Genomic DNA, 115,343 nt, shown 5'->3' on the forward strand with positions numbered 1-115,343 from the left:
CCTTCGGCCACCAGGCTGAAGCCGATCATCAACAGGAAGCCAAGGCACAGGATCACCACCGTCGGATGACGGTTGACGAAACTGGTCAGCGGTTTGCTGGCCAGCATCATCACGGCCATCGCGATGGTCACCGCGGCGAACATCACGCCGAGGTTGTCGACCATGCCGACCGCGGTGATCACCGAGTCCAGCGAGAACACCGCATCGAGGATGACGATCTGCGTCACCACCAGGCCGAAGCTGGCGTACACCTTGTTGTCGCCGGCTTCATGCGATCGCCCTTCAAGCCGCTCGTGCAGTTCCATCGTCGCCTTGAACAACAGGAACAGGCCGCCGACCAGCAGGATCAGGTCGCGGCCGGAGAACGCGTGGTCGAATACGGAGAACAGCGGCGTGGTGAGCCGCATGATCCAGGACAGCGTGGCCAGCAGGCCCAGTCGCATCAACAGCGCCAGGCTCAAGCCGATGAGGCGGGCCTTGTCACGCTGGTGGGGAGGAAGCTTGTCCGCAAGGATCGCGATGAAGACGAGGTTGTCGATGCCGAGGATGATTTCGAGAACGACAAGTGTAGAAAGACCCATCCAGATTGTTGGGTCGGATAACCATTCCATGCAGTGTTGGGGTAGCGGAGGAACCCCGATCATCGCACGCGCGAACAGCTTGCTTCCTTTTTTGGGCGAAGCCGCTGTTTTTGTTCACTTTCCTGTTCATGGAGTCGTTGTTGCATCCCGCCGATGTGGCCGCGCGCGCGGAGTTGGTGAAGCGTGGCGACTGCGGACTGAGCGGTATGGCACCGCAGGCTCGGCCGGGAAACCTCCCCTCTGGCATGCAATCACAGGCTTTCTGCCACCGGGAATCCATGCATCGCGGCTTGAACGCTGCCATTGCCATTGCCAGGCGATGAAATGCTGCTGTCATCTCCGCGCGCCACCATCTGCCGCTTTATCGGCGGCGGGACCTTGGGTTGTCGTGAAAAGCGCCAGGATCTGGGAGCAGGGCTATGAGCTGCGCCGACGCTTGCTGCGGGGATTCTTCCTGCGCCGTGGCTCCCACGCCGATGATGCCGAGGATCTGGCGCAGGAGGTCTACCTGCGGCTGCTGCGTCGCAGTGACGACGATGCCGAGGCCATCGCCAATCCGGAGGGCTATCTCTTTGCGGTCGCCGCCAACCTTGCCCGCGAGCACGCGCGCACGCAATCCGCGCGTCCACCGCTGGACGATGTCGATCTGCTTGCCGAGGTGCTGAAGAGCGAGGAAGACATCGAGGGCGAGTTCGAGCAGGTGCAGCGTTGGAGTGATATCCGCGGCGCTATCGCGCGCTTGCCTGCCACCACCCGCCGGGTGATGGAGCTGCATTATCGCGAAGGCGTGGAATGCCTGCAGATCAGCGCGCAGCTTGATGTGTCCGTGCACATGGTGCGCAAGCATATAGGCAAGGGGCTGGAAGCCTGCCGGCAGGCGCTTGGCACCAGGGAGGGTGCATGAACTCGAATACCACCGATTGCATGGATGGAAGTGTTGCCGAGCAGGGCGTGCAGTGGTTCCTGATCAACCGCGACGGGGCGCTGAGCGACGTACAGCGGCGCGCATTCCTGGCCTGGCTGCGGCGTTCACCGGAGCATGTGCGTGCCTATCTGCGTGCGCTCGATCTGCACCGGCAGGTAGGCGAGGCGATGCCGGCAGCATCGTCCGACCTGCTCGAAGGCATGCTGATGGAGGCGGGCGCACGTCGACCGACGGCCAAGGTGGTGCCCTTGTTTGCCAGAAACGCCGCCAGCAACGCGGTTCCAGCGCGGCGCGGACGGCGCCGCTGGGCTGCCTTGGCCGCGGCTGCCTGCCTGGTGCTGGTGCTGGGGGCGTCGTTGTCACGGCTATGGCCGCAGGAGCAGGTGTTGGCGGCAGGCCACGGTGAACTGCGCGAACTGGTGCTGGCAGATCGCACCCAGGTGCGGTTGAACGCGGACAGCGCCATCCGTGTGCGCATGGGCTGGCTGGATAGACGGGTGGAACTGCTGCGCGGTGAAGCCAGTTTCGATGTGGCACCGGACCGACGCGCATTCGAGGTGCAGGTGGGCGAGCTGCGGGTGCGCGATATCGGCACCGTGTTCGATGTGTCGCGACGGCTGCAGAACACCCGCATCGGCGTGGTTTCCGGCGAAGTCGAGGTCTGGCGGGGTGACTCGGATCAGCAGCGTCTTGCCCGGCTGGTCGCGGGCCGCGTGGTGCTGGTGGACAACGATACCGGTGCGGTGCAGCCCTTGGACATGCCTGCATCGATGCTGCTGGATTGGCAGCATCGCAAGGTCTCCTTCCTGGACGAACGTCTGGATGAGGTTGCGGCAGCATTCAATCGCCATAACCGGGTGCAGGTCGTGATCGAGGACGACACAGCAGCGGCCATGCGCCTGTCCGGCAGCCTGGATGCGGACCGTATCGTGGCGCTGCAGGCATTCCTTGCCCGCGACCCGCGCTTCAAGGTGCAGCGCCGTGGTGACACCGTGCATGTCCATAGCCGCTGAAGGCAGCGCGTTGGGCCTGTAAGAAAAAATTCATCGAATCAGCGTTCTCCACTTCGCCGCAGCACCGCTCTTACTAGGGGAAGCCGACGTCACCTGCCGACGCGGCACATGCAATCTCCCTCCCTAGGAACCGTGATGCGGAAGAAGCTCTACCTGTCGGTCGTACTTGCACTATCCCCCTGCATTGCCGTGCCGGCACTCGCTGCCACGGATGGACTGGACGCGAAAGTGACGACCGCGATCCCGGCGCAATCGCTGGGTCATGCGTTGGAGCAGTTGTCACGCAGTGCCGGCGTGCAGTTCCTCTACTCGCCCACCGGCGCGCCGCGCATGGCAGCGGCGGTGCCGAGCGGCGCCACCGTCAAACAGGCGCTGGAGGTGCTGCTGGCTGGCAGCGGGTTGAGCTACAGCGTGGTGGACGGCAACGTCATCGCCATCGATCCAGCGCCCGCCAAGCCAGCCGCTGCGCAACCCGCGCCAGCGGTGCCACGTGCCGCAGAGGCGGCCGCCGCGCCTACCCTGGGGACGGTGACGGTGATTGCCGCACATGAGGTCATCGACCAGAAGAAGCAGTCGCCGGTGATCAAGGATTCGGTGATCTATGACGAGATGGACAGTTATGGCGACGAGACCCTGGCCGAGAGCCTGATGGCCGCGCCGGGCCTGAGCGCGGTGGAGGACGCCGGTGAGCCGCGTTACGTCACTGTGCGTGGCGTGCAGGCCAACCTCAACTACACCACCATCGATGGCATCGCCATTGCCAGCGTAGGCGGCAGCGGCTCCGGCGAGCGGATGAACAACCTGCAGCTGATTCCCAGCGACATCGGTACCCGCACCGATATCTACAAGAGCTTCAGTGCCGAGCAGGCACCGGATGCCATTGGTGGCGTGATCGACATCATCAGCCGCAGCGCGTTTGATCGCTCCGGGCAGTATGTATTCGCCGACGTGGCGGGTATCTACTCAACCGCCGAGACCGATGTCGGCCGCAGTGCCGGCGGTGACCACAAGACACTTGGGCACTTTGGCAAGAGCGCCAAGATGGTGTTCTCCAACCAGTTCGGCGCTGACCAGCAGTTCGGCATCGTCGCGGTGGCCCGCTATGAGCAGCGTTCGCGCAACAGCATCAAGCGCTGGGTCGAGTCCAACTACTACTTCAACGACGCGGGCAAGTACCTGACCGATGGCACCACCGCGCCCACCGAGGCGGCAGGTTGGAACGGCCTGCGTGCACCGGGCAACTTCAGTACCGGCACCTATACCAACTTCATCACCAACTTCGGTGGCTCGGCCAAGCTGGAATGGAAGCCAAGCGACGATCCCTTCTACGCGTCGTTGTTGCTGTACTCGTACCGTTTCTACGAGAACTCGACGATGAACAAGACCGATCTGTATTCCAACGCGAAGTTCGCGATACGTGATCAGACCGCCGATGGCGGCACCACCCAGATCAACAGCATCTACATCAAGAATCGCCACGATCGCTGGGACCGCAACAACCGCGGCGCGATCGCCAACTTCAACTGGGACATCGGTGCGCTGACCAGGCTGACCCTGCGCGGCGGCCACACCGAGGAGACCTTTGACAATACCCAGGTCTATTGGGGCGTGCGCGCCTACCCGAGCAATCTGTTCGTGGACTACGCCAATGACAAGCACGGCTTTCCGAACGCCGTGGGTGTGTCCGACCCGAGCCTGCTGACCAGTTCCAGCTTCAAGCTCAATCCAGCCCAGGCCTATATCTCGCCACGCGACGCGAAGGAGACCATCGACAACCTGCGCCTGGATTTCAGCCACAACATCGATGCCGATGCGCGCGGCTTCGGGCTTGCCGCAGGTGCCGAGTACCGCCACCTCAACATCTGGCAGGACATCGATTTCAACTACTACAAGACCAGCGCGACCTTGAATGACTACCTGTATCCGGGTTCGACGCTGCTCGGCTCGGTGCCGGGCTTTCCGCTGATCGACAACAGCAAGGTCACCGAAGAGCTGCTGCCGACGCTGGGCAACAACAACGCGGCCTATCCGAACGCGAACTTCACCAGCGACTACAAGTACGTCGAGGACATCGCCAATGCCTATGTGTCCACCCACTATGCATGGGATCGGCTGCTGCTGATCGGCGGCCTGCGCTACGACCACACCCGCTTCGATGCGTTCAGCCCGTATAGCAACAACGGCGGCAGCACCTATACCGCCGATTTCCTGAAGACCAGCGGCGGCTACAGCGACCTGCTGCCTTCGCTGAACGCCAGTTTCAAGCTCAGCGAGAACCAGCGCCTGCGTTTCTCGGCGAGCCGCACACTGGGCCGCCCGACCCCAAGCAACATCGCCCAGGCCACCAACAGCAGCTGTGCGGACGATGACGATGGCCGGGGCTATTGCACGATCAAGCAGGGCAATGCCGGGCTCGATCCGCGCCGCTCGACGAATCTGGACCTGGCCTGGGAGAAGTACTTCAACGGCAACAACGGCATCGTTTCGGTTGCCCTGTTCGACAAGGTGATCAAGGACGACATCTATACCTTGACCACCTTCGAGAACGTTGGCGACACCACCTACAGGGTTACCCAGCCGATGAACACCGACGAGTCGCGGCTGCGTGGCGTCGAGTTCGCCATCGCCAACCGCAACCTGCGTTGGGGGCGTCACCGCTTCGACATGTTCTTCAATGCCACCGGCCTGGACGGTCAGACCAACTACAGGATCAGTGACGGTACATCGCGGCGCCTTGATCGCCTGTTGTACCAACCGGACTGGTCGCTCAATGGCTCGGCGATCTGGCGCATGCCGTGGAACAGCGCCCAGCTGCGGGTTTCCGGCAACTACCGCAGCCGCATGCTGGTCGACTTCGGTGATACCGAATGGCTCGATTCCTACTACGACCCGTACATGACCTTCAACCTGGCTTTCAGCCACAAGATCAGCAAGCACGTCACGCTGAAGTACGAGGCCAAGAACCTGTTCAACATGCAGCCGACCTACAGCACCGGTCCGAACGGGCGCTTCCGTACCGAGATCGATGACTACGGCCGCTTCTATTACTTCCACATCATCTACAACTGAGGACGCGGCCCGTGGACAACTTCAATCGCAGGCGTTTCCTCGCGCTGTCAGGCCTGTCGGCGTTTGGTGCGTGGATGGGCACCGCATCGCTGGCCGCACGGGCCGACGCCAGCGCGCTGAATCCGCGCAACCTGCTGGCATCGCCGCGCTTTGCCAGCACGCCGTTCACGCTCGGGGTGGCGTCCGGCGACCCCAGCCCGGATGGCATGGTGTTGTGGACGCGGCTGGCGACCGAACCCTTGGTATTCGGCGGTGGCATCACGCCGCGGCCGATCCCCGTGCAATGGCAGCTCGCTGCCGATAATGGCTTCCGTCGCGTGTTGCGGCAGGGCTCGGCACTTGCGCATCCCGAGCTCGGTCATGCCTTGCATGTGGAGCTGCAAGGGTTGGAGCCTGGTCGACCGTATTGGTACCGCTTCACTGTTGGCGGCCATGAAAGCGCGGTAGGCCGCACCTGCACCCTGCCTGCGGCAGCGGCGCAGGTGGACAGGGTCCGCTTCGCGGTAGCCGGTTGCCAGCACTTCGAGGAAGGGCATTTCACCGGCTGGCGCTGCATCGCCGAGGAGCCGCTGGATTTCGTCTTCCACTATGGCGACTACATCTACGAGGGTGAGAGCCAGCCTGGCGTGCGGCGGATGAATGGTCAGCCTTTCACCAACCTGCGCAACCACGTTGGGCCGCAGATCTACACGCTGGATGACTATCGGCGGCGCTATGCGCAGTACAAGAGTGATGCCGACCTGCAGGCCGCGCACGCCGCCGCACCGTGGTTCGTGACCTTCGACGACCACGAGGTGGACAACAACTGGGCGGGCGCGGAGGACCAGGATGGAACCCCGAGCGAAGTGTTCCTGCTGCGGCGCGCACAGGCGTTCCAGGCGTACTACGAGAACATGCCGCTGCGCCGTTCTACATTTCCGGTCAACGGGCATATGCAGCTGTATCGGCGTGCGCGCTACGGCAACCTGATGGACCTGCACCTGCTTGATACCCGCCAATACCGCAGCAAGCAGGTGGACATGGCTGCGCGCGAGCAGGTCGAGTCGCCGGCACGCAGCATCGTCGGTGCGCAGCAGGAGCGCTGGTTGTTCGATGGGCTGGCGGATGCGGCGCCACGTTGGCATACCATCGCCCACCAGGTTTCGCTGGGCAATTACGCGCGCGAGAAGGATGGACAGGTGGTGTCATCGGATGACCAATGGTCCGGCTACCTGGACAGCCGCCGGCGGCTGCTCGGCCATATCCAGACGCTGGGCTTCAACAATGTGGTTACCGCATGTGGGGACGCGCACCGGCACTACGCCAGTGACCTGGTGCAGGACAACGCCGATTCCGGGGTGATCTCCAGCGAATTCCTGGCCACGTCGATCAGCTCCGGCGCCGATGGCCAGGGCGTCGATGCGATGGCGCGCAGTACGCTGCAGCACAGCCCGCACCTGAAGGCCACCACCGACAAACGCGGCTATGTGCTGTGCGACGTGACCCGCGACGCCTGGGTGGGCGACATGAAGACGCTCGACCAGGTCATGCAGCCCGGCGGCAAGCTGGAGAGCTGGAAGCGCTATGCGGTGGCGCATGGTCGGCCGGGCTTGCAGGAGGCCTGAGAGCACCGTCATCCGCTGAAACTCACGGATCATCTCGCTGCCAGCAATGCGGGCGTGATGTGGGAAGCCGTGGTTCCAGCGGGTGGTCCGTTCCTGTGCGCCAGGACTCCCTATCGTCACCGTGTCGCTGATAGGCTACGGCGGCGACCACAGGAGCAGGCCATGAGAATTTCACGCACGGCGATTTTCAGCGGATTACTGGCTGCAGGTTCTTTCGCAGCGCAGGCGCAGGCGGCACAGCTCGATGCGCAGTTGCGGGCAGCGGCGACGGCCCAGCAGCCAGCAGTGATCGAGACACTGCGCGAACTGGTGCTGATGGAATCCGGTTCTACGGATCATGAGGGGGTCGGCAAGGTGATGGCCTATCTCGACAAGCGGCTGCAGTCGCTGGATGCGAAGGTGGAGCGGGTTCCGTCGGCAACCGGCGGCCCGGATCTGGTACGCGGCACCTTCAACGGCACTGGCAAGTTGAAGGTGATGTTGATCGCCCACGCCGATACCGTCTACGACCGCGGCATCCTCGAGAAGGAACCGTTCCACCAGAAAGGCAACCTGTTGTACGGCCCGGGTATTGCCGATGACAAGGGTGGCATCGCGGTGATCCTGCATTCGCTGGCCTTGCTCAAGGCGCGCGGGTGGAACGATTACGCGACGGTCACCGTGTTGTTCAATCCGGACGAAGAGATCGGCTCGCCGGGCTCAGGTGAAAGCATTGCCAAGCTGGCCGACGAGCACGACGTGGTGCTGTCCTTCGAGCCATCGGCGGCCAAGGCAGTGATCGAAAGCGAAGGCGTGCTGCTCAGTGCTGCCGGCACTTCGCAGGTGCGGATGACGGTGCAGGGCCTGTCCGCACACGCAGGTGCGGCGCCGGAACAGGGCCGCAACGCACTCGTCGAACTGGCCCACCAGATCATCCAGACCAAGGATGTGGCCGTCGGGGTGCCGGGTGCGCAGCTCAACTGGACGACGGCCAATGCCGGCACGGCGCGCAACCAGATTCCGGAACGCGCCGAAGTCGGCGGCGATGCGCGGGTGATGCAGGCCGACAGCAATGCCAATCTGCTGGCGGCGCTGCAGGCCAAGGTCAAGGAGAGCCACGTGGTGCCGGATACCACCACCACGGTGACGCTGGAGCCGCTGCGCCCGATCTACGTTGCCGGTGAGCGTGGTCGAGCGTTGGCGGACCTGGCGCAGGAGATCTATGCCGAACTGGACGGGCGCAAGCTGCTGATGCATCCCACCACCAACGGCGGCACCGACGCAGGGTTTGCCGGCCGCTCCGGTCATGCCGCGGTGCTGGAAGGCCTTGGACTCGCAGGCTGGGGGTATCACGCACGCAATGAATTCATCGAGATCGACTCGATCCCGCCACGCCTGTACCTGGCATCGCGGATGTTGATCGAGCTTGCCAAGCGCGCGCCGAACTGAGTTCTCGGCGCGTCAGTTGGCCTTATGCAGAGCAAACCGGCAAACCGGGGTCAGAGTGGGGTTTCGACACGAAACCCCACTCTGACCCCGGTTTGCTCTCACAGGCTCAGCTCGAACACAGGGGGTTCAGTGCGCGGCAGTGTAGATGTCCTGCAGCACGGCTTTCTCAAGCTCCAGCTCACTGAGCAGGTTCTTGACGATATCGCCAAGGCTGAGGATGCCGACCAGCTTCGAACCTTCGGTCACCATCAGGTGGCGGTGGCGCGAGTAGGTCATCAATGCCATGGCCTGCTTGAGGCTTGCCTCGGGTGCGATACCTTCCAATCCGGTGGAGGGAAGGGTGGAGATCACACGGCGTCCTGCCTGTGGGCCATCATCGGCCAGGGTGCGCACGATGTCTTTCTCGGAAATGATGTTTACCGGTGCGTCGTCTTTCATCACCACCAGCGCGGCGATCTTGTTTGCGCTCATCTTGTGCGCGGCGGCGCCGATGGTGTCTTCCACATCGATGGTGACTACGGTCTGTTTCTTGGACTGCAGGAGTTCGCGGACGTTCATTGATGTTTCCTGTTGCAGGTTACTCAAACGGGATAGTTCGCCTCGCTACCTGTGTGGTGGTAGCGGTACTGCCGCGATGTCCTCGGCACTTCGATTCTACGAGTGGAAAAGCCGCGATGTATTTGCGTATTTGAGACGGTTTGTCGCGGATTTACGGCTGATTCATTCCGTGTTCGTTTAGGCAGAAAGGTTACGTATGACACTGTGCGGGCGTTGTTCTCTTGTGCGTCTCGCGATGCGCTCCCATGCCTTGAATCGCGGTTTGCGCGTACGTGTCCAGCTGTCGCCGGGACTTATGTCATGGCGCAGCTTGGATACTGTCGCGAATGAAGTGTCGCCCTCGCAGAATGCGCTTTCGTTTTTCCATCGTCATCCGTAAAAAGCCGGGAGGCGGGGCTCTACCGCCTCCCGGCGCGGACGTCATCGCGACATTCGCGCAGTCCAAGGGACTGCAGGACTCCACGGTCGGGGGAGAGACCGGGAGGCATCCCCGCTGAAGGAGAGTCAGCAGGAGATTGGTTTGGCCTGACGCACCGGCTTGATCGTGTGCGCCCAGCGGTTGTTCTACGCAGTGACGTGATCGTTGCAGCTACTGTGAAACGAACAGCGGGACTGGAACCTCCGCAAGCAGGGTCCGGGTCACACCGCCGAACAGCGCTTCACTGAGTTTTGGGCGGCTATACGCACCAAACACCACCATATCGCACTGCGCGTCCTGTGCATGCGCAATGATCACCTCGGCGATGGGAACACCTGCGGAGGTGACGCGCTGCAGATCAACTCTCACGTGATGGCGGGCGAGATAGGCGGCCATGTCGGCGCCTGGTTCGTCGCCGTGCAACTCGGCGTTGCGTTCGGCATCGATGATCAGCAAGGTGACTTCTTCGGCCTTGATGAGCATCGGCATAGCATCGGCAATGGCGCGGCGTGATTGCCGGCTACCGTTCCATGCGACCAGTACCTTCCTCCCGATGGGTTTATCCGCCCAGTCACGCGGCACGATCAGGATGGGTATGCCGGATTGCTGCAGGATCTGCGGCGCGGACCAGGTCAGTGGTGAGGCCGGGATGTTCGGGTGGCTGACCACCAGCAGGTCGCAGTACAGGGCGTGGAGAGAGGACTCGCTGCTGGATTCGGCATGCGAGATCACCCGCAGCTCGCCACTCACGGCGTGGCGACTCAAGGCGTCGTTCAAGTTCTGTCCGAGTTGAAGTGCTCGTGCGGCCATCACCGACTGGTGGCGGACGATCACTTCATGCAGTGCCTCACCCTTGGCAAAACCTGCCTGCAGGGTCGCTGGTTGCTGGGCCAGTGCAGTGATTCCGATCAGATGCGAGGCATGGCCGCCGGCAAGCCGGCTTGCCGTATCCAGGATCTGTTGACCGGATTCGCTGGCGTCGAACAGCACTGCAATGTCTTTCAGCAGGGTGGTCATGGTGTGCTCCGTTGTGCTCGGCTCGGCGGCTGGGGGCCGTCCGCGCTTCCGATCAAAACTAGAATGATCGTTCTAGTTAGAATGATCGTACTACAGTGCATGCCCGCGGTCATGCATCAATCCGATCCAGACACTTCCAGGTTCACTTCATGAATGCGAGTAGCGGTGTTCCGACGGGACAGGAAAAGGGCGAGGCGCGCCGCCAGCAGGTGCTGGACGCGGCCAGCGCCTGTTTCCGGCGCAATGGCTTCCACGGCACCAGCATTGCCAAGATCTCGAAGGCGGCCGGGATGAGCCCGGGGCACATCTACCACTACTTCGAGAACAAGGAAGCCATCGTCGAGGCCATCGCCAAGCGCGAGGAGCAGAACCTCTCCGAGCTGGCCCGCAAGCTGCAGGAAGACGAAAGCGGTGGCAGCCTGGCAACCCGCGTCGCGCGGCAGGCGAGTGACTCGGTGGACCGCTGCCTGGACCCGGCCTACCTTGAACTGCAACTGGAGCTGGCGGCTGAGGCGGCACGCAATCCGGCCATCCGCCGCATCCTGCGCCAATCGGACAAGGTGGTGACCGGCGAGTTCATGGCGCTGTCCAATCGGGTCGGCCTGCCAGCGGGGATGGACGCGGCAGAGGTGGAGCTGCGGATGAACATGATTTCGGCGATCTTCAACGGCGTGATGGTGCGCGGTGCGGTGGGGGCGGAGGTTGATCGAAAACAGGTAAGCCGTCTGGTCGAGAAGCTGGTGCGCTGCCTGCTCGAAGATGCTGGCTGACCCGCAAATTCGCTACGGCAACGTGATGCGTTGTTCGCCGGGATACAAGCGGTCGCCATCGTCCTGTCACGCGCTGCGGTAATAGTGGCTGCCGTCCGGGGGACCGGGGGTTGCTGCGTACATTGTGCTACGCGGTTGGTTGTCTTCTCCTTTGGTGCAGGTAGCGTGGTGGCGATGGCAGAACATGCTGGAGGGTGGTCGCAGCGCGTCCGCCAATGGTGGCGGCAGGCGCGCCGCTGGGGAGTGTTGGGTGGACTGGCCGTGGCAGGCTCCGCGGCCGCTGCTGATGCTGCACCCGCGCACTGGATGGCATATGCCAACCAGACCAGCGAGCGGTTGGCGCAACAATTGGCACGCGCGGACGACCCGCGCGTGGAGCGCTTGCAGGCCTGGCTTGCAGGGCGCGGCGAAGCAGCGACGGCAACACTGACGGTGTCATTGTGGATAGATGAAAGCGGTCGGATCACCGACAGCCGCTTTGTATCGCTGGGCGACGCTGCGGTGGATGCCGATCTGCGCGGGCTCCTGAACACTGCAGCGTTGCCGTCAGCGCCGCCTGCCGACATGCGTCAGCCCTTGAACCTTGGGCTATCACTGCAACCGGCAGTGGATGCCCCGACCCATCACTGAGCTGGCGACAGCACTGGATCAATTGCCCGGACGGGGCGGTGGTGGACCCGGTGGCGGCCGCTGCGGTTGGGTGGAAACACCGAATGCGCTGCCCATGCGCTGTTGGGTAGCCGCGCGATTGGCCAGCCCCAGCGCCGAAGGCGGCTGGCGGATGCGCTGTTCGGAGGAAAGCTGCGGGGCAGTTGCTGCAGGACTGGCGGGCTCTGGCTTCAGCAGCCTGTTGAAGCACTCGTAATCGCGGATGTGCTCGCCGTTCACCTCTATCTCCACGCAGCTTGGCGCCGCTCCGGTTTGCGCTGATGCAGCCCAGGGAGCTGCCGATGACACGCACAGCATGGCCAGGGCAGTGCATGCGATTGAGTGTTTTGTGAGCCGCATGATTGTCACCGATCTGCAATGAAGCAGGCCTACCGTGACCTGCTTCGCGTTGTGATGCTGGCGCGTCTTGCATGCAGTTTTATGACACCCGGACACACGACCGATACGAACGGCTGAGCAGGATTGCTTGGGGCAGGCATCATCGCCGCCGTTTGGGCTGGGCGCTGCTGCTGTGGTTGTGGCTGCCGCTTGTTGTGTTGGCGGCGGACGGAATGGATGCCGACCGTGGCAACGAGCAGCAACGTTACACCTTCGACATCCCGGGCCAGTCATTGCCGGATGCCTTGCGGCTGTATGGGGAGATCACTGGAGTGGCGGTATTGATAGATGCCCGCTTGCTGGGCGAGCTGCGCTCGGCCCCGCTATCGGGGCGTTACGGTTGGCGGGAAGCATTGCAGCGGATAGTGGACGGGACCGGACTGGCACCGCACTTCGTTGGGAACGGTGCGTTCACCCTGGTGCCGTCTTCATCTGTGGGCAATGGCAGGTTGCAGGAAGCTGCAGACCTGCCTGCGCAGGCGCTGCTGTCCGAGCCGGATCGTCGCCGCGGTGCGCGGGTGATCCAGCGCTCGTTGGAACAGGCCTTGTGTGGCCACCCGCTCACCCGCCCCGGCGGTTACCGTGCCAGCCTGCGCTTTTGGCTGGGCGAAAAGGAACAGCGTATCCGCGCACCCGAACTGCTGGAATCCACCGGCGATCCGGAGCGTGACAGCACCCTCCTGCAGCGCCTGCGCGATCTGCCGTTGCCTGGCCTGCCTGCCGATATCCCGCAACCGATCACCTTGCTGCTGCTCCCGGAATCACCCGGCGCGACACCGCCGTGCCGGGGCCGTTGATGAGCGGTCTGCGCAGTCTCTTCCTGGATCACTACGAAGGCTTCCGCAAGCGTCTGCGACGGCGCCTTGGATCGGATGACCTTGCGCTGGATGCACTGCAGGAAACCTGGCTTCGGGTCGAGCGCATGGGCAGCAGCGAACCGCAGCGCAACCCGGTGGCGTATCTGTTCCGGATGGCAATCAACGCTGCCACCGATCAGCGCATCGCCCACAGCCGTGTGCTCACGGGTGCCGAGGTGGAGGCGCTGATGGACGAAGCCGCCGACCATCTTGACCCGGCGACAGTGACTTTCAGCCAGTCGGAGATGGAGGCGTTGGCCGCCGCCCTGCGCGAGCTTCCCGAACGCCAGCGGGCAATCCTGATCGCCGCACGCATTGAACAACAACCCATTGACAGCATTGCCGACCAGCACGGGGTTTCCTCGCGCATGGTCGGCAAGGATCTCAAGAAAGCGCTGCAACATTGCGCGGGACGACTTGACCGCCCGCTGGTACAGCGTTTCGGTCCCGGGGCGGGAAAACCGTCATGAAAGATATGAACACGACATCCAGCGTTCCGAACATACCCACCGAGCTGCAGGCGCAGGCGCAGGATTGGCTGCTGCGGCTGCAGACCGGGCCGGTGACGGCCGCCGACGCCGAGGCGTTCCGACGCTGGCGCGCGCGTGACCCACTGCACGCAGCGGCGTTCGCACAGGTACGACGCCTGTGGGTGGCGCTGGCACCGGCAATGCAGACGGCCGTGGTGCCGGTCACCGCGCCGTCGCCAACGACGGTCGGCGCAGCCGTCACCGTCGCGCTACCAGCCAGCGGCAGGCGCCGTCCCCGGCATGCGGTCAACCTGCGCCGCCGTGCATTCCTGGGCGGCGCCGCCGCTGCGGCAGCTGGCTGGATGGTGGTGCGCTCACCCTTGGGCATGTGGCCGGAGCTCTCGGCGTTGGCCGCCGACTACCGCACCGCCACTGGTGAACTGCGCACGCTGAAGATCGCCGACGTCGATGTGACGATGGCTGCACGCACCACCATGAACCGGCCTGCCGACGGCTCGCCAGGCATCGAGGTCAGCGAGGGCGAAGCGCAGTTCGCGCTGCAGGCAGATGCGGTGCAGGGCTTCACCATCGCGGTCGCTGGCGCGCGCCTGCTGCCAGCGCCCGGAGCACGGGTGAACGTGCGCTGCGTCGGCACGGATGTCCGCATCACCTGCCTGGCGGGCCGTGCGCAGCTGCTGCGCGGGGCACGCACGGTGGTGCTGGAAGCAGCCTGGCAGGCGCGCTTGCTGGAAGATCGTATTGCTTCGGTCGCGCCTGTTGCTACCGACGCCATCGATGCCTGGCGCAATGGTTGGCTGCTGTTCGATGATCAGCCGCTGCAGGACGTGGTGGATGAGGTAAACCGCTATCGCACCGGACGCATCGTGCTTGCCGGTGGCGCATTGCCGCAGCGCAGGGTGCAGGCGCGCATTCCGCTCGAGCGCATCGATACCTTCATCGATCTGGTTCGGGATGCCTATGGCGCCAAGGTGGTCAACATGCCTGGTGGTGTGGTTCTGCTCAGCTGAGCGGCAGCATGCAGGCAGCGACGCAGTGAAGCCTGCAACAACGCGTCACGCTCGATTCGAGCACCCCTGCATGACATTGGCATGACGAAGTCCGGCTGAATTTCTGCTGCGTCGTCTTTGCATGAATTTTCTATGACAGCGGTTCAGTCGCTGCCAACCAGTGCGGTCTTATCCAGCGTAACAAGCGCAACGCATTGCAGTGTCAATCTCGCTTCCGGTCGGAACAGGTTCGTATTGCAGCGCGGGGATGTGCGCTTGCCCTTATCAGCGAACGATATTGCGACGGGTGACGGCGATGGTGAAGCAGCACAATGGTTCGGTTGTTCCCGGCACCACGCGGGCGCCGCAGGTACGGGTATTGTCACAGGCAATCGCAGTGCTGCTGATGGCCGGCAGCGTCAGCGGCGGCGTCAGTGCACAGCAGGCCTTCAGTCCCGCCTGGTTTGCCGGCAAGGGCGCGCAGCAGCAGACCGCAGTGCAGACCGGCAGGCTTCCCAATGGCATGCCATCGAACCTGCAACGCAGCGACCAGCAGGCGCAGCAGGCACGCGATACGCTGAAGACATCGCTGGAGAACCTCAATACCGCCGCGCAGGCAATCGCCATGCAGCAGCGCCTGCAGCAGACCGCGCGCGATGCCGCACGCGCACGGCCAAGCCAGGTGCCGGACGGCCTCGGCGAAGGCGGACTGAAGATCGATGACGATGCACTGACCCGTGGTTGGCACAACGCCAACGCGGCAACCCAGAGTAGCAAGGATGGCGTCACCACGGTCAGCATCCAGCAGACCGCCGACAAGGCCATCCTCAATTGGGAAACCTTCAACGTTGGTCGCAACACCGTGGTGGACTTCGACCAGCAGGCGAGTTGGTCGCTGCTGAACCGCATCAACGACCCCAGCGGTCGTCCCTCGCAGATCCTGGGGCGTATCCAGGGCGAAGGCACGGTGATGCTGATCAACCGCAATGGCGTGGTGTTCGATGGCAGCAGCCAGGTCAATGTAAAGAACCTGGCCGCATCCGCAGTCAACATCAGCGATGCGCAGTTCGGCAAGGGCATCTACGGTGACGCGCAGGGCAACGGCTTCATTCCCACCTTCGCCAATGACCTGACCACTACCGCAAGCACCTTCAACCATACGGCTGCAACCGGCGATGTGATCGTTGAGCGCGGTGCGCAGCTCACTACCCACGTGCCTTCTTCGGTGACAGAAGGAGGGGGCTATGTCTTGCTGCTCGGTCGGCAAGTACACAACGACGGCCAGATCAGCACGGCCAACGGACAGACGATGTTGGCGGCGGGTGACGCCTTCGTGATCCGCAAGGGCATGGGCACCGAGCAGAACCAGACCTCGACGACGCGCGGCAACGTGGTCACCACGCTGCGCAAGCCAGTTACCGCGGGGATTGATGCGGCGGCTGCCGCCGGTGTCGTCAGCAACACGGGCCTGATCCAGGCAACCACCGGCGACATCACCCTGGCCGGCCATGATGTGCGCCAGGACGGCGCGCTGGTCGCGACCACGTCGGTGCACACCCGTGGCACCGTGCATCTGCAGACCGCCCGCGGTGACGCCGATGGCGACGTAACCCTGGGCCAGGGCAGCACCACCGCAGTGGTGCTGGACGATAGCGCCACCACCGCATTGGATGTGCAGCGCGAGACCCTGGTGCAGGAATCGGACAGGGCCGGGGACGGCATCCTGCACCGGCGCGACCAGTCGCTGGTGCAGATCGTCAGTGGCGGTGACGTGCGCTTCGAGGATGGCAGCCTCACCCTGGCGACCGGTGGCCAGGTCTTTGTCGATGCCGCTTCCACCGAAGTTGAACGCGGCGCACGCATCGATGTATCCGGCCACGTTGGCGTCAAGATCGCGATGGAAGCGAACAACGTCCAGATCAACGTGCAGGGCAACGAGCAGCGCGACGCATCGCTCAACCGCGATGACAAATCGCTCAACAGCAAGAACATCTGGTTGGATCGACGTGATCTGGTACTGGTGCCCGCCGGCACCAATGGTTATGAAACCGACCGTTGGTATACCGCAGGCGGCCTGCTGGAAGTGGGCGGCTACCTGGGCGTCACCGGCCACGGCATCGGCGAGTGGTCGGCGCAAGGCGGCACGGTGCAGTTCAATGGTGGCAGCGTGGTCACCCAGGCGGGTTCGCATATCAACCTGTCCGGCGGCACGCTCGACGTGCAGACCGGCTATATCCAGCAGACCCACCTCAAGGGTGCCGATGGCAAGTTGTACAGCGCCTCAAGCGCGCCCGGCGATCTGCTGTACACCGGGCTTTACCGTGGTTTCGAGGATGTGCATGCGCGTTGGGGCAACACCGAGTACTACTACAACCCGGTGATCGGCCCGGACAAGCGGCTGGAGAATGGTTATGTGGTCGGCCGCGATGCCGGCCGCGTGGTGGTGGCCACCCAGTCGGCGCAGCTTGAGGGCGGGATCGAAACCACCACCTTCCAGGGCGACCGGCAGACGCGCGAACGCGATGCGGTGCTGGATGGCTATCAGCAAGCACAGACCGCCGTTGCACGTGGTGGCCAACTGGTCATCGGCACCTACGACCCGTTCTACGACAAGGACACCGGCCAGCTACGCTTTGGTCCGGGCGCGGTTGTCGATGAAGTCTCGATTGGTTCGGGTGGTACTGCAGGAGAGGCCGGGCACATCACGCTGGATGCGGCCTGGCTCAATGCCCAGAAGTTCGCCGCGCTGGACATTCACGCGCTGGGCAGGGTGAGCGTGGATGAGGCGCTCACTGTCGCCGCTGGCGGCGGTATCGCGCTGCACGCAAGCGATGTCACGGTAAACGCTGATCTTACCGCCCGTAGCGGCAGCATCCGCCTGGGCAACATGCTGGTGCAGCACACGGCCAGTGGTGATCCCTGGCAGGATCGGCCGATCGGTGCGCTTGCCGCCGCCAGCTATGAGCGCAAGGTCGACATCGCCGATGGCGTGACGCTGGACGCGCGCGGGCTCTGGAACAACCAGTGGCAGGACCCGCAGTCCATCGCAGGGCTGCCTTTCATCAACGGTGGCGAGGTGATGCTGCGCAGCAGTGGCAGCGTCACCCTGGGCGAAGGCAGTCTGATCGACGTGTCCTCCGGTGCCGCGGTTGCGGTGGATGGCAGCGTCTCCGGTGGCAAGGGCGGCAGTGTCACGCTGGCGGCTGGCCAGTACCAGGGAAATGGTGTGCTTGCGCTCGATGGCGCCATCCGCGGCTACGGTGTCAAGGGCGGCGGTGCGCTCAACATCGAGCACGGCACGCTGGTAAGTATTGGCGGTGAATTGGCCAGTGCGATCGAGCAGCTGCCTGCGGGCGAGAAAAGCGATCTGCCGCTGCGCCTTGCCGCCGATGTGGTGCTGCAACCTGGCGAGGTCATTCCGGTCAGTTTCAGTGTCGTGCAGACGCGTGTGCTGGGTGGCCAGGCGATGCCGGCGACGCTGCGGCCCTCGGTGGACAGCATCAACACGGTGACCACGCAGGCGCCGTGGCTGCTGCCGGTGACGGTACAGCTGGCCAACGGCGGACCGGTGATGTACGCCGGGCAGACCGTGCCCGCAGGCACCACCTTGGCGACCATCACCGATCTGCCCGCAGGCTATGTCATCCCCGGCAACGTGTTTCCCACCGGCTTGCCGATCCCGCAGCAGACCTACAACTATGTCGCCGGTACCGTCACCGATCGCGTGCTGGTGATGCCCGACGGCACCCGCATTCCGCCGGGTACCTCGTGGCACCGTGACCTGCCGGTGCAGTCGTTCCTGGCCTTGGACAGCAAGTTGTTCCAGTCCGGCTTCAAGAGTTACAGCGTCAGCGGTCGCGATGGTGTGGTGGTGGTCGATGGTGCGCGTGTCGATGTGGCGATGCCGCTGTTGCAGGTCGACCGGGTGGCTGCCCGGGATCTGGCCAGCGGTGGCGATCCGGATGAGGCCTTGTCGCTGTGGCTGCCGCCGCTGCAGCAGGATCAGCCAGGCAAGGGCCTGGTCAGCCTGCGGCAGGGTGCGAGCCTCGCATTGACGGCAGGCACGGTACTGACCGCCGCCGACCTGTTGCTTGGCAAGGGTAGCCACATCGGTGTCGATCCGGGCCAGTCCATCACCCTGACCGCCAACGCCCAGATCACGCTGGAAGGCAGCCTTCAGGCCAATGGCGGTCGCATCTCGGTGTTGGGTGGTGACTTTGGCACCGGCAATGACGCCAACCTGCCGGCCGGCCTGCCTTCCGCGCGGTCGGTGTGGATCGGTGACAACGCCGTGCTGGATGTTTCCGGCAAGGCATTCACCGCGAACGATGACGCGGTTGGCCGCTATGGCCGTCTGCTTGACGGCGGCACCATCGAAATCGGTGCCAAGCACAATCTGGCATCGCAGAACATCGGCGCGATAAACGCCTTCGTCGTGGTCCGCGAAGGCGCACGACTGGACGCATCGGGTACGAAGGCTGTACTCGACCTGCCTGGCATGGGTGAGACAACGCTGGCCAGCCATGGTGGCGTGATTGCCTTGAGCTCGGACAATGGCCTGTTCATCGATGGCAGCTTGAACGCGGCCGCAGGTGGCGCCGGTGCCATGGGCGGCACGCTGGCGTTGAATCTGGAGACGCCCGTCTACGGGCCGGTGGATCGCTGGAGCTCCAAGGGCGAGCTGGTCGACGACGCCGTGCGTGTGCCGCGCGAGCTGGTGCTCGAACAGAACTACAGCGGCAGCGGGCTGGCCGCGGATGTCGGCGTGGGTGAGCTGGATGCCAGCCTGGCCTATGGTCATGCCCGCTATGGCGTGGATGCGATACGCGCGGGTGGTTTCGATACCGCTTCGCTATACGTCAATGGCCTGCTCAGCATGGATGGCGACATCGACCTGAGCATGCGTCAGGCCTTGTACCTGACGGCCAGCGCGATCGGCCTGTCCAGCAACGCGGCGCGCGACAGCCAGGTGCACCTGGCTGCGCCGTACCTGCGCATCGCAGGCGCGGCCCGTCGCCAGCGCGACAACACCTTGATGCCGAATCCGATCATCGGCTCCAGCAATGTTTCACCCGCCGCCGGGACCCTGGGCGTGCCGCTGGTGGCGGACGACGCCAGCTTGACCCTGGCCGGCAGCATGGTCGATATCGTCGGCATGCTGGGCTTCGGCAGCCGCGGCGAGATCAAACTCAACGCGGACACGCCGTTGGCCGTTGAACGCGATGCATTCGGCCAGGTGCGGATCCAGAGCGAGGGCGATCTGCGCTTGCAGCAGGCCAGCCTGTTCTCACCGGGCGACACCACTTTGGCGGCCGCGCAGATCTACGGCAGCGGCAATGTCAGCGTCGGCATGCACACCACATTGAATCAATGGGGGGTGCGTCAGATCGAGCTGGACCCGACCCGCGCGCTCACCATCGAGCGCATGGGCAGCGCACTGCCAGCGATGCCGTACAGCGTGTTCGGCACGATGGAGTTCAGTGCCGCGACCATCAACCAGGGAGGCGTACTGCGTGCCCCGCTGGGCAGCATCACGCTCGGCAGCAACAGCAATGGCTATACGAGCGTGGTCAACCTGCTGCCAGGCAGCATCACCTCGGTCAGCGCCAACGGTCTGTTGATGCCCTATGGCGGCACCGTCGACGGCCTGACCTACAACTACAACGGCATAGACGCCGATTACCGTGGCATCGGCTGGGAACCGAAGGTGGAGTTCAAGGCGCATGCGGTGAATGCGCAGGCGGGCGCGGTGCTGGACCTGTCCGGCGGTGGCGAACTTACCGGTGCGGCCTTCCTGTCCGGCCGCGGCGGTTCCACCGATGCGCGCTTCAATCCGCTGGTGCAGATGGGCGTTGATGGCTTCACCTTGCCGGGCCTGAAGACCAATCCGGTATACGCGATCGTGCCCGGCGTGCAGGCCGGATATGCACCGGTTGGCGCGGAGAAGGGCGCCGGCGATCCGGCCATCGGCCGGCAGATCACCATTGGCGCGGGTGTGCCCGGGCTGCCGGCTGGTACCTATACGCTGCTGCCGTCAACCTATGCCTTGCTGCCTGGCGCGTTCCGCGTCGAGCTCAACGGCCTGGCCAGCAGCGCGGCGGCCTTCGGGACGACGCAGGGCATGCGCAATGGCTCGTGGAGTACGTCGGCGCAGCTGGGTATCGCCAATACAGGCGTCGTGGATGCCCTGCCTACCCAGGCCATCCTGACTTCCGCCGATACGCTGCGCAGCTATTCGCAATACAACGAAACCAGCTATGCCAGCTTCGCCTTGCAGCAGGCCGCGCGCGAAGGCGCACCGCGGCCGCTGCTGGAACGCGACGCCAAGGCGGTGAACTTCGCCTTGATCAGCCCCAGCCAACCGGGTGCGGTGGATCAGCCTGCGCTGCAGTTCGATGCCACGGTGCTGGGTACGCCGGGCAAGGATGGCAATGGCACGGTTGCGCGCCTGTGGAGTGCGTCGAACTACGAAATCCTTGCCGACGGTGCGGCTGCCGCCGACGGCTACGACGGCGTTTCGGTGCATGCCAGTGAACTCAATGCGATTGCTGCCTCACGCCTGGAGATTGGCGGTCAGTTGAGGAGCACTTACCTGGACCCTGCCACCGGCTCACTGCAGTCGGCCAATGTCATCTCGATGTCGGCCAGTGGCAGCAACAGCATCGTGCTGCGTGAGGGCGCGCAACTGCAGGCCGCCGATGTGTTCCTGATGACCGGCCGCACCGCCGGTGGCATCACCCTGGAGCAGGGCTCGGGCATCAATACGCTTGGGCGCGGCGCATCGGGCTACGGCGCCGAGCAGGGCTATGTCTACCAGCCGGGCAGGAACTCGGTGCTGGCGGTATCCAACGCGCAGCTGGATCTGCTTGCACCGCAAGCGCCTGATTCCGACGGCAATGGTGCCGGCGCCATCGAGATCGGTGTCTGCGCTGTCAATGCGAGCTGCATCGGCGATACCCGACTCTATTCGGAAGGCACCATCGCCACCGCCACCGACAATCGCTTCGTGCTCGGCGACACGGTCCGTTACGGTACCCGCAACCTGACGTTGGCGGTGGGTGGCATCAATGTTGGCAGCGCCGAGGCCATTGCCGCAGCCAACGCGAATGGCACCCTGCCCGCGGGCATGACCCTCAACCAGGACGTGCTGGGTCGCCTGTTGCTGGGTGATGCCAGCACCGGCGCGCCGGCATTGGAAGCGCTGTCCTTGAAGGCGCGTGAGTCGGTCAATTTCTTTGGCGATGTCAGCCTGTCCACGTACGATGCAGTCACCGGCAAATCCGCCCTGCAGCGGCTGGTATTGGGCACGCCGGCCATCTATGGCTACGGCAATGCCGGTGATGTTGCGCGCATCCACACCGACACCTTGATCTGGAGCGGGGCACTGACTCCGGCAGGCAGCGTGGTTGCGGGTGGGCCGGGTACCGGCACGGGTCAGCTGGTGGTCGATGCACGCGACATCGTGCTTGGCTTCGGCCCCAAGTCTCAGCCCGATACCGTGCGTGCGCAGGATCGGCTGGCACTGGGTTTTGCCTCGGTGCACCTGAACGCAAGCGAGCGTGTGACCGCCAACAACAAGGGCACGTTGGCGGTATTCGAATCGCAGGGCGACTGGAACGCGACGACCAAGGCCTACGACCGCCAGGGCGGTGACCTGTTCATCAGCACGCCGCTGTTGACCGGCAGCGCGGGTTCGGTCAACAAGATCACAGCGGGCGGTGATATCCATGTAAGTGGCAATGGAAAACCGGTCACGCCGGACAACGCAACGCTGGCATCGGCGCTGGGCGCGGAGATTGCGCTGGACAGCCGCGACGGTGGCTTGGTGGTGGATACCGCAGTGCTGCTGCCCAGCGGCAAGCTGTCGCTGTCGGCGCAGCGGGATGTGACCTTGGCCGATGGCGCGCAGCTGGATCTGGCTGGTCGTCGCATCGACTTCTTCGATACCAGCAAGTACAGCTGGGGCGGCGATGTGGTGTTGGACAGCCGCGCGGGTGGTGTCACCCAGTCGGCAGGCGCGAAGGTCGACCTGTCGGCGTTGTTCAACCGCGGCGGCAAGCTGTCCGCATTCGCCGAACACGGCACCATCGGCCTATTCGGGCAGCTGCTGGGCAGCAGCAGCGGGCACTACGATGCGGGCGGCACCGAGGTTCCGTTCTCGGCCGGCCGTATCGACCTGCAGGGGCGCTTCATCGCGGACTTTGCCGGGCTCAATACCCGCCTCAATGCCAGTGGCGTCAGTGGCGGCCGCAGCTTCCGCATCGGCGAGGGTGACCTGAGCATCGGCGATGAGCTCAAGGCGCACGACATATCGGTGGCGCTTGACCACGGTCAGCTGATCGTCAACGGCACCATCGATGCCAGTGGCGAGCAGGCCGGCAGCATCCGTCTGGCTGCTTCCAACGGGGTCACGGTGGGTGGCACCGCCGTGCTGGATGCCAGTGCCGACGTGCTGCGCAAGGACAGCTATGGCAAAGCGATCGACGCCCCCAACCGGGCGGTGATCGAGATCGATTCGGGCAAGGGTGTGTTGGCACTGCACAGCGGTGCGCGCATGGACCTGCGCGTGGCCGGGAGCAACAGCAACTTCGGTAGCGTGGCGCTGAATGCGCCACGGCTTGGAGGCAACGATGTAGCCATCGATGCTGCCGGGACCATTGCCATCGACGGTGCCAAGTCCATCCACCTCAACGCTTTCATCACCGATGCGAGTGCCGCGCTGGGTAGCGAGGCCACCACCGACGGCAAGAGTTACCAGGTCATCGACCAGGCCTATCTGGATCGTCTGGATGGCCAGAGCCGGACCTTCATCAATGCCGCGTTGAACAATGCCGACCTGATGGATCGCAAGTTGGCCGGCCTGCGCACGCTCGGGCAGCAGTTCCATCTGCGGCCGGGTGTGGAAGTGGTGGCGGACACCTCGATCAACGCCGATGGCAATCTGCACGTCGATGGCGATATCGACCTGTCGGGTCATCGCTACGCCAGCGTCAATCCGAACAACCAGCAGAGCCTGACCCGTGGTTCCGGCGAAGCCGGCTCGCTGCTGATCCGTGCGCAGGGTGATCTGGACGTATTTGGCAGCATCAGTGATGGCTTCGACGGCAGCGTGCTGGGCAGCACCCTGGATGACAGTGGTTGGTACCTGACTGCTGGCCGCCAGCTGTTTGGTTCGGATGTGGTGGTACCGCATGGCGGGTTGGTAACCCTGGCCACCGGCACCGGATTCAACTCCGGCAAGGTGCTCAACTACGACCTGCCGATTGCCGCCATGCAGATGGCTGCCGGTACGCAGTTGCCTGCGGCGGCCACGCTGGCGTTGCCATTGGCATTGGCCAAGGGCACGGTGCTGAGTGCAGCGGTGCACGACGCCTCCGGCGCACTGCTGTTCGCCGCTGGCGCGGTGCTGGCCGATGCGATCACCCTGCCACAGGGCACGCGCCTGTCCGCTGGCCTGCGCCTGCCCTTGGCCGCTCGCATCGATGCGATGACCTGGCCGGCCGGGGTGGCGTTGCCGGCACCGCCGGTTGGCGACCTCGTCACCCTCGCTGCCGACCTTGCGTTGGCCAAGGGCGCCTTCATTCCCAGCGATACCGATGTGAAGTTGCCCGGTGGCGCCAAGACCGTCGACCTGCGCCCGGCCGATGCCGATGGCAACCATGGGCGGATCTGGGCAGTGGCGCCGATGCTGCAGTCCGGCTCGCAGTCCTGGGATATCAGCCTGGTTGCAGGCGCCGATACAACCGCCGTCGATCGTCTCACCGTGATGCGTTCGAGCAAGGGTGATCTGCGCTTCTCCGACGTGCATTACGGGCAGGGTGGGGTGGTGGTCGAGGTGCCCGGCACCGGCTCGCCTGCCACCTACCTGTGGGACGACGTTGCCGGGTTCGAACGTCTGGTGATGGATTTCTTCGGCGAGTACCTGCTCAGTTTCATGCCCGTGTCGGGCACGTCGATCACCGCTGACCAAGCGGCCGAGCTGCAGGCATATGGTTTCTTCAGCGCTGATGTCAGTGAGCTCGACAGTTACGGTTACGGCCAGCTGACCGCGATCGATACGCCGGCCACGCCGCCGGACACGATGTTCAGCATTGAGCCTGGCCGCCAACAGATCGCCAGCGTGGTGCGTACCGGCACCGGCGACCTGCGCCTGGTGTCTGCCAGCGACATCGCTACCACCTCGCTGTTTGGCATCTACACCGCCGGCACGCAATCGGCCTCGTTGGCGGCGGGTGCCGCCAGCGATCCCTACAACCTGCCGCGTGACAGGCCAACGAGCGATGCAGGCGTTGCTGGCACGGTGCTGGGTGCACAGGGCAGCGCGTTTGAACACCTGGTCGACGGCGGCAGCCAGAGCCTGTACCAGGCCTGGTATCCCGAAGCGGGCGGCAACCTGTTGCTGCGTGCCGGCGGTGACATCAGTGGCGACAGCCTCGGCCGCCCTTCCTCAACCCTGCGTTACGAAACCCTGGGTGTGGCCACCCCGGGCTTGCTGCCGACGGCGTCGCTCGGCAACTGGCTGTGGCGCCAGGGCAGCGGCAGCGTGCAGCGGGGTGCCGACGGCGTGCCCACCGCGTGGTGGATCAACTTCGGCACCTATGTGCGGCCCACCGACGGGCCCAACTACTACAACAACTACGTAGGCATGCCACGCCAGGTCGGCTTCACCGGCTTCGGCACGCTGGGTGGTGGCAACCTGGTGCTGGAAGCCGCTGGCGACGCCGGCATGCTGCAAGGGCGCGGCGATGTTGGTTCGTACTTCCTGATGCGCAGCAGCGGCGTGAATCTGGCGGTGGCCAGCACCGGCCGTGTTACTGCCAATGGGGAGCTGGTGCAGACCGGTGGCGGTGATCTGGATATCCGCATCGGCGGTGGCCTCAATGCGGATCCGGCGCTACGTGTGTTCAGTGGCGGCAACACCGTGCCGGTCGCCAACGTGCTCAGCAGCGGCAACGCGCACCGGCTGGAACTCAATGGCAGCTTCACCAACCTGCGCGGTGCGTTGCGGCTGGAGTCGGGCGCGGTAGGCGGTGTCGAGCTGCGTTACGGCGGCAAGGATGCCAAGGAATCGCGTGTCTACGACGTCTTCCAATCCACGGTGGGCATCGGTAGCGGCGGTCCGGTGCTGGTGCTGGGCGATGCGGGCGCGCGTCTGGATGCACGCGGCGACCTGGTGCTGGGCAGCGTGGTCGACCCCGGGCGGGTGCCGCAGGTCAATGGGGGGACGCCGTTCAAGGCGAATGGCCAGGCCTACAGTGATGGTGGCTGGAGCTGGTTCTCGCTGTGGACGCCATCAACAGCGGTGGACCTGCTCGCCGCAGGTGGCAATCTCACCCCGACGCTGGCGATGAATGATCCGGCCGTGCGTACCGATGCGCAGGCCACTGATGGTGATCACGTGTATCCCTCGGTGCTGCGTGCGGCAGCGGCCAGCGGCAGCATCTTCTATGGCAAGGCGCGGACGTCGCCCATCGTGGGCACCAACAACGAGCGTTTCGTGGCAGGTGTGGTGTTGGCACCTTCACCGGTGGCCGATCAGTTCGTGGTGCAGGGCACGGGCCAACTGGAGCTGCTGGCGGCAGATTCGATCTATTCAAACGGCACCGCGTTCTCGACCTCCGGTGCTGATCCGACCGCACTGTCCAATCCGTGGAATCCGGGCTTCATTGGACAGGGGCCGAAGCTATGGTACGGGCGCCAGTTCCTGCATAACGTCAGCGCCAACGCGTTGGCTCCAAGCGTGCTGCTGGACGCGACCGATCCGCACGCCAGCGCCCAGGTGTATCCGTTGTTCACCTTCACCGCGCCTACCGCCTCCGGTCACGTCTATGTGGGTCAGACACCTTCGCGCTACTACGCGGTAAGCGGTGACCTGGTTGGCTTGCGCATGGGCAGCATCGTGACGGGGGTCAACTGGTACGACGGCGGCGGCGCGGTAGCACTGCGCGCCGGGCGTGACATCGTGAACTCCGGCACGCCATTGGGCGCTTACGACAACCAGAGCCCGTTTTTCGGCAATACAACGGGAGCGCTGGGTTGGTTGGGCCAGACCAATGGCAATGATCCATCTGCGCCGCAGCGGCCCATAGCTGCCACCAACGCGACCGCACGCGGTAACCTCATCGTGCATACCAGTGCCGATGACGTCTCGGTGGTGCAGGCCGGGCGGGATATCCGTTTCAGCACGTTCTACATCGCCGGCCCCGGTCTGCTAGACATCAGCGCCGGTCGTGATGTGTACATGGCGGACAAGGGCGAGCTGCGCAGTCTCGGGCCGGTGGTCAACGTGGTTCCGGGCGACCGCAGCAGCGGTGCCGGTATTTCGGTGGCCGCTGGCATGGGCAAGCACGGCGCCGACTGGTCGGCCTTCGCGGCACGTTATCTGGATGCGGCCAATCTTGCCGATCCGGGCGCGCCGCTGGCAGATCAGCAGGGCAAGGTGGTACGTGTCTATGGCGGAGCGGTCAGCCTGGCGCAATGGCTGCGGGCCGAGTTTGGCTATTCGGGTGATGAAGCCGGTGCCGAACGCTTCCTGGCAGACAAGCAACTGGAGCTGGACCAGACCCGCACCACCGCGCTGGCCAATGGTGGTACTGCAGCCAATCGCAGCCTGGCCCGCGAATACAAGCTGGAAAGCCAACTGCACCTGGTCAATTGGCTGAGTGCGCGCTTTGGCGGTGCCAATGGACGCGGTCTGCACTTCGATGCGGCCACGATGGATGCGCGTACTTTCTTCGCAGCCTTGCCGGTGGAGCAGCAGAGCGCTTTCCTGCGCAATGTCTACTACGCCGAACTCAAGGCCGCCGGTCGCGAGTACAACGATGCGGACGGCGCTCGCCAGGGCAGCTATCTGCGCGGCCGCGAGGCTATTGCCACGCTGCTGCCGTCCAAGGACGCACAAGGCAGGGACATCGCCTACGAAGGTGACCTCACCATGTACAGCAGCGCGCTGTACTTCGACCAGAACGTTGACAGCGTGGCACGCCGTCGGCCGCTGCTTGGCAAAACCTACCTGACCGAGGCCGAGTGGATCGCCGCAGGAAAGCCCAGCTACGACGTGCCGTACTACACCGTGAACGACGCAGGTATCCACACCGACTTTGGCGGTGACATCAGCTTGATGGTGCCGGGTGGGCGCGCCCTGGTCGGTGTCGATGGTGGCTTCAGCCCAGGCGCGGGCTCCGGCGTGCTGACCCAGGGCGAGGGCGATATCAACATCTACTCGCGTGACAGCCTGCTGTTGGGCCAGAGCCGCATCTTCACCACCTTCGGCGGCAACATCCTTGCGTGGTCGGCAGAGGGTGACATCAATGCCGGTCGTGGCAGCAAGACCACGGTTGTCTATACACCACAGCGCCGTGTCTATGACGCGATGGGCAATGTCGCGCTGTCGCCGAACACGCCAAACACCGGTGCCGGCATCGCCACGCTCAATCCGATCTCCGAGGTTCCGCCGGGCGACATCGACCTGATCGCGCCGCTGGGCACCATCGACGCCGGTGAAGCGGGCATCCGCGTGTCGGGCAACGTAAACCTGGCCGCGCTGCAGGTGCTGAATGCCGACAACATCCAGGTGCAGGGCGAAGCGGTAGGCATCCCGGTGATCGCCGCGGTCAACGTCAGCGCATTGACCTCGGCCAGCGCCGCGGCCAACAGCGCGGTGCAGGCAGCGCAGGACATGGTCAAGCGGCAGACGCAGCAGACCCGGCCGTCGACGATCAGCGTGCAGGTGCTTGGCTTCGGCAACGAAACCAGCAGCGTGGCACCGCCGAAGCGCGAAGACGGTTACGACCCCAACAGCGTGGTGCAGGTGGTCGGCATGGGCAGCTTGAGCAGCGAGCAGCGCGCCCGTCTCGAACCGTCGACGACGAAGCGGCAGTGATGTGCATGCCCGCGCTCCGCGCGGCCAACGTGCGTGGTCGTGACCACGCACGTCTGGCCACATGCAATTGCCTTGCAGGTGCAATACGGCTGTTACCGCTGATGCACACACTTTCCGCATACGCAGCGCCCGCACGTGGCGTCGGCCGATGTACGCACCGGGGATCCGCTGCATCGGCATCACTTTCCGCATCGAGAAGCCACTGATGTCTTCAAATTTTCCGGCGCTGGCTTGGGCGCCGCTACCGTTCTTCCTGTTGTGTGTGATTCCACAGGCCAGCGCGCAGAGTGCAGCCGCGACCACGGTGGACCCCGCGCCTGCTGCACCGGGTGTGGAACAGGCCGCAGCCGCCCGCGTCACCATCAACGAATACCTGGTGCGCGGCAATACCGTGCTGCAGGCGCGTGATATCGAAAAGGCGGTGACTGCCTATCTCGGCCCCGGCCGCACCATGAAGGATGTGGAAGCGGCGCGCGATGCCTTGCAGCAGGCCTACCAGGGCAAAGGCTACCAATCGGTCTATGTGGATCTGCCCGAGCAGCAGGTTACCGGCGGCGTGGTGATACTGCAGGTCACCGAGACCCGCATTGGCCAGGTCAAGGTAGTCGGTGCCGAGCACAATGACCCGCAGCGCCTGGCCGCCCGCGTGCCGGCCCTGCAGGCCGGTGCTGTTCCGGATTTCGAGCGTGCGCAGTCGCAGCTGACCGAGCTCAACCGCAGCGGCAAGCGCCAGGTGGTGCCGCTGGTCAAGCAGGGTGCCGCCGACGGCACCATGGACGTGGAGCTCAAGGTCGACGACAAATCGCCGTGGCGCTACAGCGCGACGGTGAACAACGATCACAGCGTCGATACCGAGCCGCTGCGCAGCATCCTGACCGTCGGCCACGACAACCTGTGGCAGCGTGAGCACACTGCATCGCTGACGTTCTTTGCTGCGCCGCAGGATCTGGATCAGGCAAATGTATGGTCCGCTGCCTACGGCATGCCGCTCGGCAGCCCGGACTGGATGCTGGAGTTCAACGGCTACCGCTCGGACAGCAACGTGGTCTCCACTGGGCAGACGAATGTCACCGGCAAGGGCCATGCGCTTGGCGTCAAGCTCAGCCATACCTTGCCGATGACCGGGGCATGGTGGCACCAGCTCTCGGCCGGAATCGACTTCAAGGACCTGGACGAGTCCGTGGCGATGGTTGGCCAGGCATCGAACTTCGCGCCGCTGAAGTACGCACCGTTGACGCTGGCCTATAGCGGCTTCCGCCAGGGTGACAAGCATCAGCTCAACGTCGGCCTGCAGGCGGTGTTCGGTGCACGCAGCATGTTCGGCTATGGCAGCAGCGATGACGAGTTCGACTGGAAGCGGGCCTATGCAGATCCCAGCTTCTTTGCCCTCAAGCTCGAGCTGAGTGACACCTATACGCTGGAGAGCGGCGCGCAGTGGTATGCGCGGTTGTCGGCACAGATGACCGACCAGCCGCTGGTGTCCGGCGAGCAGTTCGCCGCTGGCGGCATGTTCACTACCCGCGGTTACCGCTCGGCCGAAGGTATCGGCGACTACGGCGCGCTGGCGACGCTGGAATGGCGTACGCGGCCATTGGGCCTGTGGGGCCTGCAGGACTGGCGTTTCTATGGCTTCGTTGATGGCGCCTGGCTGGGCTTGCGCCAACCCTTGCCCGAACAGGCCGACAGCGCCTCGATGAGTGCCGTCGGCGTAGGCAGCAGCCTGCGCATCGGCCAGCACTACAACCTCCGCTTCGATTACGGCCGCACGCTCAGCGACGGCCCCACCACGACCAAGGACGCCAACCGGCTGCATCTCAGCGTCGGCGCCAGTTACTGATCCCGACATTCCACGACTTTCCGGAGATACCTTCAATGCAACGCTTCATTGCCCTGTTGTTGTTCTGCCTGAGCATGTCCATGCTCAACGTCGCGCATGCCGAAACCACCTGGTGGCAGGCCGACTGGAAGTACCGCAAGCCGATCACCGTGGATGCGAGCCCGAACGGTGCTGCGCTGGGCGGAAATCTTGGCCGCACGCCCGTGCTGATTCGCCTGCATACCGGCAACTTCGCCTTCGACGGTGTTGCTCCCGAGGGCAAGGACCTGCGCTTCATTGGCGCCGATGGCCACACCGTGCTCAATCACCAGGTCGAGCAGTACGACGCGGACCTTGGAATGGCGTTGATCTGGGTCGACGTGCCGACGATCAGCGGTACCGCCGCGCAGACGCTGTGGATGTACTACGGCAACCCGGGCGCACCGGCTGCAGGCAATGGCCAGCGCGTGTTCGATCCGGACTACAGCGCGGTCTATCACTTTGCTGACAGCGCTGCCGAGGCGCGTGATACCACCGCATACGTGAACACCTTGAGTGGCGAGTTCAAGCCGGCCGATGGCGCCATCATCGGTCGTGGCGCGCAACTTGGTGGAGCGCCGCTGCACCTGCCGGGTGCGCCGTCGCTGGCCATTGCCACCGGCGGCGCAATGACCTTCTCGGCCTGGGTCAAGCCGGACCAGCTCGGCCCGGACCAGGCCATCTATGCGCGCCGCGAAGGCGGCAATGTAGTGCTGGTGGGCGTGGACAACGGCGTGCCGTATGTGCGGGTGAACCAGCAGCGCAGCCAGCCGGTGCCGGCACTGGTGAATGGTCAATGGGCGCATATCGCGGTGACCGCCGCCGATGGCGTGGTGACCCTGTACGTCGGCGGTCGCGAGGCGGTGCGGATGGAAGCAACCTTGCCAGCTTTTGCCGGTGAAGCGCTGCTCGGTGGCGACGCCGCTGTTGCTGACGCGCTCGGCGACGCCGCTGCCATCCCCGCCGCGCAGCCGTTCACTGGCGTGGTCGATGAAGTGCGCGTGTCCAAGCTCGCACGCCCGGCAACGATGTTGCTGGCTGATGCCACTGCGCAGGGCGCCGAGTCGCGTTTGATCGCCTTTGGTGAGGACGAGCAGTCGGCTGGCGTCAGTCACTTCGGCTTCATCCTCAAGGCGATGCCTGTCGATGCCTGGGTGGTGGTGATCGTGCTCGGCCTGATGCTGCTGCTGTCGTGGGCGATCATGATCGCCAAGAGCCGCTACTTCGGCACCGTGGCCAAGGCCAACGAGAGCTTTACTTCGCAGTACAAGAAGGTGACGGGTGCGCCGGTCGCCTCGCTGCAGGAACTGGAACGCACCGGCACGCTTGCGCCGGAGATCCGCGAAAGCTCCACGCTGTGGCGCCTGTACCGCATCGCCATGGACGAAATGGACGGTCGCGGCTCACATCATCACGGTTTGACCGCTGCTGCGATCACCTCCATCCGCGCATCGATGGATGCCGAAGTGACGCGTGAGACCGAGCGCATGTCCAAGCGCATGAACTGGCTGTCGACCACGATCGAAGGTGCGCCTTACATCGGCCTGTTCGGCACCGTCATCGGCATCATGCTGGTGTTCGCGGTGGCTGCCATGGCGGGTGCGGTTGACATCAACTCGGTGGCACCGGGCATGGCCGCGGCGCTGCTGTGTACCGCAGCCGGCCTCGGTGTCGCCATCCCCGCCCTGTTTGGCTACAACTGGCTTGCCTCACGCGCTGAAGCCATTGCCGCCGACATGTCGGTATTCGTTGACGAGTTCACCGCACGCCTGGCCGAAGAGTTCGACCGCAGCACGCCGGCGACCGCGGCACGTCCGGTCCAGGCCTGAGGAGATCATCATGGCCAGGGCTAAGCGGTTCGGCATCAAGAAACGCGAGAAAGGCATCAACGTCACCCCGTTCGTCGACGTGCTGCTGGTGGTGCTGGTGATCTTCATCCTCACCAGCAACGCCACCATTCCAGGCATCGAGGTCAACCTGCCGAAGGCCAGCTCCAGCATGGCGCTGGAGAAACCCAAGACCAAGGCGATCACGGTCGACAATGCCGGGCAGATCTTCCTGGACGCCTATCCGGTGAGCCTGGCCGAGCTGGAAGACCGCCTGCGCACCGAGAAGGCATTGAGCCCTGATTTCCCGGTGATCGTGCGTGGTGATGCGCAGGTGCAGTACGCACGCGTGGTCGAGGTGCTGGACCTGCTGCGCAAGATCGAGCTGACCCAGGTCGGCCTGGTCACCGGCAAAGTGCAGGGGTGAGGGCGTGACTTCCCTCCACTCCCACAGTGATGGCGCGGCACCGGCGTGGCGACGCTGGTGGCCGCTGCTGGCGGTGATCGGCGGCATTGGCGTGCTGGCGCTGCTGGTCTGGTTGTTGCTGTTCAAGAACACCGCCAGCACCCGTCGCCCGGTAGCCGATGTGCCAATGGTGATGCTGCCGCCCCCTCCGCCCCCTCCGCCGGAGCCCGAGCCGGAACCGCAGGACACGCCGGAAGAAGTGATGCCCGAACCGGAACCGCTGGATGAGGTGCCCAAGCCCACCGAGGAAGCGCCAACGCCTGATACCGCCGACCCGGTGACGATGGACGCCGACGCGCAGGCCGGCAGTGACAGCTTCGGCATCCAGTCCGGCAGCGGCGGTGGCCGCAGCGGTACCGGTGCCGGTGGCGCCGGCAATGCCAGCTACGGCCGCTATCTCGGCTATGTGCTGCAACAGGCCGTCGCCAGTGACGACAAGGTGCGGCGCCTGGCGTTCCAGCTGATGGTCAACGTGTGGCTGGACGAAAGCGGGCAGGTGACGCGCGTCGAGCTGGCCCGTGGCAGCGGCAACGGTGAGGCCGATGAGGCGGTGCTGCAGGCGATCCGCGCGATCGGCCGCATCGACGAGCGGCCGCCAGCATCGCTGAGCTTCCCTGCGCGGGTACTGGTGCAGGGGCGCCGACCGGCCGGATGAGCATCCCGATCTCTTTCTTTCCCGATTCTTCCTTTCTGCGAGCAAGCCGATGACCTGTTCTACCTTCCGTTCCGCGCTGCGCGGATTGCGCACGACCACCCTCGCCACCGGCGTCGCGCTGGTGCTTGCCAGCGGCGCTGCGCACGCCCAGGCCGGTAGCGGCGACAGCACCATGATCAAGTTGATCCGTGGCTTGATGGACAGCGGTGCGCTCAAGCCCGAGGTTGGCGCAGCCCTGTTGCTGGAAGCGCAGCGTGAAGCCGCACCGGCAGCTGCCACTGCCACGGCGGTGGCGGCGCAACCCGGGGATGTACGCGTTCCCTACATTCCGCAGAGCGTGCGCGATGAAATCCGCGAGGAGGTCAAGGCCAGCGTGATGGCCGAAGCCAGGGACGAGCGTTGGGCCGCACCTGACCAGGTGCCGGAGTGGACCCAGCGGCTGAAGGTGCAGGGCGATGTGCGCGTGCGCAACGAAAGCCGCCTGTATTCCCAGCGCAACAGCGACATCGAGGTGGACTGGGCGCGCATCAATGCCGGCAATGGCTATGACGTCAACGGCAATACCAACCTGGACCTGCCGCCGCTGCGCAACAGCCGCCAGGACCGCAACAACTCCTGGCGCATCCGTGCGCGTCTTGGCGTGGTAGCCGAACTGGGCGAGCACACCCGTGCCGGCGTGCGTCTGGCGACCGGCAACGACAACGGTCCGGTGTCCACCACCCAGACACTCGGTGGCGGCCTGGGCAAGAAGGATGTGTGGCTGGACCAGGCGTGGTTGTCATGGTCGCCGCTGGCAGGCCTGGACATCCAGGGCGGCCGCTTCGGCAATCCGTACTGGTCCACCGATACCCTGTTTTCCAACGACCTCAACTTCGACGGTATGGCGATCAAGTACGCACATCCCATCGGTGGTGACGGGCTTTCGCTGTTCGCAACGCTGGGTCTGACACCGTTGGAGTACTCCTCCGACAGCTTCCCCAGCACCAGCCAGAACAAGATGAAGAGCGAGAACAAGTGGCTCAATGGCCTGCAGGTTGGCGCGGACTGGCAGTTCGGGGATGCGCAGAAACTGCGTGCCGCAGTGGGCTACTACGACTTCCGCAATATCGCCGGTGAGTACTCCCAGCCCTGTGCGCTGTATGCAGGTGCCGACTACTGCAGCAGCGACTGGACGCGTCCGGCATTCATGCAGAAGGGCAATACGCTGATGCTGCTGCGTAACATCGCGGTCAATCCGCTGGACCCGGCCAATACGCCGATGCCGCAGTACGTGGGGCTGGCTTCGGAGTTCGAACTGCTCGACCTCAACCTGGCGTGGGAAACCCCGTTGTTCGACGGCATGGGGCTGCGCGTCGAGGGCCACGCCATCAAGAACCTTGCCTATGATCCCAAGGACATGTGGAAGCGCGCACAGGGTGGCATCGTCACCAACCTTGCTGCGCCGGTGAATGGCGTCGCGGGCCCGCAGGACATCCGCAGCGGTGACATGGCCTATATGGCGCAGGCAACGTTTGGCCAGCTGGCACTCAAGCAGGCCGGTGATTGGAACCTGGCCCTGGGCTACAAGCGGCTGGAGGCGGATTCACTGCCCGATGCCTACAACGACTCCAACTTCCATCTCGGCGGCACCAACGCCAAGGGCTACTACCTGGGCGGCTCCTACATGTTCGACAAGAACGTGTGGTTGACCGGGCGCTGGATGGCGGCCAAGGAAGTGACCGGCGCACCGCTGTCGATCGATGTCTTCCAGCTGGAAGTGAATGCCGGTTTCTGACCGGCACGCACGTGCCCCCAATGGGGAAGCAGCGCCTGCTTCCCCGACCCTACAACCGGATGACGCTGCAAAATGACGACCGATACCGTACTCAAGCAAGACACCTCCCCAGCTTCAGATGCTCCCTCAGTGCATGCCGAAAGTGATGCCGACAACACGCCTCCCGCCTGGCCGATGCTTTACCGCAACCCGGTGGTGCTGTCCTCGCAGGCACATGCTCACTGGCGATTGCGCGCTGGCGATGCCGCATTTGCCGCCGACAGCCATTCCGTGCCGCTGATGATCGGTGAGTTTGCCGCAGCCTCGCGCGCCTACCCGATGGTTTTCGCCGGTGCGGACCACCTGCCGGTGGCCGTGCTTGGCCTGGAAGCGGAGCAGAACCGCTTCGTCATTGCCGACCAGTGGCGGCCGGAAACCTATGTGCCGGCGTACCTGCGGCGCTATCCGTTCGTGTTTGCACGCACCAGCAATCCGGATGGCTATGTGCTTGCCATCGATGCAGATGCGGACATGCTGGTGCAGGAAGGCGAGGAAGGCCAGCCGCTGTTCGAAGGCGACCAGCCCGCGGCGATCACCCGCCAGGCCATGCAGTTCTGCGAAGCCTTCACCCGCGAAGATGCCGCCACCCGCGCGTTCAGTGCAGCGCTGGCGGATGCGGGCGTGCTGGTGCCGCGGCAGGCCGATGTGGCCCACGCCGATGGCCGCCGGCACAGCTTGCAGGGCTTCCATGTGGTCGATCCAGAGCGGTTTGCAGCCCTGCCGGACGCCACCGTGCTGCAGTGGCATCGCCAGGGCTGGCTGGCACCGGTGCACTTCCACCTGGCCTCGCTGGCGCGCTTCGCCGATCTGACCCAGGACTGATCCTGTTCACGCGTGGCGCCGGGCAGGTGCCGTCGCAGTTCTTGCCGATTGCAGGCGGCGGGGTTGACGGTGGTTGCCCGGTGACCACGCCCTAGGCGTGGACGCGCGATCTTAAGGGATGCCTGCGAGCGTCCTTGCATGCTTGCTGGCGGTGGGCCTGCCGTCGCGCCCGAGCATGATCTGCGCGTATCAGTTTGCTGCACCGGCGCAGGGTGTCGTCGCCTAGCCAAGGGGCACCTGCGGTAATACATGCAAACCTCAGCCTCGCGGGCGGGGTCATCCTCGGTTGCCAGCGGATTTGACCCGGCCGCTTGGCGGGTGCAAGCTCGGATACAGTGCTGCGCAACTCAGGAGTCCCGATCATGACTGCTGTCGGTTCGATGAGTACCCCGGGCGACAAGTCGCCGCCCTCGCATTTGTGGCGTGTGTTCTGGCTGCAGGGGGTGATCCCCAGCAACCTGTTATGGGCCGCCGCGCTATGGGCGCTGATGCAAGGCAAGACCAGCCTGCTGCTCGGCCTGTTCGCCGTATTGCTGCTCTACACCGGTTGGATCATCCCCACGGTGTGGCGGGCCGCGCCCAGCGCGCACAACCCCAACTATGGCTTGGCCGCACGCGGCCTCACCGTGGCGTGGGGGCTGAACACCGTGCTGGTGATCTTCTTCCTGTTGCTGCAGCTTGCGACCTGAGCGGGCTGCAGGCTGGCGACGCTGCGCGCTAGTAGAACTGCACCGGCGCGCCGTCGCGGTCAAACGCGGCGAAGCGGCTGATCTGGCCGTCGTTGACGGCATTGACCATCAAACGCAGTGGCTGCGCGGCTTCATCACTGGAGGGAGCAATGCCGGCGCGGCCATCCAGCGAGGCAACGAACACGAGGTCCCAAGGCAGGCCGGTCTTTGCGGACTCGGCGGCAAGTGCGGCAAACGAGGCGATTTCCTGCGGCGCCTTGTCCACGCACAGCACCGGGCTCAGGGTGCCGCCTTCGCCGTTGTCATGGCGCGCATGTTGATCGGCGGTTGGAGATTCAGGCAGGTCGGCTTTGACGAATACGAACAACAGGCGTTGTGGCTCGGTCTGCTCCAGCGAGGCACGCAGTAAATCGTCGAAATCACTCAGCATCATGATCGTTTTCACAAGGAGGAAGCCATTGAGTGGCCATGCTGCCACAGCCGGGCAAGGTCTGGCGGAGGTACGGATTGATTTAAGTCATGCCATCGTCGCAATGCCCCGCGTAGGCTGACAGCCTGTCAACGAAGGCGAGGGTATCCCGGCATGCCGGGCGAGCGTGCAAACGTGGAGTCAGAAGGTGAAACAGCCATGAGCCAACTCACCGACGGCTTCGGTCGCAGTTTTCCATACCTGCGTCTGTCGCTGACCGAGGCCTGCAACTTCCGTTGCAGCTATTGCCTGCCTGACGGTTACCAAGCCGATGGTCGCCCGCAGTTCATGGCGGTTGACGAGATCGAACGTCTGGTGCGCGCGTTTGCCGTGCTGGGCATGCACAAGATCCGCCTGACTGGCGGTGAGCCCAGCCTGCGCAAGGACCTGACCCAGATCATCGCCACGGTGGCAAAGGTGCCGGGCATCCGCAAGGTAGCCATCACCACCAATGGCTGCCTGTTGCCGCGGCATCTGCCGGGTTGGCACCGCGCCGGGCTTACCGCGCTCAATGTCAGCATGGACAGCCTGCAGCGCGAGCGCTTCCACGCGATCACCGGCCACGATCGCCTGCCCGAGATCATGGAAGGTCTGGCCATGGCGCAGGAACTGGGCCTGCAGTCGATCAAGCTCAATGCGGTGCTGCTGCGCGGCCTCAACGATGACGAGCTGCCGGCGTGGATGGAATTCCTGCGCGAGCGCCCCATCAGCGTGCGTTTCATCGAGCTGATGCGCACCGGCGACAACCGCGAGTACTACGAGCGCCATCACCTGCGTGCCGATGTGGTCATCGAACAGCTGCTGGCTGCCGGTTGGAGTGAGCGCAAGCGCGCTGCCGATGCCGGCCCGGCACGTGAGTTCAGCCATCCCGAGCATCGCGGCAGCGTTGGCATCATCGCCCCGTATTCAAAGGACTTCTGCAAAGGCTGCAACCGCCTGCGGGTCACCGCGCGCGGCGATCTGCGCCTGTGCCTGTTCGGTGACTTCGGCGTGGCGCTGCGCCCGCTGCTGCAGTCCGACGACGACCAGGACGCGCTGCTGGCGCGCATCACCACCCAGCTTGGGCTCAAGGCAGCCGGGCATGGATTGCATTTCGGCCAGACCGGGCTTACCCCGCACCTGGCCTCGATTGGAGGATGAAACACGCAATGAGTGGGCAGATAAGTGCGGCATTCCACATGGCCGATGTACGCGACAAACGCATCACCCGCCGCCGGGCGGTGGCGGTCGGTGAGCTGATCGCCGGGCCGATTGCCTACCCGTTGATCGTCGAGCGGCGCCTGCCCAAGGGCGACGCGCTGGTAATGGCCGAGATTGCCGGCCTGCAAGGGGCCAAAATGGCCTCGGCATTGATGCCGATGTGCCATCCGTTGCCGTTGGAGCTGGTGCGCGTCTATTGCGCGCCGGTGCCGGAACGGCTGGCGATCCGGGTCTGGTGCGAGTGCGCCAGCGAAGCGCGTACCGGCGTGGAGATGGAGGCCCTGGCCGGCGTCAATGCCGCGCTGCTGACCTTGTACGACCTGAGCAAGCCGGTCGAGCCGGCACTGGAAATCAGTGGTATCCGCCTGCTGTTCAAGGAAGGCGGCAAGAGTGGCGTGTGGACGCACCCGCAAGGCATGGATGCTGGCGAGCTTGAACGCTTCCGGCCGCGTCCGCCCAAGACTTTGGGCGCGGCGCGCTGTGCGGTGATCACCCTAAGTGACCGCGCCAGCCGTGGCGACTACATTGACGAATCCGGACCAGTGCTGGTCAAGGGCTTGCAGGCCTTGGGCGGTGAGGTGGCCAGCAATGAAATATTGGCCGACGGCATCGAACCGCTGGTCGCGCACCTGCGCGCGCTGGCTGCCGATGGTGTGCGCCTCTGCCTGTGCACTGGCGGCACTGGCCTGAGCCCGCGTGATCTGACGCCCGAGGCCTTGCAGGCATTGGGTGGGCGCCCGGTACCCGGACTGGCACAGATGCTACGCGGGCTCAGTGCCCAGCACACACCGATGGCCTGGTTGAGCCGCGCTGAAGTGGTGCAACTGGACGATCTGCTGGTCATCGCCCTGCCAGGCAGCCCACGTGCCGCCGCGCAATGCATGAACATCCTCACCCCCGTCCTTGGCCATGCCTTGGCGATGATGGATGGGGGCTCGCACGCATGATCAGTTATGCGCAGGCGCTGCAGCAGTTGCTGGCGGCCGCACCGGCAGCGAGCAGCGAGCAGGTGACCATCGATACTGCCGCCGACCGGATACTGGCTGCACCGGTAAACAGCGCGCAGGACCTGCCGCCGTTCGACAACGCTGCGATGGATGGCTTTGCGCTGTGCGCGAACGGGCAACCGGTGCAAGCGGGCACCGTGCTGCAGGTGCAGGGTTGGCAGGCCGCAGGCGATACCGCTGCTGCAGACGGCGATTCCACGCAGGCCTGGGAAATCATGACCGGCGCACGCATGCCGTCCGGTCTGGACAGCGTGGTGCCGATTGAACAGGTCGAGGTGCTGGATGCCGTGGATGGGCGTCCCACCCGCGTGCGCCTGCAGGCAACGGTAAAGCCCGGTCAGCACGTTCGCCTGCGCGGTCAGGACGTGGAACTGGGCGAAACCGTGCTGGCTGCGGGAGCGCTGCTGGACGTCAATGCGATGACCTTGCTGCATGCACTCGGCGTTGCCAACGTGCAGGTACAGCACCAGCCGCAGGTTGCGGTGATCAGTACCGGCAAGGAGCTGATCAGCGATGCGACCGCGGAACTACAGTCTGGACAGATACGCGACAGCAATCGCCCGTTCCTGGTCAGCCGGCTGCGTGCTGCGGGTGCTGATGTGGTCTGGAACGGCGTGGTCAGTGATGACGTTGCCGCCTTTGATGCCGCGCTGGATGCGGCCTTGGCCGCGGGTGCACGTGTGGTATTGAGCACCGGCGCGGTGTCGCAGGGGCGCTACGATTTCATTCCCGATGCGCTGCGCGCGCGTGGCGCCGAGATCATCTTCCACAAAGTCGCGATTCGCCCGGGCAAGCCGCTGCTGTTCGCGCGCCTTGCCGACGGCGCCTTGTACTTCGGCCTGCCGGGAAACCCGATTTCCGCTGCGGTAGGTCTGCGCTTCTTCGTCGAGCCGGTGCTACGAAAGATGCTGGGTCTGGCCGAAGAGACCGTTCTGCAGCTGCCATTGCAGGCCGACGTGCGCAAGCCGCCGGGCCTGCGCTTCCATGCGCGCGCACGCGTGCATGCCGATGCCAGCGGGCAGCTGCGTGTGAGTGTGCTGGCCGGGCAGGAATCGTTCCGCCTCAAGACCATGCTGCGCGCCAATGCGTGGGTGGTGCTGGAGGGTGACGACGATCTGGCCACGGCCGGCAGTCTGGTACGTGTACAGGGCTGGGGCCACCGTGAGCCGGTGCAGCTCAGCCCGCAGGAGATGTCATGAAAGAGATAGTGGTGCAGCTGTTTGGTGCATTTTCGGAGCTGGACCCGCAGCGCGAGATCCGCGTGCCGGTCGAAGGCGGGCAGGTCATCGACCTGCGCAGGGCGTTGCGCGTGCTGCTGCAACAGCGTTTTCCGCAGTTCCGGGCTGGTCTGGTCGATTACTCGGCATTTGCCGATGAACAACGCGTATTGCGCGACAACGATGTGCTGCCCGGCGATGGCCGCGTTGCCATCCTGCCACCGGTAAGTGGAGGCTGAGATGAGCTTCGAGAGCGTATGGAAAGTGGTGGACCGTGCCGATGCGGCGATTGATCCAGCGGAAGGTATCGCCGCCGTGTCCGATCCGGGCTTCGGTGGCATCGATGTCTTCATCGGCAAGGTGCGTGATCTGAACCAGGGCAGGCCGGTGTTGGGTATCACCTATGACTTGTTCGAGCCGCTGGTCTTGAACGAGTTCCAGCGGCAGATTGACGAAATCAGCGCCGACTTCGGCCCCCGCATCAAGCTCTATGTGGCGCATGCCAAGGGTCGGCTGGCGGTGGGCGACGTCGCCGTGGTCGTCGCTGCGGGCAGTCCGCACCGTGACGAAGCCTTCCGCGCCTGCCGGCAGTTGATCGAAGGGGTGAAGCACCGCTCGCCGATCTGGAAGCAGGAGCATTACCAGAATGGCGACAGCGAGTGGAGTGAGGGCTGCAGCCTGTGCCAACCCGACACCGAGCACGCGCATATCGATGGGCATGTCCACGACCACTCGCATTGAACCAGCGCCGGTCGCCGGCATCGTGCTGGCCGGCGGGCTGTCCAGCCGCATGGGCCAGGACAAGGCACTGTTGCTGTGGCGCGGACGGACCTTGCTTGAACACAGCTGCGCCCTGCTCAGTGCAGTCGGTGCCCAGCCTGTGAAGGTGAGTGGCGACTATCCGGGCTTCGATTCGGTGCCCGATGCGGTGCCACGTTGTGGCCCGCTGGGTGGCCTCCACAGCGTGGTGGAAACCCTGGCCGATGGACCGGCTTGGGTGGTACCGGTGGATATGCCGCTGCTGGATGTGACATTGCTGCGACAGCTGCGCGAGGCAGGCACGGCGTCTTGTGTGACGTATTCAGAAGAACCGATACCGATGTACTTGAACATCGACGGCACATGCCGCAGTCTGCTGTTTGAAATGGTCACGGGTACAGACGGGCCACGCTCGCTACGGATGTTCCAACGCCGCCTCGGTGGTCTGGAACTGCCATTGCCAGCCGGTGCCGCCGCCCGCCTTGTGAACTGCAATACCCCCCGCCAATGGGAGGAAGTTGCGTCATGAAAGTCCAGATCCAGTCGCAGTCGCTACGGCTGCGGATTGATGAAAGCGAGCTGGCACGCCTGCTCGCTGGCGAGGTGCTGGAGAACCAGACCTGGCTTGGCACGCCCGGAGCCCTGTCGCAGCGCTTGCAGCTGCACGACACGGTGGAGGTGCTGCTGGATGGCGATAGCAACGCATTGACGATCAGGCTGCCGCGTGAAGACGTGCTGGCGCTGCAGGCACGTTTACCGTGCCGTGACGGTTTGAGCTTCGTGCTGCCAACGCAGGCACGGCCGCTACAGCTCCAGTTCGATGTGGATGTGCGTGACAGCGTGCGCCAACGCGGCGTGCAACGCCGCAATTCGTCCGATGCCGTAAGCATCAGTTGATATTTGTCAGGTAGGTGGCGCGAGAGCGCCGTTGTATTGATCAAGATCAAGACTGCCCCAGGGGGCGCCGGGCCTAATGACGCCGTGGCGACTGGGCAAGCAACCGCACAGCAAGCCAGCGCCGTACCACACAGCCTTGGAGCGATGCATGAGTGCCAGTCGCGATGTCGTAAAGCAGAGCAATGCCGGACCCGGTCGCGTCATCAGCGATTGGAGGCCCGAGGATTCCGATTACTGGGAACGCACCGGCAAGAAGGTCGCCACCCGCAACCTGGTGATATCGATTCCGGCGCTGTTGCTGGCGTTCTCGGTGTGGGTGCTGTTCTCGGCAGTGACCATCAGCCTGCCCAAGATCGGTTTCGCCTTCACCACTGACCAGCTGTTCTGGCTGGTGGCCCTGCCCAGCCTGTCCGGCGCAACGTTGCGCATCTTCTACTCCTTCGTCATCCCGATCTTCGGCGGCCGCCGCTGGACCGCGCTGTCGACTGCATCCTTGTTGCTGCCGACCTTGTGGCTGGGCTTCGCGGTGCAGAACCCGGCCACGCCGTACTGGGTATTCGTGATGATCGCCATCCTGTGTGGTTTCGGCGGCGCGAACTTCTCCTCGTCGATGTCCAACATCTCCTTCTTCTATCCCAAGCAGCGCCAGGGCATGGCGCTGGGTTTGAATGCAGGGCTGGGCAATGTCGGCGTATCGGTATCGCAGGCGGTGGTGCCTCTGGTGATCAGCGTTGGCGTGTTTGGCGCCATGGGCGGCGCACCGCAGGCAGTGGCCGACGGCGGCGCCCCCTTGTTCGTGCAGAACGCCGGTTTCATCTGGGTACCGTTCATCGCCTTCTTCGCGATCGCTGCCTGGTTCGGCATGAATGACCTGACCAGCGCCCGCTCCTCGTTTTCCGAGCAGGCGGTGATCTTCCGCCGCAAGCACAACTGGCTGATGTGCTGGTTGTACATCGGCACCTTCGGTTCCTACATCGGCTTCTCCGCCGGCTTCCCGATGCTGGTCAAGAGCCAGTTCCCGGATGTGAATCCACTCGCCTATGCCTTCATCGGCCCGCTGCTGGGCGCACTGATGCGCTCGGTGGGCGGTAGCATGGCCGACCGCTGGGGTGGCGCACGCCTGACCTTCTGGGTGTTCGCGCTGATGATAGCCGCAGTGTTCGGCGTGCTGCACTTCCTGCCCAGCAATGGCCAGGGCGGCAACTTCTACGGTTTCCTGCTCTCGTTCATGGCCTTGTTCGTGCTCAGCGGCATCGGCAACGGCACCACCTTCCGGATGATCCCGGTGATCTTCCGCACGCTGCACGAGCGCCTGTCAGCCAATGAAGGCGCCGAAGGCAAGAAGGCCGCTGCCCATCAGGCCAGCATCGAGTCCGCCGCCGTTGTCGGCTTCTCCGGCGCAATCGGTGCCTATGGCGGCTTCTTCATCCCCAAGAGCTACGGCTCCTCCATCACCTTGACCGGCAGCCCGGATATGGCGCTGTACGGCTTCATTGCGTTCTACATCACCTGCCTGGCGGTTACCTGGTGGTGGTACTACCGGCGCGGGGCTGAAACCCCCTGCTGAGAAAGCAATGCACCGCAGCCAGATGCAACACACAGCCACGATGCAGCAGTTTGCGAACGGAGATTCACCATGAGCTATTTCCTTGATCGCTTGCAGTTCTTCAAGCGTGATCCACAACCCTTCGCCGACGGCCATGGGTTCAGCAAGAGCGAAGGGCGGGACTGGGAAAACAGTTATCGCGCCCGCTGGCAGTACGACAAGATCGTACGTTCCACCCACGGCGTGAACTGCACGGGCTCCTGCAGCTGGAAGATCTACGTCAAGAACGGCCTGGTCACCTGGGAAACCCAGCAGACCGACTACCCGCGCACCCGCCCGGATCTGCCCAATCACGAGCCACGCGGCTGCCCGCGTGGTGCCAGTTATTCCTGGTACCTGTACAGCGCCAACCGGCTCAAGTACCCGCTGATCCGCGGGACCTTGCTGCGCATGTGGCGGCAGGCGCGCAAGACCATGTCGCCGGTCGAGGCCTGGGCCAGCATCGTGCAGGACCCGGCCAAGTCGCGGGAGTACAAGCGTCGCCGCGGCATGGGCGGTTTCGTGCGGCTGAACTGGGATGAGGCCAACGAGATCATCGCTGCCTCCAACCTCTACACCACCAAGGAATACGGCCCGGATCGCATCGTTGGCTTCTCGCCGATTCCGGCGATGTCGATGGTTTCCTACGCTGCCGGCGCGCGCTATCTGTCGCTGCTCGGTGGTGCCTGTCTGTCCTTCTACGACTGGTACTGCGATCTGCCGCCAGCCTCGCCGCAGGTGTGGGGCGAGCAGACCGACGTGCCGGAATCGGCCGACTGGTACAACAGCCGCTACATCATCGCCTGGGGCTCGAACGTGCCGCAGACGCGTACACCGGATGCGCACTTCTTCACCGAGGCGCGTTACAACGGCACCAAGACGGTATCGATCTGCCCCGACTACTCGGAGCTGGCCAAGCTCACCGACCATTGGCTGCATCCCAAGCAGGGTACCGATGCCGCGCTGGCATTCGCCTTCGGTCACGTGATCCTGCGCGAGTTCCACGTCGACACGCCCTCGGAATACTTCCAGGACTACTGCCGCCAGTATTCGGATATGCCGATGCTGGTGCGCATCGAGCGCCGTGCTGATGGTCGGCTGGTGCCGGGCCACTTCCTGCGTGCCAGTGAGCTGGGTGGGCTGGGCGAGAGCAACAACCCGGAATGGAAGACGCTGGCGTTCGACGAGAACAGCGGCGGCATCACCGTGCCGAATGGCTCGGTCGGTTTCCGCTGGGGCGAAAAGGGCAAGTGGAACATCGAAGAAAAAGCCAGCGACGGCCATGACACCCGCCTCCGCCTGAGCCTGGCCGATATCCACGACGGCATCGAGGCGGTGAGCTTCCCATACTTCGGCGGCATCGAGAGCGACGGCTGGACCGCCGCACCGGCCGAGGAAGTGCTGGAGCGCAATATCCCGCTGCGCCGCCTGCAACTGGCTGATGGTGGCGAAGCGCTGGTGGCCACGGTCTACGACCTGCTGCTTGCACAGTACGGTGTTGATCGCGGCTTCGGCGGCGGCAATGTTGCCAAGAGCTTCGATGACAATGTGCCGGGCACGCCGGCGTGGCAGGAACGCATCACCGGCGTGTCACGCGCCGAGGTGATCGAGATCGCCCGTGAGTTCGCCCGCACCGCCGACAAGACCCATGGTCGCAGCATGATCATCGTCGGCGCCGGCATGAACCACTGGTTCCACAACGACATGAACTACCGCGGCCTGATCAACATGCTGGTCATGTGTGGCTGCGTGGGCCAGACCGGTGGTGGCTGGGCGCATTACGTGGGCCAGGAAAAGCTGCGCCCGCAGACCGGCTGGCAGCCGCTGGCCTTCGGCCTGGACTGGAGCCGCCCGCCGCGGCAGATGAACGGCACTTCGTTCTTCTACTTCAATACAGGGCAGTGGCGTTACGAAAAGCTGCAGGTGGACGAACTGCTGTCGCCGCTGGCCGATGCCTCCAAGTACAGCGGCAGCCTGGCCGACCTCAACCTGCGCGCGGTGCGCATGGGCTGGTTGCCGAGTGCACCGCAGCTGGACCGCAATCCGCTGCAGCTGGTGCGCGAGGCCGAGCAGGCTGGCGTCGCACCGGCCGATTACGCGCTGTCCAAGTTCAAGGACGGCTCGCTGGACTTCGCCTTCGCCGATCCGGATGCCGCGCAGAACCACCCGCGCATGATGTTCATCTGGCGCTCCAACCTGCTTGGTTCCTCCGGCAAGGGCCACGAGTACATGCTGCGGCATCTGCTCGGCACGCGCCACGGCCTGCAGGGCAAGGACCTGGGCGAGATGGGCGCGGTCAAGCCCGAGGACGTGAAGTGGCATGACGAAGCCCCGGAAGGCAAGCTCGACCTGCTGGTGACGCTGGACTTCCGCATGTGCACCACCGCGCTGTACTCGGACATCGTGCTGCCGACCGCCACCTGGTACGAGAAGGACGACCTCAACACCTCGGACATGCACCCCTTCATCCATCCGCTGTCCAAGGCGGTGGACCCGGCCTGGGAATCGCGCAGCGACTGGGAAATCTTCAAGGGCGTCGCACGCACGCTTAGCGACATGGCGCCGGGCGTGCTCGGCGTCGAGAAGGATCTGGTGCTGGTGCCAACCCTGCACGACACGCCCAACGAACTGGGCATGCCGTTCGGCGTCGCCGATTGGAAGAAGGGCCAATGCGAGGCCATTCCCGGCAAGACCATGCCGAGCATGGCGGTGGTCGAGCGCGACTATCCCAACCTCTACCGCAAGTTCACCTCACTGGGCCCGTTGCTGGACAAGCTTGGCAACGGCGGCAAGGGCATGAGCTGGGATACCAAGCACGAGGTGGAATTCCTCGGCAAGCTCAACCACACCGTGCTGGACGAAGGCATCAGCCAGGGCCGGCCGGCGATCGATACCGCCATCGACGCCTGCGAAGTGATCCTGCACCTGGCGCCGGAAACCAATGGCCATGTCGCGGTCAAGGCCTGGGAATCGCTGGGCACCTTCACCGGCCGCGAGCATACGCATCTGGCGGTGGGCAAGGAGCATGAGGCGATCCGCTTCCGTGACATCCAGGCGCAGCCGCGCAAGATCATTTCTTCGCCGATCTGGTCCGGCCTGGAAGACGACAACGTCAGCTACAACGCTGGCTACACCAATGTGCACGAGCTGATCCCGTGGCGCACGGTGACTGGCCGCCAGCAGTTCTACCAGGACCACGAGTGGATGATCGACTTCGGTGAGGCCTTCATGAGCTACCGGCCGCCGGTCAACACACGCACGGTGGAGCCGCTGCTCAACAAGCGCCAGAACGGCAACAAGGAGATCGTGCTGAACTGGATCACCCCGCACCAGAAGTGGGGCATCCACAGCACCTACAGCGACAACCTGATCATGCAGACCCTGTCGCGTGGCGGTCCCATCGTCTGGTTGAGCGAGGACGATGCACGCAATGCCGGCATCGAGGACAACGACTGGATCGAGCTGTTCAACGTCAACGGTGCGATCGCCGCGCGTGCGGTGGTCAGCCAGCGGGTGATGCCGGGCATGGCGATGATGTACCACGCCCAGGAACGCATCATCAACGTGCCGGGTTCGGAGATCTCCGGTACCCGTGGCGGCATCCACAACTCGGTGACCCGCATCGTGCTCAAGCCCACCCACATGATCGGCGGTTACGCGCAGCTGGCCTGGGGCTTCAACTACTACGGTACCTGCGGTACCAACCGCGATGAGTTCGTGATCGTGCGCAAGATGGACAAGATCGATTGGCTGGATGACGAGCAATCAAACTCGAATGTCTCGGGCGCCGCACGGGAGGTGGTGTGATGAAAGTACGTGCCCAGATTGCGATGGTGTTGAACCTGGACAAGTGCATCGGCTGCCATACCTGCTCGATCACCTGCAAGAACGTATGGACCTCGCGCGAAGGCGTGGAGTACGCCTGGTTCAACAATGTCGAGACCAAGCCCGGCATCGGCTACCCCAAGGAATGGGAAAACCAGGAAAAGTGGAACGGCGGTTGGGTGCGCAACGGCAGCGGTAAGCTGGTGCCGCGCGCCGGTGGCCGCTGGCGGATGCTGGCCAAGATCTTCTCCAACCCCGACCTGCCGCAGATCGACGACTACTACGAGCCGTTCGACTTCGATTACCAGCACCTGCACGACGCACCGGAGCTGAAGCACCAGCCGACCGCGCGTCCGCGCTCGCTGCTGACCGGCCAGCGCATGGAGAAGATCGAGTGGGGCCCGAACTGGGAGGAAATCCTCGGTAGCGAGTTCTCCAAGCGATCACGCGATTACAACTTCGACAAGGTGCAGAAGGAGATCTACGGCGCCTTCGAGAAGACCTTCATGATGTACCTGCCGCGGTTGTGCGAGCACTGCCTCAACCCGGCTTGCGTCTCGGCCTGCCCTTCCGGCGCGATCTACAAGCGCGAGGAAGACGGCATCGTGCTGATTGACCAGGACAAGTGCCGTGGTTGGCGCATGTGCGTGTCGGCCTGCCCGTACAAGAAGATCTATTACAACTGGAAGAGCGGCAAGTCCGAGAAGTGCATCTTCTGCTACCCGCGTATCGAGATGGGCGAGCCCACCGTGTGTTCGGAAACCTGCGTGGGTCGCATCCGCTACCTGGGGGTGATGCTGTACGACGCCGACCGCATTGCCGAGGCCGCATCGGTGGCGGCGGAGAAGGACCTGTACCAGTCGCACCTGGACATCTTCCTGGACCCGTTCGACCCGGCGGTGATCGAGGCCGCGCGTGCCGAAGGCATCCCCGACAGCTGGCTGGAATCGGCCAAGCAGTCGCCGGTCTACAAACTGGCCATCGACTGGAAGCTGGCGCTGCCGCTGCACCCGGAATACCGCACCTTGCCGATGGTCTGGTACGTGCCACCGTTGTCGCCGATCCAGTCGGCGGCCGAACGTGGCCATGTCGGCATGAGCGGCGAACTGCCGGATATCGCCTCGCTGCGCATCCCGGTGCGTTACCTGGCCAACCTGCTGACCGCCGGTGACGAAGCGCCAGTCATCCGCGCACTGGAGCGTTTGATGGCGATGCGTGCCTGGCGCCGCGCCAAGAACGTGGACGGCGTGGAAGACATGCGTGTGCTCGAACAGGTCGGTTTGACCCCGAGGCAGGTGGAGGAGATGTACCGCTACCTGGCCATCGCCAACTACGAGGATCGCTTCGTGATCCCGACCGCGCACCGCGAGTACGCCAACGACGCCTTCGGCGAACGTGGCGGCTGCGGCTTCACCTTCGGCAATGGCTGCAATGGCGACAGCCCGGCCGACCTGTTCACCCAGCGCAAGAGCACCACATTCGCGGTGCATCCCAACCGCCAGCACCGGCATGAGGTGGTGAAATGAGTGTGCTCAAGCTGATTGGCGTATTGCTGGACTATCCGCGTGACGAGCTTTGGCAGCATGGCGAGGAGCTGCTCGAGGCCTGCGACGATCCGGCGCTGTCGCCGGCCCGTCGCAGGCAGTTGCAGACCTTCGTCCGTGACCTGCTCGCTACCGACCCGCTGGACGCGCAGGACCGCTGGCTGGCCACCTTCGACCGTGGCCGCTCGATGAGCCTGCTGGTGTTCGAACACATCCACGGCGAGTCGCGTGATCGTGGCCAGGCCATGGTCGACCTGATCGATGCCTATCGCAAGAACGGTTTCGAGCTGGATGCGCGCGAGCTGCCGGACTACCTGCCGCTGCTGCTGGAATACCTCTCGCATCGGCCACAGGCCGAGGCCAAGGACTGGCTGCACCACATCGGCCACATCGCCGGCATGCTCGCTGCGCGCGCGGCCGAGCGACAGCTGCCGCATGCGGTGCTGCTGGAGATCCTGGTCGAGGCGGGCGAGGGCAAGGTCAACCTGGCCGTGCTGCGCCAGCGGGCCAGCGAAGAAGTGCGCGACGACACCGTCGAAGCCATGGACCGCCTGTGGGAAGAGGAAGCGGTGCGCTTTGGCGCCGATGCACCTTCGCAGGATTGCGATCCACCCCATCGTTCACCGGCACGCGCGCAGCCGCGGGAGATCCAGCCATGAATTACCTCAATCAGTTCGCCTTCCAGTTCTATCCCTACATCGCGGTGGCGGTGCTGTTGATCGGTAGCTGGGCGCGCTATGACAAGGCGATGTACAGCTGGCGGACCGGCTCCACCCAGTTGCTGTCCGATCGTGGCATGCGCTTTGGCAGCAACTGCTTCCACATCGGCATCATCGCCATCCTCGGCGGTCACTTTGTCGGCCTGCTGACCCCGCACGCGCTGTACGAGCCCTTCATCACTTCCTCGCAGAAGCAGTTGCTGGCGATGGTGGTCGGTGGCTTCTTTGGTGCGCTGTGCTTCGTCGGCATCACCATCCTGCTGGTGCGTCGCCTGACCAATGCGCGGGTACGTGCGATCGGCAGCTTCGGTGACACGCTGGTGCTGGTGCTGTTGTTCGCCCAGCTCTGCCTTGGCCTGTACAGCATCAAGGTCTCGGCCGGGCATCTGGACGGCGGGGTGATGGTGATGCTGGCCGAGTGGGCGCAGCACATCGTCACCTTCCGTGCCGGTGCCGCCGATTACGTCGAAGGCGTGCATTGGGTCTACAAGGCGCACATCTTCCTCGGCCTGACCCTGGTGTTGATCGCCCCGTTCACCCGCCTGGTGCATGTGTGGAGCGTGCCGATCAGCTACCTGTGGCGTCCGTACCAGGTGGTGCGCCGCCGCCAGGCCACGCTGCGCTACGGTCCGCGGGAGTAAGCCATGGGCAGCCTGCCACGCATTCTCCCCATCACCGTCATCGACTCGCAGACACCGGTGCCGGCCGAGGCCGGCCACCATCACGACGCCGATGATGGCCCGCGCAGCCTCGGCCAACCGGCGCCGTGCAGCCTGTACGTGCAGGACACACCGATCAGCGAGGCCGATATCGCCCGCGAGATGCAATACCACCGGGCGATGCGCCCGGAGCAGTCGCGTGCCGATGCGGCACGTGCGCTGGTGGTACGCGAGCTGCTGCGGCTGGAGGCCGAGCGGCTTGGCCTGGCCGGCGCCACCGGCGTCGGCCAGGAGACCAGCGAGGAAGCACGTATCCAGCAGCTGATCGAACAGACGCTGGAAGACCGCGTGCCAACCGAAGACGACTGCCAACGCTACTTCGCGCAGAACCCCGAGCGCTTCCGCTCGCCCGACCGTATCCGCGTTCGCCACATCCTGCTGGCGGCACCGGCCGACGATATCGCCGGTCGGCTGAAGGCACGCACCCAGGCCGAGCAGCTGATCGCCGAACTGCTGGAACAGCCGCATCTGTTCGCCGATCTGGCCGCGCGCCACTCGCAGTGCCCGTCCAACAGTGAAGGCGGCGATCTGGGCTGGCTGCAACGCGGCCAGACCACTCCCGAGTTTGATCGCCAGGTGTTCCGCCTGCGGCAGGGCTTGGCGGGTTTCCCGGTGGAGTCGCGCTGGGGCTACCACGTGGTCAGTATCGATGCGCTGGAAGCCGGCGCGGCGCTCACCTTCGAGCAGGTGCAGCCACAGATCAGTGACTACCTCGAGCTGCAGGTGCGCCAGCGCGACGTGCAGCAGTTCCTGCTGGAGCTGCGCGAGCGTTACCCGGTACGCGGGCTGGAAGATATCGAAGCACAGGCTGAGTAAGACGTAATCCCCCAGGAGCGGCCATGAGCCAGAATTTGCAGAACATCAGCAGCGGCGAACAACAACGTGCGCTATGGCTGAGTACCTTCGCCTTCACCGTGTGTTTCGCGGTGTGGATGATCTTCGCCATCATCGGCATCCAGATCAGCGAGCAACTGGGCTTGAACGACACCCAGTTCGGCCTGCTGATCGCCACGCCGGTACTGACCGGTTCGGTGATCCGCGTCTTCCTCGGCATCTGGTCCGACCAGTTCGGTGGGCGCAAGGTGATGACCCTGGTGATGCTGTGCGGTGCAGTCGCGACCTGGCTGCTGACTTACGCGCAGACCTACCCGCAGTTCCTGTTGGCGGCGTTGTTCGTCGGCATCGCCGGCGGCAACTTCTCGGTCGGCGTCACCTATGTGTCCAAGTGGTTCCCGCCGGAGAAGCAGGGCACCGCCTTGGGCATCTTCGGTGCCGGCAACATCGGCTCGGCGGTCACCAAGCTGCTGGCGCCGCTGGTGATGGTGGCCTCGGGCTGGATGATGGTCGCCAAGCTGTGGGCGGTCGGCCTGGCGGTCACCGCCATCCTGTTCTACCTGTTCAGCAAGGAAGATCCTTCGCTGGAAGACCGCCGCCGCAGCGGCGTCAAGCCGATGTCCTTCGCCGAGCAGATGGCGCCGTTGAAGAACCTGCAGGTGTGGCGCTTCTCGCTGTACTACTTCTTCGTGTTCGGCGGCTTCGTCGCGCTGGCACTGTGGCTGCCTCATTATCTGGTCGGCGCCTACGGCATGGATGTGGGCACGGCCGGCGTGCTGGCGGCGTGTTACTCGATCCCGGCCAGCCTGTTCCGGGTGGTGGGTGGCTGGATGTCAGACCGTATCGGTGCACGGCGGGTGATGTACTGGACGCTGGGGGTGTCAGTGATCTGTACCTTCATCCTGGCCTATCCGGATACCCGCTACATCGTGCAGGGCATACACGGCGAGATCAGCTTCCACCTGGCGATCAGCGTGACCCTGTTCACCGTGCTGGTGTTCGTGCTCGGCTTCTTCATGTCGCTGGGCAAGGCCGCGGTCTACAAGCACATCCCGGTCTACTACCCCCAGCACGTGGGTTCGGTGGGCGGCGTGGTCGGCATGATCGGCGGCCTCGGCGGCTTCATCCTGCCCATCGTGTTTGGTGCCTTGAATGATGCGCTCGGCATCTGGAGCAGCTGCTTCATGCTGCTGTTCGTGCTGGTCAGCATCGCGCTGGCGTGGATGCACTTCGCCATCCGCCGGATGGAGCGTCGCAACTTCCCGCAGCTGGATCGTGAGACCGACCTGCCCGAAGCCATCGATGCCGCTGCCGCGGAGAAACAGCGGCGGGCTTGATCCAGATCAGTGAAACCCGGCGGTCGCTGCGCGAGGATGCTTGCATGTCAGTAGAGACCGCCGGGATGGATGACGCCACATTGCATGTTGCATTGCTGCAGCAACCCGCGCACGTGTTGTTCCCGGCGCCGGCGGAGCTGAGCCCCGGCTTCGCGGAGGCGGGTTGGCGTGCAGCCATGCAGGCCAGCAACGAGCATCTGATTCCACGTGGCTTGACGCTGGGTTTCTGCGCACCCCCGCATGAGCTGGAGCGCGCCGAGAACGTGCTGGACGCGCTGCTGGTATGCCTGCGCCTGCATGCCAGGATGCTGGCCAGCGACCGCGAAGTGGCGGCGATGGTGCTGCAGCCGGGCATCGTCGAGCATCTGCCGCCCGCCCTGCTGGGCCGCCTGTTGGACGCGGTGCCGGAGCAGCTGTGTACCATCGCCCGGCCGCAGGTCGAGGTGCGGCTGGATGCGGCCAGCGATGTCGCACCGGCTGCATTGCGCGAGGTCGGCTGTACCCGGATGACGGTGATCGACCATGCCGGCGTCGATGGCCCGGCGATGCTGGCCCAAGCCCAGCAGGCCGGGTTCACCGCGTGTTACTACCAGCTGCGCGTGCCCTGCTACGGCGATGTGTCGTTCCTGCAGCGGCTGCAGCGTGTGCTGGAGCTGGCGCCCGAACGCATCATCCTGCCGTCGCCTGCCTTGCTGCCCGAGTACCCGTTGCCAACGGACTGGCTGCAGGCCTGGCGGTTGCTGCGTGCAGGCGGCTACCTGCCGCTGGGCGGCGACCACTACCAGCGGCCGGACCTGCCGATGCCGCTGCGCAACGGCGATGGCCAGCGTCATTGCGACCTGCTCGGGGTGCCGCGGCGCGAGCGCCATGACCTGCTCGGCATTGGTGTGGGCGCCTGCAGCCAGATAGGCGATGTCATCTGCCGCATCGAGCCAGAGCCGCGCAACTGGCGCGCCTGCCTGGTGGTTGGGCAGCCGGGGATATCCTCCGGGCTTATTCTTTCCGAGCATGAACGCATGACCGATGAGGTGGTGCAGAGCCTGGCCTGTGACCACGCGCTGGACATGCGTGCGTTTGAATGGCGCAACGCGCAGCCGTTCGACGCCTGTTTCGAGCACTCATGGGAGCGCGTCGCCATGTTCATCGAACGCGGTTGGCTGCGCCGGGATGGCGACATGCTGTTGATCCAGAACGAAGGTGAGCTGCTGTGGCGTATGATCGCAGCGTGCTTCCGCCCCTTGGCCGCTGTTGCTTGAAAACGGAATGACGTCACCTACACCCCCACCGCGCGGCCCCTTGGGAACCGCGACGCCGAATCCAGCCGCTGCCGGCGACGGTGACGCGCTGCATTTCTGCACGACTTGTGCGTTCTCCGATGCCTGCAGTTCGCAGGGGTACGACAAGACCGCGCTGAACGAGCTGCATGTGATGGTCGACCACGTTGGGCCGTATCACGCCGGTGACTACATCTTCCGCGCGGGTGAACCCTTCGATGCAATCGCTGCGGTGCGGGCCGGCATGGTCAAGACCTTTGTCGATGACAGCCTCGGCAACGAACAGGTGCTGGGCTTCGCCTTGCCTGGCGAAGTGATCGGCCTGAACGCCATCCACGGATCGCGTTATCCCTGCAATGCGGTGGCGTTGGATACCGTGCATCTGTGCCGTATCTCGTTTCCGCGCATCAGCATGCTGGCCAGCCGCATGCCCGGCCTGCAGGCCAAGCTGTTCAGCCTGCTCAGTGCTGAGATCGGCAAGGCGGCGCTGCTGGCCGCCAACTACCGTACCGAGGAGCGCATGGCAGCGTTCCTGCTGGATATCTCCAGCCGCTACGCGCGGCGTGGCTTCTCGGCACACCGCTTCAACCTGACCATGACCCGCACCGAGATCGCCAACTACCTGCGCATGGCGCCGGAAACCGCCAGCCGGGTGTTGCGGCGTTTGAGCGACGAAGAAGTCATCGCGGTGAAGCAGCGCGAGATCATCCTGCTGCAACCGGAGCGGCTGGCCTTGATGGCGGCTACCGATGACGCAAGCGAATGATGCCGAACCGAGGATGCATGCATGAACAAGCTGTGGGCGTTGTTGTTGCTGGCTGCCGCGCTGCCGGCGGGCGCGGCTGATCTGACGGTCTCCGCGGCTTCCAGCCTGACTGAAAGCTTTCGCGAGATTTCCGCTGCGTATGAGAAGGCGAACCCGGGCACGAAGGTTGACCTGAACTTCGCTGCCTCCGGCACCTTGCTGCAGCAGATCGCACGCGGCGCGCCGGTCGATGTGCTGGCATCTGCCGACCAGGCCACAATGGCACAGGCCAATACAGAAGGCCTGATCGATCCGGCAACCCAGCACGTATTCGCGCAGAACAGCCTGTGGGTGGTGGTGCCGCCGCAGGCCAGCAACAAGCCGACTACGTTGGCGGCGCTGGGCAAGGCCGATGTGAAGCGCGTTGCCATCGGCAATCCCGACAGCGTACCGGTTGGGCGCTATGCACGCGGTGCGCTGCAGCAGGCCGGTGTGTGGCCGGCAGTGCAGGCCAAGATGATCAGCACCCAGAACGTGCGCCAGTCACTGGACTATGTGGCACGTGGTGAAGTGGATGCAGGCTTCGTTTACGCCACCGATGCACAGGCGATGAGCGAGCGCGTGCAGCGCGCCTTCCAGGTGCCGGTTGCCGGTGGTATCGCGTATCCGTTGGCGATGGTGAAGACCAGCCGCAATGCCGCCGAAGCCAAGCGCTTCATCGCCTTCGTGCGCTCGACGCAGGGCCAGGCCATCCTGCACAGGCACGGCTTCGGCAGTCCTTGATGGTGGATCTGGACTGGAGCGCGCTGTGGTTGTCGCTGAAGGTGGCCGGCTGGGCGACCGCGATCAACCTCGTGCTCGGTGTCGGATTTGGTGCCTTGCTGGCGCGGCGGCGCTTTCCCGGCCGTGAGTTGCTGGACACGATATTCACCCTGCCGATGGTGTTGCCGCCGACGGTGCTGGGCTATTACCTGCTGGTGCTGATCGGCAGCAAGGGCCCGCTTGGTGCATGGCTGGAGAGCAGCTTTGGTATCAACCTGGTGTTTACCTGGCAGGCAGCGGTGATCGCGGCTGCGGTGGCCTCGTTTCCGCTGGTGTTCAAGCCGGCGCGTGCGGCATTTGAAGACGTTGATGGGCAGCTGGAACAGGCTGCACGCACCTTGGGTGTGTCCGAGCTGGGGCTGTTCTTCCGGGTGACGCTGCCGCTGGCATGGCGCGGCATTCTTGCTGGCCTGTTGCTGGCGTTCGCCCGCGCGATGGGCGAGTTCGGCGCCACCATCATGGTCGCCGGCAGTATTCCCGGCCGCACCCAGACCTTGTCCATCGCCATCTACGAGGCGGTGCAGGCCGGCAATGACGGTCGCGCCAATGCCCTGGTGCTGCTGTCCTCGCTGGTCTGCATCAGCGTGCTGCTGCTTGCCGCGCGATTGGTCGGGCGGCGGCAGGAGGGGGCGCGCAATGTGGCTTGAACTGGATATCCAACGCAAGCTGCAGGCTGCGGGGCAGCAGTTCCAGTTGCAGGCGGCCTTGTGTTGCACCCAGCCCAACGTGGTGTTGTTCGGCCCGTCTGGCGCGGGCAAGAGTTTGACCTTGAAGGCGGTGGCCGGGCTGTTGCGGCCGGATGCCGGTGTGATCCGCATGCACGGGCAGGCACTGTTTGATGCGGCGGCAGGTATCAACCTGTCACCGCAGCGGCGCCGCATCGGCTATGTGTTCCAGGACTACGCCTTGTTCCCGCATTTGACGGTGCGGCAGAACGTGGGCTTCGGCCTGCAGCAGGGTTTGTTGAATCCGTCGCGCGGCCGCCGCGTCGATGCGGTGGAGCAATGGCTGCAGGCATTCCGCATTGATCACCTCGGGGACCTGTTGCCGTCGCAGATCTCCGGCGGCCAACGCCAGCGCACCGCCTTGGCGCGGGCACTGGTGACCAAGCCGCAGGCGCTGCTGCTGGATGAGCCGTTCGCTGCACTTGACCACGCCCTGCGTGCGCATCTGCGCCAGGAACTCGAAACGGTGCTGGACCAGACCGGCATCCCGCTGCTGCTGATCAGCCATGACCCGGAAGACGTGGCTATGTTCGGCCAGCAGGTGGTGCATCTGGCCGACGGCCGCGTGCAGGTCTGAGCGCGGCGCTTAGTCCGGCTTGCCGTCCGCACGCGGGCGCCAGTAGATCCATCCCAGTCGCAGCAGCCACGGTGCAAGTACCAGCAGCCAGCCGGCAGCGGCTACGGCATGCCAGCGCCAGGGATCGTCCAACAGCGGTGCGAGGATGCGTAGCAGTGCAACCAGCTGCAGGCCGAGCAGGGCGATCCAGGCGACCACCGGCATCTCCAGCGCACGCCCGGAATGGCCCTGGGTCACACGGGTGACCATCGCCACCAGCAGGCTGCCGAACAGGCCAATGACCAAGGCATGCAGTGGCGCGCGTTCCAGCCAGCCGGGATGGCCGGACAGCGCGGCGATGTCCTGCAGCAGATACAGCAGCGTCGCCAGCGGCCACCATGCCAGCCCGTAGAACAACACCGCCAGCAAGGCCGGTTTGGGGCCACGTGGCCACCAGCGCCACAGCGAGTACAGCGACAACAACAGCAAGCCGGCATCGGCCAGCAGCATGACCAGTGGCAGCAGCAGCGCTTCGCCGAGCAGGTGCAGTAGGCACAGCGCCCACAGGGTCGCCAGCCACTGCGGTGGCCGCCATGCCTGATAACCCGGCACCACATTGCCGGCGAAGAACGGGAACATGCGGTGGGCGACGCTGGTGTAGATCGGCAGCAACAGTCCGAAGGTGCCGATCGACACGCTCAGTGCCTGCCAGCGGACATCGCCGCCTGCGGCAGCAATCGCGAAGCAGAGCAGACCTATCCAGCCCAGCAGCAAGCCGGACCAGCAGGACCACGCATGCCAGGTGCGGCCTTTCTCCTGCAGCAGCAAACGGCCGAGTGCGACCAGGCCGAACGCCCAACCCAGCAACGCCAACAACAGGGCCAGCCACACTCCCGGCTGCCAGCCGAGGCTGGCCGCAAGCAGCGCGATCTGCGCGCCGAACAGGCCGCCGCCAACGCCCGCGTACTGCCAGCGCGGCAGTGCTGGCAATCCCATCCAGCGCGGGAACACGGTCAACAGAAAGCCGAAGATGAAACTGGGCAGCACCAGATACTGCATCCACAGCCCATGCAGCCAGGCCGGCGGCAAGCCGGGCGCGGGCAGGGGAGTGCCCAGCTGCAAGCCGGCCAGCCACAACGCCCACCAGCCCATCGCCAGGCCGAGGTTGCAGACACCAATGAAGAACAGCAGCCGGTGCGGCGCGTTGAACAGCGGCAGGCTGGTAGTGGAGGTGTTCACGCGGCGAGTATCCGCCCGTCTTTCGCCGTCGGTACTGACCAATATCAAGCCGTGCCGCGTGGCGCCGGCAAGGGCAGGAAGAAGCCGCAACGGATATCGCCGGATTGATGGCCGGCCGTAGCCCGGGTAAGCGCAGCGCACCCGGGGGCTGGCGCAGTATGTGTAGGATGGCCAGCCCGGTCTTCCCGGGTGCGCTGCGCTTACCCGGGCTACGTTGATGTGCTGCGGTCGACATGTGGTGCAGCCGCTGAACGGCGAGGGGCGCAGATCGTGATGGCAGGCAATCCGCCTGCCATGGTGCGATGATGGCCCAAGCACGCAGCCGGCCTACCGTGCTGCTGCCAGTGAAGCTGGTTGGCGGCAGGTCGACGCAGCACGCCAGCGGCCAGTCATCTCTTCTTGCGGGGAAGCAGAAAGATGTTCCGTGGCGACCTTGAAGTCTGGTTCCTGCTACGCCGGTTCGCCTTGACGGTATGGGTGCTGCTTGCGCTGTGTGTCTCGCTGCTGCTGGCGCCTGCGTCGGCATTGGCCGCAACCGAAGAGGCGTCCGTCGACGTCGCTTCCGCAGCGACGGTGCGTTTCTACAGCCGCGACATCCTGACCTTCCGCAGTGCGTTCATGGGCCGCTCGCCGTCGCAGCGTGCAGCGGTCACCGAGTTCAACATCAAGCGCATCGTCGATGAGCCCGGCGTGCCCAGGGTCACCTTCAACGACACCGCTGATGGCGCGATCCTGCTGCTTGGTGGCGAGGTGGTCACCCTCATCACGCCTGCCGATGTGGATGCCGCGCAAGGCGAGACGCTGGGCCAGGTGCGTGATGCGGTACGCAGCCGGCTCGACGACGCGGTCGTCGCGGCTGAGCGTGCGCCGGGCCGGATGTTCCGTGGCGTCCTGCATTGTCTTGTCGCCACCCTGCTGGCAGGGCTGTTGATCTGGTTGCTGGCGTGGGCGGCACGCAGGTTGCGTGCGGCGATGCTGGCGTGGGTCGGTCGAAGGGCGGGGACCTTGCGCAGCGCGCCGGTCCGGCAGATGTTGCATGGTGCCAACGCACTGGCCGATTGGCTGTCGCGCGCGCTGCTGCTGGTGGCGGTGTTGTTGCTGGCAGAGGAATGGCTGCGCTACGTCTTCCATCAGTTTGATTACACCCAGCCCTGGGCCAGGGCGATGACGGCCTGGGTTGCGGCCCAGGCCAAGGCCTGGCTGTGGGCAGGCGTGGCGGCGATACCGGGGCTGGTCACCGCGATCGTTATTTTTCTGCTGGCGCGGCTGTGTAGCCAGATTGTCGGCTTGTTGTTCCGGGGCGTGCAGAACGGACGCTTCCAGTTGTTTGGCATCGACCGCCAACTGGCCGAGCCCAGTCGCAAGCTGACCGTGGGAGGTATCTGGCTGTTTGCGCTGGTGATGGCCTATCCCTATCTGCCCGGCTCGGGCAGCGACGCCTTCAAGGGCTTGAGCGTGCTGCTGGGCGTGATGATTTCGCTGGGCGGCTCCAGCATCGTCGGCCAGGCAGCGGCGGGTTTCACCCTGCTTTATGCGCGGACGATGTCGATTGGTGACCTGGTCAAGGTGGCCGATGTCGAGGGGCAGGTGATCCAGATCGGCTTGTTCACCACCCGCATCCGCACCCTGACCGGGGTGGAAGTCAGCCTTCCCAACATGCACGTGCTCAGTGGCAAATTGCTGAATTACTCGCGCGATCCACAGGCCGCGGGTATGTGGCTGGAGACCGGCGTCACCATCGGCTATGACACGCCGTGGCGGCAGGTGCAGCGCTTGCTGCTGGATGCGGCCGGCAAGACCGCACATGTGCAGAGCGCGCCTGCCGCCTATGTGCTGCAGACCGCGCTCAATGACTTCTATGTTGCCTATGTGCTGCGCGTGCATATCGTTGAGTTCCCGCTGCGCGCGGAGATCCTCAGCGCGCTGCATGCCAACATCCAGGATGCGTTCAACGCGGCCGGGGTGCAGATCATGTCGCCCAACTACATTGCCGACCCCGAGCTGCCGAAGATCGTCGCGCCCGCCGATTGGGATCCGCAGGGCCCGGCGGCATGATCGCCGCGCAGGTAGCCGTTGCCTGAGCCGGCTGCGCACGGCTGACATATGCGCGGCGTAAGCTCGCCCGGACCTGCTTGGCAGCCGCCAAAAGGCTTGCCCTGCCTTGGTTTGCCGCGCTGCCGCAAGGCCTTTGCGCGGCCGCTCGCTAAACTGATTTCATTTGCAACGGAGGTCGTATGGCTGGTTTTCGTCCGGTGTCGCTGATTGGCGTGCCTACCGATGTGGGTGCGGGCGCGCGCGGTGCGCGGCTGGGCCCGGAGGCGCTGCGCATTGCCGGCTTGCCTGAGGCGCTGGTCGAACGCGGGGTGGACGTGCGCGACATCGGCAACCTCGATGGTCCGCGCAATCCATGGACCGGCCCGGTGCAGGGCTACCGTCACCTCGACGAAGTAGTCGCCTGGAACCACGCGCTGATGGAGGCGAGTTACGCCGAGCTGAAGGAAGGCCGCATGCCGATCATGCTTGGCGGCGACCATTGCCTGGGCGTTGGATCGATCACCGCAGTCGCGCGCTGGTGCCGTGAGCAGGACAAGCAGCTGCGCGTGCTGTGGCTGGATGCGCACTCGGACTTCAATACCTCCGATGTCACCCCGTCAGGCAACATCCACGGCATGCCGGTGGCCTGCCTGTGTGGCCTCGGCCCGGAAGGCCTGACCAATCTGGGCGGCAGCGCCCCGGCGATCGCGCCGTGGCAGGTGCACCAGATCGGCATCCGCTCGGTCGACCCGGAAGAGAAGCGCCTGATCAAGCAGCACCGCGTGGATGTCTACGACATGCGCTACATCGACGAAGCAGGGATGAAGCGGACGATGGAAGCCGCACTGCATGGCATCGATGCCAATACCCACCTGCATGTCAGTTTCGACGTGGACTTCCTCGACCCCAGCATCGCGCCGGGCGTCGGCACCACGGTTCCCGGCGGCGTCAATTACCGCGAAGCACAGCTGGTGATGGAGATGATTGCCGACACCGGCTTGATGGGCTCGCTGGACATCGTCGAGCTGAACCCGCTGCTTGATCACCAGAACCGCACCGCCGAGCTGGCGGTGGACCTGGTGGAGAGCCTGTTCGGCAAATCCACGCTGATGCGCGATTAACAATCGGCCGACATCACTGAACGTGTGCTGCGCGGCTTCACGCGGAGCACACGGCCGAGCCGCCAGATTCGTCTTCACACACGAAGTGCCTGCCGCCGGTTACCGGCCACGGCATCTGCCTTGAAAGGGAGGAGGAGACGAATGATGAAGCGACTGTTGATGTTGGCCCTGGTGGGCGCGTTCTCGGTTGGCATGCTCAGCGGCTGCAATACCGTGGCGGGCGCAGGCAAGGACATGCAGAAGGCCGGTGAAAAGGTCGAAGACAAGGCGCAGGATTGCAAAGACGGCAAGTGCTGATGAACACGCGGTCCGTTGTGGACCGCACCGATGGAACCACCACAGGAGAAACACATGAAGCGTTTGGTTGCCCTGATGATGTTGTCGCTGTTCTCGGTCGCGGTGCTGGCTGGTTGCAATACCGTTGCCGGTGCAGGCAAGGACGTGCAGAAGGTGGGCGAGAAAGTTGAAGGTGCTGCCAAGGGGCATTGATCCCGTAGCGCCACCCAGATGAACGAAGAGGCCGGCAATGCCGGCCTTTTTCATGCGCGGAGTTTGCTAGCTGAAGCGATGTTCACCAAGGTCAGTGGCGAACAACGAAACATGGACCTGATGCCAACAGCGCTTGGGCGAAGGTGGTCCCACGCGAATCAAACGCGTATCCCCCGAAGGAGCAGCGTAATGAACAAAGACATCATTTCCGGCAAGTGGACCCAGCTCAAGGGCAAGGTACAGGCCAAGTGGGGCGACATCACCGATGACGACATGAAAGTGGCCGAAGGCAACGCCGAATACCTCGCAGGTCGCCTGCAGGAGCGCTACGGCTGGGCCAAGGACCGCGCCGAAACCGAAGTGCGCGACTTCCAGAAGGCGCTGCACAAGGACTACCCCGATTACCACTGATGCCGGGTGACTGAGGGAAGTCGCCCGCCTCAATCAGGAACCGATGCCAGTCCTCTGGCATCGGTTTCTTTATTTGCTTTTTGTAGGAGCGGCGTAAGCCGCGAAGCAGGGGCATCATCAGGTGGCGCAACTCGCAAGCATTGGGGCAATGTCAGCTTCGCGGCTTACGCCGCTCCTACAAGATCGGTGTCGGGCTGACGCGGCGATCAGCGCACCGGTGGGTCCGGCACGAAACCACTGGGGAAGGCCTGCGGCGAGTTGTCCACGCGACGATGGTCGCGCGGCAATACGCCCAACGCCACCAGCCGCTGCCGCGAGTCATAACGCACCTCGCTGACCTGTACCGGGTTACGGCTGGCACGCTCGAAGCTGGTCAATGACGAACTCGACCACTCACGCTCACCGTGGCCGGTGCCCAAGCGCTGTCGCGATTCGCTCTTGGCCATCGCGCTGGGCGCAGCGGCTTCGGCGGCGCGCCCTGTTGCATTGGCACTGGCCTCGGCACGGTCCTCGTACTGCGGCATCGGCCGCGGCATGGGCCTCGGCGCCGGCAGTGGGCGCACGTCATACACCGGCCGGCGTGCCTCGTTGAACACCGCGATGCCGATCACCCCGACATTGGCCGGGCGGCCGGTGCGGCTGGCGTAGCTGTCGCTGGAGCTGGTGAACACGAACTGCGCCACCTCTGCATTGGATTTGCGCCAGCCGGTGATCTCACTGCTCTGCCACGGCTCCAGTACATAGCCGGACTGGCTGGGTGAGGCAGTCTGGCCGGTGATGGCATTGACCCCGTCCACCGACAGCACCACCAGCACACGCTGGCCGCTGCGGTTCTGCATGCGCACGCTGTAACGGTGGCCGGGGCTGCCGGCCACCCATTGCTGGCCCCGGTAAGGGTGCAGGTCCAGCTCCTGCCCGTCATCGCGGTCGATCACCGACAGCTGCACCGGACCCTCATCTGCGGGCCGTACCGGGCTGAACCCGCATAGCGCGACAACCGACAACACACTGGCTAGAAAACGGTACATGGCAGGCTCCTTGGCGGGGGACGTGGCATGAAACGGCCGGGCGCGGGCAACGGGGTTGAGGGCGGGGACAGGCTGGGGCGGTTACACTGGCCCGGTTCATCCGCTCGTCAGCTTGGTTTACATGACTACCCGCGTCCTCACCGGCATCACCCCCTCCGGCACTCCCCATCTCGGCAACTACGTCGGCGCGATCCGCCCGGCCATTGCCGCCAGCCAGGCCTCGGATATCGAGAGCTTCTTCTTCCTGGCCGACCTGCACAGCCTGATCAAGGCGCAGGAGCCCGAGCGCACCCAGCGTTCGACCCTGGAGATCGCTGCCAGCTGGCTGGCCTGCGGCCTGGACCCGGACAAGGTGTGGTTCTACCGCCAGAGCGACATCCCGGAAACCACCGAGCTGATGTGGTTCCTCACCGTGGTTGCCAGCAAGGGCATCCTCAACCGCGCCCATGCCTACAAGGCGGCGGTGGACAAGAACCGCGAGGAACAGCTCGACGACGATGCAGGCGTCAGCGCCGGCCTGTTCATGTACCCGGTGCTGATGGCCGCCGACATCCTGATCTTCAACGCCAACAAGGTGCCGGTGGGTCGTGACCAGATCCAGCACATCGAGATGGCGCGCGATTTCGCCCAGCGCTTCAACCACGTCTACGGCAAGGAATATTTCGCCCTGCCGGAAGTGATCATCGACGAACAGGTGGCCACCCTGGCCGGCCTGGACGGCCGCAAGATGAGCAAGAGCTATAGCAACACCATCCCGCTGTTCGTGCCGCGCGAGGAGCTGAAGAAGCTGGTGTTCTCCATCCTCACCGACTCGCGCCTGCCGGGCGAGCCCAAGGACACCGAGGGCTCGGCGCTGTTCCAGATGTACCAGGCCTTCGCCAGCCCGGAGCAGACCGCAGCCTTTGCCAAGGCCTTTGCCGAGGGCATCAGCTGGGGCGATGCCAAGCAGCAGCTGTTCGAGCGCATCGACGCCGAGCTGTCGCCGCTGCGCGAGCGCTACAACGCCCTGATGGCCGAGCCCGAGAAGATCGAAGCCATCCTGCGCAAGCGTGGCCAGCAGCTGCGCGAGCAGTTCGCCATCCCGCTGTTGAAGGAACTGCGCCACGCCGTTGGCCTGCGTGACCTGTCTGCCGCCGGTGACAAGCCCCAGGCGGCGGTCGCTGCCAAGGCGGCGCTGCCGCTGTTCAAGCAGTACCGCGAGAAGGACGGCCGCTTCTACTTCAAGCTGCTCGATGGCGAAGGCACGCTGCTGATCCAGAGCGAAGGCTTTGACTCGCCGCGCGATGCCGGCCAGCTGATCGCAGTGCTCAAGCAGGCCGAGCAGGGCGATGCGCTGCAGAGCGAGTTGTTCAAGGTCGAAGCGGAAGTGGAGCCGGTGCTGGCGGCGTTGCGCGAACTGCGCGAGGCTGCAGCGAAGGAGTAATCACCTGCGGAGGAGCACGTCGATGGCCTGGTTGTCGTTGTTGTTGTTTCTCCCCTGGTTCTGCGTGATGGGAGCGCTGTACTGGTGGTTCCCGCGCCAGCCGCGCAATCGCCGGCGCAGCGTGTTTGATGCATCGATGCTGGTGCTGGCCCTGGTGGCCAGCATCGGTTTCATGTTGTGGGGTTACCACGTGGGAGCCACCGAGGTGGCCGAAGGCCTGTGGAAGCAGATCCTGGCCGTGTTGTATGCCTACGGCGGCTTCCTGGCGGTGATGGTGCTGGCATTGCTGCTGCGCCCGCGCGTACTGCAGCACTGAGCTGACGCGGCTGCGACAAAAGTCCGGGTTGAGTGCGGGCAGGGCGGCTGGCAGGATCGAAGCCAGTTTCTGCCGGAGTTGCCGCATGTCTCTTGCCCATGGCATCCACACCATCGATACCGCGTTCCAGCGCGATCACTTCGATGCGGCCTACCTGATCGTGCAGGACGGACGTGGCGCGTTCGTCGATTGCGGTACCACCCACTCGCTGCCCAATCTGCTGGCCTGCATTGCGCAGGCGGGTCTGGCGCCTGCGGATATCGACTGGCTGATCATCACCCATGTGCACCTGGATCATGCCGGCGGCGCCGGTGCGCTGATGCAGCAGCTGCCCAATGCGCGGTTGGTCGTGCACCCGCGTGGTGCCCAGCACATGATCGATCCGACCCGGCTGATCGCCGGCGCAACAGCGGTGTATGGCGAAGCCGAGATCGCGCGCAGCTACGGCCAGATCGTGCCGGTGCCGGCCGAGCGCGTGGTGGTTGCCGAGGACGGGCATCGTGTATCACTGGCGGGGCGCGAGCTGATCTGCGTGGATACGCCGGGGCATGCACGGCATCATTTCTGCGTGTGGGATGCGGCCAGTCGCAGTTGGTTCACCGGCGACACGTTTGGCCTCTCGTACCGCGAGCTGGATCATGCTGGCGGTGCGTTCATCATTCCCACCTCCTCACCGGTGCAGTTCGAGCCGGAGGCAATGCATGCCTCGATCCTGCGCTTGATGCAGGAAGCACCGGAAGGCATGTACCTGACCCATTACGGCCGGGTCGAAGGCACGGCGCGATTGGCGCAGGAACTGCACGAGCAGATCGACGCGATGGTGGCGATCGCTGAGCGTTGCAACGGCGAACCGGAGCGCCATCGCCTGCTGGTGGATGCGCTCGGTGCGCTGTATGTAGCGCGATTGAGATTGCAGGGCAGCCCGCTGGATGCATCTGAAGTGCTGCGGGTGCTGGCAATGGATATCGAACTCAACGCGCAGGGCCTGGCCTGCTGGCTGGACCGCGAGAAGCGCTGAAAGCAAGCGGGCTTCCTGTAGTGGGGGGGGGCGGGGCGGGGGGGGGGGGGGGGGGCGGGCCAGGCCGCGCCCGGGGGGCGCCACCCGCGCCCCCGCCCGGCCGGCGGGCCCCCCCCCCGGCCCCCCCCGCCCCCCCCCCCCCCCCCACTACCGTGTTTTTCAGTGCTGTTTGCGGCTGTTCCAGCTGGCCAGGAATACTGCGGTGGCCGAGGCCACGTTGAGGCTTTCCACTGCGCCACTGCCCGGGATCGACAGGCGCAGATCGCAGCTCTGGGCGAAATCGCGGTCCATGCCTTCGCCTTCAGCGCCCATCACATACACCATGCGATCCGGCAACTCGGTGGTGAAAACATTGTCGCCATCGGCAACCAGGGTCGCAGCCAGCCCAAAGCCGGCATCACGCAGCTGTGCAACGGCCTGTGGCAAGGCCGGCAGGCGCACCAGCGGCACCGACTCGGCGCCACCTTCCGCCACGCGCGCGGCGGCGCCGGACAGGGCCAGCGTCGAGTCCGCCGGCAACAGGATTGCCTTGACCCCAAAATGCGCCGCCGAGCGCAGGATCGCGCCGAAGTTGTGCGGGTTGCCTACGCCATCCAGCCACAAGGCCAGCGCAGGACCGTCCGTCAGCGAGGCCAGCCAGGTCGCCAAGGGCAACGGCTCCTGCTTCTGCACGTCGGCCACCAGGCCTTCGTGATGGGTAGTGGCGGCCAGCTTGTTGAGATCGCCGTCGCCGACCACGCGGTAACCCACACGGTTGGCCACGCACCACTTCAGCACCGGCTGCAGGCGCGGGATCATGTCCTCGGCCAGGTACAGCTTGCGCAGCGCCTGCGGGCGCTTGGCAAACATCGCCTGCACGGCATTGAAGCCGTACAGGCGCATTTCATCGCCGCCGCGTACCGGGACACCGTCGCCTTCACGTGCGGCCGAGGGTGCAGCCGGAGTTGCGCGGGGTGGCCGCGAGGAAGGGCGACGGTTGTTCCAGGGGTTACTCACAGCGGTTCCTTTGGATTACTTGTTGCTACGCCAGAAATCGGCATTCTTGATGCCCAGTGCATCGGGGTCGAAGACCGGGTCCAGGCCCAGCTTCTTCTGCCGCTCATAGTCGGTCAGTGCAAGCATGGCAGGCTTTTGCAGGATCAGGATGGCGACCACGTTCAGCCAGGCCATCAAGCCCACGCCGATATCGCCCAACGCCCAGGCCATTTTCGCATTGTGGTAGGCACCAAACACCACCATGCCCATGATGCCCAGACGCAGCACCAGCATCGCCGCCGGATGGGTACGGTTGCTGCCGGCCAGGTAGGTCAGGTTGGTTTCGGCCATGTAGTAATAGGCCATGATCGTGGTGAAGGCGAAGAAGAACAGCGCCAGTGCCACGAAGCCCGCGCCCCAGCCCGGCAGCACCGATTCCACCGCGGCCTGGGTGAACAAGGCACCTTCGGAGGGCTGAACGCCCGGCACGCCGGTGACAATGGCCTCCAGCTTGGTCACGCCACCTTCGGTGACCGAACGGAACACGTTGTACATGCCGGTGGACAACAGCAGGAAGGCGGTCGAGGTGCAGACCAGCATGGTGTCGAAGTAGATGGCGAAGGCCTGCACATAGCCCTGCTTGGCCGGGTGCGAGACCTCGGCGGCAGCGGCGGCGTGCGGGCCGGTGCCCTGGCCGGCTTCGTTGGCGTAGATGCCGCGCTTGACGCCCCAGGCAATGGCCTGGCCGATGATGCCGCCGAAGGCCGCATGCGCACCGAAGGCGCTGGAGAAGATGTCCGAGAACATCGCCGGCACCTTGCTGGCGTTGAGCATCATCACCACGATCGCCATCAGGATGAAGCCCAGCGCCATGAACGGCACGATCACTTCGGCGAAGCTGGCAATGCGCTTGACGCCACCAAAGATGATGATGCCAAGCAGCACCGCCACGCTCAGGCCGATCCACAGCTTCATGCTGGCGGCGCCACCAACCGATGCGCAGGCATTGACGCCGGTGCACAGCACGTTGACCGCGCTGTCGGCGATGGCATTGGCCTGCACGCCTGGCAGCAGGAAGCCTGCGGCGATCACGGTGGCGACGGCGAACACGGCCGCATACCACTTCAGGCCCATCGCTTTTTCAATGTAATAGGCCGGGCCACCGCGGTAGCGGCCTTCGGCATCCTTGGTCTTGTAGATCTGCGCCAGGGTCGATTCCACGTAGGAGGTGGAGGCGCCGAGGAAGCCCATCACCCACATCCAGAAGATCGCACCCGGGCCGCCGTAGGCAATGGCCGTGGCCACACCGGCGATGTTGCCGATACCCATGCGACCAGCCATGGACATGGCAAGGGCCTGGAACGAGGACACGCCGGCCTCGGATTTCTCGCCGCGCACCGTCAGCCGGCACATTTCAGCGAAACCGCGGATCTGCATGAAGCGGGTGCGCAGGCTGAACCACAGGCCCGCCCCAAGACACATGAAGATGAGCGCATTGCTCCAGATGATGCCGTTTACGTATTCGACGATGGATTCCACGTAATTCCCCGGAAAGCTGAAAGGTAGCCAAAGCCCGGAATTCCGGGGCTGGCCGATTTTTCCACGATTACGCCCGGTTGTGCAGGGCCACTACGTGGATTGCATCCAAGTCCTGATAAGGGCAAAGCAGCGCATGTCATGCAGCTGCCCGTCCTTGAACACCGATTGGCGCTCGGTGCCCTCCTCTGCGAATCCATTCTTCAACAGCACCCGCGCCGAGGCCGGATTGCCAGCCATCACTTGCGCGGACAGCCGTGCCAGTGCCAGGGTATCCATCACCCACGGCACATAGGCGCCGACCACCGTGGTCATGATGCCCTGCCCCCAATAGCGCTGGCCCAGCCAATACCCCAGCGACGCCGAATGACGCCGTTCGTCCTTGCCCTGGGTTACCCCGATACCGCCACAGGCCAGGCCATCGATTTCCAGTGCGAATACCTGCCCCCGCAGGTCCAGCACCTGCCCCGCCAGAAAGGCCTCGCCATCGGCGCGGGTATACGGATAGGGAAAGCGCGTGCTCAGCCCCCGCGATACCGCTGCGTCGTTGGCATGCTCGAGCAGCGCGTCCAGGTCCCCTGCCTGCCAGGGGCGTAACCGGACGCGGCCGCCGAGCAGCGGCTCACGCATGGCCACCGACCGCGGGGGTCTCACGCTCCAGCTTCTCCAGCGCGTTGGCCACTGTTTCCGGCGACTTGGTGTACGGAGCCAACAGCGCGTAGAACGCCGGCACCACGAACAGCGACAGGAAGGTGGACACGCTGACACCGAAGATCACCACGATGCCGATGGTGGCGCGGCTGGCCGAGCCCGGGCCACCGGCGACCACCAGCGGAATCGCACCAACCACGGTGGCGATCGAGGTCATCAGGATCGGCCGCAGCCGCACCATCGACGACTCGACGATGGCCTGGTGCACAGTGCGGCCCTCGTCGCGCAGCTGGTTGGCGAACTCGACGATCAGGATGCCGTTCTTCGCCGCCAGACCCACCAGCATGACGATGCCGATCTGGCTGAACAGGTTGAGGGTGCCGCCGCTGAGGTACAGGCCGACGAAGGCACCGAGCACGCCCAGCGGCACGGTCAGCATGATCACCAGCGGATGGATGAAGCTCTCGAACTGTGCGGCCAGCACCAGGTAAACCACCAGCAAGGCCATGGCGAAGGTCAGCAGCACCGCGCTGCCGGCGCTCTGGTACTCGCGCGATTCGCCCTTCCAGTCGATCTGCGCGTACTCCGGCAGTTCCTCGGCGGCGACCTGTTTGGCCCAGTCGATGGTTTCGCCCAGCGTATGACCCGGCGCGACGTTGGCGCTGATGGTGATCGAGCGCAGGCGATTGAAACGGTTGAGGCTGCCGGCCTCGGCCACTTCACTGAGCGTGACCAGGTTGGACAGCGGCACCAGCTCACCCGAGCGTGCGCGCACCTGGATCGCCGACAGGTCGGCCGGCGACGCACGGCCTTCGCGGCCTGCCTGCACCAGCACGTCGTACTCCTCGCCGTTGTCGACGAAGGTGGTGACGCGGCGCGAGCCCATCATGGTTTCCAGCGCGCGGCCGATGTCGGTGACCGAGATGCCCAGGTCGGCCGCACGCTGGCGGTCGATGTTGACGCGCATCTGCGGGCGGGTTTCCTTGTAGTCCGAATCGGCGCCGACCAGGCCCGGGTAATCGGCCATGCGCTCCAGCAGGCGATCACGCCACTGCGCGATTTCCGCGTATTCCGGCCCACCCAGCACGATCTGGAACGGCTGACCCATGCTGCGCACCAGACCGCCACCGACCATGGTGCGCACACGCACGCCGCTGAGGTCGTTCAGTTCTTTCTGCAGGTCATTGGCCACATCCACCGTGGCTTCGCTGCGGTTGCGCCAGGGCTGCAGGAACACGCTCATGCGGCCGGTATGCATTTCCTCGCTGTTGCCCCAACCACCGGGCACGCGCGGATTGGCGCGGACAATGGGTTCATCCGGGCCGACGAAGCGCGAGACGATCTTCTCGACCTGCTGCACCTGCTCCACGGTGTAGTCGTAGCCCGCACCTTCCGGGCCATCGATCATGATCTGGAACGAGCCACGGTCTTCGGCCGGCGCAAGTTCGGAAGGAATCAGCTTGAACAGGCCCCAGCTGGCGCCGAGCGCGCCCAGCATCACCAGCCCGAATACCCCGCTGCGCTGCACGTGGCGATCCAGCACGCGGCCATAGGTTGCCGACAGCCGCTCCAGCTGGCGGTTGATGAAGCCATGCAGGCGACTGACCTTCTGCTCGCTATGCGGCTTGAGCAGCTTGGAGGCCATCATCGGCGTCAGCGTCAGTGCCACGAAGGCCGACAAGGCCACCGCTGCCGCCAACGCCACCGCCAGCTCACGGAACAGGCGGCCGGTATTGCCCTCAAGGAAACCCACCGGCAGGAACACCGCCACCAGCACCGCCGTGGTGGCGATCACCGCGAACGCCACCTGCGCGGTACCGCGCTTGGCGGCCACCAACGGCGGCTCGCCCAGATCGATGCGTCGCTGCACGTTCTCGACCACGACGATGGCGTCATCCACCACCAGGCCGATACACAGCACCAGCGCCAGCAGGGTGAACAGGTTGATCGAGAAGCCGAACGCGAACAGCGCGATGAAGGCCGCAACCAGACACACCGGCACCGTCACCGCCGGAATCACTGCCGCGCGCAGGCTGCCCAGGAACAGCCAGATCACGATCAGCACCAGGATCATTGCCTCGACCAGCGTGGCGTAAACGCGCTCCACGGCGGCTTCAATGAAGGTGGTGTTGTCGAAGGCGACGAAGATCTGCGTGCCTTTCGGCAAGGTCTGGGCGATGCGCTCGGCTTCGGCACGGGTGTCACGCGCCACATCCAGCGCATTGGCCGTCGACGTCTTGACGATGCCCAAGCCGATACCCGGCTCGCCGTTGCTGCGGAAATAGGCGCGGCGCTCGGACGAGGCCAGTTCGACCTTGGCCACATCGCCCAGGCGCACCACGTAACCGTCATTGCCCTTGCCCAGCGGAATGCTGGCAAAATCCGCCGGGGCCACGTAGCTGCGCTCCACGCGCAGGGTGAAATCGCGGTCGGCCGATTCGATCCGGCCGGCCGGCAGCTCCACGTTCTCGTTGCGCAGCGCGGTTTCAACTTCGTTGACGGTCAACCCACGTGCAGCCAGCTGGTCGCGGTCCAGCCACACCCGCATCGCGTAACGCTGGCGACCACCGATGCGCACCTGGGCCACACCGTCGATGCTGGAGAACCTGTCCACCACATAGCGGTCGGCGTAATCGCTGAGTTCCAGCGTATCCATCACCGAGGACGACATGTTGAACCAGATGATCGGGTCGGCGTCACTCTCGACCTTGGCGATTTCCGGCGGCCGCGCCTCTTCCGGCATGCGATCCGCGACACGGCTGACCGCATCACGCACGTCGTTGGCCGCTGCCTCGATGTCGCGGTTGGCGTTGAACTCGATGCTGACCGAGGCACGGCCGTTGGTGCTACGTGCGTTGATGGTATCGATGCCCTCGATACCAGCCAGCGCGTCCTCCAGCACCTGGGTGACGCGGCTTTCGATCACCGCCGCCGAGGCGCCGGTGTAATCCACCGACACCGAGACGATGGGCGGATCAATCGCCGGCAGCTCGCGCAGGGTCAGGCGGGTGAACGACATGATGCCCAGCACCAGCAGCAGCAGGCTCATCACCACGGCCAGTACCGGCCGCTTGATCGAAAGATCGGACAGCTTCATCCGGCGGTCGCCATCTTGGCCGGTACTGCAACATCGGCCGGCTTCAGCGGCGTGGCCGCGTCGGCGGCCTTGGCCGGCTTGTCATCCTGGATGCGGATGCCCGGGCGCAGCTTGCCGGTGCCATCGACGACGATGCGGTCACCGGCCTTCAGCCCTTCGACGATTTCCACCACACCGGCGCGGCGGGTGCCGGCCTTGATGTCGGCGCGCTCGACGCTTTCATCCTGCTTGACCCGGAACACGTAAGAGTCGCGCCCCACCTGCACCACCGCGATTTCCGGAATCACCAGCGCATCGCGCTCGGGACGGTACAGGCGCACGTCCAGCAGCATGCCCGGACGCAGCGCATGGTCGACGTTGTCGAAATCGGCGCGGACGGTAATCGCGCGGCTGCCCGGATCGACGCGGGCGTCGATGGTGCTGACCGTGCCTTCAAACGTGCGGCCCGGGTAGGCGATGCTGCTGCCGCTGACCTTGTCGCCGTTCTGCAGCGAGGCCAGCTGTGCCTCGGGCACTTGGAAATCCACGTGCATGCGGGAGATGTCGTCCAGCGTGGCGATCGCGGTGGTCGGGGTGACCAGCGAACCCGGGCTGACCTGGCGGATGCCCAATACGCCTGCGAATGGCGCGCGTACGCTGCGGTCACCGATATCGGCGCGCATCTGCTGCACGCGGGCCTCGGCGGCGTCACGGATCGACTGCTGGGTATCCAGGGTTGAATGCGCAACCAGCTGCTGTGCGGCCAGTTCGCGCTGGCGCTTGTACAGCCGGTCGGCCTCGGCGAAGGTCGCCTGCGCCTGGGCCAATGCGGCCTGCTGGGCCTGGCCGCGCAGGGTCACCAGCGGCGCACCGGCGGCAACCTGCTGCCCACTCTCGAAATGCACCTTGTCGATGATTTCGCTGACCTTGGCGGTGACGATGATGGATTCGCGTGCCTTGGCGGTGCCGTTGGCCTGCAGCGTATCGCTCCACGGAGCGGTTTCGACGACCTGCGTAGTGACCAGCACCGCGCCGGCGGCTTGCCGCGGTGCCTCTGCGTTCTTGCGGTTGCATCCGGCCAACGCCAGCGCCAAGACAGTGCCACCGACAACGGTGACGGCAAATCGCCCGAACATACGCAGTCCCATCTGATACACGATCAAGCAGTCTAGCGGTGTCAGATGACGGCCGGATGTGCCGTTAGGGGGGGAACGTCCCTATTGTGGGAACCCCTGTAGTGCCGAGCCATGCTCGGCAGGGGACTTCACCCGTAATGCGAAGAACCTACCCCTCCCCAACCCTCCCCTCCGCCTTCGGCGCAAGGGAGGGGGCGAAGCTGTAGTGCGGATGAATTTGGGGCTGGCGGTGCGGTGGCTTCGCGGCTTGCGCCGCTCCCACAACCTGCAACCGCCAACCCACAAACAACTCAGCGCAGCGCCTGCAACACCTGCTCGACCATGGCCGGCACGCTGTCGGTATCCGCCCGCAGGTGCAGCTCCGGCGTTTCCGGGGCTTCATACGGCGAATCGATGCCGGTGAAGTTGGGGATCTGTCCGGCACGCGCCTTGCGGTACAGGCCCTTCACATCGCGCGCTTCGGCCACTGCCAGCGGCACGTCGACGAATACCTCGATGAACTCGCCATCCTCGAACCGTTCGCGGGCCATCTGCCGCTCGGCACGGAAGGGCGAGATGAAGCTGACCAGCACCACCAGCCCGGCATCAACCATCAGCCTTGCCACCTCGGCGACGCGGCGGATGTTCTCCACGCGATCCTCGTCGGTGAAGCCCAGGTCGCGGTTCAGGCCATGGCGGACGTTGTCGCCGTCCAGCAGGAAGGTATGTACCCCCTGCGCATGCAGCCGCTTCTCCACCTGGTTGGCGACAGTGGACTTGCCCGCACCGGACAGGCCGGTGAACCACAGCACCCGGGGCTGCTGGCCCTTGATCCGTGCCCGCGCGGCCTTGTCCACGTCCAGATGCTGCCAATGCACGTTGCCGGCGCGGCGCAAGGCGAAATCCAGAGTGCCGGCGGCGACGGTGGCGTTGCTCTGGCGGTCGATCAGGATGAAGCCGCCCAATGCGCGGTTCTGCGCATACGGCGCGAAGGCCACCGGCTCATCCAGCGACAGGTTGCAGTAGCCAACCTCGTTCAATTCCAGTCGTTTGGCCGCCAGTCGCTCCTGCGTATTCACGTCAACGCGGTGCTTGATCTCACTGATATTGGCGGCCACGGTGCGGCTGCCGATCTGTAGCCAGTACGGTCGGCCCGGCAGCAAGGCCGCGTCGTCCATCCACAGCACATGGGCGGCGAACTGGTCGGCCACTTCCGGCGGATCACCCGCTGCGGCGATCACATCGCCGCGGCTGACATCGACCTCGTCATCCAGGGTCAGCGTCACTGCCTGCCCGGTGCCGGCAACCGCCAGCGGACCATCCGGGCCCAACACCTGCTTGACCGTGGAGCGGCGTGCCGAGGGCAGCACCACCACCTCGTCACCCACGCGCACCTGCCCAGCAGCAATGGTGCCGGCAAAGCCCCGGAAATCCTGGTTCGGACGGTTGACCCACTGCACCGGCAGGCGCAGTCCGCTGACCGCGTCGTGCGCGCTCAGTTCGACCGTATCCAGGTGCTCGATCAGGCTGGGACCGCCATACCAGGGCATTACCGTCGAACGCGTGGACAGGTTCTGCCCTTCCAGCGCCGACAACGGAATCGCCTGCACGTTGGCAATACCCAACTGCGCCGCAAGCGCCAGGTAGTCGGCGACGATGCGCTCGAATACGGTCTGGTCGTAATCGACCAGATCCATCTTGTTCACCGCCAGCACCACCTGGCCGATGCCCAGCAGCGAGATGATGTAGCTGTGCCTGTGCGTCTGCGTGAGCAGGCCCTTGCGCGCATCCACCAGCACCACCGCCACGTCGGCAGTCGAGGCGCCGGTGGCCATGTTGCGGGTGTACTGCTCATGCCCGGGGCAGTCGGCAACGATGTACTTGCGGCGGTCGGTATCGAAGTAGCGGTACGCCACGTCGATGGTGATGCCCTGCTCGCGCTCGGCGGCCAGGCCATCAAGCAGCAATGCGTAATCGATGCGCTCGCCCTGGGTGCCATGACGACGGCTGTCAGCCTCCAGCGCGGACAGCTGGTCATCGAACAAGCGCTTGCTTTCGTACAGCAGGCGGCCAATCAGGGTGCTCTTGCCATCGTCGACGCTGCCGCAGGTGATGAAGCGCAGCAGCGGCTTGGTTTCGTGGGTCTTGAGGTAGGCAGCGATGTCGGAGGAAGTGGTCACGGCGCTCATCAGAAATACCCCTCTAACTTCTTCTTCTCCATGGACGCGGACTGGTCGTGGTCGATCAGGCGGCCCTGCCGTTCCGAGCTGGTGGAGACCAGCATCTCGGCGATGATTTTCTCCAGGGTGTCGGCTTCGGACTCGATCGCGCCGGTCAGCGGGTAGCAGCCCAGCGTGCGGAAACGCACCTTGCGCAGCTGCGGCACTTCGCCCGGATGCAGCGGCAGGCGCTCGTCATCGACCATGATCAGGCTGCCGTCGCGCTCGACGACCGGTCGTTCGGCGGCGAGGTATAGCGGCACCACCGGGATCTTCTCGCGGTAGATGTAGAGCCAGATATCCAGCTCGGTCCAGTTCGACAGCGGGAATACGCGCACGCTCTCGCCCTGATGGATGCGGGCGTTGTACAGGTTCCACAACTCGGGTCGCTGGTTCTTCGGGTCCCAGCGGTGGCGGTCATTGCGGAACGAGAACACCCGTTCCTTGGCCCGTGACTTCTCCTCGTCGCGGCGCGCGCCACCGATGGCGGCATCGAACTTCCATTTGTCCAAGGCCTGCTTCAGGCCCTGGGTCTTCATCACATCGGTGTGCACGCTGGGGCCATGGCTGACCGGGCCGATGTCGCGGGCGATACCGTCCGGGTTGATATGCACCCGCAGCTCGGTACCGGTCTCGGCAACGCGGCGGTCGCGGAAGGCGATCATCTCGCCGAACTTCCAGCGCGTATCCACATGCAGCAGCGGGATCGGCGGCACGCCCGGCGCGAACGCCTTCAGCAGCAGGTGCAGCAGTACCGAGCTGTCCTTGCCCACCGAGTACATCAGCACCGGGTTGTCAAAGGCGGCGGCGACTTCACGCAGGATATGGATGCTTTCCGCTTCCAGGCGGTCGAGGTGGGACAGGGGTGCAGTGACGGTCATTGCGTGCCGGAATAAGGAGGCGGGGCCCGAGGGCAAGAGTAGCAGCGAAGCCGGGCGGGACTCCGGACTGTCCGCCGAGTGTGGAGGGGGCATTGCGCCGATTGAAATAAACGCAGGGCATGAAGCGATAACCGCTGCTCCTTTCCCCTGATGGCGCGCTGTACCTAGCATCGGTCATCCCTACCTAGACCGGAATGGAAATGACCGCCGCCGCCACCGTGCCACCCAGCCCCTTGCCTGAAGACCGCAGGGTCCTGCTGTCGCAACTGGTAGCCGGTCTGGATGGGAACAGTCTGTGGTGGCTGTCCGGGTTTGCCGCCGGGTTGGCGCAGGGTACCTCTCCCACTGCCCTTACCGTCATCTCCGGCGGCCAAGCCGCACAGCCAGCACAGACCCGGCTGACCGTGGTCTATGGCAGCCAGACCGGCAACGCCCGCCGCGCCGCCGAGCAGCTCGCTGCCGAGGCCGAAGCCGCCGGCCTGCCGGTGCGGGTAGTCCGCGCCGATGCCTACGCCACCCGCGAGCTGGCCAATGAGCGCCTGCTCTACATCGTCATCAGCACCCAGGGCGAGGGCGATCCGCCGGACGACGCCATCGGCCTGGTCGAGTTCATCGCCGGCAAGCGTGCGCCAAAGCTGCCAGAGCTGAAGTACGCCGTGCTTGGACTGGGCGACTCCAGCTACGTGGAATTCTGCGGCATCGCCCGCAAGCTCGACAGCCGCCTGGCCGAACTGGGCGCCACCCGACTGCAGGCCGTGGGCGAGGCCGACCTGGACATCGATACCGTGGCCGCTCCATGGCAGGCACAGGCACTGCTCAATGCGCGCGACGTGATCGGCCAGACGGTGGTCGCCACGCCCAGCAATGTCACCCCCTTGCGCCATGCCGGCGCCTGGACCGCACAACATCCCTTCAGCGCAGAGCTGCTGTCGCGCCAGCTCATCAGTGGCCGCGATTTCAAGGGCCCGGCGTATGCCAAGTACGGCAATGCAGCCAAGTCCGTGCATCACCTTGAGCTTTCGCTGGAAGGCAGCGGCCTGCACTACGAACCCGGCGATGCGCTGGGCATCGTCCACCGCAACCCTGCCGAACTGGTCGAAGCCGTGCTGGATGTCACCGGCCTGGACGGCAGCGTGGAGATCGAGCATGACGGCCACAGCCGGCCGCTGGCGCAATGGCTGGGCGAGCACCGCGAGCTGACCCGCATTTCGCGCCCCCTGCTGGCCTCGGTGGCCGAGCGCAGCGCGCATCCGGAACTTGCTCGACTGCTCGATCCGGCACAGAAGACGGAACTGGCCTCGGTATTCGAAGATCATCAACTGGTCGACGTGCTGCGCCGTTGGCCGGCCGAGTGGAATGCCGAAGCCCTGCTCGGCACCCTGCGCCCCGCCGCGCAGCGCCTGTACTCCATCGCCTCCAGCCGCAAACGCGTCGGCGAAGAAGTGCACCTGACCGTCGACGAACTGCGTTATCACGCCCATGGCAGCGAACACCTGGGCGCAGCCAGCGGCTTCCTGAGCGCACTGGAAGAAGGTGCGCAGCTGCCGGTCTACATCGAAGCCAATGAGCGCTTCCGGGTACCGGCTGACAGCAGCCGCGACATCATCATGATCGGCCCGGGCACCGGCGTCGCACCGTTCCGTGGCTTCGTGCAGGAGCGTGCCGAGACCGGCGCTACAGGCCGCAACTGGCTGTTCTTCGGTGCGCGCCATTTCAATACCGATTTCCTCTACCAGACCGAATGGCAGGACGCGCTGCGGCGCAAGGAACTCGATCGCCTGGACCTGGCGTTCTCGCGCGACCAGGCCGACAAGGTGTACGTGCAGCAGCGCCTGCGCACCCGCGGCCGTGATCTCTACGACTGGCTGCAGAACGGCGCACACCTGTATGTGTGCGGCGCCATCGCCATGGGCAAGGACGTGCATGCAGCACTGCTGGATGTACTGCGCGAACACGGCGGGCTGGATGAAGACGATGCCCGCGATTATCTGACTCGACTGCACACGGAGGGGCGCTATGGACGGGATGTGTATTGAGGCTTGAACGCTGCGATGTGATCCAGCGCTGGCTTCGCGGCTGACGCCGCTCCCACAACTCCGACTCCTGACAGCGAACAGAATGAGCACCCACTCCGTTGAGAACATCAAGGCCGACAGCAACCGCTTGCGCGGATCCCTGCTGGAAAGCCTGGCCGACCCTGTTACCGGCGCATTGCGCGAAGACGACCAGACCCTGATCAAGTACCACGGCAGCTACCAGCAGGACGACCGCGACGTGCGCGATGAGCGCCGTCGGCAGAAGCTGGAGCCGGCCTACCAGTTCATGATCCGCACCCGCACTCCCGGCGGCGTGATCAGTCCCGAGCAGTGGCTGAAACTGGACAGCATCGCCACCCGATACGGCAACCACTCGCTGCGCATCACCACCCGCCAGGCGTTCCAGTTCCATGGCGTGATCAAGCGCGAGCTGAAGGCGACCATGCAGGCGATCAATGCCGCGTTGATCGACACCTTGGCCGCCTGCGGTGACGTCAACCGCAACGTCCTGGTTGCCGCCAACCCGCTGCTGTCCAGCGCACACGCCACCCTGTACGCCGACGCTGCGCGCACTTCCGAACACCTGTTGCCCAATACCCGCGCCTATTACGAAATCTGGCTGGACGAAGAGCGCGTGGCCGGCAGCGGCACCGAGGAAGAGCCGATCTACGGCGAGCGCTACCTGCCGCGCAAGTTCAAGATCGGCTTTGCACTGCCGCCGCTCAACGACGTCGATGTCTATGCCAATGACCTGGGCTTCATCGGCGTGCTTGATGCCGACGGCGAACTGCTCGGCTATGACGTGACCATCGGCGGCGGCATGGGCGCCACCCACGGCGATGCCGAAACCTATCCGCGCATCGCCAACAACGTCGGCTTCGTTCCGCGCGAGGCACTGCTCGATGTCGCCACCGCCACCGTCACCACCCAGCGCGACCTGGGCAACCGTGAACTGCGCAAGCGTGCGCGCTTCAAGTACACCATTGATGATCACGGTCTGGACACTGTTGTGGCCGAGATCGAGCGCCGCGCCGGCATCCGCTTCGCACCATCGCGTGCGCAGGCGTTCGCCCACAATGGCGACCGCTATGGCTGGGTGGAAGGCGACGACGGCCGCTGGCACCTGACCCTGTCGCTGCAGGCCGGGCGCATCGCCGATGTGGCCGGTGCCCCGCACCTGACCGCCCTGCGCGAAATCGCCCGCATCCTCGACGGCGAGTTCCGCATGACCGGCAACCAGAACCTGGTCATCGCCGGCGTGCCTGCCGCCCAGCGCGCGCAGATCGATGCGATCGTGCAAAACGCGGGACTGGACATCGGCAACCGCGCCCCGACCGCACTGGCGCGCGCCGCCATGGCCTGCGTCGCCCTGCCCACCTGCGGCCTGGCGATGGCCGAAGCCGAGCGTTACCTGCCCGAGTTCAGTGCCAAGCTGCAGCCGCTGCTGGAACAGCATCAGCTCACCGACGCACCGATCCTGCTGCGCATCTCCGGCTGCCCGAATGGCTGCTCGCGTCCCTACCTGGGCGAGATCGCCCTGGTCGGCAAGGCACCCGGCCGCTACAACCTGATGCTGGGCGCCGATCACCGCGGCCAACGCCTCAACACGCTGTACGGCGAGAACATCACCGAGCCGGAAATCCTCGACGCACTTGCGCCACTGTTTGCCCGCTATTCCGGTGAGCGCGATGGCAGCGAAGGCTTCGGTGACTTCCTGCACCGGACCGGTATCGTCGCCCTTCCTCCCTACCCCACCCACCGCCAGATATCCGTGGAACTGCAAGCATGAGCGCCCTGCCCAAGACCTCTCACAACCCGTCGGTACCCCTGCCTGACGACCTGGGCCCGCTCAATACCCTGCTCGATTCGATGGATGCGCAGCAACGCGTGGAATGGGCACTGCAGAACGCGCCCGGCGCGCATGTGCTGTCGTCGAGTTTCGGCGCGCAGTCGGCGGTGACCCTGCACCTGCTCAGCAGCCAGCGCCCGGACATTCCGGTGATCCTGATCGACACCGGCTATCTGTTCCCGGAGACCTACCGCTTCGCCGACGAACTGACCGACAGGCTCAAGCTCAACCTCAAGGTCTACCGCCCGCAGGTGAGCCGCGCCTGGATGGAAGCACGCCATGGCCGCCTGTGGGAACAAGGCGTAGTCGGCATCGAGCAGTACAACAACCTGCGCAAGGTCGAGCCGATGAAGCGCGCCCTGGATGACCTGCAGGTGGGCACCTGGTTCACCGGTCTGCGCCGCAGCCAGTCGGCAAGTCGCGCCAACACGCCAGTGCTGCAGCGCCGTGGCGAACGCTTCAAGGTCAACCCGATCGCCGATTGGAGCGATCGCGACGTGTGGAAATACCTGCAGGAGCACAAGCTGCCCTACCACCCGCTGTGGGAACAGGGCTACGTCTCCATCGGCGACTACCACACCACCCGCCGCTGGGAAGCCGGCATGCGCGAAGAAGACACCCGCTTCTTCGGCCTGAAGCGCGAATGCGGGCTGCACGAAGAGATTTGAGCCGCAATACCGCCTTTTGTAGGAGCGGCGTGAGCCGCGAAGCTATTGCTGTATCAGGTCATGCGTGCAATTCGACCTAGATCGCCTGCTTCGCGGCTCACGCCGCTCTTACAAAAGCGAAATCGACGCCCGCCTCACTGAGGCGGGCGTCCTTGCTTCAATACCGGTAGTCCAGCTTCAACCAGAACGAACGCCCCGGCTCGTTGATCCGCACTGGGTCAGCAGGAAACCCGAAATCCGCACTACCGGCCAGATTCAGATGCTCGGCATATGCGCGATCGAACAGATTGTCCACACCCACACTGGCACGCAGCCCGTCATTGATCCGATAGGCACCATTGAGTGACAAGGTCGCAAAGCCCACGCTCGGGCCCAGGTCCCGCGCCACCACATTGCCCTCATCCAGCGCCACCCGGCTCTGCCGGCTGACCGCGCGCAACAAGGCACCCACCGACCAGCGCGACTGTTCATAGGAGGCGGAGAAGCGCCCTTCCAGCGGTGGAATCTGCGGCAACGGCCGGTTTTCGCTGCGGTTCTCGCCCCAGGCGTAAGCCAGCGTGCTGCCAAGCTTCCATGCCTGCGTCGGCCGCCATTCCAAGCCCGCCTCGGCCCCGGCGATGCGCGCATCCACATTGCGGGCCTGGGTGCTGCTGCCCATCATTCCGCCGCTGCGGTACTGGAACAGGATGTAATCCTGCAGGCGACCGGCATACGCCGACACCCACGCATCAAGCCGCTCACTGCGGAACTGCAAGCCCAGGTCCAACTGTGTGGTCTTTTCCGGCGTCACGCCCGAGAACGCATTGACGCTGCCGACCGGCCCGGCATTGGCCGAGAACAACTCCCAGTAATCCGGCATGCGCTCGCTGTGTCCGATACCTCCGTACCAGGTCCAGGCCTGGCCATGATCACGCTCATAGCGCACGAAGCCACTGCCGAGATCCTCCTGACGCTGTTGCCCCGCAGTTGGATTCGGCATGCTCATCATGCCGGTGGTCGCGCGTCGGTCCTTGACCGTCGCCTTGTCCAGACGCAGGCCGCTGATCCAGCGCTGTGGCGTGCCTTCGCCCAAGGTCAACTCAGTGAACACCCCCTGGCTGCTGAAGTCGGCATCACGCTTCCAGGCCGACTGCTGCCAGGTATTGCGTCCCATGCCATTGCGGCTGCGATGGCGACTGTCCTGCGCATCGAAGCCGGCGACGACTGCCACCTCCTGCCAGCGCCATTCGCTGCTGACACGGCCACCGGTGGTGCGCCGCTCAACATTCGAGGCCATCGGCATCGGCATGCTGCTGGCCGGGTTCGGCGTGCGCAGCGTGTAGTTGTCCATCAGGTGATCTGCGTTGTTGTAATACAGATTGGCCTGCAACTTGTCCCAGGCGCCGGGCAGGTTGTCGCGCTCGAAGCGCAGGCCATAACTATCGCGCTTGAACGCGGCGCCATCCATGCCACGGCCGGCATAGCGCGCAATCGCATCGCCTGTGCCGGCACTGAGCTCCACAACCGTGTCAGCATCCGGCGTCCAGCCGATGGCCGCATCAGCGTTCCACTTGCGCCAACGCGAAGGCACCACGTCGCCATTGCCGTCGCGGTAGTCATCGGATTCGGAACGGTTGCCGTTGACCCGCACATACCCGGGCGTGCTGCCGAACGTGGCATCGAGCATCTGGTCGTTGCGGTTGTTGGATCCGCCCAGTGCGCTGGCTTTTAGCTCCATGCCGGGGCTGTCAAAGCGCGGCGTCTCCCGCTCGAAGCGCACCGTTCCCGCGGAGGCACCAGCGCCCCAACGCACGCTTTGCGGTCCCTTGATGACGGTCAAGCGGTCATAGGTTTCCGGCGCGATATACGACAGCGGATTGTCCATGCGTGACGGGCAGGCACCGATCAGGTTGCCGTCATTGCTGAGAATGTTCAGTCGCGAGCCGGACATGCCGCGCAGTACCGGGTCGCCATTGGTGCCGCCGTTACGGATCGCCGAGAAACCCGGCACGGTCTTCAGGTAGTCGGCGCCGTCACTGGCCGGCACCGGTTGCCGTGGCAGGCGCGGATCGGTGACCCATTGCAGCGGCGAAGAGGGTGCCGCGGCGGTAACCACCAGTGTGTCCAGGGTCTGGGTCAGATCACGCTCGGCGGCTTGGCCGACATGGGGGAACAGCGCCAAGCAGACGCAGACAGACAGGCATGCCGGAGCACCCGGCATACGGGAAAGGGATTTCATTTGGTTCTCCAATACGACACGTCCGCGCACCGCCCAACGGCAGCGCACGGCAAACAGGAAAGGTGGCGTTATCTGGAGAGCATCGGCGGCCCGCGCGGCGGGTGCGCAGGCCAGCGCAGGCTGGCGCGAACATGGGTCTTGCGGGGGGATTCAGGCGCCAGCCGATACAGCAACGGCGCCAGTACCAGGATCACCGCCAGCCAGGGCAGCAGGCGCGAGGCCATGGTGCAGTAGTCGCAGGCCTCACCGTGGGCAGCGTGGGGGTCGGCCGGCGGCGTTGGCTTCAGGTCGCTCGCCGCCAACGCGGGCGCGTCATGCGACATGTGCTGCATGTCGTGATGCCCAGCGTGCGCATCGGCAGACACCGGCATCGCTACTTCATGCGCGGCATGGCCCATTGCGCTCATCGGCAGCGGCTGGGACTGCAGCCAGCGGCTGACCACCGGCGCCACTGCCATCAACAAGGCTGCAGCAAAGGCCAGTACAAGCACAAAGGATTGGAAGCGAAGCGAACGCATGACCCGCGCATTTTATCGGCACGACAATGCCGACGTTGCCACGCAAGGTGCGACCGTTTGCCGCACATCCTGTTCACAGACGCAGACCGTAGTGCCGAGCCATGCTCGGCAGAGGCCTTCCCGGCAATGCATCACCCACGCAGCGTTTGTAGGAGCGGCGCAAGCCGCGAAGCTGATGTCAATGAAATCGCCAAACAACCCGAAATCCGACGGACCATCAGCTTCGCGGCTTACGCCGCTCCCACAAGATCCCACGGGATCCCGCATGGTCCATGCCTGAAGCCCTTGCCGAGCGTGGCTCGGCACTACGGGGATGCCTGCGCTTAGACGGTAATCGTCTGCGTCAACGATTCCCAGGTCGGCGGTACCGGCCAATCGGCCTGTTGGTTGCCGTCCAACACGCGGCGCAGATCACGCTTGTCGATCTGCGGCGCAAGCACGTGTACCAGTTCCAGGGCGTAATCACGCAGCACGCGATCACGCGGCAACACCGCCCAGGCGATGCACTCGGGAATCGATGCCGGTGCCGGCCAGGCGCGCAGGTCGGTGTCGTTGGCGCTTACCGCCATTTCCGCGAGCAGGCCAACGCCCAGTCCAGTGCGCACATAGGTCTTGATCAGGTCCGCGTCCAACGCGGTCAGGGTCAGGTCCGGTTCCAGATCCAGCGCAGCGAAGGCGCGACGCAGCGATGAACTGGTGCGGGTGGAAGACTCGTAGCTGATCAAGGGATGGCTTGCCAATGCGGCCATGTCCGGCGTTACCCCGGCACGATCCAGCGGATGGCCCTTGGGCACCAGCACCAGCCTGCGCCAGCGATACAGCGGCACGGCAATACCGGTGCTCGGTTCGCCACCTGCAGTGCTGATGATGGCGATGTCGGCATCGCCCTGGCTCAGCAGATCCAGTGCATCGCTTTCAGCGGCCTGCTGCAGGTGCACGCTCACTTGCGGATAAGCCAGCTTGATACGTGCAACCGCTGGTGGCAGCACGAAACGTGCCTGCGTGTGGGTCGTGGTCAAGATCAACTGGCCGTGGCTCTCGCGACGCTGGTTCGCAGCGTAGGTGCGAATGTTGTTGGCTTCGGCCAACACACTGCGCGCACGGTTGATCACTTCTTCGCCTGCAGGCGTTACCGATTCAAGACTTCTTCCTTTTCTCACGAACAACAGAAAACCCAACTCGTCTTCAAGCTGTTTGAGCTGTTTCGACAACCCCGGCTGGGTGGCATGCACCCGTGTCGCGGCGAGCGTGATGTTCAGCTCGGCATCGGCAATAGCAACGAGGTAACGCAGTTGGGTAAGGGTCATCGCAGTGTTGGAGAGAGATCTTCGGTAAGGAACTGTGAAGAATGTAGGCCAAAATGGTCTCGATACTTATAACCTAAAGTTATCTGAGGTTGGGCGCTTTTCATTTCCGGCGCTGCGGGGCCGGCGCTACGGTCACGGACCTAACTCCGACTACCTCCGTCATCGCCTTGGACAGCCCCTTGTTCCCCCTGTTTGCCGACCTCAAGGGTCGGGCCGTGCTGGTCGTTGGCGGGGGCGCGGTGGCCGAGCGAAAAACCGAGGCGCTACTGCGTGCCGGTGCCCTGCCCCGGGTCGGCGCACCGGCCTTGAGCCAGGCACTGCGGCAATTGGCCGATGCCGGACGCATCCAATGGCTGAATGGTCAGTTCGATCCAGCCTGGCTGGACCAGGCGATCTGGCTGGTGATCGCCGCCACCGACGACATCACCATCAACCGCGCGGTAGCCGAGGCCGCCGAAGCGCGCCGGCTGTTCGTCAACGTGGTCGATGACGCGGCGCTGTCTGGCTTCCACGTGCCGGCAGTGGTCGAACGCGGGCCGCTGCAGATCGCCATTTCCAGCGGCGGCGGTGCACCAATGGTGGCCCGCCATGTGCGCCGCCAGATCGAAGAACTGTTTGACCAGGCCTGGGGACAACTGGCGCAGCTGGTCAGCCGCAAGCGCGGGCTTATCCGCGAGCGCTTCCCCGAGCTGGCCGCGCGCCGTCGCTTCTTCGACCGGCTGATCGACGGGCCATTGCTTGGCCTGCTGCGCGCACGCCAGTCCATTGCTGCCGAAACCCAGCTGCTGCTGGACATGGGCGCCGAACCGCCGGCTCATGCCGGCTCGGTGGTGTTGGTCGGTGCCGGCTCCGGTGACCCCGGCCTGCTCACCCTCAACGCGCTGCGCGCACTCAACCAGGCCGATGTGATCCTGCACGACCGCCTGGTCAGTGCCGAGGTGCTGCAGCTGGCGCGACGCGATGCCGACTTCATCGAGGTCGGCAAATCCGCACAGGGCCGCAGCACCGCGCAGGAGCACATCCACGCGCTGATGCTGGAGCATGCCCGCGCCGGCAAGCGGGTGGTGCGACTCAAGGGCGGCGACGCCTTCGTGTTCGGCCGCGGCGGCGAGGAACTGCAGTTCCTGCGCGCCCATGGCATCGCCTTTGAAGTGGTGCCCGGCATCACCGCCGCACTGGCCTGCGCCGCCTACGCCGGCATCCCGCTGACCCACCGTGACCACGCCCAGCAGCTGCGGTTGGTCACCGCGCACTGCAAGGACTCGCTAGACACGCTGGATTGGCCGGCGCTGGCAGAGCCGCGGCAGACGCTGGTGTTCTATATGGGCGTGGCCGCGCTGGCGCAGATCCGCAGCCACCTGCTCGGCGCCGGGCTGACGCCCAGCACCCCATTCGCCCTGATCGAAAACGGCTCGCGCGCCGACCAACGGGTGGTCAGCGGCCAACTGCGCCAGCTGCCCGAGGCCGCTGCCCAGCATCAGGTGAAGTCACCGGCGCTGCTCATCCTCGGCGACGTGGCGGCGCTGGCCGATGAACTGCATTGGTTCGGCGACGCGCCGCTGCACGCAACGCCTACTGTTTCCTCACTTTCCGCAAAGACGGCACCGCCCACACTGGCGGACGCCGCCTGACCACCTCCCCGGAGATTTCAATGGCCCTGTACAACAGCATCCTGGACACCATCGGCAATACCCCGGTGGTCAAGCTCAACCGCCTGGCCCCGGCCGGCGTCGACATCTACGTCAAGGTCGAGTCGTTCAACCCGGCTGGGTCGGTCAAGGACCGCCTGGCCCTGGCCATCATCCTCGACGCCGAGAGGAAGGGCCTGCTCAAGCCCGGTGACACCATCGTCGAAGCCACCTCCGGCAACACCGGCGTCGCCTTGGCGATGGTGGCCGCCGCGCGCGGCTACAAGTTCGTCGCCACCATGGTTGAGACCTTCTCCATCGAGCGCCGCAAGTTGATGCGCGCCTATGGCGCCAAGGTCATCCTGACCCCGGCCGCCGAGCGTGGCAGCGGCATGGTGCGCAAGGCCAAGGAACTGGCGCAGCAGCACGGCTGGTTCCTGGCCAGCCAGTTCGCCAACCCGGCCAACCCGGCCTATCACCGCCAGACCACCGCCGCCGAGATCCTGCGCGACTTCGCCGGCAAGCGCCTGGACTACTTCGTCAGCGGTTGGGGCACCGGCGGCACCCTGACCGGCGTCGGCGAAGTGCTGAAGCTGGCCCGGCCGGAAACCCGCATCATCGCCACCGAGCCGGCCGGCGCCGCGCTGCTGGCCGGCAAGGACTTCACCCCGCACAAGATCCAGGGCTGGACCCCGGACTTCGTCCCGGAAGTACTCAACCGCAACGTCTACGACCAGTTGCTGTCGATCCAGGACGAACGTGCGATTGAGACCTCGCGCCGCCTGGCCGCCGAAGAGGGCATCTTCGTCGGCATTTCCTCTGGCGCCACGGTTGCCAGCGCGCTGGATGTGGCCGCCACTGCCGAGGCCGGCTCGGTGATCCTGGCGATGCTGCCCGACACCGGCGAACGCTACTTCTCCACGCCGCTGTTTGCCGACATCAACGACGGCTCCGACGACGACTGGCTGGCCGGCCTTCCGTAAGTGCAGCACTACCCGCTTCAAGCAGAAGGGCCGCCATGTGCGGCCCTTCTGCTCTCGACACCGCGCAACAGCGCAGGGCACTCCACTATTGCCGGCTCAACAAACCCAGCTCCAGCGCCCGCCTGTGAATCTCCAGGTCGCTCTTGACTCCGAGCTTGGCGCGCAATGATGTCCGTTGCTGGTACACGGTTTTGTCGCTGACCCCCTGTTCCAGCGCTATCTGCTTTGGTGTCTGGCCACGTGCAAGCCGAAAAAATACATCGCGCTCACGTTCGGTCAGGGATTCCAATCCTGCGGGGGACGAGGCACGGTTCAGGTCACTGCTCAGGTAGCTCTGCCCGGAAGCCACCGCATGCAGCGCCTCCAGCAGCTCCCTAGGCGCGGCACCTTTGCTCACGTAGCCAGCGGCCCCCCGGCCGAGCGCCTCGGACAGCCAGGGTTCGCTGTCGTGCATGCTCAGCACCAACACAGACACCTGCGGCTGTGCGATCCGCAGCTCGGAAATCAAACCAAGCCCACCGCCAGGCAGTGAAAGGTCCAAAACCAGTACATCGGGAAGCAGTCCCTGCACCGCCACGCGTGCAGTAGCCGCGTCATCGCATTCGGCAACGATGCAGAACCCGGCTTCCTCCTCGATCAACGCGCGGAACCCGGTACGGACGATTGCGTGATCGTCAGCCATGACAATTCGGATCATCGGCAGATGCTAGCAGCTATGGAACAACGCCCAACCTGAAAATTTCTGGACGTCGGATACGTGCCATCGCCAAGCCGATACCATTATTGGATGACGCGACCACTGCCGCCCTCTGCCAGGAACCTGTTGCTGGCTGCAAGCTATCCACTGCTGCACAGCTTGCTGATGCTACCCGCCAACATGGTCTGGCACCCACCGGCCGGCCTGCGCTTTGCGCTGTTGATGCTGTTGCCCATGCGCTGGTGGCTGCCGATGACCATTGGGCTGGAGCTCTGGTACCGCCTTCTGGGAACAGGTGGCGAGTGGCGCGGGCTGGCCGCATCTGCGGCGCATTTCGTAGCCATATGCAGCGGCCCCTGGCTGTTACGCCAACGTGGCGCTCTTACCCTTGCCGATACCCGGTCGTGGTGCTGGTTGTTTGTCGCAATGATGCTTTCGGCCACCGGCAATGCCTTGCAGATCACCCTCTGGCCTCCTGCATGGGTGGCCGACATGCCAGCCACCGAACTGCTACTGCGGATTACGCTTGGTGACTACGTTGGCATGATGTTGATGGTGCCCCTGATCTTCATCGTATTCCTCCATCGCCCCTCCACCGTTCACTTCCGCAGCTGGCGAGCCGATATCCCCCGCCTGCTGCTGCCTCTATTGGTGATCAGCGCGCTCGTTCTGCTGTACGCACCGCAGCCATGGACCTACCTGTTTGCTGCCGGCCTATGCCTGCCCATCGCAATCCACATGGCCCTGCGCAGTGGCTGGCGGGGAGTAACCCTGTCGATCGGGTCAATCAGCTTGTTGATCGGGCTCGTGGCTTGGCATCGGCAAGACCTGCCCGAGACCATCGAGGTCCAATTGTTGCTGGCGCTGGTCGGCACTACCTTGCTGCTACTTGGTGCCGCGAGCGAATCCCAACGCGCAGCGCAGCACGAGCTGCGCCGCCGGAACGAAGAGCTGCATGCTTTGACCGGTGCGCTGCGAGAGGCTGCCCAGCGTAACCTGGACCTTTCTGAAGACGTCCGCCGCTGGGTTACCGCAGAACTGCATGACGAGCTTGGCCAGAACCTGACTGCGCTGCAAACGCGACTGGTACTGCTTGAGCGGCGCACGCCTACTGGCGGCCTGTTGCAGCCCGCCTGGGAAATCATAGGCAACATGCGGCATTCCGTTTCCAGCCTAATGTCGAGCCTGCGGCCGGCAGGCTTGGACGAATTCGGCCTTGTCTCCACACTCGGCAACGGCGCTATCCGCACCCTGCTTGAAGAGGGAGACCTGTCATATCACCTGCACGTCTTGGACCACGACAAGCAGCTGGGAAGACTCGATGATCGCACCCAGACAAGCCTGTATCGCATCACCCAAGAGGCTGCTACCAACGCCATACGCCATGCTCAGGCGCGCAACTTCATGGTCCGCATACGCAGTACCTCGAGCGGACGCATCTCGTTGTTGATTGGCGACGATGGCAGTGGCTTCCCAACCGCCCCGCGCCAAGGTGGGCTCGGCCTGCAGGGGATACGCGATCGGGTGCTGTCGCTAGGTGGAACGCTGCGCCTGCGCAGCGACAACAGGGGTACCTGGCTACTCGTCCGCTTGCAAGCCAGTTGAACTGGCAAGGCCCGCGAAGCTCGCCAGCTGCAGCGCCTTGCGTAATGCGTTCACACCCCCCGTTCCGGGCGGAGTGATGAGCAGATGTTCCGGCCCAAGCTGCCAGTGCTTCCAGCCATCGCTGCTTGCCTGCGCCACACGCTGTGGCGCCATCCACAGACCACCGGATGCTTCCAGCAACGGGAAGTCCAACCATTGGCAAAAAACCTGGAAGTGCTCCCGCGCACACGCTTCCGCGTCCAGTGGCCAAGGCGTCGAGCGTTCGCTTCCGCCAACCCAATCCCGTTGAGCAAAGACAAATTCAACGAGACCATTCCGCTTGAAGGTGGCATGGAAAGCATCATCATGGAAATTTCCACCGCCCATGTAGCCGGCAAAATACCCGGCGATCCGTCCTTTTCCCAACTCTGTCCACGAAAAGAAGTAACGGCAGGCAAATGGCGGCGTCAGCGTACACCCCCGATCACTCCACTTGCCGACCATGACCTGCCGGCCCATCGTCGGCCCGGCGACAACTTTTGACCCGCGCAACATCCCTACCCCTAAGCAACTTTTGGCATCAGCATGCAGCGGCCAACAGTCACTCAGCGCTTGAAAATTTCAGATGGAATCGGCTGACCGGCCATTCCACCATCGTCCGCACTTAATGAGGCGATGGGCAAGGACTGCATGGACGACAAAGTCAATTCGGACTACTTCTATTGGCACTGTGAAGTCGCCGCGTTGGTGCTGAACACGCTACCTGGGAATCCCGCGACAAAGCACCATGTGCGCAACGCATTGCGCATGGCCACCTTGGCAGCCACCGGCCCGAAAGGTGTTGGCTTCGCCAGCGAACGTGCCCACCAGACCAAGGCACTGTCTGCAAAGAACTGGGACAAGTGCGGCTTGATCAGGGAGCACGTGATACCCATCGGCGAAGTCTACGAAAAGGTCTTCCGTTCACTTGCGTTTCCGATCATTCACAATGACCTTGGCAAGCCCCCGGGCTTCATGCCGGTCAGCGAGGGCAGAATCAAGCTGCGGGCAGGCCAGAGCACCCTCGCACTCGGCAATCCTCGCCCATGGCAGATCGCGCAGATCCTTCAGCAATGGACGCTGTTGGCCTACATCACCAAGGAAGAAGACCAGCTGCTACGCGAACGCAAACTGCACGACCGTATGCCTGCAGGCTGGGATGGCCAGGACAAATTTTCCCGCTATTCCGAGTGTGGCATTGTTTGGAAACCGATCGAATGAGCTCCAGTATTCGGCGTTTCCCCTCCGCAGTGGGATTGCTGCTCTTTACCTCGCTCGCTCAGGCCAGTCTTGGTCGTGTCTCGTTTGATCCTGGCGTTTCGACCGCCAGCACCATCGATCCGTCAATGTACTGCCCTTCGCCAGGCATTGACGACGGGGTGTGTCAGGCCAATGCCCGCTTCTGGGCAGAACAACATGAGCGCTTGCTCGGCGATGCGCTCAGGCGTGTTGCCGACGTCGGCGCACTGCAGCAGGACGAATCCGCCTGGCTGGCGGCAATCGAGCGCGAATGCCGCAATGAACTGGAGTGCCTGGGCAACGCGCTCATTCAGCGCCACATCCATCTGGATGGCATCGTGAAACAGGAAGAAGCTACCGCCACAGCAATCCAAACGGGGGCTGCAGCGACCGACGACCAGGCCTACGCCAGCGATGACGTGGAAGCTCAGGTCGTCGACAAGGAACAGGAAGCTGCGCTTGCCCCAACACGGTTGGCCACCAAGCCCCGTGCAGACACCAACGCAGCGGCCGACGATGTGACCCCCACCCAACCAGTGCCTTCCACTGCCACAAAATCGCAGATAACGCCTGCCGGGAAAGCCATGCTGCTCCTGGTCCTGGCCAGCGTCCTGCTCTGCTGCATTGTTCTTGCCCTCTCGGCCTTTGGAAAAATAGTTTTCTACTACGATGTGCGCGATTTCGGCTGGAGCCTGTCCCCCGCATTGTTTACGACCCTGGCATTGTGCAGCGTGGCCGTTCTACGTTCAGGCGAGCTGGACAGCGCCCCCCTGAACCCAACACAGATAACGGTACTGGCTGTTGGCGCGGTTGCCGCGCTGGCTGGTGTATTGATTGCTTACCGCAACGCCATTCGATACAACCGGAGTCTGTTTGTAGGCCTATTGGTTGGCAGCGGAAAGGCTTTTGTCGCCGCGTTCATGGTTTTCTCGTTTTTGGCCAATGCAAGCCGCAGGAATAGCGAGAACTACTACCGGTACAACGCCAAAGGCAGGCGTGAGCGCGCACTGGCAGCTTCTTCCTTCACGGTGTTAGGTCTGCTCTGGTACGCACTCGTTAATGGCGAGCGCGTTTACCAAAGGAAGGGGTGGGATCCACCCTGATCCTCCAGCGCCGGAACCGGGTTGGCGCAGGGCCGTAATTTTCATTACATAGCAACCAATGGAGGCCGTCCAGTGCGGCCTTCACGCGTTTCCGCGTCTTTAAATCACAGCAGGTGAGACTGGACGGGCGCAGACTGTGGATGTTCCGGCCTGGCGGCAGCCGTCACGCTTTTCTCATACATCGCAATGGAAGATCACGGCCATGAACATTGAAGTTTGGCAGGGCGACATCACCGAACTGGCCGTTGACGTCATCGTCAACGCGGCCAATGAAACCTTGCTTGGCGGCGGCGGCGTGGACGGTGCAATCCATCGGGCCGCAGGCCCCGGCCTGCTGCGCGAATGCGAGCAGTTGCCCGAACTGCGCGCGGGCGTGCGCTGCCCCACCGGCGAAGTGCGCGCCACCGGCGGCCACAATCTGCCGGCCAAGCATGTGTTCCATACCGTCGGCCCGGTGTGGCGCGATGGTCGCCATGATGAAGCGGCGTTATTGGCCAATTGCTACTGGCAGTCACTGCGGCTGGCCGAGCAGACGGGCCTGGAGTCGATTGCGTTCCCGGCGATCAGCTGCGGGGTTTATGGCTACCCGCTGCACCAGGCGGCGGTGATTGCAGCTACCGAAACCATGACCTGGCAGAAGAGCCATGCGCGGCCTTCGCGGATCGTGTTGGTGGCTTACAACGCGGCGGCGTTCAAGATCTACCAGCAGGCCTTGGCCAGCGCTGGACCGGCGCAGGAGCAGGCGGGCTCGGTATTGGCGTCGTTTGCGGGTGGGTTTGCGCCTGCGCATTGAGGTGTTTGGCTGTTCGAGCCGAGCAAAATCAAAACCTACCCCTCCCCAGCCCTCCCCTTGCCTGCGGCAAAGGGAGGGGGCCGTTTGTGCAGGTCGGGCAGATCACAGGTAGCCGCTTTTACCCCTCCCTTTCGCGCAGCGAAGGGGAGGCCTGTGGTGGGGTAGCTCTTGGCAGCAAGCCCATCACCCCAGCGCACCACTCACCCCATAAACCCAGGCATCAAAGAACCCCTGCAGCGAGCGCCCCGCCGCACGCTCCATCGCCTGCTGGAAATCCGCCGTCACCACCGAGCGCCCATCATTGGCCCGTGTGTACTCGCGCAACCCACGCCAGAACAGCTCTTCGCCCAATTCCAAGCGCAAGCGGTGCAGCACGTACGCGCCCTTCTTGTAGACCACCGCACGATCATCGGCGCTGGGTTTGTTCCAATCCGGATACACCAACGGCCGATCAGCACCCTTCTCGCGCAGCGCCAATACCCGCTGCTCCCAGCCCTGCACCATCGCCTGGTAGGCGGCTTCGCCCTGCGCCTGCTGCAACCACGCCGCCGTCATGAAGTTGGCGAAACCTTCGTTGAGCCAGAAATGCTCCCAGCTGGCACAGGTCACGCGTACGCCCCACCATTGATGCGCGGCTTCGTGGGCGATCAAGCCAGTCTGGGTGGGATCATCCAACACGCCTTTGCCATAGGCCTCCGACATCACCGACAGACCAGCCATTTCCTGGCCGATGGTGTTGGCCACCAGCGCCTGCCGATAGTCGCCTTCATAGGCCAAGCCTGCGCGGGCGGCAAAGAAGTCGAGCATGTCGTCGGTGGCCGCGAACACCTGCCGCAGTTCGGCCTCGGAGCGGTCCTTCGAGTAGAACTGCAAGCGCCCCTGCCGCGCGTGCTGATAAGGGCCGGCAGCAAAGCCATAGACAAACGCGGGCGTTGGTTTGCGCAGCTGCCAACGGTGTTCGATGCGCCCATCACCGAGCAGGCGCGATGGCAGTTCATCGCCAACCGCCGTCGCATGCAGGTCGCGAGGAAGGCGCAGCGCCAACTGCAGCGTAGCGCGCTCGTCCGGCGCATCCACCGACGGCATCCATTGGCTGGTGGAGAATATCGTGTAGACCTCGTTGCGTTCGGCGGCGAACTCCAGGCCAAAGCGTGGCTTGCCGCGGTAGTGCACGCGTATGCTGCTTTGCTGGCCCGCCGTCAGCATCGTTGCAAGACTGATGGCCAGCTTTCCATCGGCCTGCTGGAAGCTGAGCGGCTTGTCATCCTGCGTAACCGAATCGATGACCAGCTCACCACTGTCCAGGACCAGCTTTTGCAGTGGGCCTGTAGCGTCGAAACGCAGCAAGGTCTCACCCTGCAGCTGACCGGCGGCGATATCCAGATCCAGGGTGGTTGCGTAGTGCTGGATATCGAAATCGCGTGGCTCCGCAGCGAAGGCAGACACGGTCATGGTCGATGCAAACAGTGCCAGCGCGATTCTGCGGTGCATCGGATCATCCCTGAGGAAAAAGCCGATTGTAGGGCGTCGAGCTTGTAGGAGCGGCGTAAGCCGCGAAGCTGGAAATTCCCAGGTTGCCTGGAATGCATGCAATTGCAGCCACCCTGGCGGTTTTGTTTGCACCGGCTTCGCGGCTTACGCCGCTCCTACAAAAACACTGCAAAACAAAACGCCGGCTGTTGGCCGGCGTTCTGTTCAACTCACGCAGGTTGGCTTATCAGCCTTCCCACTTGCCCTGTGCTGCCAGGCCGTTTTCCTTGGCACGCTCGAACACGGTCTTCTGTGCAGCAGCGTAGTTGCCCTTCATGTCCTTGGCCCACAGCTTCAGTGCAGCCTGCTGCATGGCGCGGCCGTAGGAGAAGCTCAGCGGCCACGGCAAGGCGCCGACCTGGTTCATGGCGTTGAGGTGAGCGGTGGACTGCTCATCGCTCTGGCCACCGGACAGGAACACCACGCCCGGCAGGATCGCCGGCACGGTCGACTTCAGGCACATCACGGTGGACTCGGCCACTTCCTCGACATCCACCTGCTCGTCACAGGTCTTGCCCGGAATGACCATCGAAGCCTTCAGGATGGTGCCTTCCAGCACCACGTTCTGCTGGTACAGGGCGTCGAACAGCGAACGCAGGGTGGCTTCGGTGACTTCGTAGCAGGTCTCGATGTCGTGGTCGCCGTCCATGATCACTTCCGGCTCGACCATCGGCACCAGGCCGCATTCCTGGCACAGGGCGGCATAACGGGCCAGCGCGTGGGCGTTGGACTCGATGCAGGTGCCCGACGGCATGCTTTCGCCGATGTTGATCACCGCACGCCACTTGGCGAAACGGGCGCCCAGCTTGTAGTACTCCTGCAGGCGCTCACGCAGGCCGTCCAAGCCTTCGGTCACCAGCTCACCGGGGCAGCCGGCCAGCGGGTGCGCACCCTTGTCGACCTTGATGCCCGGGATCATGCCGTTGTCGGCCATGTACTTGGCGAACGGCACGCCGTCCTTGGTCGACTGGCGGATGGTTTCGTCGTACAGGATGGCGCCGGAGATGTGCTCGTTGAGCTTCGGCGTGGTCAGCAGCAGTTCGCGGTAGGCACGACGGTTTTCTTCCGTGTTCTCGATGCCGACGCTTGCGAAGCGCTTGGCAATCGTACCGGTGGATTCGTCAATGGCGATGATGCCCTTGCCCGGGGCGACCATGGCCTGGGCGGTTTCAGCCAGCAGTTCGATGCTCATGAGGTTCCTGTGACAGCGTGCGGGAAAACCCGGATTATAGCCCGGCACGCTCACCGGCTGGCTGCCCGCAAGGTCTGGAATCGGTTTCAGGCTGTCAGGTCAGGACAAAACCTGTCCGCTCCGATCAACTTCTGACCGGAGCGGTGGCTTGTTGCTGGCGTCGCTTACAGGTCGCCCAGACCGCTGGCGCGGCCGTCGTTACCCACTTCCAGCAGGCGCAGGGTGTTGGTGGCGCCATGGGTTTCCATGTGCTCGCCACTGGTGAACACCACGCGATCACCCGCCTGCAGCAGGTTGGACTCGACCAGCAGGCGGATGCTGCCGCGCGCGGCTTCGCGCGGGGTGAAACCACGGCTGTCGAAGTTGATCGGGAACACGTCACGCATCAACGCCATCTGCCGGCGCGCACCGTCGTGGCGGGTGACCGCGTAGATCGGCGACTTGGCGCGGAAGCGCGACAGGTAACGCGCGGTACCACCGGATTCGGTCATCGCCACGATGGCGCGCACGCCCACGTGCTGGGACAGGAACATGGTGGCCATGGCAATGGCCTGGTCGGCGCGTTCCAGGTTGCGCGGCGAGGCATTGAAGTCGGTCTCGGTCTGGAACTGACGCTCGGCGCCCAGGCAGATGCGGGCCATCGCCTCGACCGCCTTGACCGGATAGGCACCGGCCGCGGTTTCGGCCGACAGCATCACCGCATCGGTACCGTCGATGACCGAGTTGGCCACGTCCAGCACTTCGGCGCGGGTCGGGATCGGGCTTTCGACCATCGACTGCAGCATCTGGGTGGCGGTGATGACCACCTTGTTCTGCGCCAGCGAGGCCTTGATGATCTTCTTCTGCAGGCCCGGCAGCTCGGCGTCGCCGATTTCCACGCCCAGGTCGCCACGCGCCACCATCACCACATCGCTGGCGTCGACGATCTCTTCCAGGTTCTCGATGGCTTCGGTGCGCTCGATCTTGGACACCAGCGCGGCGTAGCAGCCATGCGACTCGGCGATCTCACGCGCGTCATTCATATCCTGCGCATTGCGGCAGAACGAGACGGCGATGAAGTCGACGCCGATCTTGGCAACGATGCCGATCAGCTCCTTGTCGCGCTCGGTCAGCGCACCCAGCGACAGGCCACCGCCCTGCTTGTTCAACCCCTTGCGGTCGGACAGCACGCCATCGTTGAGCACGGTATTGATGATGCGCTCGCCCTGCACTTCCACGACCTGCAGCTGCATCAGGCCATCGTCGAGCAGCAGCACGTCGCCCGGCGCCACGTCCTGCGGCAGGCCGAGGTAGCTCACGCCCACCTGGCTGGTGTCACCGGCCGGTGCCGAGGTGCTGGCGATCAGGTCGAAACGGTCGCCAGCCTTGAGCGTGATCTTGCCTTCGGCAAAACGCTCGATGCGGATCTTCGGGCCCGGCAGGTCGGCCAGGATGCCGACTTCCACACCCACGCGCTGGGCGGCGGCACGCACGTCGGCGGCACGCTTGGCCTGGCCGGACGGGTCGCCGTGGGAGAAATTCAAACGCACAACGTTGACGCCGGCGCGGAACAGATCGTCCAGCACCCCTGGCGCGTCAGTTGCCGGCCCGAGGGTGGCGAGGATCTTGGTGCGGCGCTGACGTTCAATCATTGTGCGTGGTCTCCCTGATAGACCGCCGAAAGTAGCACATCCATTGCATGACAACGATGTCGCATACGATTTCATACGACACTTTCTGCTGTGTCCCAAAGACAGGCCAGACAGTCGATCTGGACATACCGTACGGTATGACAACGCGGGACCTATAGCTGACTTGCATAGGTCGATAAGCCAAGGTGATAGCTCAGCACGCGGATGTTGCTGTTGCGTGTTGGCTGGAGGGGAAGTTGTGCTGCTTTGCAGCAAGGAAAGTTGGCAGTGGAGACATGCCGGGGACATCGGGTGACAAGTGAAGCGGGTGGGCAGCGAAGGCCAGGAGGCTTTCCCAGAGACCCTTCCGATCGTCATTCCCGCGCAGGCGGGGTTTTCAACCGACGAATGTCGGGTCATCGCTCCCCGCTCTTCACCTTGAACTACGCCGCTCGTACCCAAGCCACATCAAAGCCAAAAAGCCAAGAGCGATTCCCGCCTGCGCGGGAATGACGAATCAGCTTTTTATGTGTACTGGAACCATCGCGGCTCCGGCTGCAGGAGCCGCGAAAACCAAAGCCTTTCAATCAACCGCGCAACACCGCCGCCAACGCATCCGGCGTAGCCGCCAACGCGCCAGCCCCGGCAGCAACCAGCTCCTCACGACCACCAAAGCCCCACAACACACCGACATTGCGCATGCCGTGGTGACGCGCGCCTTCGATGTCCATGCGGCGGTCGCCGATCATCCAGCACTGCGGCGCCTGCAATTGCAGACGCTGCAAAGCCTCGGCGATCAACTCCGGCTTGTGGCTGCGCGAACCATCTTCGGTCGCACCGATGATGTCCTCGAAGCAGCCGCCAAATGGCAGGTGCTCGACGATGCGCCGCGCATGCGGCTCGTTCTTGGCGGTGACCACGGCCAGCCGATGGCCGGCCGCGTGCAGGCCCTGCACGACATCACCGATACCGGCGTAGATATCGTGTTCCTTCCAGCCATGCGCATCGAAACGCTCGCGGTACAACTCCACCGCCCGTTCCACGCGCAGGGCGTCGCCGAACAAGGGCTTGAAGCTGGTACGCAGCGCCGGGCCGATCCACTTGCGCAGCTCGGCATCGCCGGGCACCGGATGCTCCATCTGTTCCAGTGCAAAAGCCACGCAGCGGGTGATGCCGACGGCCGAATCAATCAGCGTGCCGTCGAGATCGAAGAAGAAAACGTCGCGGCTCACGAGCCGCGAGCCTCCAACGCTGCAACCGCCGGCAAGGTCTTGCCTTCCAGGAACTCCAGGAACGCGCCGCCGCCGGTGGAGATGTAGCTCACCTGCTTGGCGATGCCGTACTTGTCGACCGCGGCCAGGGTGTCGCCACCGCCGGCAATCGAGAACGCATTGGAGCTGGCGATGGCCTTGGCCAGCGCTTCCGTACCCTTGCCGAACGCGTCGAACTCGAACACACCGACCGGACCGTTCCAGACCACGGTGCCAGCCTTGGCGATCAGTTCGGCGTACTGGGCGGCAGTCTGCGGGCCGATATCCAGAATCATGTCCTCGGCGCCGACGGCATCCACCGCCTTGACCGTGGCCGGAGCGTCAGCCGCGAATGCGGGCGCCACCACCACGTCGGTCGGCAGCGGGATCTCGGCGCCGCGGGCCTTGGCGTCGGCATCGATCTTGCGCGCGGTGTCGAGCAGGTCGTTCTCGACCAGCGACTTGCCCACGCCATGGCCTTCGGCCGCGATGAAGGTGTTGGCGATGCCACCACCGACGATCAGCTGGTCGACCTTGCTTACCAGGCTGGACAGCAGTTCCAGCTTGGTCGAGACCTTGGAGCCGGCAACAATCGCCAGCAACGGGCGCGCCGGGTTGGCCAGCGCCTTGTCCAGCGCGTCCAGCTCGGCCATCAGCAGCGGGCCACCGGCAGCGACAGGAGCGAAGCGGATCACGCCATGGGTCGAGGCCTGTGCGCGGTGTGCGGTACCGAAGGCGTCCATCACGAACACGTCGCACAGCGCGGCGTACTTCTGCGACAGGGCCTCATCGTCCTTGCCCTCACCCACGTTCATGCGGCAGTTCTCCAGCAGCACGATCTGGCCTGGGGCCACGTCGACGCCGTCCACCCAGTCCTTGACCAGCGGCACGTCCACGCCCAGCAGCTCGGACAGACGCTTGGCCACCGGCGCCAGCGAATCGGCTTCGCTCCACACGCCTTCCTTGGGACGGCCCAGGTGCGAGGTCACCAGTACAGCGGCGCCCTTCTCCAGTGCCAGCTTCAGGGTCGGCAGCGAGGCGGTGATGCGCTGCTCGGAGGTGATCTTGCCGCTCTCGTCGATCGGCACGTTCAGATCCTGGCGGATCAGTACGCGCTTGCCGGAAAGGTCGAGGTCGGTCATGCGAACGATGGACATGGCAGGATCAGCTCCGCAAAGATGGGGGAAACCGCAATTCTCGCCCGCCCTGCCTGATGGGGCAAACCCAAGGTGCACCGGATGTCGCCACGCCTGCCGCAACCCGAACTGTCCAGCCCCCGCCTGCGCCTGCACGAAGTCCGGGATGGCGACGCTGCAGCGCTGTTCGCCATTCATAGCGATGCCCGGGTGATGCGCTACTGGAGCTACCCGGCCTGGACCGAAGTGGAACAGGCCGAACAGAAGATCGCCGACATCCAGCGCCAGCGCCGCGAACTGGACATGCTGGTCTGGGCCATTGCCGACGCGGACAGCGACCTGTTGATAGGCAGCAGTGCCATCTTCCACATGGACCTGGCACAGGCCCGTGCCGAGATCGGTTACAGCCTGCATCCAGACTGGCAGGGCCGCGGCCTGGCCAGCGAAGCCCTGCAGCTGGTGCTGGGCTACGTCTTCAACGATCTGGGACTGCGCCGCATCGAGGCCGACATCGACCCGCGCAACCCGCCCTCCTGTCGCCTCGTCGAAAGGTTCGGCTTCGTCCGCGAGGGCCTGCTCCGCGAACGCTGGCAGGTAAACGGCGAGATCTGCGACAGCGCCATCTACGGCCTGCTGCGCCAGGATTTCAACCGGTAGAGCCGAGCCATGCTCGGCTGCAGGCCTCACCAGCAACCCACACTACTTGTGGGAGCGGCGTAAGCCGCGAAGCAGATAAATCAACAGCGCAAAAAGCACCCCCTCCCCGGCCCTCCCCTTCGCTTTGCGAAAGGGGGGGAGAGAAGCCTGCTGACTTCGCGTGTGAAGGCCTCTGCCGAGCATGGCTCGGCACTACGTCAGGTGTCTTTTTTTTCTGTGCGGCTGCTGCGGATCAGGCTAAATGCAAAACCCGCTACTGCTGCTGCACCGAGTACCAGCACCGACCACAACACGATGTTCTTCCAATCACGTGGGGCTTCGGCCTGCTGGTAGGCAACATCACCGGCGCGCTGTGCGACCGCGCCCAGCGTTGCCGCGACCGGCTGCCATTGCGCGCCGTTGTGCGCGCGCAAGGCTGCCAACATCGGATCCAATGCCGCCTGCGTCTTGCCCTCGTCCGCGCTGCCTGCGACCAGCAGGTAAGGCGCGCGACCCTGCGCAAGAAACACCACGCTGCCAGGGCGATAACCCAACCGCAACGTTGGCGCAGCAGCAGGCACCGCGCCGGGCTCGGCCTGCAGGCGCCACTGCCTGTCATCCACGATGCCGGAGGTTTCCAGCGGTGGCGAACGCTGCTGCTCGCCTGCCTGACTGAGGTTCCATGCATTCCAGCCCGTGGTCAGTGCCTGCCACACCGGCTCACCATCGGCAGCGCGCGAGCGGTCTTCGTCGCGACTGGAGACCGTCCAGCTCACCGCGCTGTTGGACGGCATCACCACATCCAGGCGCTGCACCGGGAATCGGCCCTGCAGGCGGTACAGATAGCCATCCTTGCCGTTGCCGCCAGCAGCCGCCTGCAGTTCCTGCCATTGCCAATCGCCAACCTCGACCGCATCAGCGAACTCACCGCGCAGGCCCTGCAACTGCGGCGCGCCGCTGCGCTGCAGAGGTACAAGACGCAGATAGCGCAGACCTGATTCAACCTTGATGCTGTTGCTGCGCAGCTCGTTGCCCTGGTTGCGCAGTTGCACCAGCCGCACTTGCGGATCCAGCACCTGCCAACCGCGCAGGTCGTCGCTGCCTTCGAGGCGATAGCCAAGATCCAGCGTCGCCGCGGTGTCACTCCAATCGACCAGTAGTTTGTGCAGCTTGCCGGCCTCGTCACCCAGGTCGACCAGCCATACCGGGTCAGCGCTCCCCGCCGCCCTTGCCGTGCCGACCGAATTGCGGATCGACACCACTTTGCCAGCGGTATCGCGTTCCACCACGATGCTCAGGTCCTCATCGCCGCCCGCACTTGCTGCAGGCAATGCAAACCACTGCAGCGGCGCAGTACGCACCGCACCACCAAGCGGCGTTGCAGCAGCATAGACGGCGCTGGCCACCGGTTTGCCATCGGCATCGATCACCCGTACATCGCGCAGGTCACGCCAATGCGCGGCGGCATACACCGATGCATCCAGCGGCACCCGGTAAGCACCGGCATCGGACTGGGACAGCTGCAACGGCCATTGGCGGGCGAAGTCATCGGCTGCAATTGCGCTGAAAGGCAACAAGGCCAGTACCAGCAGGCGCTTGATCATGCGGTTGTTTCCTCGTTGTTTGTCCCAGCACCCTGCCTCCGTGGCGGTGCCGGCGCCAGCCAGCCCACCAGGGTGCACAGCAGTCCGTAAGCGATGAAGGCGCCGATACCAAGCAGGTCACCCAGGTTGCCGCGATCGATCAGCAGCAGCTTGGCCAACACCACGCTCATCAGGATTGCGCCGGCCAACCACAACCCCCACTGGCCACGACGCGAGCCGGAAATCCAGCCAACCACGCCCAGCAGGCTCCAGACCACGGTCAGGCTGGTCTGCGCCAGTTTCGTGCCAAGCAGACTGTCACTCCACGGCACATCACCCCAGTGATGCACCGCTCGCAGCGTCATCACCGTCACCAGCACCAGCGCCGCCACCGCCGTGCCAACCAGTTGCATCGGCAACACCGCTGCGCCACCGCTCTGGCGCAGGCGCATCGCCAGCAAGGCAAGCACGGCGATCTCCGCCAGTTCCAGCGGATTAAGTACAACGATCCACGGCAATGGCGCAGCCGAACCAGCACTGGCCAACGATGTCAGCCACCACAAGCCAAGTGCCGCGAACACGGCGATCTGCAAGGCCTTGCGATAGCCATCAAACGCCGCCCCCAAGGGCTGCGACAACCACGCCCAGCGATACATGGACAACACCGCCAGCAGCAACCACGGCAGCGCCAGCAACATGCCCACCCAGCCCTCGGCCAGCGCGAAGCGGTCGCCGATATGCCAGGCCAACAGCGACACCACGGTCGGCCACAGCAACCACCAGGCCAGCTGCGCCAAACCAGCAACCTTGCCGCTGCCAGCACGCAGGCACATCAGGCTGCGCACACCCAGAACGGCGAACACTGCCCACGCCACCGCGCCGTAACCGGCGAATGGCTGCCCGTATTCGGACACCTGCAGGAAGGCCACCGGGAAGGCCATCACCAACGCGCCCAAGGTGGTCAGCGACAGCGCCAACACAGGCGCACGCCGCTGCACTTCCGCCGCCAGCCAACCGGTCACACCGAGTAGCAGCAAGACCGCGTGCAGGCGACTGTCGACCTCGACGAAATCACCGATCTCCAGGATCACGTTGCCCAGCCACCAGGCCAGCGCCCACAGGTAGGCCACAGTCGCCACCTGCAGATTGCCTGTACTTCGGTACCACCATGCGGTGGCGAAGCCGGCCACGGCGATCAGCAAGGCACCCATGAAGGCGGCGTTGGCGATGGCAGTCGTCGCGCCGAGATGGCTGCCCGACACACCAATCGCCAAGGCCCCGGCAGCGGCCAGTTGCAGGCCAAGACCCGTCCAGCGGGCCAAGCGACGGTCCTGGGTCAAGCCCAGCCAGACCAGACCCGCACCTTCCAGCGCGAACACCGATGCGGTTGCCTTCGCCGACAGGGCCAAGGGCACCGCCAAGGTGGCGAATCCGACTGCGAGAATCGCATAGCCACGCGCCAGCACATTCATGCGCTCGCTGTTGATCAACGCGCGCGCCAATACTGCGTACAACGCGGCCACGCCCAGTGCACAGAACGCCAGGGGCATGCGATCGCCGTGCAGCAACGCTGCCTGCAACGAGAATGCGACCAGCGGCGTACCAAACAACAGGCAGCCATCGATGCGCGCACTGCCCTCGCTGCTGGCCTTGCGGGCATACAACAAGGGCAACAACAGATAAAACACGAAGAACAACACCAGGAACGGCTCGGTGCTGTTGAAATTGGCCGGGGTGTACTTCAACACGCCCCAGGCCGTGCCAATGCCCCAGGTGAAGGCAAACCCCAGCAGGTTGAGGATGCGCCACGGCCGCACCCAGGCGATGGCGAAGATGCCGGCATTGAGCAGTGCGTAGTACGAGAACAGGGCCACATGATTGCCACTGCCGTCGGACAACCAGATCGGCGCCATGAAGCCAGCCAGTACACCGAGAATGGCCAGGGTTCTGCTTTCCTGCAGCACCGCCATCACCGACAGGCCGGCGATCAACACCACACTCAACGCAAATGCGGCGCCAGTGCCGATCATTCCGTAGTTCTTGCAGGCGGAAAACACCACCAGCAACAGAATGCCGATCATGCCGCCCTGCATCGCCAGGGCAAAGCTGCGATGGCTTTCGCGCTTGCGCCAGGCGAACACCAAACCGGCCAATGCCGCTGCACTGATGCCAGCCAGCTTCAGGCTGACCGGAACGGTGAACCAGCCCTGGTCAGTGGCGTACTTGAGCAACGCCGCCACACCGGCCAGCAGCACCAGCATGCCGACCTTGACCGGCACATTGCCGCTGGTCAGCCATTGCTTGGCGTAGGCAAGCGCGCGTTCGACGAAGTTGGGTTCGGCAGGCTCAGCCGGCGTCCAGGTCCGCTCTGGCGGCGGTTCGCGGCGGGCAGGAATCGGCCGGCGCGGCTCGCTTGCCAGCGGATCGAGCGGATCTGCCCTGGGCGGCAACGGCGGCGGTGCTGGCGACGCAGCGACGGGTTCGGCCGGGTGCGCCGGCGATGCAACCGCCAGCGGCTCGATCACGGTTTCATCTGCCTCGGGCTCGGGGGCAGGCTCGGGCTCCGCCCAGGCGTAGGGCCGGATCGCCTCGACGTGCTGCCTGCGTGGTGCTGCTTCCGTCTCGCCAGCATCCAGTCGCTCCTCCAGCGCAGCCACGCGGCGCTTGAGCGAAGACACCGACACCAAGGCAGCCACCAGCAACACCGGTATGGCCAGTGCGGCCAGTACCAGCAGCACAATCAACAACACCCAACCCTCGTCCATTGATCATCCTTGTGCACCTGAACGTGCTGCATCACCTTATCCGCGCCACCTGAAAACGCAAGACGCCCCCAGTCAGCTTCAGCCCGCGCCTTGCCGCGCAATGCTTTCAGCCAGGGCGTTTGAGCCGCGTTGAGCCCCAGACTGCACTTTTGTGGGAGCGGCGTAAGCCGCGAAGCTGGTAGATCATCAGATGGCATGCATACCAAGGGTTTCAGCCGTCTCAGCTTCGCGGCTTGCGCCGCTCCCACACCGAACGCTGCTCGCGCAACACTGGCATCGGCTTGGTTGTCGAGTGGCGAGTGGACAGCGTCAGGCTTCCAGCGAGACTTCCCCGGCATCACCATCACCCTCTAGCCCGCGCAAGGTCCGCGCCAGCAGCCGCCTTCGGTCGTTCATCAGGCCGCACGCCAGTGGCGTGCAAGCAGCCTTCTTCACCCCCTTCACCTTCGGTGAAAGGGGGGGCTTCAAGAATGCAGAACGGGCGCCTTTCGGCGCCCGTTCTGCTTGCAGCTGTTGCGTGGATCAGGCGGCGACGACGCGCACCATTTCCAGGCACTTGTTGGAGTAGCCCCACTCGTTGTCGTACCAGCTGACCAGCTTGACGAAGGTGCCATCCAGGGCGATGCCGGCTTCGGCGTCGAACACGGAGGTGTGGGTCTCGCCACGGAAGTCGGTGGCAACCACCTTGTCTTCGGTGTAACCGAGGATGCCCTTCAGCGCGCCTTCGCTCTGTGCCTTCACTTCGGCGCAGATTTCAGCGTAGGTGGCTTCCTTCTCCAGCTCGACGGTCAGGTCGACCACCGACACGTCCGAGGTCGGCACGCGGAAGCTCATGCCGGTCAGCTTCTTGTTCAATTCCGGGATCACCACGCCCACGGCCTTGGCAGCACCGGTGGAGGACGGAATGATGTTCTCCAGGATGCCGCGGCCGCCGCGCCAATCCTTGTTGGACGGGCCGTCAACGGTCTTCTGGGTAGCAGTGGCAGCGTGCACGGTGGTCATCAGGCCACGCTTGATGCCCCACTTGTCGTTGATGACCTTGGCCAGCGGGGCCAGGCAGTTGGTGGTGCACGAGGCGTTGGAGACGATGCTCTGGCCGGCGTAGGTCTTGTGGTTCACGCCGAACACGAACATCGGCGTGTCGTCCTTGGACGGGGCCGACAGGATCACCTTCTTGGCGCCCGCGTCCAGGTGCTTCTGCGCGGTTTCCTTGGTCAGGAACAGGCCGGTGGACTCGATCACCACGTCCACGCCCACTTCGTCCCACTTCAGGTTGGCCGGGTCGCGTTCCTGGGTGAGGCGGATCTTCTTGCCGTTGACCAGCAGGTCGCTGCCCGACACTTCCACGTCGGCCTTGAAACGGCCGTGCACGGAGTCGTACTTGAGCATGTAGGCCAGGTAATCCGGCTCCAGCAGATCATTGATGGCCACGATCTCGATGTCGTTGCCGAAGTTCAACACTGCCGAACGCAGCACATTGCGCCCGATGCGACCGAAACCGTTGATGCCGACCTTGATTGCCATGTTCACAAGCTCCTGCAGCCGCAAAACCGTTGCGGCGGGGTGGAAAGGGGACGCCATTCTAGCAGGACCCATGCCCGCCCCGTGGCGCCCAGCCATCCCCCGCAGCTGAGCGCCAGCTGAGCGCAAACCCCTGTTTGATCAGGATCAAAGCGGTACCCGGGCGCTGACCGGACACTGGCGCCACCTCCACCAAGCAACGGAATTACACATGCGCAAGACCTCCGCCCTGCTGCTCTCCGCCATGGCCGCCGCCGTGTCCCTGGCTGCTGCCGCCCCCGCCATGGCCCAGTCCAAGGGCGACTGGACCCTGGGCGTCGGCGTCCACGCGGTTGACCCGACGTCCGATGCCGGCGATCTGAATGGCGCCGCGTTGGGCCTGGGCAAGCTGTCCACCAAGGTCGACAGCGACGTCAAGCCGACCGTCACCTTTGAGTACTTCGTCGCCGACAACATCGGTATCGAAGTTCTCGCAGCGCTGCCGTTCAAGCACGACGTCAGCATCGACGGCGTCGGCAAGGTCGGCGAAACCAAGCAGCTGCCGCCGGTGGTCTCGCTGCAGTACCACTTCACCAACAGCAGCAAGGTCACCCCGTTCGTCGGCCTGGGCGTGAACTACACCAAGTTCTTCAGCACCGACAGCAAGGGCGCGCTGGCTGGCACCAAGCTGAAGCTGGAAGATTCGTGGGGCCTGGCCGCCCATGCTGGCCTGGACTTCGCCGTCAGCGACAAGGGCGCACTGCGCGTTGACATGCGCTGGGCCGATATCGACACCAAGGTGAAGGTCAACGGCAACAAGCTGGGCACCGCCAAGATCGATCCGCTGGTGTACGGCGTGGCTTACGTCTTCAAGTTCTGAGGCTGGCCGCAATTGACGGGTAAGTAAGTATTGCCCTCCCCCAGCGAACACGTCCCCGGCTACAACCGGGGGCGTGTTTCGCCATCTGGCGCACGTAGCCGATGGCGGCGCAGCCGTTAGAATGGCGGCATGAACAAGCTCCACCGTCTCCTGATGCCGGCACTGGGCATCGCCATCGCTGTCTCCGCAACCCTCCCCGGCCAGGCACTGGCATGGGGCGCGCAAGGCCACCGCCTGGTCGCACGGGTCGCCGAAACCCGCCTGGATCCCCAGGCCAAGGCCGAAATCGATCGACTGTTGGCGAGCGAGCCCGGCGCCAGCCTCAGCAGCATCGCGCCGTGGGCAGACCAGCTGCGCGCGAACGACCCCGATCTGGGCAAGAAGTCGGCCGGCTGGCACTACGTCAACATGGCTGAAGACGGCTGCAACTTCTCCCCGACCAAGCACTGCCGCAACGGCAACTGCGTGGTGGGCGCCCTGCAGCAGCAAAGTGAAATCCTGGCCAACCGCCAGCTCAGCGACGCCGAACGCCTGCAGGCACTCAAGTTCGTCGTGCATCTGGTCGGCGACCTGCACCAACCCCTGCACGCCGGCTATGGTCACGACCGCGGCGGCAACAACTATCAGCTGCAGTTCAACGGGCGCGGTACGAATCTGCACTCGGTATGGGACAGCGGCATGTTCTATCCGCTGCAGCTGAACGACGACCAGTTCCTGCAACGCCTGCAGGCACTGCCGGCCCCCAGCGGTGTGCGCACACCGGACCTGCAGCGCGATCCCGCCCTGTGGGCCGAGCAGACCTGCCGCATCGCCACCCGCAAGGGCCTGTACCCGGACGGTCACAAGATCGACGAGCGTTACACCGCTGTATGGGAACCGGTCGCCGAAGCACAACTTCGTATGGGCGGCGAACAGCTGGCCGCGCTGCTGAACCAGCTGCTCGATACTCCCTGAGCAATCAACGCGCCTGCACCACGTGCAGGCGCGTCTTCAGTGCAAGGCGTCCTCGCGCCGCACCATTGCCCTGCCCTCAATCACCTCGAAGGTGAAGGCATAGGCCAGGGTTACCGGCACTACCTCGATACGTGAGGCGTTACTGCAGTCTCCGTTCGACGGTGCCGTTACACCAGCCGCGTAGTGACAGACCGCAGCCGGCTCGAACAACCACCCGGAAGTGGCGGCCAGCGCCGCCTGCAGCAGGCCTGCATTGGCCGTGTCACTTCCCGCACCGCAAGCCGAATGCGCCAACAGCGGCGCGCTGCGTTCCACCCGCCCCTGCGCATCAAGGATGACATTCACGCATACCGTGGTGGCATCCAGCGAACGCTTGGCGTACTCCAACGGCAACACCGGATCATCGGCACTTACGGCAACCGGCATGCGGAAGCTTTCCGTGGCCGCCAACTGATAGGGCTGTATCTCGCCTGCGCCACCGGACGACTCGGGCGTCAGCATCTGCCGGTGCTGGTTGAGGTTGAAACTGCTGCTCGCCTGTTCTTTCGCTGGCTGCGTCGCACAACCTGCAAGCATCAACACCACCAGCATCACCGCATGCCCGCGCACCTCAGCTCCTGCTCTGGGTTTCGGTGTAGTGCATTTCTTCTTCGTCCATATCAAACGAGATCGGCACCCGGATGAGGCCGGCGACCGGCTTGCCGTCCTTCATTGCCGGCGTGAAACGCCACTGCCTTGCAGCGGCAATCGACACTTCCTCGAACACCCCCTTGGGATGCGCCTCGGCAACGACCACGTCGGTCGCCCGGCCTTCGGCATCCACCGCGATACGCAGCACCACCTTGCCACTGGTGCCACTGTCGATCGCAGCGCGCGGATAACTGGGCGGCGGCATCCGCCCGGCATTCGGCAAGGTCACCTGCTCGGCCTTGCCGGAACCTGCCGATACGATGGCCGGGTCCCCTGCCGCCAAGGCGATCGAACGCAGCTCCAGTGCCCAGGTCGAGCGCCCATCGGCGGTGGACACTTCGATGCCTGCGGCCACATCGGGCTTGATCAGCAAGGTCGGCGACGAAATCAGGTCCCCGTTCGCCTTCAGCGTGCCTTTCAGCGTGAGCATGCCGTCGGCGGCAGGCTGCAGGGTGAACTCCGCTGCCCACTGCACGCCCTTGTCCGAGCTGGCGCTGAAGGAGAACGGCGTGCCTGCCGATTGCTGTAGCTCGAAGCGCTGCCTGGTGCCTTCCAGCGTCGCTTCCACGAAGGTTGCGTACACCGTGCCCTTGCCGGTCGTCGTGGATGTCGATGAAGAAGAAGACGTGGACGTAGACGAGGAAGTGGACACCGCTTTGCCCGGCTGCGCGGCCCAGGCGGTATAGCCGAAAGCAGACGACAAGCCCAGCGACAGCACCAACATGGCACACCACTGCTTCCTGCCCGGTACGGGACGCTTCAACATGGCAATACGCTCCTTCAATGGATGATGGTTCTGCCAGTGACACCCCACCGGCAACGGGGACGCGGCCAGCCCGGTCTTGAGCATGGCCTCGCCGTAACTGCGGCGTGCGCCCGACATCTGGGCAATCACACGTTCATCGCAGGACAATTCCTGGTCTTCGCGGCAGCAACGCAGTGCGAGCAACAACAGCGGGTTGAACCAGTACAGGCACTGCAACAACGCCAGCAGTGCGTTGATCGCGATGTCACCGCGTTGCAGATGCACGCGCTCATGCAGCAGCACCAGTTGCTGCTCGATCGGCAGATAGCGTTGCTCGAAGCCAGCCGGCAGCACGATCCGCGGCCGCAACAAGCCCATCGCCGCAGGCAAGCCCGCCACTGCTTGCGCCTGCCACAATCCGTCATCGCGTCGGCTGAGCAGCCCCAGCCCCTGCTGGAATTTCCGCTGCTGGCGATACAGGCGCAACGCCATCAGCAACACCCCGGCGAGCCATGCACAGCACAGCCAAAGCGGCCAATGCGCTATCACGGCGGGACCAGCGACCACCGCCTGCCCAACCTGCACAGCTACTTCACTCACCCGCATCGGCACGGGCGCTACTCGTGGTGCCGGCAACAGCACCGCCAGCAGCGTCGCCGGCAGCAGCAGCCACAGCAGGTAAGCAGCACTTGCCCCGAGCCAGCGCCGCAGCGGCCGGCGCAGTATCAGTGCCAGCGCAACCGCCGCACTGCTGGCCAAGGTGGTCTTCAGCAGCAGCGCAAGGATCTCAGTGCTGCTCATCGCCGAGCCCCTCCAGCAGTTTGCGCAGCTCGGCCACGTCCTCGCGGCTGAGCCGCTGGTGCTGGCTGAAATGGGCGACCAGCGGCGCAACCCGGCCATCAAACAGGCGTTCGATCAGGCTGCTGCTCTCCTCCAGCAACCAGGCATCGCGCTGCACCAGCGGCGTGTACAGGAAACGCCGTCCTTCCTTGGCTGCACTGATCGCCGCCTTGTTGAGCAGGCGGTTGAGCAGGGTCTTGACCGTGGCCTCGGCCCAGTCATTGCCGCCGGGCAGTCGCGCGATGACCTCGTCTGCAGACAGCGGGTGCTGCCCCCAGAGGACTTCCATGACAACGGCCTCGGCCTCGCTGATACGGATCATCGTTTACGCCTGTAATTTTTTACGATTACACGAGTAAACGAAAGCCCTGTCAAGCCCTCACCAAGTGATTCAGGGGGGACATGCTGTAATGCCGATACCCCCGCAGATACCGGACACCATGCCCCATCACGTGACCGACCTCGACGCCGCCGTGGACTGGCTGCTGAGCAACATCCAAGGCCCACTGCGCATCGGCGCCCCACTGGCGCTGGGCAAACCGCACCGTTTGCTCAATGCCTTGTACGCGCGTATCGAACACGACCCGGCGCGGCCCCTGCAGCTGTATACCGCGCTGTCACTGAACCCGCCGCAAGCCAAAGGCGATGGTTTGGAAGCGCGTTTCATGCGCCCGTTCGTCGAGCGCCACTTCGGCGCCGACTTCCCGCGCCTTGCCTACTCCGACGCCATCGCCCGCGATGCGTTGCCTGCACATGTGCAGGTCGAAGAGTTCTACATGCAATCCGGTGCTTTGCTGCGGTCGACGCAGGCACAGCGCTACTACACCAGCCTCAACTACACGCATGCCGCCGATGCGGTGGCGCAGCGCGCGCCGAATGCGATCGTGCAGAAAGTGGCCTACCGCGAAGGCAGCAACCAGCTGTCGCTGTCGTGCAACAACGACATCACCCAGGACACACTGGATGCCATCGCCAAGCGCGGCCTGCCCAAGCCCTTGTTGATTGCCGAGATTGATCCGCAACTGCCGTGGCTGGGCGGCACCGCCGCCGTTGATCCGGACTTCTTCGATCTGGTGATCACCCCGCCCGGTCCCTACCCACGGCTGTTTGGCCTGCCGCGGCAGCCGGTCAGCGATGCCGACTACGCCATCGGCCTGTACGCCAGCACCCTGGTGCGCGACGGCGGCACCTTGCAGATCGGTATCGGCACGCTGGCCGACGCACTCAGCCATGCGCTGGTGCTGCGGCATACCGACAACGCACGCTATCGGCAGATCCTGCACGCGCTCGATCCGCAGATCGCCGAGCACCCGCTGGTGCATGAAGCAGGTGGGCTGGGGCCGTTCGAGATCGGCCTGTATGGCTGCAGCGAGATGCTCAACGAAGGCTTCCGCAAGCTGGTGCAGACCGGCGTGATCTGGCGCAAGGTGCATGACGATCTTGGCCTGATGCAGCGCCTGGCCGACGGCACTGCCAGCAATGGTGACCGTGGCCGGCTTGCACGCGAAGGCGAGTACCTGCACGGCGCCTTCTATCTGGGCTCAGCCGAGTTCTACAACTGGCTGCGCAATCTCCCCGATGCCGAACGCGCTGCCATCGGCATGCGCCGCATCAGTGAGATCAACCAGCTCTACGGCGGCAACGAAGCATTGGAACGCCTGCAGCGCCGCGATGCGCGCTTCTTCAACTCCTGCATGATCGCCAGCGCGCTTGGCGCAGCGGCATCGGATGCATTGGAAGATGGCCGCGTGGTCTCCGGCGTCGGTGGCCAGTACAACTTCGTGGCGATGGCGCATGCCCTGCCCGATGCACGCAGCATCCTGATGTTCCGTGCGACGCGTGAGGATGGCGGCCAGCCGCAATCCAATGTGCGCTGGAACTACGGCCACACCACGATCCCCCGCCATCTGCGCGATGTCTTCGTCAACGAGTACGGCATCGCCGACCTGCGCAACCTGACCGACGAAGATTGCGTGGCCGCGATGAGCAGCATCACCGATGCGGCATTCCAGTCGGCGCTGTTGGATCAGGCCAAGGCCTCGAAGAAACTCGCTGCCAACTTCAGCGCGCCAGCACAGTGGCAACAGAACCGCGCCAAGGTGCTGCGCGCGAAACTTGCCCCATTCCGTGCCGATGGCAGTCTGCCGGACTACCCGCTGGGCAGTGATTTTGATGCCGTTGAACAGGATCTGGTACGCGCATTGGGCTGGCTGAAATCAGCGACTGCGACGCCGATGGGCAAGCTGCGTACCGTCGTCGCAGCCTTGCGCCAACCGCCCGCCGAGAACGATGCGATGTACATGCAGCGGATGGGACTGGAGCGACCGGCCAATTTTGGCGAGCGGCTCAATGCCGGTTTGCTGCGGGTTGGTCTGGCGCGGAGTGCGGGGAAAGCTTGATGGTGTGCATCGCAACCTGATCGCACGCCGGGAAGCTTGGGTTTTGCAGGAGCGGTGTAAGCCGCGAAGCTGACAATCGACATTGGCATCGGCAGCCAAAGGTTCTCAGCTTCGCGGCTTACGCCGCTCCTACATTGGTCGGAATATCGGGAAAGCCCCTGCCGAGCGTGGCTCGGCACTACAGTTGCGGCGATGCCAAAACAAAGGCCGGGTTTCCCCGGCCTTTGTCCAATCTTGCGATGTAGGGCTATCAGCCCGCGATCTGCGCCTTGGCAGCTGCCACAACCGCTTCGGTGGTGATGCCGAAGTGCTTGTACAGCTTGTCGGCCGGGGCCGATGCGCCGAAGGTGTCCAGACCGATGACTGCACCGTCCAGGCCCACGTACTGGCGCCAGAAACCGGTGACGCCGGCTTCGACGGCAACACGCTTGCGCACGGCGTTCGGCAGCACGGACTCGCGGTAAGCAGCGTCCTGGCGATCGAACACGTCGGTGCATGGCATCGATACCACGCGGGTCTTGATGCCGGCAGCGTCCAGCTCGGCCTTGGCGGCCACGGCCAGACCGATTTCCGAACCGGTGCCGATCAGGATCACGTCCGGGGTACCGGCGGCGTCAGCCAACACGTAACCACCGCGTTCGATCTGCTTCACCTGCTCGGCCGTACGCGGCTGCGGGGCCAGGTTCTGGCGGCTGAAGATCAGGCAGCTCGGGCCGTCCTTGCGGACGATGGCAGCCTTCCAGCTGACCGCCGATTCGGCCGCATCACACGGACGCCACACATCGTTGTTGGGGATGTAGCGCAGCGAGGACACGTGCTCCACCGGCTGGTGGGTCGGGCCGTCTTCGCCCAGGCCGATCGAGTCGTGGGTGAACACGTGGATGACATGCGCCGGGATCAGCGCGCTCATGCGCAGCGCGTTGCGGGCGTAGTCGCTGAACACCAAGAAGGTGGCATCGAACGGCAGGAAACCGCCGTGCAGGGCCAGACCATTGGCAATCGCGCTCATGCCGAACTCACGTACGCCGTAATGCACGTAGTTGGCATGCGGGTCTTCGCCGACCACGGTCTGCGCACCCTTCCACAGGGTCAGGTTGGAGCCGGCCAGGTCAGCCGAGCCGCCGATGATTTCCGGCAGCAGCGGTGCGAAAGCCTGGATGGCATTCTGCGAGGCCTTGCGCGAGGCGATGTTCGGCGCTTCGGCCTGCACCTGGGCGATGTAGGCATCGGCCTGGGCAATGAAGTCAGCCGGCAGCTCGCCGTGCGAACGGCGGGTCAGTTCGTCGGCATCGGCCGGGAACTGTGCGGCGTACTTGTCGAACAGCTGCTCCCACTCGGCCTGACGCAGGGTGCCGGTGCCGCCAGCGCGCCAGCCGGCATAGATTTCTTCCGGGATCTCGAACGGGCCGTAAGCCCAGTTCAGTGCCTTGCGGGTGGCTTCCAGCTCGTCCTTGCCCAGCGGTGCGCCGTGGCTGGATTCCTGGCCGGCCTTGTTCGGCGAACCAAAACCAATGGTGGTCTTGCAGCAGATCAGGGTCGGCTTGTCGAACTGCGACAGCGCCTGCTCGATGCCAGCCTTGATGCTTTCCGGATCGTGGCCGTCGACGCCGCGCACCACGTTCCAGCCATAGGACTCGAAGCGTGCCGGGGTGTCGTCGGTGAACCAGCCTTCCACTTCACCGTCGATGGAGATGTTGTTGTCGTCCCAGAAGCAGACCAGCTTGTTCAGGCCCCAGGTGCCAGCCAGCGATGCAGCTTCGTGCGAGATGCCTTCCATCAGGCAGCCGTCGCCCATGAACACCCAGGTGCGGTGGTCGACGACTTCGAATTCCGGGCGGTTGTAGCGCTGCGACAGCAGCTTTTCCGCCAATGCGAAGCCCACGGCGTTGGCCAGGCCCTGACCCAGCGGACCGGTGGTGGTTTCCACGCCCGGGGTTTCATGACGCTCCGGGTGGCCGGCGGTCTTGCTGCCCAGCTGGCGGAAGGCCTTCAGCTCTTCGATCGGCAGGTCGTAGCCGCTCAGGTGCAGCAGCGCGTAGTGCAGCATCGAGCCGTGGCCGTTGGACAGCACGAAACGGTCACGGTTGAACCACTTCGGGTTGTTCGGGTTGTGACGGAGATAGTCGTTCCAGAGCACTTCGGCGATATCGGCCATGCCCATCGGCATGCCGGGATGACCGGACTTGGCGGCTTCTACCGCATCAGCGGCAAGGAAACGGATGGCGTTCGCCAACTGGCGGCGGGTGGGCTGCGTCATGGGTCGTCAGAATCAGGAGGCTCCCGCGGAACTGCGGGCGGCCTATTGTCCCACAAGCGACTGCCGGGATCAGTCCGTAAAAGCTGACGGTAGTTTGGATTGGTTTCGCCTGACAGGAACATGCCTAGGCAAAACGGCCACCCTGAACAGGGCGGCCGTTTCTCACTACAACTACC

Annotated in this window: 89 protein-coding genes (1 of these 89 cut by a window edge); 58 read left to right on the forward strand and 31 right to left on the reverse strand. The window is 64.5% G+C overall.

All coding sequences use genetic code 11. From position 1 onward, the window contains the following. On the reverse strand, positions 1 to 611 hold the start of the coding sequence (locus AC13FW_RS00565; RefSeq protein WP_282266399.1) for a TerC family protein. Its footprint begins 925 nt before the window's first position; only the first 611 of its 1,536 coding nucleotides appear in the window; its start codon is at positions 609 to 611; its stop codon lies beyond the left edge, outside the window. Positions 612 to 969: 358 nt separating this feature from the next. On the opposite strand from AC13FW_RS00565, the gene AC13FW_RS00570 reads away from it, so the two are divergent. The 5 genes from AC13FW_RS00570 (at position 970) to AC13FW_RS00590 (ending at position 8,620) form a co-directional block, all read left to right on the forward strand. After that, positions 970 to 1,485, forward strand: coding sequence for an RNA polymerase sigma factor (locus AC13FW_RS00570; protein WP_481533769.1), 516 nt, complete (start codon positions 970 to 972; stop codon positions 1,483 to 1,485). Then, on the forward strand, positions 1,482 to 2,519 hold the full coding sequence (locus tag AC13FW_RS00575) for a FecR family protein (RefSeq protein ID WP_482987827.1): 1,038 nt from the start codon (positions 1,482 to 1,484) through the stop codon (positions 2,517 to 2,519). Before AC13FW_RS00570 ends, AC13FW_RS00575 begins: the two co-directional genes overlap by 4 nt. Before the next feature lie 135 nt (positions 2,520 to 2,654). Further along, positions 2,655 to 5,588: a TonB-dependent receptor gene (locus AC13FW_RS00580; RefSeq protein ID WP_482987828.1), complete on the forward strand. Its 2,934-nt coding sequence runs from the start codon at positions 2,655 to 2,657 to the stop codon at positions 5,586 to 5,588. 11 nt (positions 5,589 to 5,599) lie between these two features. Beyond that, positions 5,600 to 7,192, forward strand: a complete 1,593-nt coding sequence (locus AC13FW_RS00585) for an alkaline phosphatase D family protein (protein WP_482987829.1) — start codon at positions 5,600 to 5,602, stop codon at positions 7,190 to 7,192. A 162-nt stretch (positions 7,193 to 7,354) separates the two neighbouring features. Then, on the forward strand, positions 7,355 to 8,620 hold the full coding sequence (locus tag AC13FW_RS00590) for a glutamate carboxypeptidase (RefSeq protein ID WP_482987830.1): 1,266 nt from the start codon (positions 7,355 to 7,357) through the stop codon (positions 8,618 to 8,620). Positions 8,621 to 8,746: 126 nt separating this feature from the next. On the opposite strand, the gene AC13FW_RS00595 is transcribed toward AC13FW_RS00590, so the two are convergent. Then, positions 8,747 to 9,178, reverse strand: a complete 432-nt coding sequence (locus AC13FW_RS00595; RefSeq protein ID WP_481615143.1) for a CBS domain-containing protein — start codon at positions 9,176 to 9,178, stop codon at positions 8,747 to 8,749. A gap of 589 nt (positions 9,179 to 9,767) precedes the next feature. Next, positions 9,768 to 10,613, reverse strand: a complete 846-nt coding sequence (locus AC13FW_RS00600) for a universal stress protein (RefSeq protein ID WP_482987831.1) — start codon at positions 10,611 to 10,613, stop codon at positions 9,768 to 9,770. 149 nt (positions 10,614 to 10,762) lie between these two features. Here AC13FW_RS00600 and AC13FW_RS00605 point away from each other — a divergent pair, with 149 nt between their 5' ends. Next, positions 10,763 to 11,383 (forward strand): TetR/AcrR family transcriptional regulator, encoded by a 621-nt coding sequence (locus AC13FW_RS00605; RefSeq protein ID WP_482987832.1) that lies wholly within the window; start codon positions 10,763 to 10,765, stop codon positions 11,381 to 11,383. A 174-nt stretch (positions 11,384 to 11,557) separates the two neighbouring features. Next, positions 11,558 to 12,013 (forward strand): hypothetical protein, encoded by a 456-nt coding sequence (locus tag AC13FW_RS00610; protein ID WP_482987833.1) that lies wholly within the window; start codon positions 11,558 to 11,560, stop codon positions 12,011 to 12,013. Positions 12,014 to 12,031: 18 nt separating this feature from the next. Here AC13FW_RS00610 and AC13FW_RS00615 read toward each other — a convergent pair whose 3' ends face one another. Continuing rightward, positions 12,032 to 12,271 (reverse strand): hypothetical protein, encoded by a 240-nt coding sequence (locus AC13FW_RS00615; protein WP_482987834.1) that lies wholly within the window; start codon positions 12,269 to 12,271, stop codon positions 12,032 to 12,034. A 332-nt stretch (positions 12,272 to 12,603) separates the two neighbouring features. On the opposite strand from AC13FW_RS00615, the gene AC13FW_RS00620 reads away from it, so the two are divergent. From AC13FW_RS00620 to AC13FW_RS00670, 11 genes are all read left to right on the forward strand, one after another. Then, a complete protein-coding gene (locus AC13FW_RS00620; protein ID WP_482987835.1) occupies positions 12,604 to 13,227 on the forward strand; it encodes an STN domain-containing protein in 624 nt (207 codons plus the stop codon). Then, a complete protein-coding gene (locus tag AC13FW_RS00625; protein WP_482987836.1) occupies positions 13,227 to 13,757 on the forward strand; it encodes an RNA polymerase sigma factor in 531 nt (176 codons plus the stop codon). Before AC13FW_RS00620 ends, AC13FW_RS00625 begins: the two co-directional genes overlap by 1 nt. Next, positions 13,754 to 14,785 (forward strand): FecR family protein, encoded by a 1,032-nt coding sequence (locus AC13FW_RS00630; RefSeq protein WP_482987837.1) that lies wholly within the window; start codon positions 13,754 to 13,756, stop codon positions 14,783 to 14,785. Before AC13FW_RS00625 ends, AC13FW_RS00630 begins: the two co-directional genes overlap by 4 nt. Before the next feature lie 295 nt (positions 14,786 to 15,080). Continuing rightward, positions 15,081 to 28,646, forward strand: a complete 13,566-nt coding sequence (locus AC13FW_RS00635; protein WP_482987838.1) for a filamentous haemagglutinin family protein — start codon at positions 15,081 to 15,083, stop codon at positions 28,644 to 28,646. Positions 28,647 to 28,851: 205 nt separating this feature from the next. Beyond that, a complete protein-coding gene (locus tag AC13FW_RS00640) occupies positions 28,852 to 30,483 on the forward strand; it encodes a ShlB/FhaC/HecB family hemolysin secretion/activation protein (RefSeq protein WP_482987839.1) in 1,632 nt (543 codons plus the stop codon). 35 nt (positions 30,484 to 30,518) lie between these two features. Further along, positions 30,519 to 32,330, forward strand: coding sequence for a DUF2341 domain-containing protein (locus AC13FW_RS00645; protein ID WP_482987840.1), 1,812 nt, complete (start codon positions 30,519 to 30,521; stop codon positions 32,328 to 32,330). Positions 32,331 to 32,340: 10 nt separating this feature from the next. Then, complete coding sequence (locus AC13FW_RS00650; protein ID WP_296248885.1) at positions 32,341 to 32,754, forward strand: ExbD/TolR family protein; 414 nt, start codon at positions 32,341 to 32,343, stop codon at positions 32,752 to 32,754. A 4-nt stretch (positions 32,755 to 32,758) separates the two neighbouring features. Beyond that, entirely contained in the window at positions 32,759 to 33,448 is a 690-nt protein-coding gene (locus AC13FW_RS00655) for an energy transducer TonB family protein (protein WP_482987841.1), read from the forward strand. Positions 33,449 to 33,497: 49 nt separating this feature from the next. Continuing rightward, the gene (locus AC13FW_RS00660; RefSeq protein WP_482987842.1) at positions 33,498 to 35,222 is read left to right on the forward strand and encodes a putative porin; all 1,725 of its coding nucleotides are present in this window, start codon (positions 33,498 to 33,500) and stop codon (positions 35,220 to 35,222) included. 129 nt (positions 35,223 to 35,351) lie between these two features. Then, positions 35,352 to 36,083 (forward strand): SapC family protein, encoded by a 732-nt coding sequence (locus AC13FW_RS00665; protein ID WP_482987843.1) that lies wholly within the window; start codon positions 35,352 to 35,354, stop codon positions 36,081 to 36,083. Between the two features lie 362 nt (positions 36,084 to 36,445). Beyond that, a complete protein-coding gene (locus AC13FW_RS00670) occupies positions 36,446 to 36,772 on the forward strand; it encodes a hypothetical protein (RefSeq protein WP_296248894.1) in 327 nt (108 codons plus the stop codon). 28 nt (positions 36,773 to 36,800) lie between these two features. Here the strand turns inward: AC13FW_RS00670 and AC13FW_RS00675 are convergent, their stop codons facing one another. After that, on the reverse strand, positions 36,801 to 37,205 hold the full coding sequence (locus AC13FW_RS00675) for a ribonucleotide reductase subunit alpha (protein WP_482987844.1): 405 nt from the start codon (positions 37,203 to 37,205) through the stop codon (positions 36,801 to 36,803). Between the two features lie 195 nt (positions 37,206 to 37,400). Between AC13FW_RS00675 and moaA the strand changes: the two genes are divergently transcribed. The 19 genes from moaA (at position 37,401) to AC13FW_RS00770 (ending at position 57,027) form a co-directional block, all read left to right on the forward strand. Next, positions 37,401 to 38,381, forward strand: coding sequence for a GTP 3',8-cyclase MoaA (moaA, locus tag AC13FW_RS00680; RefSeq protein ID WP_482987845.1), 981 nt, complete (start codon positions 37,401 to 37,403; stop codon positions 38,379 to 38,381). Between the two features lie 8 nt (positions 38,382 to 38,389). Further along, a complete protein-coding gene (moaCB, locus tag AC13FW_RS00685) occupies positions 38,390 to 39,388 on the forward strand; it encodes a bifunctional molybdenum cofactor biosynthesis protein MoaC/MoaB (RefSeq protein ID WP_482987846.1) in 999 nt (332 codons plus the stop codon). Next, the gene (locus AC13FW_RS00690) at positions 39,385 to 40,647 is read left to right on the forward strand and encodes a molybdopterin molybdotransferase MoeA (protein ID WP_482987847.1); all 1,263 of its coding nucleotides are present in this window, start codon (positions 39,385 to 39,387) and stop codon (positions 40,645 to 40,647) included. Before moaCB ends, AC13FW_RS00690 begins: the two co-directional genes overlap by 4 nt. Beyond that, positions 40,644 to 40,904 carry a MoaD/ThiS family protein gene (locus AC13FW_RS00695; protein ID WP_482987848.1) on the forward strand — a complete coding sequence of 87 codons (261 nt, stop codon included), beginning with the start codon at positions 40,644 to 40,646 and terminating at the stop codon, positions 40,902 to 40,904. Before AC13FW_RS00690 ends, AC13FW_RS00695 begins: the two co-directional genes overlap by 4 nt. Before the next feature lies 1 nt (position 40,905). After that, complete coding sequence (locus tag AC13FW_RS00700; RefSeq protein WP_482987849.1) at positions 40,906 to 41,406, forward strand: molybdenum cofactor biosynthesis protein MoaE; 501 nt, start codon at positions 40,906 to 40,908, stop codon at positions 41,404 to 41,406. Further along, the gene (gene mobA / locus AC13FW_RS00705) at positions 41,378 to 41,953 is read left to right on the forward strand and encodes a molybdenum cofactor guanylyltransferase (RefSeq protein WP_482987850.1); all 576 of its coding nucleotides are present in this window, start codon (positions 41,378 to 41,380) and stop codon (positions 41,951 to 41,953) included. Before AC13FW_RS00700 ends, mobA begins: the two co-directional genes overlap by 29 nt. Further along, positions 41,950 to 42,321 (forward strand): DUF7009 family protein, encoded by a 372-nt coding sequence (locus AC13FW_RS00710; RefSeq protein ID WP_482987851.1) that lies wholly within the window; start codon positions 41,950 to 41,952, stop codon positions 42,319 to 42,321. Before mobA ends, AC13FW_RS00710 begins: the two co-directional genes overlap by 4 nt. Positions 42,322 to 42,469: 148 nt before the next feature. Beyond that, a complete protein-coding gene (locus AC13FW_RS00715; RefSeq protein WP_482987852.1) occupies positions 42,470 to 43,888 on the forward strand; it encodes a NarK family nitrate/nitrite MFS transporter in 1,419 nt (472 codons plus the stop codon). A gap of 69 nt (positions 43,889 to 43,957) precedes the next feature. Beyond that, on the forward strand, positions 43,958 to 47,713 hold the full coding sequence (locus AC13FW_RS00720; protein WP_482987853.1) for a nitrate reductase subunit alpha: 3,756 nt from the start codon (positions 43,958 to 43,960) through the stop codon (positions 47,711 to 47,713). Further along, positions 47,713 to 49,257, forward strand: a complete 1,545-nt coding sequence (gene narH, locus AC13FW_RS00725) for a nitrate reductase subunit beta (RefSeq protein ID WP_303748512.1) — start codon at positions 47,713 to 47,715, stop codon at positions 49,255 to 49,257. Before AC13FW_RS00720 ends, narH begins: the two co-directional genes overlap by 1 nt. Continuing rightward, positions 49,254 to 49,934 carry a nitrate reductase molybdenum cofactor assembly chaperone gene (gene narJ, locus AC13FW_RS00730; RefSeq protein ID WP_282269063.1) on the forward strand — a complete coding sequence of 227 codons (681 nt, stop codon included), beginning with the start codon at positions 49,254 to 49,256 and terminating at the stop codon, positions 49,932 to 49,934. Before narH ends, narJ begins: the two co-directional genes overlap by 4 nt. Further along, the gene (gene narI, locus AC13FW_RS00735; protein ID WP_004146540.1) at positions 49,931 to 50,635 is read left to right on the forward strand and encodes a respiratory nitrate reductase subunit gamma; all 705 of its coding nucleotides are present in this window, start codon (positions 49,931 to 49,933) and stop codon (positions 50,633 to 50,635) included. Before narJ ends, narI begins: the two co-directional genes overlap by 4 nt. Positions 50,636 to 50,638: 3 nt before the next feature. Then, complete coding sequence (locus AC13FW_RS00740; RefSeq protein WP_482987854.1) at positions 50,639 to 51,529, forward strand: peptidylprolyl isomerase; 891 nt, start codon at positions 50,639 to 50,641, stop codon at positions 51,527 to 51,529. A gap of 23 nt (positions 51,530 to 51,552) precedes the next feature. After that, positions 51,553 to 52,884 (forward strand): MFS transporter, encoded by a 1,332-nt coding sequence (locus AC13FW_RS00745; RefSeq protein WP_296248926.1) that lies wholly within the window; start codon positions 51,553 to 51,555, stop codon positions 52,882 to 52,884. Positions 52,885 to 52,928: 44 nt separating this feature from the next. Next, the gene (locus AC13FW_RS00750; RefSeq protein ID WP_482987855.1) at positions 52,929 to 54,140 is read left to right on the forward strand and encodes a coproporphyrinogen III oxidase; all 1,212 of its coding nucleotides are present in this window, start codon (positions 52,929 to 52,931) and stop codon (positions 54,138 to 54,140) included. Between the two features lie 7 nt (positions 54,141 to 54,147). Continuing rightward, on the forward strand, positions 54,148 to 54,924 hold the full coding sequence (locus tag AC13FW_RS00755) for a helix-turn-helix domain-containing protein (RefSeq protein WP_135965914.1): 777 nt from the start codon (positions 54,148 to 54,150) through the stop codon (positions 54,922 to 54,924). 21 nt (positions 54,925 to 54,945) lie between these two features. After that, complete coding sequence (gene modA, locus AC13FW_RS00760; protein ID WP_482987856.1) at positions 54,946 to 55,686, forward strand: molybdate ABC transporter substrate-binding protein; 741 nt, start codon at positions 54,946 to 54,948, stop codon at positions 55,684 to 55,686. A gap of 2 nt (positions 55,687 to 55,688) precedes the next feature. Then, complete coding sequence (gene modB / locus AC13FW_RS00765) at positions 55,689 to 56,372, forward strand: molybdate ABC transporter permease subunit (protein WP_482988040.1); 684 nt, start codon at positions 55,689 to 55,691, stop codon at positions 56,370 to 56,372. Continuing rightward, positions 56,362 to 57,027 carry a sulfate/molybdate ABC transporter ATP-binding protein gene (locus AC13FW_RS00770; RefSeq protein ID WP_482987857.1) on the forward strand — a complete coding sequence of 222 codons (666 nt, stop codon included), beginning with the start codon at positions 56,362 to 56,364 and terminating at the stop codon, positions 57,025 to 57,027. The genes modB and AC13FW_RS00770 overlap by 11 nt, the downstream gene beginning before the upstream one ends. Before the next feature lie 9 nt (positions 57,028 to 57,036). Here AC13FW_RS00770 and AC13FW_RS00775 read toward each other — a convergent pair whose 3' ends face one another. After that, positions 57,037 to 58,245 (reverse strand): NnrS family protein, encoded by a 1,209-nt coding sequence (locus tag AC13FW_RS00775; RefSeq protein ID WP_482987858.1) that lies wholly within the window; start codon positions 58,243 to 58,245, stop codon positions 57,037 to 57,039. Positions 58,246 to 58,662: 417 nt separating this feature from the next. On the opposite strand from AC13FW_RS00775, the gene AC13FW_RS00780 reads away from it, so the two are divergent. From AC13FW_RS00780 to AC13FW_RS00800, 5 genes are all read left to right on the forward strand, one after another. Further along, entirely contained in the window at positions 58,663 to 60,300 is a 1,638-nt protein-coding gene (locus AC13FW_RS00780; RefSeq protein WP_482987859.1) for a mechanosensitive ion channel family protein, read from the forward strand. A gap of 179 nt (positions 60,301 to 60,479) precedes the next feature. Further along, positions 60,480 to 61,400, forward strand: coding sequence for an arginase (gene rocF / locus AC13FW_RS00785; protein WP_296248940.1), 921 nt, complete (start codon positions 60,480 to 60,482; stop codon positions 61,398 to 61,400). Positions 61,401 to 61,544: 144 nt separating this feature from the next. Beyond that, complete coding sequence (locus tag AC13FW_RS00790) at positions 61,545 to 61,697, forward strand: entericidin A/B family lipoprotein (protein ID WP_296248941.1); 153 nt, start codon at positions 61,545 to 61,547, stop codon at positions 61,695 to 61,697. Positions 61,698 to 61,751: 54 nt separating this feature from the next. Then, complete coding sequence (locus AC13FW_RS00795) at positions 61,752 to 61,889, forward strand: entericidin A/B family lipoprotein (protein WP_282269035.1); 138 nt, start codon at positions 61,752 to 61,754, stop codon at positions 61,887 to 61,889. A 189-nt stretch (positions 61,890 to 62,078) separates the two neighbouring features. Then, positions 62,079 to 62,300 carry a CsbD family protein gene (locus AC13FW_RS00800; protein WP_282269033.1) on the forward strand — a complete coding sequence of 74 codons (222 nt, stop codon included), beginning with the start codon at positions 62,079 to 62,081 and terminating at the stop codon, positions 62,298 to 62,300. A gap of 206 nt (positions 62,301 to 62,506) precedes the next feature. On the opposite strand, the gene AC13FW_RS00805 is transcribed toward AC13FW_RS00800, so the two are convergent. Next, the gene (locus AC13FW_RS00805; RefSeq protein WP_482987860.1) at positions 62,507 to 63,328 is read right to left on the reverse strand and encodes a hypothetical protein; all 822 of its coding nucleotides are present in this window, start codon (positions 63,326 to 63,328) and stop codon (positions 62,507 to 62,509) included. A gap of 121 nt (positions 63,329 to 63,449) precedes the next feature. On the opposite strand from AC13FW_RS00805, the gene AC13FW_RS00810 reads away from it, so the two are divergent. The 3 genes from AC13FW_RS00810 (at position 63,450) to AC13FW_RS00820 (ending at position 66,085) form a co-directional block, all read left to right on the forward strand. Then, on the forward strand, positions 63,450 to 64,751 hold the full coding sequence (locus AC13FW_RS00810) for a tryptophan--tRNA ligase (RefSeq protein ID WP_482987861.1): 1,302 nt from the start codon (positions 63,450 to 63,452) through the stop codon (positions 64,749 to 64,751). A gap of 22 nt (positions 64,752 to 64,773) precedes the next feature. Further along, positions 64,774 to 65,067: a hypothetical protein gene (locus AC13FW_RS00815; RefSeq protein ID WP_282273156.1), complete on the forward strand. Its 294-nt coding sequence runs from the start codon at positions 64,774 to 64,776 to the stop codon at positions 65,065 to 65,067. 85 nt (positions 65,068 to 65,152) lie between these two features. Next, on the forward strand, positions 65,153 to 66,085 hold the full coding sequence (locus AC13FW_RS00820; protein ID WP_482987862.1) for an MBL fold metallo-hydrolase: 933 nt from the start codon (positions 65,153 to 65,155) through the stop codon (positions 66,083 to 66,085). A 159-nt stretch (positions 66,086 to 66,244) separates the two neighbouring features. Here AC13FW_RS00820 and AC13FW_RS00825 read toward each other — a convergent pair whose 3' ends face one another. The 7 genes from AC13FW_RS00825 to cysD all read right to left on the reverse strand — a co-directional run bounded on the left by AC13FW_RS00825 (position 66,245) and on the right by cysD (position 76,538). Beyond that, positions 66,245 to 67,081: a TrmH family RNA methyltransferase gene (locus tag AC13FW_RS00825; protein ID WP_482987863.1), complete on the reverse strand. Its 837-nt coding sequence runs from the start codon at positions 67,079 to 67,081 to the stop codon at positions 66,245 to 66,247. A 15-nt stretch (positions 67,082 to 67,096) separates the two neighbouring features. Next, entirely contained in the window at positions 67,097 to 68,542 is a 1,446-nt protein-coding gene (locus AC13FW_RS00830) for an alanine/glycine:cation symporter family protein (RefSeq protein ID WP_482988041.1), read from the reverse strand. A gap of 147 nt (positions 68,543 to 68,689) precedes the next feature. Then, positions 68,690 to 69,226: a GNAT family N-acetyltransferase gene (locus AC13FW_RS00835; RefSeq protein WP_482988042.1), complete on the reverse strand. Its 537-nt coding sequence runs from the start codon at positions 69,224 to 69,226 to the stop codon at positions 68,690 to 68,692. Continuing rightward, on the reverse strand, positions 69,219 to 72,344 hold the full coding sequence (locus AC13FW_RS00840; RefSeq protein ID WP_482987864.1) for an efflux RND transporter permease subunit: 3,126 nt from the start codon (positions 72,342 to 72,344) through the stop codon (positions 69,219 to 69,221). The genes AC13FW_RS00835 and AC13FW_RS00840 overlap by 8 nt, the downstream gene beginning before the upstream one ends. Then, on the reverse strand, positions 72,341 to 73,459 hold the full coding sequence (locus tag AC13FW_RS00845; RefSeq protein WP_296247121.1) for an efflux RND transporter periplasmic adaptor subunit: 1,119 nt from the start codon (positions 73,457 to 73,459) through the stop codon (positions 72,341 to 72,343). Before AC13FW_RS00845 ends, AC13FW_RS00840 begins: the two co-directional genes overlap by 4 nt. Before the next feature lie 290 nt (positions 73,460 to 73,749). Next, a complete protein-coding gene (gene cysN / locus AC13FW_RS00850; protein ID WP_482987865.1) occupies positions 73,750 to 75,627 on the reverse strand; it encodes a sulfate adenylyltransferase subunit CysN in 1,878 nt (625 codons plus the stop codon). Further along, on the reverse strand, positions 75,627 to 76,538 hold the full coding sequence (gene cysD, locus AC13FW_RS00855; protein WP_296247078.1) for a sulfate adenylyltransferase subunit CysD: 912 nt from the start codon (positions 76,536 to 76,538) through the stop codon (positions 75,627 to 75,629). The genes cysN and cysD overlap by 1 nt, the downstream gene beginning before the upstream one ends. A gap of 200 nt (positions 76,539 to 76,738) precedes the next feature. Here cysD and AC13FW_RS00860 point away from each other — a divergent pair, with 200 nt between their 5' ends. From AC13FW_RS00860 to AC13FW_RS00870, 3 genes are all read left to right on the forward strand, one after another. Next, positions 76,739 to 78,574 (forward strand): assimilatory sulfite reductase (NADPH) flavoprotein subunit, encoded by a 1,836-nt coding sequence (locus AC13FW_RS00860; protein WP_482987866.1) that lies wholly within the window; start codon positions 76,739 to 76,741, stop codon positions 78,572 to 78,574. Between the two features lie 82 nt (positions 78,575 to 78,656). After that, a complete protein-coding gene (gene cysI, locus AC13FW_RS00865) occupies positions 78,657 to 80,363 on the forward strand; it encodes an assimilatory sulfite reductase (NADPH) hemoprotein subunit (RefSeq protein WP_482987867.1) in 1,707 nt (568 codons plus the stop codon). Beyond that, positions 80,360 to 81,091, forward strand: coding sequence for a phosphoadenylyl-sulfate reductase (locus AC13FW_RS00870; protein WP_296247084.1), 732 nt, complete (start codon positions 80,360 to 80,362; stop codon positions 81,089 to 81,091). Before cysI ends, AC13FW_RS00870 begins: the two co-directional genes overlap by 4 nt. A 157-nt stretch (positions 81,092 to 81,248) precedes the next feature. Here the strand turns inward: AC13FW_RS00870 and AC13FW_RS00875 are convergent, their stop codons facing one another. The 3 genes from AC13FW_RS00875 to AC13FW_RS00885 form a co-directional block, all read right to left on the reverse strand. Further along, positions 81,249 to 83,309: a TonB-dependent copper receptor gene (locus AC13FW_RS00875; protein WP_482987868.1), complete on the reverse strand. Its 2,061-nt coding sequence runs from the start codon at positions 83,307 to 83,309 to the stop codon at positions 81,249 to 81,251. A 68-nt stretch (positions 83,310 to 83,377) separates the two neighbouring features. After that, complete coding sequence (locus AC13FW_RS00880) at positions 83,378 to 83,827, reverse strand: DUF2946 family protein (protein WP_482987869.1); 450 nt, start codon at positions 83,825 to 83,827, stop codon at positions 83,378 to 83,380. 323 nt (positions 83,828 to 84,150) lie between these two features. Beyond that, positions 84,151 to 85,134: a LysR family transcriptional regulator gene (locus tag AC13FW_RS00885; RefSeq protein WP_481509618.1), complete on the reverse strand. Its 984-nt coding sequence runs from the start codon at positions 85,132 to 85,134 to the stop codon at positions 84,151 to 84,153. A gap of 179 nt (positions 85,135 to 85,313) precedes the next feature. Here AC13FW_RS00885 and cysG point away from each other — a divergent pair, with 179 nt between their 5' ends. Together cysG and cysK are read left to right on the forward strand one after the other, a co-directional pair. After that, on the forward strand, positions 85,314 to 86,765 hold the full coding sequence (cysG, locus tag AC13FW_RS00890; protein ID WP_482987870.1) for a siroheme synthase CysG: 1,452 nt from the start codon (positions 85,314 to 85,316) through the stop codon (positions 86,763 to 86,765). Between the two features lie 20 nt (positions 86,766 to 86,785). After that, positions 86,786 to 87,745 carry a cysteine synthase A gene (cysK, locus tag AC13FW_RS00895; protein ID WP_296247095.1) on the forward strand — a complete coding sequence of 320 codons (960 nt, stop codon included), beginning with the start codon at positions 86,786 to 86,788 and terminating at the stop codon, positions 87,743 to 87,745. A gap of 85 nt (positions 87,746 to 87,830) precedes the next feature. On the opposite strand, the gene AC13FW_RS00900 is transcribed toward cysK, so the two are convergent. Next, positions 87,831 to 88,427: a response regulator gene (locus AC13FW_RS00900; RefSeq protein ID WP_482987871.1), complete on the reverse strand. Its 597-nt coding sequence runs from the start codon at positions 88,425 to 88,427 to the stop codon at positions 87,831 to 87,833. 141 nt (positions 88,428 to 88,568) lie between these two features. On the opposite strand from AC13FW_RS00900, the gene AC13FW_RS00905 reads away from it, so the two are divergent. Continuing rightward, positions 88,569 to 90,047, forward strand: a complete 1,479-nt coding sequence (locus tag AC13FW_RS00905; protein WP_482987872.1) for an MASE1 domain-containing protein — start codon at positions 88,569 to 88,571, stop codon at positions 90,045 to 90,047. Here the strand turns inward: AC13FW_RS00905 and AC13FW_RS00910 are convergent. After that, complete coding sequence (locus AC13FW_RS00910) at positions 90,021 to 90,581, reverse strand: hypothetical protein (protein WP_296247100.1); 561 nt, start codon at positions 90,579 to 90,581, stop codon at positions 90,021 to 90,023. The two genes, AC13FW_RS00905 and AC13FW_RS00910, sit on opposite strands and share 27 nt — an antisense overlap. 120 nt (positions 90,582 to 90,701) lie before the next feature. Here AC13FW_RS00910 and AC13FW_RS00915 point away from each other — a divergent pair, with 120 nt between their 5' ends. From AC13FW_RS00915 to AC13FW_RS00925, 3 genes are all read left to right on the forward strand, one after another. Further along, positions 90,702 to 91,286: a hypothetical protein gene (locus AC13FW_RS00915; RefSeq protein WP_482987873.1), complete on the forward strand. Its 585-nt coding sequence runs from the start codon at positions 90,702 to 90,704 to the stop codon at positions 91,284 to 91,286. Beyond that, on the forward strand, positions 91,283 to 92,407 hold the full coding sequence (locus AC13FW_RS00920; protein WP_296247102.1) for a hypothetical protein: 1,125 nt from the start codon (positions 91,283 to 91,285) through the stop codon (positions 92,405 to 92,407). The genes AC13FW_RS00915 and AC13FW_RS00920 overlap by 4 nt, the downstream gene beginning before the upstream one ends. Positions 92,408 to 92,609: 202 nt before the next feature. After that, the gene (locus AC13FW_RS00925) at positions 92,610 to 93,200 is read left to right on the forward strand and encodes an O-acetyl-ADP-ribose deacetylase (protein WP_482987874.1); all 591 of its coding nucleotides are present in this window, start codon (positions 92,610 to 92,612) and stop codon (positions 93,198 to 93,200) included. Between the two features lie 183 nt (positions 93,201 to 93,383). Here the strand turns inward: AC13FW_RS00925 and AC13FW_RS00930 are convergent, their stop codons facing one another. The 5 genes from AC13FW_RS00930 to AC13FW_RS00950 all read right to left on the reverse strand — a co-directional run bounded on the left by AC13FW_RS00930 (position 93,384) and on the right by AC13FW_RS00950 (position 99,939). After that, positions 93,384 to 94,691: a M1 family metallopeptidase gene (locus AC13FW_RS00930; protein WP_482987875.1), complete on the reverse strand. Its 1,308-nt coding sequence runs from the start codon at positions 94,689 to 94,691 to the stop codon at positions 93,384 to 93,386. A 226-nt stretch (positions 94,692 to 94,917) separates the two neighbouring features. Further along, on the reverse strand, positions 94,918 to 95,922 hold the full coding sequence (locus AC13FW_RS00935) for a class I fructose-bisphosphate aldolase (protein WP_482987876.1): 1,005 nt from the start codon (positions 95,920 to 95,922) through the stop codon (positions 94,918 to 94,920). Positions 95,923 to 96,086: 164 nt separating this feature from the next. Then, positions 96,087 to 97,553 (reverse strand): pyruvate kinase, encoded by a 1,467-nt coding sequence (gene pyk / locus AC13FW_RS00940; protein WP_482987877.1) that lies wholly within the window; start codon positions 97,551 to 97,553, stop codon positions 96,087 to 96,089. Positions 97,554 to 98,119: 566 nt separating this feature from the next. Further along, entirely contained in the window at positions 98,120 to 98,764 is a 645-nt protein-coding gene (locus AC13FW_RS00945; protein WP_482987878.1) for an HAD-IA family hydrolase, read from the reverse strand. Then, on the reverse strand, positions 98,761 to 99,939 hold the full coding sequence (locus AC13FW_RS00950; protein ID WP_482987879.1) for a phosphoglycerate kinase: 1,179 nt from the start codon (positions 99,937 to 99,939) through the stop codon (positions 98,761 to 98,763). Before AC13FW_RS00950 ends, AC13FW_RS00945 begins: the two co-directional genes overlap by 4 nt. Positions 99,940 to 100,020: 81 nt before the next feature. Here AC13FW_RS00950 and AC13FW_RS00955 point away from each other — a divergent pair, with 81 nt between their 5' ends. Further along, positions 100,021 to 100,575, forward strand: coding sequence for a GNAT family N-acetyltransferase (locus AC13FW_RS00955; RefSeq protein ID WP_482987880.1), 555 nt, complete (start codon positions 100,021 to 100,023; stop codon positions 100,573 to 100,575). Between the two features lie 197 nt (positions 100,576 to 100,772). On the opposite strand, the gene AC13FW_RS00960 is transcribed toward AC13FW_RS00955, so the two are convergent. From AC13FW_RS00960 to gap, 3 genes are all read right to left on the reverse strand, one after another. Beyond that, on the reverse strand, positions 100,773 to 102,158 hold the full coding sequence (locus AC13FW_RS00960) for a DUF3999 domain-containing protein (RefSeq protein WP_482987881.1): 1,386 nt from the start codon (positions 102,156 to 102,158) through the stop codon (positions 100,773 to 100,775). Further along, on the reverse strand, positions 102,155 to 104,902 hold the full coding sequence (locus AC13FW_RS00965) for a DUF2339 domain-containing protein (RefSeq protein WP_482987882.1): 2,748 nt from the start codon (positions 104,900 to 104,902) through the stop codon (positions 102,155 to 102,157). Before AC13FW_RS00965 ends, AC13FW_RS00960 begins: the two co-directional genes overlap by 4 nt. 522 nt (positions 104,903 to 105,424) lie before the next feature. After that, complete coding sequence (gene gap / locus AC13FW_RS00970; protein WP_282268943.1) at positions 105,425 to 106,426, reverse strand: type I glyceraldehyde-3-phosphate dehydrogenase; 1,002 nt, start codon at positions 106,424 to 106,426, stop codon at positions 105,425 to 105,427. Positions 106,427 to 106,634: 208 nt separating this feature from the next. On the opposite strand from gap, the gene AC13FW_RS00975 reads away from it, so the two are divergent. Then, on the forward strand, positions 106,635 to 107,282 hold the full coding sequence (locus tag AC13FW_RS00975) for an OmpW/AlkL family protein (RefSeq protein WP_482987883.1): 648 nt from the start codon (positions 106,635 to 106,637) through the stop codon (positions 107,280 to 107,282). A gap of 129 nt (positions 107,283 to 107,411) precedes the next feature. Further along, positions 107,412 to 108,236 carry a S1/P1 nuclease gene (locus AC13FW_RS00980; RefSeq protein WP_482987884.1) on the forward strand — a complete coding sequence of 275 codons (825 nt, stop codon included), beginning with the start codon at positions 107,412 to 107,414 and terminating at the stop codon, positions 108,234 to 108,236. Between the two features lie 36 nt (positions 108,237 to 108,272). Here the strand turns inward: AC13FW_RS00980 and AC13FW_RS00985 are convergent, their stop codons facing one another. From AC13FW_RS00985 to AC13FW_RS00995, 3 genes are read right to left on the reverse strand one after another with little or no spacing between them, the layout of a single operon-like run. Continuing rightward, the gene (locus tag AC13FW_RS00985; protein ID WP_482987885.1) at positions 108,273 to 108,845 is read right to left on the reverse strand and encodes a hypothetical protein; all 573 of its coding nucleotides are present in this window, start codon (positions 108,843 to 108,845) and stop codon (positions 108,273 to 108,275) included. 1 nt (position 108,846) lies between these two features. Continuing rightward, positions 108,847 to 110,472 (reverse strand): TonB family protein, encoded by a 1,626-nt coding sequence (locus AC13FW_RS00990; RefSeq protein WP_482987886.1) that lies wholly within the window; start codon positions 110,470 to 110,472, stop codon positions 108,847 to 108,849. Continuing rightward, positions 110,459 to 110,833: a BlaI/MecI/CopY family transcriptional regulator gene (locus tag AC13FW_RS00995; protein WP_482987887.1), complete on the reverse strand. Its 375-nt coding sequence runs from the start codon at positions 110,831 to 110,833 to the stop codon at positions 110,459 to 110,461. Before AC13FW_RS00995 ends, AC13FW_RS00990 begins: the two co-directional genes overlap by 14 nt. Before the next feature lie 118 nt (positions 110,834 to 110,951). On the opposite strand from AC13FW_RS00995, the gene AC13FW_RS01000 reads away from it, so the two are divergent. Further along, positions 110,952 to 112,910 carry an acetyl-CoA hydrolase/transferase C-terminal domain-containing protein gene (locus tag AC13FW_RS01000; protein ID WP_482987888.1) on the forward strand — a complete coding sequence of 653 codons (1,959 nt, stop codon included), beginning with the start codon at positions 110,952 to 110,954 and terminating at the stop codon, positions 112,908 to 112,910. A 250-nt stretch (positions 112,911 to 113,160) separates the two neighbouring features. Here the strand turns inward: AC13FW_RS01000 and tkt are convergent, their stop codons facing one another. Continuing rightward, entirely contained in the window at positions 113,161 to 115,167 is a 2,007-nt protein-coding gene (tkt, locus tag AC13FW_RS01005; protein WP_482987889.1) for a transketolase, read from the reverse strand. Between the last annotated feature and the right edge of the window lie 176 nt (positions 115,168 to 115,343).

The sequence above is a fragment of the Stenotrophomonas sp. 21LCFQ19 genome, from assembly GCF_056861425.1.

Bases quoted from the DNA above. Each gene is read 5' to 3' on its own strand.
- AC13FW_RS00575 (WP_482987827.1), top strand. From the start codon at position 1,482: ATGAACTCGAATACCACCGATTGCATGGATGGAAGTGTTGCCGAGCAG.
- AC13FW_RS00580 (WP_482987828.1), top strand. From the start codon at position 2,655: ATGCGGAAGAAGCTCTACCTGTCGGTCGTACTTGCACTATCCCCCTGC.
- AC13FW_RS00590 (WP_482987830.1), top strand. From the start codon at position 7,355: ATGAGAATTTCACGCACGGCGATTTTCAGCGGATTACTGGCTGCAGGT.
- AC13FW_RS00595 (WP_481615143.1), bottom strand. From the start codon at position 9,178: ATGAACGTCCGCGAACTCCTGCAGTCCAAGAAACAGACCGTAGTCACC.
- AC13FW_RS00600 (WP_482987831.1), bottom strand. From the start codon at position 10,613: ATGACCACCCTGCTGAAAGACATTGCAGTGCTGTTCGACGCCAGCGAA.
- AC13FW_RS00605 (WP_482987832.1), top strand. From the start codon at position 10,763: ATGAATGCGAGTAGCGGTGTTCCGACGGGACAGGAAAAGGGCGAGGCG.
- AC13FW_RS00610 (WP_482987833.1), top strand. From the start codon at position 11,558: ATGGCAGAACATGCTGGAGGGTGGTCGCAGCGCGTCCGCCAATGGTGG.
- AC13FW_RS00620 (WP_482987835.1), top strand. From the start codon at position 12,604: ATGGATGCCGACCGTGGCAACGAGCAGCAACGTTACACCTTCGACATC.
- AC13FW_RS00625 (WP_482987836.1), top strand. From the start codon at position 13,227: ATGAGCGGTCTGCGCAGTCTCTTCCTGGATCACTACGAAGGCTTCCGC.
- AC13FW_RS00630 (WP_482987837.1), top strand. From the start codon at position 13,754: ATGAAAGATATGAACACGACATCCAGCGTTCCGAACATACCCACCGAG.
- AC13FW_RS00635 (WP_482987838.1), top strand. From the start codon at position 15,081: ATGGTGAAGCAGCACAATGGTTCGGTTGTTCCCGGCACCACGCGGGCG.
- AC13FW_RS00640 (WP_482987839.1), top strand. From the start codon at position 28,852: ATGTCTTCAAATTTTCCGGCGCTGGCTTGGGCGCCGCTACCGTTCTTC.
- AC13FW_RS00645 (WP_482987840.1), top strand. From the start codon at position 30,519: ATGCAACGCTTCATTGCCCTGTTGTTGTTCTGCCTGAGCATGTCCATG.
- AC13FW_RS00650 (WP_296248885.1), top strand. From the start codon at position 32,341: ATGGCCAGGGCTAAGCGGTTCGGCATCAAGAAACGCGAGAAAGGCATC.
- AC13FW_RS00660 (WP_482987842.1), top strand. From the start codon at position 33,498: ATGACCTGTTCTACCTTCCGTTCCGCGCTGCGCGGATTGCGCACGACC.
- AC13FW_RS00670 (WP_296248894.1), top strand. From the start codon at position 36,446: ATGACTGCTGTCGGTTCGATGAGTACCCCGGGCGACAAGTCGCCGCCC.
- AC13FW_RS00675 (WP_482987844.1), bottom strand. From the start codon at position 37,205: ATGATGCTGAGTGATTTCGACGATTTACTGCGTGCCTCGCTGGAGCAG.
- moaA (WP_482987845.1), top strand. From the start codon at position 37,401: ATGAGCCAACTCACCGACGGCTTCGGTCGCAGTTTTCCATACCTGCGT.
- moaCB (WP_482987846.1), top strand. From the start codon at position 38,390: ATGAGTGGGCAGATAAGTGCGGCATTCCACATGGCCGATGTACGCGAC.
- AC13FW_RS00690 (WP_482987847.1), top strand. From the start codon at position 39,385: ATGATCAGTTATGCGCAGGCGCTGCAGCAGTTGCTGGCGGCCGCACCG.
- AC13FW_RS00695 (WP_482987848.1), top strand. From the start codon at position 40,644: ATGAAAGAGATAGTGGTGCAGCTGTTTGGTGCATTTTCGGAGCTGGAC.
- AC13FW_RS00700 (WP_482987849.1), top strand. From the start codon at position 40,906: ATGAGCTTCGAGAGCGTATGGAAAGTGGTGGACCGTGCCGATGCGGCG.
- mobA (WP_482987850.1), top strand. From the start codon at position 41,378: ATGGGCATGTCCACGACCACTCGCATTGAACCAGCGCCGGTCGCCGGC.
- AC13FW_RS00710 (WP_482987851.1), top strand. From the start codon at position 41,950: ATGAAAGTCCAGATCCAGTCGCAGTCGCTACGGCTGCGGATTGATGAA.
- AC13FW_RS00715 (WP_482987852.1), top strand. From the start codon at position 42,470: ATGAGTGCCAGTCGCGATGTCGTAAAGCAGAGCAATGCCGGACCCGGT.
- AC13FW_RS00720 (WP_482987853.1), top strand. From the start codon at position 43,958: ATGAGCTATTTCCTTGATCGCTTGCAGTTCTTCAAGCGTGATCCACAA.
- narH (WP_303748512.1), top strand. From the start codon at position 47,713: ATGAAAGTACGTGCCCAGATTGCGATGGTGTTGAACCTGGACAAGTGC.
- narJ (WP_282269063.1), top strand. From the start codon at position 49,254: ATGAGTGTGCTCAAGCTGATTGGCGTATTGCTGGACTATCCGCGTGAC.
- narI (WP_004146540.1), top strand. From the start codon at position 49,931: ATGAATTACCTCAATCAGTTCGCCTTCCAGTTCTATCCCTACATCGCG.
- AC13FW_RS00740 (WP_482987854.1), top strand. From the start codon at position 50,639: ATGGGCAGCCTGCCACGCATTCTCCCCATCACCGTCATCGACTCGCAG.
- AC13FW_RS00745 (WP_296248926.1), top strand. From the start codon at position 51,553: ATGAGCCAGAATTTGCAGAACATCAGCAGCGGCGAACAACAACGTGCG.
- AC13FW_RS00750 (WP_482987855.1), top strand. From the start codon at position 52,929: ATGTCAGTAGAGACCGCCGGGATGGATGACGCCACATTGCATGTTGCA.
- AC13FW_RS00755 (WP_135965914.1), top strand. From the start codon at position 54,148: ATGACGTCACCTACACCCCCACCGCGCGGCCCCTTGGGAACCGCGACG.
- modA (WP_482987856.1), top strand. From the start codon at position 54,946: ATGAACAAGCTGTGGGCGTTGTTGTTGCTGGCTGCCGCGCTGCCGGCG.
- AC13FW_RS00770 (WP_482987857.1), top strand. From the start codon at position 56,362: ATGTGGCTTGAACTGGATATCCAACGCAAGCTGCAGGCTGCGGGGCAG.
- AC13FW_RS00780 (WP_482987859.1), top strand. From the start codon at position 58,663: ATGTTCCGTGGCGACCTTGAAGTCTGGTTCCTGCTACGCCGGTTCGCC.
- rocF (WP_296248940.1), top strand. From the start codon at position 60,480: ATGGCTGGTTTTCGTCCGGTGTCGCTGATTGGCGTGCCTACCGATGTG.
- AC13FW_RS00790 (WP_296248941.1), top strand. From the start codon at position 61,545: ATGAAGCGACTGTTGATGTTGGCCCTGGTGGGCGCGTTCTCGGTTGGC.
- AC13FW_RS00795 (WP_282269035.1), top strand. From the start codon at position 61,752: ATGAAGCGTTTGGTTGCCCTGATGATGTTGTCGCTGTTCTCGGTCGCG.
- AC13FW_RS00800 (WP_282269033.1), top strand. From the start codon at position 62,079: ATGAACAAAGACATCATTTCCGGCAAGTGGACCCAGCTCAAGGGCAAG.
- AC13FW_RS00805 (WP_482987860.1), bottom strand. From the start codon at position 63,328: ATGTACCGTTTTCTAGCCAGTGTGTTGTCGGTTGTCGCGCTATGCGGG.
- AC13FW_RS00810 (WP_482987861.1), top strand. From the start codon at position 63,450: ATGACTACCCGCGTCCTCACCGGCATCACCCCCTCCGGCACTCCCCAT.
- AC13FW_RS00815 (WP_282273156.1), top strand. From the start codon at position 64,774: ATGGCCTGGTTGTCGTTGTTGTTGTTTCTCCCCTGGTTCTGCGTGATG.
- AC13FW_RS00820 (WP_482987862.1), top strand. From the start codon at position 65,153: ATGTCTCTTGCCCATGGCATCCACACCATCGATACCGCGTTCCAGCGC.
- AC13FW_RS00830 (WP_482988041.1), bottom strand. From the start codon at position 68,542: ATGTGTCTTGGGGCGGGCCTGTGGTTCAGCCTGCGCACCCGCTTCATG.
- AC13FW_RS00835 (WP_482988042.1), bottom strand. From the start codon at position 69,226: ATGCGTGAGCCGCTGCTCGGCGGCCGCGTCCGGTTACGCCCCTGGCAG.
- AC13FW_RS00840 (WP_482987864.1), bottom strand. From the start codon at position 72,344: ATGAAGCTGTCCGATCTTTCGATCAAGCGGCCGGTACTGGCCGTGGTG.
- AC13FW_RS00845 (WP_296247121.1), bottom strand. From the start codon at position 73,459: ATGTTCGGGCGATTTGCCGTCACCGTTGTCGGTGGCACTGTCTTGGCG.
- cysN (WP_482987865.1), bottom strand. From the start codon at position 75,627: ATGAGCGCCGTGACCACTTCCTCCGACATCGCTGCCTACCTCAAGACC.
- cysD (WP_296247078.1), bottom strand. From the start codon at position 76,538: ATGACCGTCACTGCACCCCTGTCCCACCTCGACCGCCTGGAAGCGGAA.
- AC13FW_RS00860 (WP_482987866.1), top strand. From the start codon at position 76,739: ATGACCGCCGCCGCCACCGTGCCACCCAGCCCCTTGCCTGAAGACCGC.
- cysI (WP_482987867.1), top strand. From the start codon at position 78,657: ATGAGCACCCACTCCGTTGAGAACATCAAGGCCGACAGCAACCGCTTG.
- AC13FW_RS00870 (WP_296247084.1), top strand. From the start codon at position 80,360: ATGAGCGCCCTGCCCAAGACCTCTCACAACCCGTCGGTACCCCTGCCT.
- AC13FW_RS00875 (WP_482987868.1), bottom strand. From the start codon at position 83,309: ATGAAATCCCTTTCCCGTATGCCGGGTGCTCCGGCATGCCTGTCTGTC.
- AC13FW_RS00880 (WP_482987869.1), bottom strand. From the start codon at position 83,827: ATGCGTTCGCTTCGCTTCCAATCCTTTGTGCTTGTACTGGCCTTTGCT.
- AC13FW_RS00885 (WP_481509618.1), bottom strand. From the start codon at position 85,134: ATGACCCTTACCCAACTGCGTTACCTCGTTGCTATTGCCGATGCCGAG.
- cysK (WP_296247095.1), top strand. From the start codon at position 86,786: ATGGCCCTGTACAACAGCATCCTGGACACCATCGGCAATACCCCGGTG.
- AC13FW_RS00900 (WP_482987871.1), bottom strand. From the start codon at position 88,427: ATGGCTGACGATCACGCAATCGTCCGTACCGGGTTCCGCGCGTTGATC.
- AC13FW_RS00910 (WP_296247100.1), bottom strand. From the start codon at position 90,581: ATGTTGCGCGGGTCAAAAGTTGTCGCCGGGCCGACGATGGGCCGGCAG.
- AC13FW_RS00915 (WP_482987873.1), top strand. From the start codon at position 90,702: ATGGGCAAGGACTGCATGGACGACAAAGTCAATTCGGACTACTTCTAT.
- AC13FW_RS00920 (WP_296247102.1), top strand. From the start codon at position 91,283: ATGAGCTCCAGTATTCGGCGTTTCCCCTCCGCAGTGGGATTGCTGCTC.
- AC13FW_RS00925 (WP_482987874.1), top strand. From the start codon at position 92,610: ATGAACATTGAAGTTTGGCAGGGCGACATCACCGAACTGGCCGTTGAC.
- AC13FW_RS00930 (WP_482987875.1), bottom strand. From the start codon at position 94,691: ATGCACCGCAGAATCGCGCTGGCACTGTTTGCATCGACCATGACCGTG.
- AC13FW_RS00935 (WP_482987876.1), bottom strand. From the start codon at position 95,922: ATGAGCATCGAACTGCTGGCTGAAACCGCCCAGGCCATGGTCGCCCCG.
- pyk (WP_482987877.1), bottom strand. From the start codon at position 97,553: ATGATTGAACGTCAGCGCCGCACCAAGATCCTCGCCACCCTCGGGCCG.
- AC13FW_RS00950 (WP_482987879.1), bottom strand. From the start codon at position 99,939: ATGTCCATCGTTCGCATGACCGACCTCGACCTTTCCGGCAAGCGCGTA.
- AC13FW_RS00955 (WP_482987880.1), top strand. From the start codon at position 100,021: ATGTCGCCACGCCTGCCGCAACCCGAACTGTCCAGCCCCCGCCTGCGC.
- AC13FW_RS00960 (WP_482987881.1), bottom strand. From the start codon at position 102,158: ATGATCAAGCGCCTGCTGGTACTGGCCTTGTTGCCTTTCAGCGCAATT.
- AC13FW_RS00965 (WP_482987882.1), bottom strand. From the start codon at position 104,902: ATGGACGAGGGTTGGGTGTTGTTGATTGTGCTGCTGGTACTGGCCGCA.
- gap (WP_282268943.1), bottom strand. From the start codon at position 106,426: ATGGCAATCAAGGTCGGCATCAACGGTTTCGGTCGCATCGGGCGCAAT.
- AC13FW_RS00975 (WP_482987883.1), top strand. From the start codon at position 106,635: ATGCGCAAGACCTCCGCCCTGCTGCTCTCCGCCATGGCCGCCGCCGTG.
- AC13FW_RS00980 (WP_482987884.1), top strand. From the start codon at position 107,412: ATGAACAAGCTCCACCGTCTCCTGATGCCGGCACTGGGCATCGCCATC.
- AC13FW_RS00990 (WP_482987886.1), bottom strand. From the start codon at position 110,472: ATGAGCAGCACTGAGATCCTTGCGCTGCTGCTGAAGACCACCTTGGCC.
- AC13FW_RS00995 (WP_482987887.1), bottom strand. From the start codon at position 110,833: ATGATCCGTATCAGCGAGGCCGAGGCCGTTGTCATGGAAGTCCTCTGG.
- AC13FW_RS01000 (WP_482987888.1), top strand. From the start codon at position 110,952: ATGCCCCATCACGTGACCGACCTCGACGCCGCCGTGGACTGGCTGCTG.
- tkt (WP_482987889.1), bottom strand. From the start codon at position 115,167: ATGACGCAGCCCACCCGCCGCCAGTTGGCGAACGCCATCCGTTTCCTT.